At 49.4% G+C, this 115,343-nt stretch carries 105 protein-coding genes, 3 pseudogenes, 2 riboswitches and 1 other annotated feature (1 of these 111 running past the window's edge); of the genes and pseudogenes, 82 read left to right on the forward strand and 26 right to left on the reverse strand.

Features of this window, described 5'->3' with window-relative positions; all coding sequences use genetic code 11:
* The first annotated feature begins 222 nt into the window (after positions 1-222).
* The 4 genes from JET16_RS00005 to JET16_RS00020 all read left to right on the forward strand — a co-directional run bounded on the left by JET16_RS00005 (position 223) and on the right by JET16_RS00020 (position 4,874).
* Positions 223-834, forward strand: coding sequence for a TetR/AcrR family transcriptional regulator (locus JET16_RS00005; RefSeq protein ID WP_199613540.1), 612 nt, complete (start codon positions 223-225; stop codon positions 832-834).
* A 775-nt stretch (positions 835-1,609) separates the two neighbouring features.
* On the forward strand, positions 1,610-3,010 hold the full coding sequence (locus tag JET16_RS00010; RefSeq protein ID WP_199613541.1) for an ABC transporter substrate-binding protein: 1,401 nt from the start codon (positions 1,610-1,612) through the stop codon (positions 3,008-3,010).
* 92 nt (positions 3,011-3,102) lie between these two features.
* On the forward strand, positions 3,103-3,987 hold the full coding sequence (locus JET16_RS00015; protein ID WP_199613542.1) for a carbohydrate ABC transporter permease: 885 nt from the start codon (positions 3,103-3,105) through the stop codon (positions 3,985-3,987).
* A gap of 47 nt (positions 3,988-4,034) precedes the next feature.
* Positions 4,035-4,874 (forward strand): carbohydrate ABC transporter permease, encoded by an 840-nt coding sequence (locus JET16_RS00020; protein ID WP_407673072.1) that lies wholly within the window; start codon positions 4,035-4,037, stop codon positions 4,872-4,874.
* Between the two features lie 93 nt (positions 4,875-4,967).
* Here JET16_RS00020 and JET16_RS00025 read toward each other — a convergent pair whose 3' ends face one another.
* Positions 4,968-5,900: an ArsR/SmtB family transcription factor gene (locus tag JET16_RS00025; RefSeq protein WP_199613543.1), complete on the reverse strand. Its 933-nt coding sequence runs from the start codon at positions 5,898-5,900 to the stop codon at positions 4,968-4,970.
* Positions 5,901-6,002: 102 nt separating this feature from the next.
* Between JET16_RS00025 and JET16_RS00030 the strand changes: the two genes are divergently transcribed.
* From JET16_RS00030 to JET16_RS00045, 4 genes are all read left to right on the forward strand, one after another.
* Positions 6,003-7,472 carry a glycoside hydrolase family 43 protein gene (locus JET16_RS00030; protein ID WP_407673060.1) on the forward strand — a complete coding sequence of 490 codons (1,470 nt, stop codon included), beginning with the start codon at positions 6,003-6,005 and terminating at the stop codon, positions 7,470-7,472.
* 31 nt (positions 7,473-7,503) lie between these two features.
* On the forward strand, positions 7,504-8,457 hold the full coding sequence (locus JET16_RS00035) for a glycoside hydrolase family 43 protein (protein WP_199613545.1): 954 nt from the start codon (positions 7,504-7,506) through the stop codon (positions 8,455-8,457).
* A 402-nt stretch (positions 8,458-8,859) separates the two neighbouring features.
* The gene (locus tag JET16_RS00040; protein WP_199614220.1) at positions 8,860-10,206 is read left to right on the forward strand and encodes a hypothetical protein; all 1,347 of its coding nucleotides are present in this window, start codon (positions 8,860-8,862) and stop codon (positions 10,204-10,206) included.
* A gap of 588 nt (positions 10,207-10,794) precedes the next feature.
* A complete protein-coding gene (locus JET16_RS00045; protein WP_199613546.1) occupies positions 10,795-11,439 on the forward strand; it encodes an MBL fold metallo-hydrolase in 645 nt (214 codons plus the stop codon).
* A gap of 64 nt (positions 11,440-11,503) precedes the next feature.
* On the opposite strand, the gene JET16_RS00050 is transcribed toward JET16_RS00045, so the two are convergent.
* The gene (locus JET16_RS00050) at positions 11,504-12,790 is read right to left on the reverse strand and encodes a phytoene desaturase family protein (RefSeq protein ID WP_199613547.1); all 1,287 of its coding nucleotides are present in this window, start codon (positions 12,788-12,790) and stop codon (positions 11,504-11,506) included.
* A gap of 184 nt (positions 12,791-12,974) precedes the next feature.
* Between JET16_RS00050 and JET16_RS00055 the strand changes: the two genes are divergently transcribed.
* From JET16_RS00055 to JET16_RS00070, 4 genes are all read left to right on the forward strand, one after another.
* Complete coding sequence (locus JET16_RS00055) at positions 12,975-13,736, forward strand: ArsR/SmtB family transcription factor (RefSeq protein ID WP_199613548.1); 762 nt, start codon at positions 12,975-12,977, stop codon at positions 13,734-13,736.
* Positions 13,737-13,785: 49 nt separating this feature from the next.
* Positions 13,786-14,481 carry a response regulator transcription factor gene (locus JET16_RS00060; RefSeq protein WP_199613549.1) on the forward strand — a complete coding sequence of 232 codons (696 nt, stop codon included), beginning with the start codon at positions 13,786-13,788 and terminating at the stop codon, positions 14,479-14,481.
* Positions 14,465-15,574: a sensor histidine kinase gene (locus tag JET16_RS00065; protein WP_199613550.1), complete on the forward strand. Its 1,110-nt coding sequence runs from the start codon at positions 14,465-14,467 to the stop codon at positions 15,572-15,574. The genes JET16_RS00060 and JET16_RS00065 overlap by 17 nt, the downstream gene beginning before the upstream one ends.
* Positions 15,575-15,738: 164 nt before the next feature.
* The gene (locus tag JET16_RS00070) at positions 15,739-17,130 is read left to right on the forward strand and encodes a DUF1349 domain-containing protein (RefSeq protein WP_233530897.1); all 1,392 of its coding nucleotides are present in this window, start codon (positions 15,739-15,741) and stop codon (positions 17,128-17,130) included.
* Here JET16_RS00070 and JET16_RS00075 read toward each other — a convergent pair.
* The 4 genes from JET16_RS00075 to JET16_RS00090 all read right to left on the reverse strand — a co-directional run bounded on the left by JET16_RS00075 (position 17,127) and on the right by JET16_RS00090 (position 21,593).
* Positions 17,127-18,296 (reverse strand): pyridoxal phosphate-dependent aminotransferase, encoded by a 1,170-nt coding sequence (locus JET16_RS00075; protein WP_199613552.1) that lies wholly within the window; start codon positions 18,294-18,296, stop codon positions 17,127-17,129. The genes JET16_RS00070 and JET16_RS00075 overlap by 4 nt on opposite strands.
* Entirely contained in the window at positions 18,289-19,224 is a 936-nt protein-coding gene (locus tag JET16_RS00080) for a D-alanine--D-alanine ligase (RefSeq protein WP_199613553.1), read from the reverse strand. Before JET16_RS00080 ends, JET16_RS00075 begins: the two co-directional genes overlap by 8 nt.
* A 12-nt stretch (positions 19,225-19,236) precedes the next feature.
* A complete protein-coding gene (locus JET16_RS00085; protein WP_199613554.1) occupies positions 19,237-20,694 on the reverse strand; it encodes an aminotransferase-like domain-containing protein in 1,458 nt (485 codons plus the stop codon).
* Positions 20,695-20,897: 203 nt separating this feature from the next.
* Positions 20,898-21,593, reverse strand: a complete 696-nt coding sequence (locus JET16_RS00090) for a class I SAM-dependent methyltransferase (RefSeq protein WP_199613555.1) — start codon at positions 21,591-21,593, stop codon at positions 20,898-20,900.
* 161 nt (positions 21,594-21,754) lie between these two features.
* On the opposite strand from JET16_RS00090, the gene JET16_RS00095 reads away from it, so the two are divergent.
* From JET16_RS00095 to JET16_RS00115, 5 genes are all read left to right on the forward strand, one after another.
* Positions 21,755-22,552: a helix-turn-helix transcriptional regulator gene (locus tag JET16_RS00095; protein ID WP_199613556.1), complete on the forward strand. Its 798-nt coding sequence runs from the start codon at positions 21,755-21,757 to the stop codon at positions 22,550-22,552.
* The gene (locus JET16_RS00100) at positions 22,528-22,953 is read left to right on the forward strand and encodes an Nramp family divalent metal transporter (protein ID WP_325176605.1); all 426 of its coding nucleotides are present in this window, start codon (positions 22,528-22,530) and stop codon (positions 22,951-22,953) included. Before JET16_RS00095 ends, JET16_RS00100 begins: the two co-directional genes overlap by 25 nt.
* A gap of 114 nt (positions 22,954-23,067) precedes the next feature.
* Positions 23,068-24,519 carry an RNA-guided endonuclease InsQ/TnpB family protein gene (locus JET16_RS00105; protein WP_199613557.1) on the forward strand — a complete coding sequence of 484 codons (1,452 nt, stop codon included), beginning with the start codon at positions 23,068-23,070 and terminating at the stop codon, positions 24,517-24,519.
* Between the two features lie 167 nt (positions 24,520-24,686).
* Positions 24,687-26,204: an extracellular solute-binding protein gene (locus tag JET16_RS00110; protein ID WP_233530898.1), complete on the forward strand. Its 1,518-nt coding sequence runs from the start codon at positions 24,687-24,689 to the stop codon at positions 26,202-26,204.
* A gap of 158 nt (positions 26,205-26,362) precedes the next feature.
* On the forward strand, positions 26,363-27,934 hold the full coding sequence (locus JET16_RS00115; protein ID WP_199613558.1) for an extracellular solute-binding protein: 1,572 nt from the start codon (positions 26,363-26,365) through the stop codon (positions 27,932-27,934).
* A gap of 49 nt (positions 27,935-27,983) precedes the next feature.
* Here JET16_RS00115 and JET16_RS00120 read toward each other — a convergent pair whose 3' ends face one another.
* Positions 27,984-30,311 carry a helix-turn-helix transcriptional regulator gene (locus tag JET16_RS00120; protein ID WP_199613559.1) on the reverse strand — a complete coding sequence of 776 codons (2,328 nt, stop codon included), beginning with the start codon at positions 30,309-30,311 and terminating at the stop codon, positions 27,984-27,986.
* A gap of 177 nt (positions 30,312-30,488) precedes the next feature.
* Positions 30,489-31,706 (reverse strand): macrolide family glycosyltransferase, encoded by a 1,218-nt coding sequence (locus JET16_RS00125; RefSeq protein WP_199613560.1) that lies wholly within the window; start codon positions 31,704-31,706, stop codon positions 30,489-30,491.
* A gap of 226 nt (positions 31,707-31,932) precedes the next feature.
* Positions 31,933-32,168 (forward strand) — a binding site (T-box leader).
* A 90-nt stretch (positions 32,169-32,258) separates the two neighbouring features.
* On the opposite strand from JET16_RS00125, the gene JET16_RS00130 reads away from it, so the two are divergent.
* The 12 genes from JET16_RS00130 to JET16_RS00185 all read left to right on the forward strand — a co-directional run bounded on the left by JET16_RS00130 (position 32,259) and on the right by JET16_RS00185 (position 41,066).
* Positions 32,259-33,803: a 2-isopropylmalate synthase gene (locus JET16_RS00130; RefSeq protein WP_199613561.1), complete on the forward strand. Its 1,545-nt coding sequence runs from the start codon at positions 32,259-32,261 to the stop codon at positions 33,801-33,803.
* A gap of 47 nt (positions 33,804-33,850) precedes the next feature.
* Positions 33,851-33,929: riboswitch (ZMP/ZTP riboswitch) on the forward strand.
* Positions 33,930-33,980: 51 nt separating this feature from the next.
* A complete protein-coding gene (locus tag JET16_RS00135) occupies positions 33,981-34,142 on the forward strand; it encodes a hypothetical protein (RefSeq protein WP_199613562.1) in 162 nt (53 codons plus the stop codon).
* Positions 34,143-34,179: 37 nt separating this feature from the next.
* The gene (locus JET16_RS00140; protein WP_199614223.1) at positions 34,180-34,920 is read left to right on the forward strand and encodes an AAA family ATPase; all 741 of its coding nucleotides are present in this window, start codon (positions 34,180-34,182) and stop codon (positions 34,918-34,920) included.
* The gene (locus tag JET16_RS00145) at positions 34,904-35,761 is read left to right on the forward strand and encodes a class I SAM-dependent methyltransferase (protein ID WP_199613563.1); all 858 of its coding nucleotides are present in this window, start codon (positions 34,904-34,906) and stop codon (positions 35,759-35,761) included. The genes JET16_RS00140 and JET16_RS00145 overlap by 17 nt, the downstream gene beginning before the upstream one ends.
* 137 nt (positions 35,762-35,898) lie before the next feature.
* Positions 35,899-36,429: a GNAT family N-acetyltransferase gene (locus tag JET16_RS00150; protein WP_233530899.1), complete on the forward strand. Its 531-nt coding sequence runs from the start codon at positions 35,899-35,901 to the stop codon at positions 36,427-36,429.
* A complete protein-coding gene (locus JET16_RS00155; RefSeq protein ID WP_199613564.1) occupies positions 36,426-36,914 on the forward strand; it encodes an NUDIX domain-containing protein in 489 nt (162 codons plus the stop codon). Before JET16_RS00150 ends, JET16_RS00155 begins: the two co-directional genes overlap by 4 nt.
* A 38-nt stretch (positions 36,915-36,952) precedes the next feature.
* Entirely contained in the window at positions 36,953-37,465 is a 513-nt protein-coding gene (locus tag JET16_RS00160) for a serine hydrolase domain-containing protein (RefSeq protein WP_199613565.1), read from the forward strand.
* A 226-nt stretch (positions 37,466-37,691) separates the two neighbouring features.
* Positions 37,692-38,009: a DUF3471 domain-containing protein gene (locus JET16_RS00165; protein ID WP_233530900.1), complete on the forward strand. Its 318-nt coding sequence runs from the start codon at positions 37,692-37,694 to the stop codon at positions 38,007-38,009.
* Positions 38,006-38,146 carry a hypothetical protein gene (locus JET16_RS00170; RefSeq protein WP_199613567.1) on the forward strand — a complete coding sequence of 47 codons (141 nt, stop codon included), beginning with the start codon at positions 38,006-38,008 and terminating at the stop codon, positions 38,144-38,146. Before JET16_RS00165 ends, JET16_RS00170 begins: the two co-directional genes overlap by 4 nt.
* Positions 38,147-38,287: 141 nt before the next feature.
* On the forward strand, positions 38,288-39,013 hold the full coding sequence (locus tag JET16_RS00175) for a class I SAM-dependent methyltransferase (RefSeq protein ID WP_199614225.1): 726 nt from the start codon (positions 38,288-38,290) through the stop codon (positions 39,011-39,013).
* Positions 39,014-39,266: 253 nt separating this feature from the next.
* On the forward strand, positions 39,267-40,301 hold the full coding sequence (locus JET16_RS00180; RefSeq protein WP_199613568.1) for a serine hydrolase domain-containing protein: 1,035 nt from the start codon (positions 39,267-39,269) through the stop codon (positions 40,299-40,301).
* A gap of 204 nt (positions 40,302-40,505) precedes the next feature.
* Complete coding sequence (locus JET16_RS00185) at positions 40,506-41,066, forward strand: NAD(P)H-dependent oxidoreductase (RefSeq protein ID WP_199613569.1); 561 nt, start codon at positions 40,506-40,508, stop codon at positions 41,064-41,066.
* Positions 41,067-41,150: 84 nt separating this feature from the next.
* Here the strand turns inward: JET16_RS00185 and JET16_RS00190 are convergent, their stop codons facing one another.
* Positions 41,151-41,510, reverse strand: coding sequence for a winged helix-turn-helix transcriptional regulator (locus JET16_RS00190; RefSeq protein WP_199613570.1), 360 nt, complete (start codon positions 41,508-41,510; stop codon positions 41,151-41,153).
* Between the two features lie 193 nt (positions 41,511-41,703).
* Here JET16_RS00190 and JET16_RS00195 point away from each other — a divergent pair, with 193 nt between their 5' ends.
* From JET16_RS00195 to JET16_RS00265, 15 genes and pseudogenes are all read left to right on the forward strand, one after another.
* Positions 41,704-42,285, forward strand: coding sequence for a TetR/AcrR family transcriptional regulator (locus JET16_RS00195; RefSeq protein WP_199613571.1), 582 nt, complete (start codon positions 41,704-41,706; stop codon positions 42,283-42,285).
* A complete protein-coding gene (locus JET16_RS00200) occupies positions 42,285-44,948 on the forward strand; it encodes a phosphoenolpyruvate synthase (protein ID WP_199613572.1) in 2,664 nt (887 codons plus the stop codon). The genes JET16_RS00195 and JET16_RS00200 overlap by 1 nt, the downstream gene beginning before the upstream one ends.
* Before the next feature lie 81 nt (positions 44,949-45,029).
* Positions 45,030-45,965 carry a VOC family protein gene (locus JET16_RS00205; RefSeq protein WP_199613573.1) on the forward strand — a complete coding sequence of 312 codons (936 nt, stop codon included), beginning with the start codon at positions 45,030-45,032 and terminating at the stop codon, positions 45,963-45,965.
* A 728-nt stretch (positions 45,966-46,693) separates the two neighbouring features.
* Positions 46,694-47,314 (forward strand): FMN-dependent NADH-azoreductase, encoded by a 621-nt coding sequence (locus JET16_RS00210; RefSeq protein WP_199613574.1) that lies wholly within the window; start codon positions 46,694-46,696, stop codon positions 47,312-47,314.
* Between the two features lie 190 nt (positions 47,315-47,504).
* Complete coding sequence (locus tag JET16_RS00215) at positions 47,505-48,329, forward strand: NAD(P)H-binding protein (protein WP_199613575.1); 825 nt, start codon at positions 47,505-47,507, stop codon at positions 48,327-48,329.
* Between the two features lie 126 nt (positions 48,330-48,455).
* Complete coding sequence (sigJ, locus tag JET16_RS00220) at positions 48,456-49,310, forward strand: RNA polymerase sigma factor SigJ (RefSeq protein WP_199613576.1); 855 nt, start codon at positions 48,456-48,458, stop codon at positions 49,308-49,310.
* 296 nt (positions 49,311-49,606) lie between these two features.
* Positions 49,607-49,801, forward strand: a pseudogene (locus JET16_RS00225) (SOS response-associated peptidase family protein); the annotation flags it as partial.
* Between the two features lie 78 nt (positions 49,802-49,879).
* A complete protein-coding gene (locus JET16_RS00230; RefSeq protein ID WP_199613577.1) occupies positions 49,880-51,523 on the forward strand; it encodes an RNA polymerase sigma factor in 1,644 nt (547 codons plus the stop codon).
* Between the two features lie 17 nt (positions 51,524-51,540).
* Positions 51,541-54,063: a LamG domain-containing protein gene (locus JET16_RS00235; protein ID WP_199613578.1), complete on the forward strand. Its 2,523-nt coding sequence runs from the start codon at positions 51,541-51,543 to the stop codon at positions 54,061-54,063.
* A 96-nt stretch (positions 54,064-54,159) separates the two neighbouring features.
* Positions 54,160-54,720: a Uma2 family endonuclease gene (locus JET16_RS00240; RefSeq protein ID WP_199613579.1), complete on the forward strand. Its 561-nt coding sequence runs from the start codon at positions 54,160-54,162 to the stop codon at positions 54,718-54,720.
* Positions 54,721-54,845: 125 nt separating this feature from the next.
* Entirely contained in the window at positions 54,846-56,462 is a 1,617-nt protein-coding gene (locus tag JET16_RS00245; RefSeq protein ID WP_233530902.1) for an S-layer homology domain-containing protein, read from the forward strand.
* A gap of 110 nt (positions 56,463-56,572) precedes the next feature.
* Positions 56,573-57,448 carry an EamA family transporter RarD gene (gene rarD, locus JET16_RS00250; RefSeq protein WP_325176572.1) on the forward strand — a complete coding sequence of 292 codons (876 nt, stop codon included), beginning with the start codon at positions 56,573-56,575 and terminating at the stop codon, positions 57,446-57,448.
* Positions 57,445-59,970 (forward strand): ATP-dependent helicase HrpB, encoded by a 2,526-nt coding sequence (hrpB, locus tag JET16_RS00255; RefSeq protein WP_199613580.1) that lies wholly within the window; start codon positions 57,445-57,447, stop codon positions 59,968-59,970. The genes rarD and hrpB overlap by 4 nt, the downstream gene beginning before the upstream one ends.
* 270 nt (positions 59,971-60,240) lie before the next feature.
* Positions 60,241-61,515, forward strand: a complete 1,275-nt coding sequence (gene serS / locus JET16_RS00260) for a serine--tRNA ligase (RefSeq protein WP_199613581.1) — start codon at positions 60,241-60,243, stop codon at positions 61,513-61,515.
* Positions 61,512-61,904 (forward strand): globin domain-containing protein, encoded by a 393-nt coding sequence (locus tag JET16_RS00265; protein WP_199613582.1) that lies wholly within the window; start codon positions 61,512-61,514, stop codon positions 61,902-61,904. Before serS ends, JET16_RS00265 begins: the two co-directional genes overlap by 4 nt.
* Before the next feature lie 382 nt (positions 61,905-62,286).
* Here JET16_RS00265 and JET16_RS00270 read toward each other — a convergent pair whose 3' ends face one another.
* Positions 62,287-63,816, reverse strand: a complete 1,530-nt coding sequence (locus JET16_RS00270; protein ID WP_199613583.1) for a carboxypeptidase M32 — start codon at positions 63,814-63,816, stop codon at positions 62,287-62,289.
* A gap of 165 nt (positions 63,817-63,981) precedes the next feature.
* Here JET16_RS00270 and JET16_RS00275 point away from each other — a divergent pair, with 165 nt between their 5' ends.
* The gene (locus JET16_RS00275) at positions 63,982-65,358 is read left to right on the forward strand and encodes a S41 family peptidase (protein ID WP_199613584.1); all 1,377 of its coding nucleotides are present in this window, start codon (positions 63,982-63,984) and stop codon (positions 65,356-65,358) included.
* Positions 65,359-65,631: 273 nt separating this feature from the next.
* A complete protein-coding gene (locus JET16_RS00280) occupies positions 65,632-66,258 on the forward strand; it encodes an NUDIX hydrolase (RefSeq protein WP_199613585.1) in 627 nt (208 codons plus the stop codon).
* Positions 66,259-66,383: 125 nt separating this feature from the next.
* Here JET16_RS00280 and JET16_RS00285 read toward each other — a convergent pair whose 3' ends face one another.
* Positions 66,384-66,623, reverse strand: a complete 240-nt coding sequence (locus JET16_RS00285; protein WP_199613586.1) for a hypothetical protein — start codon at positions 66,621-66,623, stop codon at positions 66,384-66,386.
* 139 nt (positions 66,624-66,762) lie between these two features.
* Here JET16_RS00285 and JET16_RS00290 point away from each other — a divergent pair, with 139 nt between their 5' ends.
* The 3 genes from JET16_RS00290 to JET16_RS00300 are packed head-to-tail and all read left to right on the forward strand — an operon-like array spanning position 66,763 to position 69,338.
* Positions 66,763-67,512 (forward strand): IclR family transcriptional regulator, encoded by a 750-nt coding sequence (locus tag JET16_RS00290; RefSeq protein ID WP_199613587.1) that lies wholly within the window; start codon positions 66,763-66,765, stop codon positions 67,510-67,512.
* An 18-nt stretch (positions 67,513-67,530) separates the two neighbouring features.
* Positions 67,531-68,679 (forward strand): galactonate dehydratase, encoded by a 1,149-nt coding sequence (gene dgoD, locus JET16_RS00295; RefSeq protein ID WP_199613588.1) that lies wholly within the window; start codon positions 67,531-67,533, stop codon positions 68,677-68,679.
* Between the two features lie 11 nt (positions 68,680-68,690).
* On the forward strand, positions 68,691-69,338 hold the full coding sequence (locus JET16_RS00300) for a bifunctional 4-hydroxy-2-oxoglutarate aldolase/2-dehydro-3-deoxy-phosphogluconate aldolase (protein ID WP_233530903.1): 648 nt from the start codon (positions 68,691-68,693) through the stop codon (positions 69,336-69,338).
* Here the strand turns inward: JET16_RS00300 and JET16_RS00305 are convergent.
* Entirely contained in the window at positions 69,335-70,345 is a 1,011-nt protein-coding gene (locus JET16_RS00305; protein WP_199613589.1) for a LacI family DNA-binding transcriptional regulator, read from the reverse strand. The genes JET16_RS00300 and JET16_RS00305 overlap by 4 nt on opposite strands.
* 152 nt (positions 70,346-70,497) lie before the next feature.
* Between JET16_RS00305 and JET16_RS00310 the strand changes: the two genes are divergently transcribed.
* The 6 genes from JET16_RS00310 to JET16_RS00335 all read left to right on the forward strand — a co-directional run bounded on the left by JET16_RS00310 (position 70,498) and on the right by JET16_RS00335 (position 75,600).
* Positions 70,498-70,827, forward strand: coding sequence for a UxaA family hydrolase (locus tag JET16_RS00310; RefSeq protein ID WP_199613590.1), 330 nt, complete (start codon positions 70,498-70,500; stop codon positions 70,825-70,827).
* The gene (locus JET16_RS00315) at positions 70,824-71,984 is read left to right on the forward strand and encodes a UxaA family hydrolase (RefSeq protein ID WP_199613591.1); all 1,161 of its coding nucleotides are present in this window, start codon (positions 70,824-70,826) and stop codon (positions 71,982-71,984) included. Before JET16_RS00310 ends, JET16_RS00315 begins: the two co-directional genes overlap by 4 nt.
* Positions 71,985-72,000: 16 nt before the next feature.
* Positions 72,001-72,795, forward strand: a complete 795-nt coding sequence (locus JET16_RS00320) for an SDR family NAD(P)-dependent oxidoreductase (RefSeq protein WP_199613592.1) — start codon at positions 72,001-72,003, stop codon at positions 72,793-72,795.
* An 83-nt stretch (positions 72,796-72,878) separates the two neighbouring features.
* Positions 72,879-73,061: a PspC domain-containing protein gene (locus tag JET16_RS00325; protein WP_199613593.1), complete on the forward strand. Its 183-nt coding sequence runs from the start codon at positions 72,879-72,881 to the stop codon at positions 73,059-73,061.
* A 141-nt stretch (positions 73,062-73,202) separates the two neighbouring features.
* Positions 73,203-73,406 (forward strand): hypothetical protein, encoded by a 204-nt coding sequence (locus JET16_RS00330; protein WP_199613594.1) that lies wholly within the window; start codon positions 73,203-73,205, stop codon positions 73,404-73,406.
* Positions 73,407-73,557: 151 nt separating this feature from the next.
* Complete coding sequence (locus tag JET16_RS00335; RefSeq protein WP_199613595.1) at positions 73,558-75,600, forward strand: transglycosylase domain-containing protein; 2,043 nt, start codon at positions 73,558-73,560, stop codon at positions 75,598-75,600.
* 25 nt (positions 75,601-75,625) lie between these two features.
* On the opposite strand, the gene JET16_RS00340 is transcribed toward JET16_RS00335, so the two are convergent.
* From JET16_RS00340 to JET16_RS00355, 4 genes are all read right to left on the reverse strand, one after another.
* Positions 75,626-75,841, reverse strand: coding sequence for a hypothetical protein (locus JET16_RS00340; protein WP_199613596.1), 216 nt, complete (start codon positions 75,839-75,841; stop codon positions 75,626-75,628).
* A gap of 90 nt (positions 75,842-75,931) precedes the next feature.
* On the reverse strand, positions 75,932-76,102 hold the full coding sequence (locus JET16_RS00345; protein WP_199613597.1) for a XapX domain-containing protein: 171 nt from the start codon (positions 76,100-76,102) through the stop codon (positions 75,932-75,934).
* Positions 76,103-76,203: 101 nt separating this feature from the next.
* Positions 76,204-76,326, reverse strand: coding sequence for a sporulation histidine kinase inhibitor Sda (sda, locus tag JET16_RS00350; protein ID WP_199613598.1), 123 nt, complete (start codon positions 76,324-76,326; stop codon positions 76,204-76,206).
* A 224-nt stretch (positions 76,327-76,550) separates the two neighbouring features.
* On the reverse strand, positions 76,551-77,168 hold the full coding sequence (locus tag JET16_RS00355; RefSeq protein ID WP_199613599.1) for a CAP domain-containing protein: 618 nt from the start codon (positions 77,166-77,168) through the stop codon (positions 76,551-76,553).
* 1 nt (position 77,169) lies between these two features.
* A riboswitch (cyclic di-AMP (ydaO/yuaA leader) is annotated at positions 77,170-77,302 on the reverse strand.
* Positions 77,303-77,592: 290 nt separating this feature from the next.
* Between JET16_RS00355 and JET16_RS00360 the strand changes: the two genes are divergently transcribed.
* From JET16_RS00360 to JET16_RS00400, 11 genes and pseudogenes are all read left to right on the forward strand, one after another.
* Positions 77,593-78,249 carry a YheC/YheD family protein gene (locus JET16_RS00360; protein WP_233530904.1) on the forward strand — a complete coding sequence of 219 codons (657 nt, stop codon included), beginning with the start codon at positions 77,593-77,595 and terminating at the stop codon, positions 78,247-78,249.
* 197 nt (positions 78,250-78,446) lie between these two features.
* Positions 78,447-79,523, forward strand: coding sequence for an acyltransferase (locus JET16_RS00365; protein ID WP_199613601.1), 1,077 nt, complete (start codon positions 78,447-78,449; stop codon positions 79,521-79,523).
* Between the two features lie 192 nt (positions 79,524-79,715).
* Positions 79,716-81,485 carry a stalk domain-containing protein gene (locus JET16_RS00370; RefSeq protein ID WP_199613602.1) on the forward strand — a complete coding sequence of 590 codons (1,770 nt, stop codon included), beginning with the start codon at positions 79,716-79,718 and terminating at the stop codon, positions 81,483-81,485.
* 288 nt (positions 81,486-81,773) lie between these two features.
* Complete coding sequence (locus tag JET16_RS00375; protein ID WP_233530905.1) at positions 81,774-82,520, forward strand: rhamnogalacturonan acetylesterase; 747 nt, start codon at positions 81,774-81,776, stop codon at positions 82,518-82,520.
* Between the two features lie 377 nt (positions 82,521-82,897).
* On the forward strand, positions 82,898-84,010 hold the full coding sequence (locus JET16_RS00380; protein ID WP_199613603.1) for an ABC transporter permease: 1,113 nt from the start codon (positions 82,898-82,900) through the stop codon (positions 84,008-84,010).
* 18 nt (positions 84,011-84,028) lie between these two features.
* Complete coding sequence (locus JET16_RS00385) at positions 84,029-84,703, forward strand: ABC transporter ATP-binding protein (RefSeq protein WP_199613604.1); 675 nt, start codon at positions 84,029-84,031, stop codon at positions 84,701-84,703.
* Between the two features lie 28 nt (positions 84,704-84,731).
* Complete coding sequence (locus tag JET16_RS00390) at positions 84,732-85,331, forward strand: TetR/AcrR family transcriptional regulator (RefSeq protein ID WP_199613605.1); 600 nt, start codon at positions 84,732-84,734, stop codon at positions 85,329-85,331.
* A 322-nt stretch (positions 85,332-85,653) separates the two neighbouring features.
* Complete coding sequence (locus JET16_RS29845) at positions 85,654-85,737, forward strand: YjcZ family sporulation protein (RefSeq protein ID WP_233530970.1); 84 nt, start codon at positions 85,654-85,656, stop codon at positions 85,735-85,737.
* Positions 85,738-85,822: 85 nt separating this feature from the next.
* A complete protein-coding gene (locus JET16_RS00395) occupies positions 85,823-86,410 on the forward strand; it encodes a hypothetical protein (RefSeq protein WP_267908642.1) in 588 nt (195 codons plus the stop codon).
* 34 nt (positions 86,411-86,444) lie between these two features.
* Positions 86,445-86,597 carry a hypothetical protein gene (locus tag JET16_RS30465; RefSeq protein ID WP_325176606.1) on the forward strand — a complete coding sequence of 51 codons (153 nt, stop codon included), beginning with the start codon at positions 86,445-86,447 and terminating at the stop codon, positions 86,595-86,597.
* Between the two features lie 72 nt (positions 86,598-86,669).
* Positions 86,670-87,742: pseudogene (locus JET16_RS00400) on the forward strand (DUF2332 domain-containing protein).
* Between the two features lie 39 nt (positions 87,743-87,781).
* On the opposite strand, the gene infC reads toward JET16_RS00400, so the two are convergent.
* From infC to JET16_RS00425, 5 genes are all read right to left on the reverse strand, one after another.
* Positions 87,782-88,255, reverse strand: a complete 474-nt coding sequence (gene infC / locus JET16_RS00405) for a translation initiation factor IF-3 (RefSeq protein WP_199613606.1) — start codon at positions 88,253-88,255, stop codon at positions 87,782-87,784.
* A gap of 120 nt (positions 88,256-88,375) precedes the next feature.
* Positions 88,376-89,053, reverse strand: coding sequence for a PspA/IM30 family protein (locus JET16_RS00410; protein WP_199613607.1), 678 nt, complete (start codon positions 89,051-89,053; stop codon positions 88,376-88,378).
* A complete protein-coding gene (locus JET16_RS00415) occupies positions 89,040-90,506 on the reverse strand; it encodes a flotillin family protein (RefSeq protein ID WP_325176573.1) in 1,467 nt (488 codons plus the stop codon). The genes JET16_RS00410 and JET16_RS00415 overlap by 14 nt, the downstream gene beginning before the upstream one ends.
* Before the next feature lie 25 nt (positions 90,507-90,531).
* Entirely contained in the window at positions 90,532-91,059 is a 528-nt protein-coding gene (locus JET16_RS00420; protein WP_199613608.1) for a protease, read from the reverse strand.
* Positions 91,060-91,227: 168 nt separating this feature from the next.
* Positions 91,228-91,458 (reverse strand): hypothetical protein, encoded by a 231-nt coding sequence (locus tag JET16_RS00425; protein WP_199613609.1) that lies wholly within the window; start codon positions 91,456-91,458, stop codon positions 91,228-91,230.
* Between the two features lie 107 nt (positions 91,459-91,565).
* Between JET16_RS00425 and JET16_RS00430 the strand changes: the two genes are divergently transcribed.
* The 7 genes from JET16_RS00430 to JET16_RS00460 all read left to right on the forward strand — a co-directional run bounded on the left by JET16_RS00430 (position 91,566) and on the right by JET16_RS00460 (position 103,026).
* Positions 91,566-93,299, forward strand: coding sequence for a hypothetical protein (locus tag JET16_RS00430; RefSeq protein WP_199613610.1), 1,734 nt, complete (start codon positions 91,566-91,568; stop codon positions 93,297-93,299).
* A gap of 324 nt (positions 93,300-93,623) precedes the next feature.
* Positions 93,624-94,619 (forward strand): ABC transporter permease, encoded by a 996-nt coding sequence (locus tag JET16_RS00435; protein WP_233530906.1) that lies wholly within the window; start codon positions 93,624-93,626, stop codon positions 94,617-94,619.
* 27 nt (positions 94,620-94,646) lie between these two features.
* Positions 94,647-95,516 carry a carbohydrate ABC transporter permease gene (locus JET16_RS00440; RefSeq protein ID WP_233530907.1) on the forward strand — a complete coding sequence of 290 codons (870 nt, stop codon included), beginning with the start codon at positions 94,647-94,649 and terminating at the stop codon, positions 95,514-95,516.
* A gap of 75 nt (positions 95,517-95,591) precedes the next feature.
* Positions 95,592-97,253, forward strand: a complete 1,662-nt coding sequence (locus tag JET16_RS00445; RefSeq protein ID WP_199613611.1) for an extracellular solute-binding protein — start codon at positions 95,592-95,594, stop codon at positions 97,251-97,253.
* A 100-nt stretch (positions 97,254-97,353) separates the two neighbouring features.
* Positions 97,354-98,325 (forward strand): sugar phosphate isomerase/epimerase family protein, encoded by a 972-nt coding sequence (locus tag JET16_RS00450; RefSeq protein ID WP_199613612.1) that lies wholly within the window; start codon positions 97,354-97,356, stop codon positions 98,323-98,325.
* A complete protein-coding gene (locus JET16_RS00455) occupies positions 98,310-100,568 on the forward strand; it encodes a glycoside hydrolase family 88/105 protein (protein WP_199613613.1) in 2,259 nt (752 codons plus the stop codon). The genes JET16_RS00450 and JET16_RS00455 overlap by 16 nt, the downstream gene beginning before the upstream one ends.
* Before the next feature lie 163 nt (positions 100,569-100,731).
* Positions 100,732-103,026: a helix-turn-helix domain-containing protein gene (locus tag JET16_RS00460; RefSeq protein WP_199613614.1), complete on the forward strand. Its 2,295-nt coding sequence runs from the start codon at positions 100,732-100,734 to the stop codon at positions 103,024-103,026.
* Position 103,027: 1 nt separating this feature from the next.
* Here the strand turns inward: JET16_RS00460 and JET16_RS29850 are convergent.
* Positions 103,028-103,230: pseudogene (locus JET16_RS29850) on the reverse strand (transketolase-like TK C-terminal-containing protein); the annotation flags it as partial.
* 125 nt (positions 103,231-103,355) lie between these two features.
* On the opposite strand from JET16_RS29850, the gene JET16_RS00465 reads away from it, so the two are divergent.
* Together JET16_RS00465 and JET16_RS00470 are read left to right on the forward strand one after the other, a co-directional pair.
* Positions 103,356-103,910, forward strand: a complete 555-nt coding sequence (locus JET16_RS00465; RefSeq protein WP_199613615.1) for an RNA polymerase sigma factor — start codon at positions 103,356-103,358, stop codon at positions 103,908-103,910.
* Complete coding sequence (locus JET16_RS00470) at positions 103,870-105,522, forward strand: DUF4179 domain-containing protein (RefSeq protein ID WP_199613616.1); 1,653 nt, start codon at positions 103,870-103,872, stop codon at positions 105,520-105,522. The genes JET16_RS00465 and JET16_RS00470 overlap by 41 nt, the downstream gene beginning before the upstream one ends.
* 81 nt (positions 105,523-105,603) lie before the next feature.
* Here the strand turns inward: JET16_RS00470 and JET16_RS00475 are convergent, their stop codons facing one another.
* From JET16_RS00475 to JET16_RS30715, 3 genes are all read right to left on the reverse strand, one after another.
* Positions 105,604-106,443, reverse strand: a complete 840-nt coding sequence (locus JET16_RS00475) for an ABC transporter permease (protein WP_199613617.1) — start codon at positions 106,441-106,443, stop codon at positions 105,604-105,606.
* A complete protein-coding gene (locus JET16_RS00480; RefSeq protein ID WP_325176574.1) occupies positions 106,440-107,381 on the reverse strand; it encodes an ATP-binding cassette domain-containing protein in 942 nt (313 codons plus the stop codon). Before JET16_RS00480 ends, JET16_RS00475 begins: the two co-directional genes overlap by 4 nt.
* A gap of 129 nt (positions 107,382-107,510) precedes the next feature.
* Entirely contained in the window at positions 107,511-108,395 is an 885-nt protein-coding gene (locus JET16_RS30715; protein ID WP_199613619.1) for a L,D-transpeptidase family protein, read from the reverse strand.
* Between the two features lie 213 nt (positions 108,396-108,608).
* Between JET16_RS30715 and JET16_RS00490 the strand changes: the two genes are divergently transcribed.
* The 7 genes from JET16_RS00490 (at position 108,609) to JET16_RS00520 (ending at position 114,858) form a co-directional block, all read left to right on the forward strand.
* Positions 108,609-109,337 carry an amino acid ABC transporter ATP-binding protein gene (locus JET16_RS00490; RefSeq protein WP_199613620.1) on the forward strand — a complete coding sequence of 243 codons (729 nt, stop codon included), beginning with the start codon at positions 108,609-108,611 and terminating at the stop codon, positions 109,335-109,337.
* A gap of 23 nt (positions 109,338-109,360) precedes the next feature.
* Positions 109,361-110,206, forward strand: a complete 846-nt coding sequence (locus tag JET16_RS00495; RefSeq protein WP_199613621.1) for a glutamate ABC transporter substrate-binding protein — start codon at positions 109,361-109,363, stop codon at positions 110,204-110,206.
* A 78-nt stretch (positions 110,207-110,284) separates the two neighbouring features.
* On the forward strand, positions 110,285-110,941 hold the full coding sequence (locus JET16_RS00500) for an amino acid ABC transporter permease (protein ID WP_199613622.1): 657 nt from the start codon (positions 110,285-110,287) through the stop codon (positions 110,939-110,941).
* 15 nt (positions 110,942-110,956) lie between these two features.
* A complete protein-coding gene (locus JET16_RS00505; protein WP_199613623.1) occupies positions 110,957-111,607 on the forward strand; it encodes an amino acid ABC transporter permease in 651 nt (216 codons plus the stop codon).
* 103 nt (positions 111,608-111,710) lie between these two features.
* Positions 111,711-113,003 (forward strand): ATP-binding protein, encoded by a 1,293-nt coding sequence (locus JET16_RS00510; protein ID WP_199613624.1) that lies wholly within the window; start codon positions 111,711-111,713, stop codon positions 113,001-113,003.
* Entirely contained in the window at positions 112,981-113,895 is a 915-nt protein-coding gene (locus tag JET16_RS00515; RefSeq protein ID WP_199613625.1) for a response regulator, read from the forward strand. The genes JET16_RS00510 and JET16_RS00515 overlap by 23 nt, the downstream gene beginning before the upstream one ends.
* 111 nt (positions 113,896-114,006) lie before the next feature.
* Positions 114,007-114,858 (forward strand): S1C family serine protease, encoded by an 852-nt coding sequence (locus JET16_RS00520; protein WP_199613626.1) that lies wholly within the window; start codon positions 114,007-114,009, stop codon positions 114,856-114,858.
* Between the two features lie 53 nt (positions 114,859-114,911).
* Here the strand turns inward: JET16_RS00520 and JET16_RS00525 are convergent, their stop codons facing one another.
* Positions 114,912-115,343 carry the 3' portion of a C40 family peptidase gene (locus JET16_RS00525; RefSeq protein ID WP_199613627.1) on the reverse strand. It continues 225 nt past the right edge of the window, so 432 of the gene's 657 nt are visible here — the last part of the coding sequence; its start codon lies beyond the right edge, outside the window; its stop codon occupies positions 114,912-114,914.

A 115,343-nucleotide genomic window follows, 5' to 3' on the forward strand; every position in this document is an offset into this window, starting at 1 on the left:
GTAAAACCGCTGCGCTCGAAAGTTGAGCTTGTGACTCCATGCAATTCGGACGGAGCGCCGGGGAATTTGACATTGAAAAACCTCCCTTAATTGTACCGAACGGTATGTTATTTTAAATCCAATTAACTCATGAAAAATCAGGAATGTCAACACAACATTGACCTATATGAAATGTTTCGATATCATATTTATGTACTAAAAGGTATTTTATCGGGAGGCGTTATGGCTAGAATTCGCGAATTCGATGAACAAAAGGCATTAACAGAGGCTATGCATGTTTTTTGGGAAAAAGGGTACGAGGCTACTTCACTAAGTGACTTAACATCTCGCATGAGGATTCAGAAACCTAGTTTATATGCTGCATACGGCGACAAATTGTCTTTGTTTGAATCGGCTCTTCGAAATTATAACCAATTACATGCTAAATCCGTTCGCTTGAAGCTAAACAAAATTACGAGTGTCAAGACTGCTTTCAGGCTCCTGTTTCTGGAAGGGGCGTTCCCTAACGGAACGCATGAGCGAAATGGCTGCTTCTGCATTAATACAATGGTGGAGCTGGCTCCGCACGACGCGAAGTTTGAAATTTTGACACGAGAGCATCAACAATATTTGGCGGCGATATTTGAAGATACGCTTGAACGGGGTGTAACCTCCGGAGAGATCGATGGATCGGTCAACTGCCGGGCAATAGCTCAGTCCCTTGTGGTAGCTTTCATCGGAATAACCGTATTGAAGAAATCAAATCCTAATCGGGAATGGATCGATAATTGCATCGACTCAGCGCTGTCGTTACTCACAGCGCCCCCACGTACAGAACCTGAAGCGGCAGATTAAATGAAAGGAACACAGTTCATATTTGATCTGTGTTCCTTTGTTTTTATAAATGTGTAATTTCTTTGACGTGATCCAATAAACCACTAAACCTCTGTACAGAAAACATCCAACTATTGCTGCCCGTTCGTAGCTGTCAGTCTAATTCTTTATTTATCAGTCTATATAGTACTTTATTTTCTTTGAACAGGTGTAGTAACTTCCATTTTACACGAATCTATTCATGGGCTACTTGTTTTTTTTAGCTGTCGCACTTCATATTACAATCCATGCGGAAAAATTTGCCAAACTGTTTAGTTGCTTGGAGCGTGTATAAGAAGAGAAGCTTACTACAAGCACGAATAATATTAAACAATGTAACCCCCAACTTCTCAATATGGTTCATCATATGTGTTGATGAAAATAACTATTATGTTAATTTAATACCCATAAATTTCTTGTGACGTTATTATATTTGCTCTTTACTACTGCAATTAATCTGCTTTAAAGCGTTTTCCAGTCAAAAAGTCCGTTTTCAACATTTTAAAAATAACATTGAAATTAATTATAGTTGGTGGTATAAATAATATTGTTAACATAAAATTATATTCCATTGAAAGGGGATAAAAGATAGGAAGCCAATACTCATTACCTGCAATTGGTGATGAAAGCAGGCATTTCCGGTTGACTATGTGAAAGCGGTTTTAAATTATTGTTAATTATCAAAAAGGGTTAAAGTTAATATTAACACTAATATTAAACAGGGAACCCAATACTTACTATTGTAGGGGGAAAAGCAATGAAAAGATCTTTAATTTTGCTTGTTGTAACCGCATTCATACTGAGTATGATATTGTCCGCTTGCGGCGGGTCCGGTAACTCCAACGGCAATGGAGAACAAGCCGGCGAATCTTCGACTAACCAGCCAAACGCCGATAAACCGAAGGACAAGGTGACAATCAACCTGGTGGCATTCGCTCAACCGCATGAGCAGAAGATGTATACCCAGTTGATCAAGAAGTATCAGGAGAAATATCCTCACGTTAAGGTAAATTACATTACGACACCTCCTGCAGATTACGCAACAAAGCTGCAGGCGTTGATCGCAGGCGGCCAGACGCCGGACGTATTCTACGCTTCACCGGAGAATGTCAGCTTCATGGTTGACACCAACCAGCTGCTTGACCTGACGCCTTATATTGAGAAAACGGACATTTTCAACGTCGACAATATTTGGCAGAAGGGCTTCTCGAAGTATACGCGTGACGGCAGAACGTACGCGCTGCCGAAGGATGTTGGACCATTCGCATACGCTTACAACAAAACCTTGTTTGAAAAGGCCGGCATCCCGACTCCGGACCCGAAAACCCCGCTCTCTTGGGAAGAGTACATCTCGATCGCCAAAAAGCTGACTCTTGACGATAAGGGCAATAACGCGGAAAGCCCGGATTTCAACCCGAAGAAAATCAAACAATACGGCGCGGGCTTCTGGTGGCACGAGCCGGCTGTATGGGGCAACGGCGCGGATTACATCAACGAAGACGGCACGAAGGTGACGATCGACGACCCGAAATTTATTGAAGCGCTGCAATTTGTGGCCGACCTGAGAAATAAGCATCATGTCGTTCCGTCCGCGGAAGACGAGTCCGCGATGGGCGGTTATACGCGCTGGCTGAACGGTACGGTAGCCATGTTCCCGATGGGCCCGTGGGACACTGCCGCATTTTGGGATTTGAAGTTTGATTACGACCTGATGCCTTGGCCATCCAATAACGGCACATGGGGAACGTGGCTCGGCTCCCAAGGCTTCGGCGTATCCGCGAAGACGAAAAATCCGCAGGAAGCGTTCGACCTCGCTGCATTCCTGAGCGTCGACCCGGACATCCAGCGGGAAGCGATGACGATGGGCCTGCAGGTACCGAACCTGATCGATATGGCGAAAAACGAGTACCTGAACATGACCGACAAGAAGCCGGTCAGCAAGCAAGTGTTCCTTGACGTGATCGAAACGAACGGCCATGACTGGGCGTTCGAGAAGACGTATGACCGTGAATGGTATGACCTCTTCAACTCCAGTGTAACCCAGGTATGGGAGGGCAAGAAGACACCTGAAGCGTTCGTCAAGGAACTCCAGCCGAAAATGCAGGAGCTTGTAGACAAGTCGATTGAGAAGAAGAAGAAAGCCCAAGCGCAAAAATAAAGGAAGCAAAGGACGTACGGGTGTGGGACACTTCCCATGCCCGGATCTTCTTTCATGGTGAGGCAACGGATACATCAAGGAGAGGTGAGAGCATGCAGCTGACTGAAAAGAAGAAGGAAATGTGGGTAGCGTACCTTTTTATCCTGCCATTGCTTCTTCAGTTTGTGCTTTTTACGGTTGGCCCTATGATTTTCTCGGGAATCATGAGCTTCACGGATTGGAATATCGTACAGAAAGCTTCATTTGTAGGCCTCGACAATTATAAAGATTTATTCCGGGATGATAAGTTCTGGAAATCCCTTTATAACACCGTCTACTATATGATCGGAATACCGATCGGGCTGATCCTGGCGATGCTTCTTGCGATTGGGCTGAACCGGCCGCTCAAGGGTTCTAAGGCGTTCCGCGTCATTTTCTATATGCCGGCGGTTTGCTCGCTGGCGGCAGTCGCCATCCTGTGGCAGTGGTTGCTTAACAAGGATTACGGTCTCGTCAATTATGTATTGAGCTGGTTCGGTATTGAAGGGCCGTCGTGGCTCGGAAGCGAGGCGTGGATCAAGGCCGGCCTCATTCTCATGATGGTCTGGAAAGGGGTCGGCGCTTCCTCGATCTTTTATCTGGCAGGTCTGCAGAACGTCCCGAAATCGCTGTATGAGGCGGCGGAAATCGACGGCGCAGGGAAGTTTGGCATGTTCCGTCATATTACCTTCCCCTTGTTGACACCGATGACGTTCTTCCTGGTGATTACCGGGCTGATCGGCGGTTTCCAGCTGTTCGTCGAAGTCATCATCATGGCAAGCAACGGCGGAGACGGACCGAATAACAGCGCGGTGACGCTTGTCGTGTATATGTTCCAGAAGGCCTTCAACTACTATGAAATGGGCTACGCCAGCGCCATGGCATGGGTGCTCGGCATCATCATGTTCATCATCACGTTCATCCAGTTCAAGTTCCAGGACAAATGGGTGCACGAATAAGCGAAGGAGGAGCCTAAGTGAGCGCCAATCCAAATACAATGCAAGGCCTGAGCAAAAAGGCGAGCGAAAGGTGGACGAATTTCATCGTCTATTCTCTCCTGACCCTCGGTTCTCTCGTGATCCTAATTCCGTTCTGGTGGCTGTTCATCACAACGATGAAATCACCGGCGGAAGCCTTCATCATGCCGCCTGACTGGTTTCCGAAACCAAATTTTGTGAAGTATACGGAAATTTGGGAGAAGGCTCCTTTCCTTCAAGGCATTTTTAACAGCCTGAAGGTCGCGCTTCCGGTCATCACAGTAGGCACCTTTACGTCCTCGCTGGCGGCCTTTGCTTTTTCGAAGCTGCGCTTTCCGGGCCGCAATTTCCTGTTCCTCATGCTGCTCGCTACAATCATGATTCCGTTTCCGGTCGTCATGATCCCGCAATTCGTCATGTTCGCGGAGCTGCAATGGATCGACAGCCTGAAGCCGCTCATCATTCCGGCCATGCTCGGCAACGTGTTCATGATGTTCTTCATCCGGCAGTTTATGAACGGCATCTCGGACGAGTTCATCGAAGCCGCCAAAATAGACGGCGCCTCGCTGTTCGGCATATTCATCAAAATCATGCTGCCTATGGTCAAACCGGCCGTCGCGGCGCAGCTTATTCTATGGTTTCTCGGCATCTGGAACGATTACCTGGGGCCTCGTATTTACCTGAGCACCCCGGAGAAGAAAACGATACAGCTGATGATGGCCGACTTCAACGCTTTCTACGTGATCCAGAGCGACTATCCGCTCATCATGGCGGCCGCGTTCATCGTCATGATTCCGATCCTGATCGTCTTTCTCGTGTTCCAGCGCTATTTCGTTGAGTCACTTAATTTCACAGGGGTAAAGGGCTGATAGGGATGAAGTTCAGGTCCGTCATGCCGGTTAGGCCGTTTGGGGCAAGCAGATCGTCGCTGCTTGACTTGACGAATCGAAGCCCGGCGAGGATTACTCCGCCGGGGTTTCCTCTGCCTGCCGGTAATACAACTTGAATACGATGTCCTGGTTGTAGTTGCCAAAGCCGGAGCCGAACAGCGTAACTCCGCCGATGTGCATGGCGTTCTCATCGATACCGATCCTGAAATTCAGTTGTTTCTCCCGAATATTCAACTGGTCGAGCGAGACGACGGACACCTGATTTCCGTCTATGAACGTCCCTTGCTTGTTCACCTTGATCACCTTCAGAAGTCCGTACTGGTTGACTTCGTCCCACCACCAATCCGGCGTGTACTTCCCGCGTTTGCCGCCGAAATCGCCCGGACTTGTCCAGCTGCCGAGCTTGACGCCGTTTAGATGGAAGGAAATGTCGGAGGGCCAGTTCCGGTTGGTGAACGGGGCTTCGGATGAAATCTCCATCGATATTTCAAGCTCTTCAGGGATTTCATCGCTGAGCAAGTAATTCGGCACTTTGTATTCGACGAAGCCCTGCCCGAACCATAGAATCTTGGCGTTGAAGCGTTCCGCATCGAGGAAGCTGCGCGGTTCGTCGAACTCGCCGATCACCTTCTCCGTGGAGGCCAATCCACAGGTAGGCTCGATTTGGAAATCGGTGTAATGCCCGACGGATACAATGGTTTGGTGATAGTCGCGGGCAGGCGGCATACCGCCCTTGCGCGGAAAATCAATGGTGATCTGCTCGGCGACGAGCGTACATACCTTGTGATTGCCGCCCTTGCCTGAGATTTTCGTTGCTTGGATAATGCCGGCCTTCTCCAGTTTCTTGACGTGCATAGTCATAATCGCACTGCTTAAATTCAGGGCTTGGGCAAGTTCTTTGATGTTCATGTCCTGCTTGGCCAGAAGATTGATGACTTGCAAACGTACGCTGCTCGACATCGCTTCATAGATGGGCAGCGAGAGAGGGGTCGTATCGATTTTCATTATTTCTTCTCCTGACTTGGTGAAATTAATATTCTTATAAACAATATACGTACTTTATTAATGAGTTACAAGGCAGATGTTAATATTGACGGGGGGATTGCTGTGAATAATCGTTTGCGTGCCGTAATCGTTCTGCTAGCGGTCATATTGCCGGTCGTTGGCTGTGCCGACGGTCGCCCGGCGGAGGGTGGTGACGGGATAACCGAACCCCCTGTTTTTGAAGACGTTACGGTCCATGATCCTTCGGTCGTGAAGGTTGACGATACTTATTATGTTTTCGGGTCACATTTGGCATCGGCGAAATCAACCGACCTGAAGGCGTGGACTCAGGTATCGTCAGACGTCAGGGTTGGTAACGTGCTTATCCCTGATCCGTATATGGAGCTAAAGGAAACGTTCGAATGGGCGGAGACGGGGACGCTGTGGGCGGCGGATGTCATCCAGCTGAAGGACGGCAAGTTCTATATGTATTACAATGCGTGCCGGGGTGACTCCCCGAGGTCGGCGCTTGGTGTAGCGGTCGCGGACGGGGTGGAAGGACCCTACAAGGATCTTGGAATTGTGTTGAAGTCCGGTATGGACATGACCGAGCCGCTTGAGGACGGCAGCTATTACGATGCGACCATCCATCCGAACACGGTCGATCCGGACGTATTCTACGACAAGGACGGGAATCTTTGGATGGTGTACGGCTCTTATTCGGGCGGTATATATATCCTGAAGATGGATCCCGAATCGGGAAAGCCGGTACCGGGACAAGGATACGGGAAGAAACTGCTCGGGGGCAATCATGCCCGAATCGAAGGGCCTTTCATGCTGTACAGTCCGGAAACGAAGTACTACTATTTGTTCCTCTCCTACGGTGGGCTTGACGCTAACGGAGGATACAACTTCAGGGTCGCACGTTCGAAAAATCCGGACGGTCCGTTCGTCGATACGGAAGGAAACGATATGGTTGGCGCAATGGGAGCGCCCGGTACATTGTTCGACGACCGCTCCATTGAGACTTACGGCGCCAAATTGATGGGAAATTTTCAATGGATCGGCAACGACGGAGAGGAAGGCGGCGGTTACGTCTCCCCGGGCCACAATTCCGCTTATTATGACGAGGAAAGCGGCAAGTATTACCTCATATTTCACACCCGGTTTCCGAATATGGGCGAAACGCACAATGTTCGTGTCCATCAAATGTTTTTGAACGAGGACGGCTGGCCGGTCGCGGCTCCGTACCGTTATGCCGGCGAAACGATCGGGAAGTACGGCAAGAAGGACGTCGTTGGTGAATATAGGCTGGTTAATCATGATAAGGACATATCGGCCGACATTAAACCGTCCGCTGCGGTTACGCTGGAAAGCGACGGCAGGATCACGGGAGCGTTCGCGGGCACGTGGAAGCTTTCGGACGGTAACAAGGCGGTAGTTACGCTGGACGGAATCGCTTACACAGGTGTCTTCGTCCGCCAGTGGGATGAGTCTGCGCAGACGGAGACTATGGCGTTTACCGCGTTGTCGGAGGGTGGAACGGCGGTCTGGGGCAGCCGTGTCTCCGACCGCAAGGAGCAGACAAACTAATACAGCTATGAGGGACAAGGAGAATGCAACCATGAATACGAATCAAAGCGCATATCGCAAAGCGGGAATGATCATCGAACAGCGGGCGGACCCTTGGGTATACCGCCATCATGACGGCTTTTATTACTTCACGGCGTCCGTACCGGAATACGACCGTGTCGAAGTCAGGAGGGCGGAGACCATACGGGGACTCGCGGAAGCGGAAGCCAAGGTGGTGTGGCGCAAATACGACACCGGGCCGCTCAGCGCAAACATTTGGGCACCGGAGATTCATTATATGGACGGCAAATGGTACATCTATTTCGCCGCCGCCCACACGTCGGAGACACTGGACGGTCTGTTCGATCACCGCATGTACGTGCTGGAGAACGAGTCCGCAAATCCGCTCGAAGGCGAGTGGACGGAGAAGGGACAGCTCCGTACGGAGTGGGAGTCGTTCTCGCTGGACGCCACCCGGTTCGAGCACAAGGGCACGCACTACCTCGTATGGGCCCAGCGAGACCCCGCGATACCGGGCAATTCGAACCTGTATATCGCCCCGCTGGCCAACGGCTGGACGCTTGGGGGGAAGCAGGTCATGCTGAGCAGGCCGGAGTACGAGTGGGAGAAGATCGGCTTCCTTGTGAACGAAGGCGCCGCCGTGATCAAGAAGAACGGGAGAATTTTCATCAGCTATTCTGCAAGCGCGACCGATTCCAATTACTGCATGGGGCTGCTGTGGGCGGATGAAGACGCCGACCTGATGGACCCGGCGTCCTGGAGAAAATCGCGGACGCCGGTGCTGACGACCGACGAGGAAGCGGGACAATACGGTCCGGGCCATAACAGCTTCACAGTGTCCGAGGACGGCACGGAAGATGTGATGGTTTATCATGCGCGCACGTACAAACAGATCGTCGGTGATCCGCTGTACGATCCGAATCGCCATACTTGGATCAAGCCGATCCGCTGGCTTCCTGACGGAACGCCGGACTTTCGCGGTTAGGAGGCGACGGGGGAGGGAAGAGAGAAGGCGGATTCGGTAACGTCGCATCAATGCCCATCTCTGTCCTTGATGTATACGACGTCACGCGATACTCGCGATAGAGCGAAGCTGTGGGAATCATTACCGCAGGCTCCGATACGATCGTCAAGAAAAGCCCGGCGCGCTTGCCGGGCTTTTCTTGACGTAAATCTCCTCGAACACGGTTAGTGTCGGACATGTGACAGTATTGTCTTCAGTTGCAACCGCGTTTATGGAAGTGAAACTGAAGCATTAGCACTAGATATGATTAGGGAACGATTGAAATCCCATATGTGATATAAAGTAAACAGATTCTTATTGCGGATTGCTTAATATTCAAAGTAAAATGATGGAATATCATAGAGTGGAGGGATAGGATTGAAAATGTTACACATACCCATAATGCGCAAGTTTGCCGCTGGCGGCTTAGCGATCGCGATCGCTTGCGTGGCGGCGATGCCGGTTTCGGCGGCGGCTGCGCCGGTCGAGGACGCCAAGGACTACGGCTTGTTCCTGGAGGAGAAGCTCGACATCGCGTTCGAAACATCAACGCCGAAGGGCGCCTTCCTAAAGGCGATCCAAGACGTTCTCGAGCTTGACGGCACCACTGCGAAGGTCGGCTTCGAGGATGTGTCCAGCGACAGCCCGTGGTACGCGACTGCAGTCGCTTTGTACGAGGCGGGCATCATTACTTCGATGACCGTGAAACCGGAATCGACGCTGACCGCGCCGCTTGCCGTCTACTTGGCCGTGAAGTCTTCGGGGCTGAAGGAGTTGGCGTACTCGTATCCGATGGAGAAAGCTAACGCGACGCTGACTGAAGCTGGACTATCGCCGTCCGCCTATTCTCCGCAAGCCGGCAAGGAGCTGGCTGCGGCGATCGACGCGGGGCTTCTTCCGAAAGAGTATTACAAGGAAGTGGCGTCAGGCGGGGCAGCGTCCTCCGACTTGCTCGCGACTTTGCTCGGGAAGACGCTGGCGTTCAATGATCGCTACAAGCATTACCTTGGTTACGTCAGTGACGCGGACATCTATGTAAAGCTCCAAGACGCGTACCGGACGTCGGACCTCATTAAGGCACCGGAGCTGCAGGAAGTCGTCGACACCGCGCTGAAGCAAGACTTGCTGACAGGCTATAACTTGAAAGATTCGCGGTACGACCCGAACTTCGTGGATGCGTTGTCGCTCACCTACGGGCACGACAATCTCACCCACGCGGTGCAGCTTATTGGGCTAATGCGCAGCGAAGGAATGGACGCGAAGGTGCAGTTTGAGCCGAAGACGTCGGCGTTCATCTACTTGAAAGAGTGGGGCGAGCCGTCGCAATCGGACAGTTACCAGGTCGTTCAGATCGAAAACGGCAATTATATCGCATATGCGAAAGAATACGACATCTCATTCGAATTCGACTCGGGAGCGGACAAGGCGCGTTTCCAAGACGTCGTGCTCGCTTACGCTAAGAAGAACAGTGAAGATGGGAGCGGTCTCATCGTCTCGTCCTGGTGGCAGCCGCTGTATTACTCGTTCACTGAGCTGGAAGGGTACGATCTCATCACGAACAACAAGATAGTAGGCGACGGACCGTACTACGCGCAATCGTTCTCGCTGAACGCACAGTCCTCGGACATCGCCGAAGGATTTAAAGCGTTAAAGCCCGACATCAAGGTGCAAACGTACAAATTCTGGGTCGATCCTCCGTTCTATCGTTATTTAAACGGGGAATCGCTTTAATAAATAGACGTGGCGAGCGGCGCGCTTATCGGTACAAGTTCTTGTCGCGGGAGAACAACAAGAACTTGTCTCTTTTGTTGTTCGGAGAAAACGCTAGTGATCGCCGAGGGACGGGCAGTCTAGTGTAAGAATGAAAGATATTAAAATTGTATATTAAAGATAGAAATATGGCTTAGTCGGAGGGGGAAGTTGCACTGCCAAGTGACGAATCGAGCCCATGGCACCAGAAAATCCGGCAAAAGGGGATTATTTTCCCGCAGCCAGGGCAAAAACTGCAGTAGATCGGATCTGGAGGATTTCCGATTTCTGTATATACGCAGATAAGCCTTGCAAGAACGGCCAAAGTGAAGTATTTTTGACATGAAAGAGAAGTAATTGCTCCCAGGTGCCCTCGCCAAAGGTACGGGAGCATTTTTCGTTTTATAAAAAACAATAGCCTACTCCTCCGTCATTGTACAGAGGGGGTTAGGCTATTGTCGTTAATATTCTCGGTTTTGCTCCGCTAAACCGAGTGGCGAATTCACGTCTTATTCCCGCCACATAATGCGGCGGCCAACATTTAAATTGCATAGTAAGGAGAATTTTAGTATGAAAATAAAATGGTTTGGACATTCTGCTTTTTTACTGACATCCGAAGGAGGAACTAGGATTCTCATTGATCCATATTATCGCTTCATCCGCTACCGTATGCCGATTGTTGAACCAGATATAGTTGCCGTTACACATAATCATTTTGATCACAGTAAAATTCAAGCTGCAGCAGGTGATTACTTGCTTGTTAATGAGCCAAAGGAATACATCCGCGATGATGTAAGAATTAGTGGATTTAAGACATTTCATGACAAAGTAAATGGTGAGAAGAGAGGTCTCAATATTTTATATCGTTTCCAAATGGACGGTCTAATTATCTGTCATTGCGGAGATTTAGGGCATCTATTATCAGAAGAACAAGTTAATGAAATTGGAAAAGTAGATATTCTCATGATTCCCGTAGGAGGTACATTTACGATTAATGCACTAGAAGCTACTCAAGTAATGCGTCAATTCAAACCTACTATTACAATTCCTATGCACTATAGAACAAAGGCATTGTCGGTTGTTGGCTTGATGTTTTCAAAGGTAGATAAGTTTCTTCAGATTTCCGGACAGCGAACAACCGAAGTTAAGACCTTGGATATTTCTAAAGAAAATTTGTCAGAATATGCTGGTGTTGTAACTATGCTGTATGAATGAATTTAAGGCTGAGCCTTCTGAATAGACATTATTGAGGAACCGCTCAGTAACCTTTTTTTGCATTTCATGAAATGATACATCTCATACTGGCATTCATGCTCATCTGCGCAGCAAGCTTAGCGGCCGCCATCGCCGCGTCGGCAAGCCGGCCTTCCGGTCCGACCCAGTCGCCGGCCACGAACAAGCCGCGGATCTCGGGAACGGCAGGACCGGGTGCCGGACCGCCGCCATTGTGCCGAACCGTGCGTGAATCATGGGCGACGAGTATTCTCGGCAAAAACCGTTCCGCAACGACTTCTTTGTCCCAGCCCGGTTGCAGAAGATCAAGCAAGCCCGTCAGCATCTCCTTGTCCGTCTTTGGATCGGTGTCTCTGCGGTTGTCGTTGTACTTCATGACATGAAGCACGTATGATCCGTTATCACTCAATGTAACGGACGACGAATGGTTCGAAAAATACAGAGGTTGATCCAGGCCGAGTGCGAAAACCCGCTCCGGGTTCGGTACACGTTTCAATGCCAGATCCAGACATGCGGCATACAAGGGACGGCTTGCCGCCTTCCATTTCCCGAGCGACATTTCATCCGACCCCGGAATGAGCCGGCACACCTCACCCGGTCCCAAAGCGGCGATAACCGCCCTGGTTTCCATCGATGTCCCGTCAGAGAGCAGCACGCCGCGAACACTGCCGTCGCTGAGCAAGATTTGTTTCGCGCTGCATCCTGTGGCGATGGCCGCCCCGGCTCCAACGGCCAATTTATGCAGATCGTCGACGACCGTCTGCCAGCCTCTATCCACGTATTTGACGCCTTGCCTTGCAAGCTGCCCCTGCCTGATGACATAGCCGGCACTTAGTACGATCGGATCGCCGCAATACGACAACTGTCTGCACAGCGCGGTAAAGAACATTCGGACAACATCGTAACGAATATGGTTGGCTGCCCATTCCTGAAGGCTGAGCGACAGGATCGATCCGGTATCGATTTGTCCTAAACCGCTCATGAGCTCGCTCCACTCCGCATTTTCCTCCGGGGATAAATCCGTATGCATTTGCACTATTTTTCCCTGCCGGACGCCCATCGGTGCGCCGCTTTTGGAAGAGTACCCTCCTTTTGGCACGCAACCTAACTCATTCAGAATTTGCAGCGCGGCTCCGCCCTCATACATGGCATGAGGACCTAGGTTGAACAGCGCGCCGTTTATATTCGTCGTTTGTGAGAAGCCTCCAAGCCGCCCCGCTTTCTCGAAAACAATGACCGATTTACCCGCTCTTGCCAAATAAACGGCGGCAGTAAGTCCCGCAAGCCCTCCGCCGATGACTGCAGCGTCGTACACTTTATTTTCCCGCGTCAACTCTATCAAGCCTCCAATCGTTTTTGCCGACTCAAAGGTTTGTTTGCCGCCGGCTGACAACCAAACCGGATCATGATACAATGTGACTATACTGTCACATATAATATATGTGACTAATAAGTAACATGTCAATAACAAATATGTTCTATATGATTCTAAATTTGTCGGAAGAAGGTGTGACAGCTTGGAAAACGATATATTCAAAGCGCTGGCCGATCCAAGCCGCCGCACCCTGTTGGATCTGCTGCATAAATCGGACGGGCGTACGCTCAGCGACCTATGCGGACATCTGGACATGTCCAGATTCGGCGTGATGAAGCATCTTAATCAGTTGGAGCAAGCGGGCCTTATAACGACGAGGAAAGTCGGCAGGGAGAAGCTGCATTACTTGAACCCGGTGCCTATCCGTCAAATATACGATCGGTGGGTAAGCAAGTACGCAGAACCATGGGCAGCCGGATTAACTTCATTGAAAACCGAATTGGAGCGTGAACCTATTATGGAACAAAAGCCGCGGCACGTGAACCGGATCGCCATCAAAGCGACGCCGGAACAAATATGGCAAGCACTTACCGACAAAACCATGACCTCAAAGTACTGGTATAATGGTTCGATTCAATCGGACTGGCAGAACGGGTCCTCGTTCGAGGTTTGGAATCCTCAAGGGAAGCTGCAGGCGAAAGGGGTGCTCTTGACCGTCGATCCGCCCCGCAAGCTGGTGATGACATGGCAGCTGCTCTCATTCACCGATACGGCGGACGAGAAACCGTCTCGCCTTACATGGGAAATCGAGCCTCATGCCCAGTTTGACGGCGTGACTCTCGTCACCGTCGTACACGACGAATTCGAGGAGGCTCCGAATACGTCGAGGATTCTCGAGGCCGGATTGCCCGTCGTTCTGTCAGGTATGAAGACATTGCTGGAGACCGGAGCGCCGCTCACTTAGGGGCCGCAGTATTGCGGCTCTTTTAAATGCACATTATAGAGGTGGAGAAATGAGAGTTTTAGTTGTGGAGGATGAAGTGTCCTTGCAAAAAGCGCTATGCAATGGGCTGAAAAAATACGGATATGCCGTCGATCCGGCAAACGATGGCGAGCAAGCTTTGGAGCTTATCGATATAAATCCTTACGATGTGGTTGTGCTCGACCTGAATCTGCCGAAAACAAACGGGATGGAAGTTCTCAGAGAGGTTCGCAAAATAAATAAGGAGCTTCGGGTCCTGATTTTATCTGCAAGAGCGGAAGTTGAGGACAAGATATCGGGGCTTGATGCCGGAGCTAACGATTATTTATCAAAACCCTTTCATTTCAAAGAGCTTGAGGCCCGTATTCGCGCATTGCTCCGCAGGGATTTTATTCAAAGGGATACTGTCATTACACACGGCAATGTAAAAATCGACACCGCCTTGAAGTGTGTCATTGTGAATGACCGGACGGTGGAGTTGACAAAAAAGGAATATGCCATAATCGAATATCTCTTTATGAATAAAGATCGGATCGTTAGTGCGGAACAATTGATTGAGCATATTTGGGACAGCGAGGCGGATTTATTTTCCAATTCTCTCAAAGTACATATCAATTCGTTGAAAAAGAAGCTTGCAGAATATACCGGCGATAAGGAGCTGATTAAAAACACGAGAGGGCTTGGGTATTTCATCACAAAGGAGCATGCTGATGAAATTATTAAATAAGATGCCTCTACGGTTAAGGCTCACAATACTGACTGCGCTTGTTCTTACAGTCATCTGTATGCTGCTGACGATTACTTCTGTTTTTAACGCACAGAAAATTTATTCAGTGCCAGCTGAGGACTATAATTCCAATACTTCCCCGTCGAATCCATCTATGAATAGACCGCCGGTCACAGAAGATGAAACAAACAATGACTTCACTTATGCCAGCATCGTTTACATGTTCATTATGATCGTATTAGGTACGTGCGCCTCTTATTTCATTGCCGGAAAGGCGTTAAAGCCGGTCGCCGATCTAAGCAAAAGCATAGAAAATATTGACGAAAGTAAACTGTTCCAGCGGCTTGAAGGTTTTAATACGAATGATGAAGTTGCAAGGCTCGCTAAATCCTTTAACCATATGATTTTGAAGTTGGAGAAATCATTCAATCATCAAAAACAATTTGCGGCAAATGCCGCCCATGAGCTGAGAACGCCGCTTGCCGGGATCATTGCGAATATTGAGGTATTACAATTGGATGAAAATCCTACCGTTCAGGAATATAAAGAGGTTTTGGAAGATACGCTTGCCAATGCCCAGCGGCTGAGTACCTTAGTTCATGATCTGCTGAAGATGAACACGGCGTTTAATGCCGATCATTTCGTAAATATTGATGTAAAAGAAATGTTTGATGTTATTATCTTGGCTCTATCGGAAAGCAGTAAAGATAAAAACATCCGCGTAGAAAACAACATCTCCGGCATTATGCTTTCCGGTGAAAAGTCGCTTTTGCAAAGGGCTTTCTTTAATCTTGTTCAGAATGCCATGAAATACAATAAAAGGAACGGAGAGGTTGTGATTACGGCAGCGCAGAATGATGATGTTGTGACCGTTACTATCGAGGATACCGGGATAGGCATTCCGGAGGATGAGTTGGAACATATTTTCGAACCGTTTTACCGTGTCGACACCTCCCGTTCAAGGGAACTGGGAGGCAGCGGGCTAGGGCTTTCGATCGTAAAGACCATCATAGAAAAGCACAACGGGAACATTTTAATAGAAAGTGAAGTAGGAAATTTTTCAAAAGTAACCGTTATGCTGCCGAAAAATTAACCGTCATTTAACCTTGAGTAAGATATCATCGTGATGCTATCAAATTCAAGGGAGATGAAACGATGACGTTTAAAAACACTAAACACACAGAGGTCGACACCTTCGCACAATTACTACGGGCGGAGTGGACCAAGTTCCGGTCAGCTCGCGGCTGGATGATCGGTATGGTTGTCACTGCGCTGCTCACCGTGCTGCCCGGACTGCTCCTCGCTGCGAGTTCAAATGGAGGTCCTCCTATTCTGTTAGGACCGGATGGCATAGCGGTGACCGATAAATTCTACTTCGTACATAAGCCGCTGACGGGAGACGGCAGCATTACCGTACGTGTCACCTCAATGACCGGCTTGATTACTTACCCCCCGCCCGACAACGACAAAATTGTACCGGGCGTCGTGCCATGGGCGAAGGCAGGAATCATCATTAAGGACGGTACGAGACAAGGATCGCCTTACGCGGCGATGATGGTCACCGGCAGCCACGGGGTTCGGATGCAGCACAACTTCATTCACGATATATCCGGTCGACCGGGCGGTGTCTCCGCGGAATCCCCGCGTTGGCTGCGGCTGACCCGCTCCGAAAACACGATTACGGGCTATGAGTCGATGGATGGCAAGCAGTGGAACAAGGTTGGCACAGCTCGCTTAGCCGGATTGCCGGCTACGGTGCGGGTCGGACTCTTCGTTACGTCCCCGGGTGATGTGTCGGTGTCCGAAGCGAAAATACGCTTCACCAATGCAACCGCAGTCTTTGACCGCTTCGAACTGCAGGGGGAGTCGTCCGGCGGCTCTTGGAGCCAAGACGATATTGGAATTGGAACCGGCCATCCGGCTCACCATTACGGCGGAGTCAAGGACTCCGGAGGCGCATTCACCGTGACCGGATCCGGAGATATCGCGCCTCGCGGGGTTGAAGGTAACTGGATCATCGAGCGTTCCCTTATCGGCGTGTTGACCGGGTTGATAGCGGTGATCGTTGTTGCTGTGCGCTTTGTCACCGTCGAATACCGGCGGGAAATCACGAGCCATAGGCAAGACCGGGTGATGGCAGCGAAGGCTATCGTGATTGGTACGATCACTTTTGCTGCGGGGCTGGTTGCCGCCATCGTCGCAGTCCCGCTTAGTAAGCAAATCCTGCTTTCAAACGGCATCTCTGTCCTCCCGGTTACTCTGCTCACAGAGCTGCGCGTCATGTTCGGTACAGCAGCGCTTCTCGCAATAGTTGCAGTTTTAGCCACCGCTCTTGCTGCCTTGATCCGGAGAAGTGTCGCGGCGATGGCTGCGAGCCTCACGGTAGTCGTCCTTCCCTATATCTTAGCCAATATCGTACCCTTCAGCGCGTCAAAGTGGCTGCTGCGGCTCACCCCGGCCGCCGGGTTCGCGATTCAGCAGAGCATACCGGAGTACCCGCAGGTAATCAGTCTCTATACGCCGCAGTTGGGCTACTACCCGCTGGCGCCGTGGGCAGGCTTTGCTGTGCTCTGCGGCTATACCGCGCTAGCTCTAGGACTAGCAGCCTTCATGCTGCAGCGAAGGAAACAGGTACAGAAAGCCGATTAAATTCGTTCCGGTACGCGCATGAACCGCTGCATGCGTTCAAGCGCTTCGGCAAGCAGCTGTGTCGAAACCGTATACGAACAACGGATATGACCTTCACCTCCCGTACCGAAAACATGGCCCGGAACGGCTGCAACACCCGCTTCCTTTAGAAGCTTACGGGAGAAATGCTCGGAGCTTAGCCCTGTGTGCGCGATAGAAGGGAAGGCATAGAAGGCGCCATGCGGTTCATGACACGGCAGTCCGATTTCTTTTAAACCCTTGACGAACATCCGCCTGCGCTCATCAAACGCCGTCTTCATCGCTTCCATCGCTTCCAATCCGTTGCGCAGCGATTCGATGGCGGCGATTTGACCGAGCACAGGAGCGCACATCGCCGTGTACTGATGAATTTTGAGCATGCCGCCAATAAGCTCCCGGTTGCCGCAGGCGTAGCCGATACGCCATCCGGTCATCGCGAAAGCTTTGGAAAATCCGTTAATCACGATCGTCCGCTCCTTCATACCCGGAAGCGAAGCGATGCTTACATGCCGCGACCCATAAGTAAGCTCGGCGTAAACCTCGTCGGAAATGACGATCAGGTCGTTCCTGACGGCTAACTCCGCAACAGGCAGCCAATCTTCCTCCGTCATGACCGCACCGGTCGGGTTATTCGGGAAATTTACAACAAGTACCTTCGATCGGGGCGTCAAGGACTCTGCCAGCGCCTGTGCAGTCAGTTTGAACCGTTCCTCCGCGGACGTCTTAACCTCGACAACTTGAGCGCCGTGCAGATGAGCGATGGGGGAGTAGGCTACGTAGCCGGGAGCGGGAATAAGCACCTCATCGCCCGGCTCCACAAATGTCCGAAGCGCCAAATCGACCGCTTCGCTCGTACCGAGCGTTACGAGCACCTCGTTTGCAGGCTCATAACGGAGCCCGAAACCGTTACACAAATACGAAGCGATTTCTTCCCGCAGCTCGGGAAGGCCGGCATTCGGAGTGTATTTCGTTCGGCCCTCATCTAATGCGCGAATACAGGCTGCTCGCACGTGTTCCGGCGTAACGAAATCGGGTTCTCCGATCCCGAGCGAGATCGTATCCCGGCTTCCTTCGGTCAGTTCGAAGAAGGCGCGAATTCCGGATGGGGGAATGTCCCGAACGCGCTGCGATATATATTCATCACTCATGGCAAGTCACCGTCCGCTCTCTTTTTCGCTCTTGCAGGGAATATTCGATAATAAGGCTCAGCAGCCGGTCGAACGATATGCCCGCCGCTTGCGCGCTTTTGGGAAGAAGGCTTGTCGCCGTCATGCCGGGCAGTGTATTGACTTCAAGCACATAAGGGATACCGTCTTGAAGCATTATATCGATTCGAGCGTATACGCTGCATTTAAGAAGGCGGTAGCAGGTGAGCGCCGTATCGCGCACCCGAGCCTCCAGCTCGGCCGGCAACACGATAACCCGTTCGTCTGCAGCGCCCTCTTCATACTTCGCTTGATAATTGAACCATCCGGAATGAGCCGGGCGGACGCCGACGACCGGCAAAAGCTCGCCGTTTAATATAGAGCAAGTCAGTTCGTCACCTTCAATGTGCTGTTCAACAACGATCGATCTGTCCCAGCGGAAAGCTTCCCGGACGGCCATGCGAAGAGAATGCCGGTCTGCCGCCAACTGCATGCCGATACTGGAACCGCCGCGGTTCGGCTTAACGAAGACCGGATAGCCGAGCCGTTCCTCGACTTCTTCCGGCGCATATTCGTCCGGACCGGTCCAACAGAGCCAATCGGGTGTCGGAATTCCTTCGGCTCGCAGCAATCTTTTGGACAGGTCCTTATCCAAGCACAAGCTGCTCGAAAGTACGCCGCTGCCCGAATATGGAATGCCGAGCGTCTCCAGCGTACCTTGCACCGTACCGTCCTCGCCATACACGCCATGCAGCGCCAACAGCGCGAAATCGATTCCTTCCACAATGCCGACAAGATCTTCCCGCTTTGAAATGACGATCGGAACCGGTTCGTATTTGCTTCGGTCCAGTTGGGCGATCATTTGCATGCCTGTCATGAATGACACCTCGCGTTCCGACGATACGCCTCCCATAATCACGCCAACTTTCATGTCCGCACCTCGTTATCCCATAAGTTGTTTGGCCGTCCGGCCGATAATTTCAATGCCTTTGCCGATATCTTCATACCGCACTCTTGAAAATCCGAGCCGCATCGTATGCCGCCCTCCGCCGTCGGTGTAAAACATATCCCCAGGCGTAAAAATGACACCTTGGCCGGCGCATGCGTTAAGAAGCGCCGTCGTATCGAAACGCTCATCGAATTCGACAAACAGATGCAGGCCTCCGTCTCCCGATAGTTTTTTATAAGGGAGATGCGTTTCGCAGCAAATCTTTGTCCATTCGTATTTTCGTTTGTATTCGGCGCGGGCCTTTTTCAAATATTTCTCGAGGTTGCCGTTATGGAGATATTGAAAGAGCACCGATTGATCAAGCGTCGAGGTGTGAATGCTGCGGGCCCGTTTGATGCTTTCCAGGAAATCAATCAGCTTGCGGTCTGCCAGCACCCACCCGACCCGAAGTCCAGGGAAGAGCACTTTGGAGAAGCTGCCGAGATAAATAACGCCATTTCCCTGTCCGGCCGTTGCGATTAAAGGGGAGACGTGCGACCCCGAATAACGCAGTTCTTCATTAAATCCGTCTTCGATGACGGGAATGCGGTGTCGGGCCATAAGCTGCATGATCGCCTGTCTTTTCTCGGGGGACGTTACGATGCCGGTAGGATTGTGGTAGGACGGGACAAAATACGCGCAATCGTAAGACCGCTCCGTCAATGCGCGCTCCAACTCGGCCAGATTGATGCCGTCATGCTCCATTGGAACACCGGTAATTTCGAAGCCGTGCAGTTTCAAGTTTTTGATCGCGGTGTGATGGGTCGGGTTTTCGCAAATGACGGATCCGCCGTCTTTTCTGCGCAGGGCGGACAAGACGATATCGAACGCTTCCGTGAAGCCGCTCGTTATCAGCATATCTTTTCCGCTCAGATCAACGCCCTTATGCTCCATATATTTCAACATATAATCGATAAGCGGTTTATAGCCTTTCGCATAGCCGTAATTTAGCAGAACGTTCCCTTCGATCGCCATTCGGTCGAGAAAAGCGCGTTTTACATTGTCCAGATCGAATAGAGTTTCGTCGGGCGCAATGCTGGTGAAGGAAATTACGCTTTTATCCGCGCGAATGCCGCGTTTCATCCGGTCCAGCTCTGCCGCTTGACGTGCATATCCGTTTATGCGCGATTGCCAATCGATTTCGCAAGAAGGGACTGCAGCACCGTGCGGAGTAAGGGCTGCGGCAACATAGCTGCCCTTCCCTTGAACCGCATAGACGAAGCCGTCCTCCTCCAGCCCGGCGTAAGCGGCAATAACGGTGTTGCGGCTGACGTCGAGCAGCAAGCTCAGCTCTCGGGTGGAGGGAAGCTTCTGACCGGTTTGCAGGGAACCTTTTATAATCAAACGTTTCAAGTAATCTTTCACCTGGATATAGACCGGGCGGTCTCCCGTCAGCTTGAAGTCGTTAAACATGTTCATCGCCCCCATATTCATGATGGCACATATGGGGAGGGGAAAGAAAGAACCACGCCCCGGGATTTTTTGCCGGTAGGTGGTTCTGGAAAGTTTAAGGTAATGATACTCCAAGTTCTACATAAAGTTTTCGACGCCGTTCTATCCGACGTTTCAATTTGGGGAGTATAGCCGGCAGCATGTTGAATCGCCAATTGTGCCGATTAACCCTCTTTCTCACATAGATATGTTGCATACATATATCCGCTATATTCCGCCTTGACTATATGAAAACCGACATCTCGAAGCATTCCCTCTAATATCCATCCGAATGTCGAATATTCATCCCGAATATGTGTGCACAATTCCGCTTCATCAAAAGTAGAGCCGGCTCGCAAATTCTCAATCCAAAAGTCAATCGATGCTTTATAGTTGCGAACCGGAAATGAGAATACAACATCCTGAATATAAAGCATCCCGCCTGCTTCCAACTGATCGTACATCTTGAGAAGGGCAATCGATTTCCAAAAATCAGGCAGGTGATGGAGGGCATAATGAGAAAAGATTCGGGTAACCGGATAACCAAGATGCCGGTAAGATAGAAAACCTGCTTGATGGAATATGATATTGTCTACCTTGTGATCGCGGGCTTTTTTTGCTGCATAATCCAGCATCGGTTTTGAAACGTCAATTGCGTATACTTGTTTGCACGACGGTGCCACACCGACCGCAATGCTCCCGGTTCCAGTGCCGATTTCAAGTACGGTTTGGGTGTTATCCAACTTCATGATATGTATCAATTTTTGTATTTCAGCCGATCGATCACCCATATTAGAATCGTATTGCATTACCTGATCGTAATCCGTAAAATCAGTCCCCACTTGACGAACTTCGTCATAAAACCAATCAAATTCAGGCATGTAATTCCTCCCTTCGACAATGTACCGAAAAATAACTTCTTTCTGTGACTTGTGCGGTAAAACTTTATCTTTTATCATAGCGGCAAGGTTATGATGCAGATATCGGAAGACGGCTAAAAAAATTGCAGATAATGGCTAAGGTAATAAGTAAGGGGGAAAAAATGAGCGCGAAGTTTGAGTACCTATATTATGAAACAAGGAAGTCTCAGCATTATCAAGTTCTGCACAAGCATCATTGCTTCGAGCTGGTTTACTATGTGCGAGGCAGTGGATATACAAAAATAAACAATCGTTCTTACGCTTACCGGGAAGGTATGTTTTCTTTCATGAATCCGTTTTGTTCACATGACCGTCAAACTAGTGAGGAAACGGAAATTATTGCAATCGCATTCTTCCACGATGCACCTGTCGAACTTGAGGATGGAGTTTTTTACGATTCAGACAAGGAAGTAATAGGGCGTCTGAATCGGATGAAGGAAGAAATGCTTTTCGGGAAAACTCATTATCGGCTAAGGTTAGAACTGCTAGTTGAAGATCTGGTTATCGAACTCGATCGAATGATTAACATACATCGAAAAGATTTCGAAGAGGAATGGCATGTCTATGTAAAAAACTATATGGACCTACACTATAACGAAAAAATAAATTTGCTGAACCTCGCCAAACTGACGGGATATAGCTATGACCGATTCAGACATAAATTCAAGGAATCCACAGGTTTTTCGCCAAATCAATATTTATTGATGAAACGGCTGGAATCGGCGAAAGAAAAACTGTTGTTTACAACGAAAAGCATCACCGAGATTTCACAGGAAGGCGGATTTTCCAGTTCGTCGCAGTTCTGTCATCTCTTTAGAAAGTATACCGGTGAAACTCCGACCGGAATGCGGAGAAAAAGTTTGTTATCTGCTCAGCCGGTATCCGTGTTTCTTCCATTGAGGAGGCGTATTCGACATTAACTCCGCTTCTTGGCGGATTTGCCAGTTTAGCCTTTGCCATTGCTCTGCTATCCGCAGGTTTGTCTTCTTCCGTTACTGGGACGATGGCCGGTCAAGGTATATTGGAAGGGTTCTTGAATATACGATTATCGATATGGGTGCGCAGGTTGATTACAATGGTTCAGGCTCTCATCATAATCGGGATCGGAATCGATACGCTGAAAGCATTAATACTGAGTCAGGTCATCCTCAGCATACAGCTCCCGTTTACAATCATCCCACTCATATGGTTAACGCGAAATAATAACATTATGGGGACATATGTCAATAAGCCGATAACCAATCTTTTGGTGTATGCGGCAGCATGTGTGATTATTGGCTTGAATCTATCTGTCTCACCGAGAGGACTCCCACTTCTATAAGTGGCGAGGTGAATCGGTGACCGCCAAGATAAACATACATTACCTATCCCAATATCCCAAAATATGTTATACTGTGTAAGAACAAATGTTTGGATTGGTCGGGGGGGTGAAAACATGTCACATGCCCAATACAACACGTTTCAGATTTGGATCAAGAAAGGACATCGCTTATACAGGTACCTCGACGAAACATGCCGGCATGCAAAGAACTTATATAATACAACCAACTTCTACATCAGGCAAATCTTCACCGCGTTGCGACAACAGAAGCCTCTTGAGCCGTTGCAGAAGGAAGTACTCGACACGCTGGTTCAATACATCGAGATCATGAATGAAAGGCAACAGAAAGCTTATGGGTCTCGCAAAGCGAAGGAACAGCGCAAGCCGGCAGACAAGCAACGGGAACTGCATTGTAAGTTGTTTCAGCTTCCAACCAAAGAGAATGCTTATGTAGATTATGAGTTTTTGGACTGCTTGTTCAAAGTGATGGAACACGAGAATTACCGGGCCCTTCCGACGCAAAGCAGTCAATGGGTAATCAAGAGCGTGTTTCACAATTGGAAATCGTTCTTTGCAAGCATCAAAGACTACCATCAGCATCCTGAGAAGTACAAAGGAAAGCCTCGCATTCCGAAATACTGTCGCGCCAAAGAAAAGGAAATCCAGTTCACGAATCAGGATTGTGTCATTACAGACGGAAAGTTCCTCAAACTCCCGAAAACGAAGCTGCGATTGAATATTGGAAAGCTGGGATATACCAAAGGAACATTGCAACAGGTGCGAGTGGTTCCCAAGTACGGGCAATACGTCGTTGAATTGATCTTTGCCTGTCCGATGGAAATGAAACAGTTGGATAAAGAGCGTTACATGTCGATTGATCTGGGGGTCAATAATCTTGCAACCATCGTCACCACCACCGGTTCACGGCCGGTATTGGTGAAGGGCAAGCAGATCAAAGCGATCAATCAGTACTACAACAAGAGAAAGGCACATTATATGAGCATTCTCCGTCATGGCAAGCAGCCGCATGAAGGACAGCATACTTCCAAGCGATTGGAACGGCTGCACCGAACCCGTTACCGTAAAATCAAAGACTTGTTTCATAAAGCGAGTGCTCATATCGTACAGTTGGCTGTCGGACAAAACATAGGCACGATCATCGTCGGACTAAACCAGGGATGGAAACAAGCATCGGACATGGGAAAGCGGAGCAACCAATCGTTCTGTCATATTCCGCATCACCTGTTGATTTCCATGATCAAGTATAAAGCGGCGCAACAGGGGATGGATGTACAAGTAACGGAAGAAGCCTATACATCACAAGCCAGCTTTTTGGATCACGATCCGTTACCCGCATATGAAGAAGGCAAGGCGCCGATGTTCTCCGGCAAACGAATCCGACGCGACTTATATCGGAGTATGAAAGGTCTGATTCATGCGGATGTGAACGGTGCGGCGAATATATTGCGAAAAGTAGTCCCAAACGCTTCGGCTGATGGGGTAGAGGGGTTGGACGGTAATCAGTCCGTCAACGTGTCAACTCCACTGGTGTTAAGCCTTCGGTAATTCGTACGATGGATACACTAGAAACCCCTACTTCAACCGGAGCGTTCGCGAAGGTAAGTGGCGGGAGTATTCATTACTTCTGTATGATGTTAAACTCTTGCTCAAACATCAGCCGCTCTTTCAGCAGCGGTCTTTGTTTATTTCACTTATCGGGGGAGAGGGGACCAATGAAGGATTTAAGGCGGCAGCGGATAAGAGTCGTCATCTTGCTTATCGTACTGATGTTCTTCGTTTCCGCATGCGGGCAACAAGCAGATATGGTTCACCCAGAATCCGAAGGCGAGCCGTTCACCATCAGTATTATGACCGTTCTGCATACGTCAAGGCTTCCCGGCGACGAGGTACTGCGGATCGTTGAGCGGAAGACGAACACGAAGCTGGAATTGGAGTGGATTCCGGGTGAAATATATTACGAGAAGCTGAATGCGGCAATGGCGACGGATTCGCTTCCGATGGTCGTATCGACAGGCAGTCAGTTATTTTATATGGAATTGAAAAATGCAATACGGCATGACAAGTTTTGGGAGATTGGGCCTTACCTGCATAAGTACGATAACTTGCGCCGATTGGACGATGCCGTTCTTCGAACTGCCGCTGTCGACGGTAAGATTTACGGACTGTATCAGGAACGTCCCCGTTCCCGGCAGGGCGTTATTTACCGGAAAGACTGGTTGGAGCGTGTGGGGATGGAGCCTCCAAAGACGGTCGACGAGCTTCACGCGATGTTGGCGGCATTCACGGAACGCGACCCGGATGGCGACGGAAAACGAAATACGATTGGGTTAGCCGAACGTAACGATTTGGTTTACGGCGCATTTAAGACGGTGGCGTCATATTTCGGTACGCCGAATTATTGGGGAATCCGGAATGGCCGCATTGAACCCGAGTTTATGTTTCCGGGTTACATGGAAACAATGAAATTCTTTAAATCGTTACGAGAGAAAGGAATGATTAATGAAGACTTCTCCGTAACGAGCAAGAGCGCGCAGCGTAATTTGTTCATCAACGGGGTTGCCGGCGCTTATATAGGTTCGCTTGGTGATGCACACGGTCTAGCAAAAGAAGCGTTAAAGTCAAACCCGAATGCAAAGTTCGACGTTCTCAATCGTATTGAAGGTCCCCGCGGGTTGGGCATATGGTCCATACCGGGCTATGGCGCGGCGTATCTTTTCCCGAAATCGGCGATCCGTACCGAGGCGGAGCTGGAGCGGGTGTTATCCTTCTATGATGCGATGATGGAACCGGAAATTTATCATCTGTTGCAATATGGAATCGAGGATCGCCATTACACGGTCGTAGACGGACGCGTCAAGCTTATCGCCAGTTCGGACATGATCGACGCCGAGGTGAAGCCGCTTCTGTCGCTGCAAATCGGTGGATCTAACACCATTGGCGAGTTGAAGCAATACGAGCCGGACGACTTATTCGTCAAAGCGAATGAGTTGATCGAGGATAACGAGCGTTTTTTAATCGAAGATCCGACGGTCGGACTGGAATCCAGGACGTTCGACGAGCTCGGGGGCCGGCTGCAGCAAATCATTACAGACGCCACTTATCAATATATGCTGGGCCAAATCGATGAAGCCGGATTCCGGAATGCCGTCAATGATTGGAGGACGCAGGGCGGGGAACGGATGATGAAAGAGTTCACCGAACAGTACCGGTCTGCAACGTCAGCTGACTGATATCACAAGCACAATCATTTCTTCATTTTCTGCTAAAAACCCGCATGAAATGTAGGCGTTCTAATCTTGGGATTATAGTCGTCTCCTTACTTTCTTGCGTACGATGGGATGGCGAGGCAAGCATCTCATTAACAAAGGAAACAGGAGGTCGCAATCGAATGAAGAAGAAAAGTAACAGCCGTAACGGAAGCTGGCGTTGGTTCGCGCTCGTAAGCTCAATAGTATTGTTAGCCGTAAACGCAGCATGTTCCGGAGGCGCCGCTCCGACAGATCCGGGCGGAAAGGTGAATTCGACGGAAACGACAAATGAACCTGCAACTCAGAAGCCTTTCGAGCTGAGTATCATGACGGTACTGCACACCACGGAGCTTCCGGAGGATAAAGTTCTCCGGATAATCGAGGAGAAGACGAATACGAAATTGAACATTAATTGGGTGCCGAATGCGACGTATGAAGAGAAAGTGCTTTCGTCGATGGCAACCGATACGATGCCCCAAGCCATCTATGCGGGGAACTTGGCGATTTACAACAATTTCAAAAACGCGCTGCGCGCGGGACAGTTTTGGGAAATCGGGCCGTACCTCGAAGAGTTCACGTATTTGCGCAATTTGGATCCGCTCGTCCTGAAGAACGGTTCCATCGACGGAAAAATTTACGGAATTTATCAAGCGACGCCGTTATCCAGACAAGGGGTTATTTACCGGAAGGATTGGGCGGACAAGTTGAATCTCAAAGCACCGGAAACTATCGACGATCTATACAACATGATGAAAGCGTTCACAGAGCAAGACCCGGACGGCGACGGTCAGAAGGACACGATCGGCCTCGCGGACCGAAGCGACCTCGTTTACGGCGCTTTTAAAACCGTAAGCTCGTATTTCGGTACCCCGAACAACTGGGGTGAGCAGGACGGCGAGCTTCGGCCGGAATTTATGTTTCCGGCTTATATGGAAACGATGAAGTTTTTCAGGAAGCTGCAATCCGAGGGTTTGATAAATCACGACTTCCCGGTGACGAGCAAGCCGGATCATGAAGCTTTGTTCAAGTCCGGTAAAGCCGGGGTGTACATCGGCTGCATCTGTGCAGCGCCAGGGTATCAACGTGACATGGTCGAGTCGATGCCGGAAACCGTGTTGGATGTCGTCAACCGGATCAAGGGTCCGACAGGGGAGCTTGGCGTATGGTCAGTACCCGGGTATGGGAATATGGTATTATTCCCGAAATCGTCCGTACGCAGCGAAGAGGAGTTGAAGAAAGTATTGGCTTTCTTCGACCAACTGATGAATCCGGAAATATACAATCTGCTGCATTACGGGATTGAAGGAGAGCATTACGAAATCGTTGATGGACAAGCGAAGTCGTTCAAGGATCCGGAGAAAGCGGCGATTAACGACCGGCAAGTTCGCCCGCTCTTAAGTTTAAGAATCGGAGGTCCGGAGACCGTCGACGGATTGGTCGCCTACGCGGAGACGGAACTGGACAAGAAAACAAGAGATTCGATGGCCGACAATAACAACATCCTGATTAACGATCCTGCGGCGGCTTTCAGTTCCCCAACCAGAGACCAGATAGGCGTTCAACTCCAGCAGATCATAACGGATGCGACTTACAAGTTTATGATGGGTGACTTGGACGAAGCGGGCTTTCAAGCCGCGATCGATAAATGGTTGAAAGACGGCGGAGATAAAGTGATTAAGGAGATTAACGAGCAATACCAGGCTAGCAAATAATCGCAAAATGAGACGCGGCGGAGAGATTCCTTCCGCGTCTTTTCTTTTTTTAAGCCGAGTGCCCGGTTTGTTTTCGATATTCGCCCGGGGTCATATTTTCCGATTTTCGGAACGAACGGATGAAGTTCTGTGAATTGTTGTACTGCAGCCGTTCCGCAATCTCTTTGATCGACATGTCGGTTCCCGTCAACCATTTTTTAGCCATATGCAGCCGGTAAATAGATAAATATTCGCTAAACGACATTCCTGTCTCTTTCCGAAATACGCCGCTTAAATAGTTCATGTTGTAGTGCAGAGCTTTCGAGCATTTTTCCAGAGTTAAATCCGTATCGTACTCGTCATGGATCATTGCGATCATCCTTTCGGACAGATGCTTGTACTGGGAACTCTTTCGTTCATCGAGCGTGGCCATGATCGGTTTTACGATATCGGCCTTCAACCAGGCTTCGATCTCGAACGGCGTCTTTAACCGGAACAAACGGTCATATGGCGACTCGTTTTCTCTCAGTACACTGTTTAAGCTGACGCCAAGCTCTTGCATGAGTACGATTAATTGATTAAGCACTCTGACAAGCGTAATCTGGTATTCCATCGGGTGGCGCTCTGCAGTGAATATTTCTCCAAGCAGCAGCTCGAGCGATTCATGCGCTTTCTGTTTATCCATTAATCGTATGGCATCCGTTAATGAATCCTCGAGCCGTTTCGGATAAGCGATGGCGAATTTCTGGTTAGGGGGCAAGCTGTTGTAACGAATGATTGCGCCGTTGCCAAGCCGCATCCGGTGCTGCAAAGCTTCCAATCCCTCATGAAAGGCGCGGGGGGCTTCCCGGAATTCCTGGAACGGCTGGCTGATCGATACGCTTATCGAAAGACCGAGATAAGATCGTACGGTGGATTGTATGCTGCTTGCATCATGCTCCAGGCGATCCGAAAAATCGGTTTCGCCGCTTGCTTCACCCTCTCCTCCGATTAATGTAACCTGCGATTCTCCTATAATCGTGGGCGCGAGCCTGCGGCTATCAGGGATCAACTCTCCGATAATGTTGTTGACGGCAAATAGAAGCAGCGACCGGTCCGGCTCTTGATATCTAGTACTTTCAAGAGAGTCGATCTGGATCGTAAGTACAGCCATTTGATTCCAGTGAGACGTATAGGGATAGAAACCGAATGTGTGCAGTTTTTCTTCAATTTCTTTCGGCCTGATGTCGCCTTGGTATAACTGTAATAGAAAGTAGCTTTTGGAATGGTTTACATGCGTCGATAGATCCGTTACGAGCTTGTCCTTGATTTGATGCAATCGTTGAAATTGCAATCCGATTGTTTGAAACTCGTCATGTTTTCTTTGCAATGCGCGGCCGGCATCGTCGGGTGCAACGGAACGGAGCAGCGTTCGCACCGGCCTATACATACGAAGCGAGATCAAGCAGACGATCCCCCCGGCACCGAGCAATAACGCCAAACAGAGATAGACCGTGAGCCAGCCGATGCGTTGGGACTCTCTCGTAAGCTGTTCCAATGATGTCATGGATAAGTAGGTCCACCCGTTCAGTTCGGAACGATTATATGTAAAGACGAACGTCTCTTGACCGAGCTTGCTTGTAAAATATCCTTGGGGAGGGGAGAAGTCCGGCGCTTCTGTGAAGCGAAACACGTCGGATATTGCACGCCCCAACATTTCGTGACGATCGGCAACGATGAATCGCATGGTTTCGTCCAATACGTATATGCGGTTATGGGAAGTCTGCGGGAATAATTGAAGCATTTCGCATACAGGAATTCGGGTAACGGCCAGTCCGTATTTCTCGTATCTATTGACCGGAAGCTTTACGACATAGTCGATATGGCTGTTGCACATTGCGTCCGAAGCGACCGGTTGGCCCGGGAAGGGTGTATTCAGACGCAGCGTCCAATACTTATCATGCGAGGCGTCCATGTAGCCTGCGTAAGTATTCGCGAAATGCATATCGTCCCACCGGAATAACCCGTTGTTGTTGATCACCCAGTGCTGCCGCTCATTCATCAATACGATGTCTTGAATTCCGGTATCAAAGGTTTGCAGATGGCGGAGACTCTCCGTCAGATCGTTATATAACCGGAAGTCCTGTCCGGAGAAATTCGTGTCCAAGCTTCGTTCCGCTAAAGAGGAGTTTAATAGATGCGTTACCGAATGCGTGGCCGTTTCGAGCACTTGTTCCACCGTAAGCCGCACCTGGACGGTCAACTGTAAATTTTCACGTTTCGTCTGTGTTTGCATTATATCGAATGTGGTCGTATATGAGTAGATTCCTAAAGCTAGCAAGGGCAGGGTTGCAAAGAAAAAGCCGAATAAGACCAATTTTGTAAAGTAGCTCCCTGTCAGCGCTTTCAAGAAGGACATTGATTATACCGCCCTGTTTGTTTGTAAGATTCGTATTTGATTATATCATCAAAAGCAGGATGATGGGGCACGAGGGAGTCTACGTCATCAAAACTATGGAGTTACGGATGAAAAGAAAAAGCCTTGGGAGAGGTCCCAGGCCAGAAGAAAGTATGAAATTTATTCTGCTATTTGTGTTCAGACCGAAGCATGTCTCCACTGTAATATCACATCCGCCGCTATGTAAGCACCGCCCGCCTCGCGGAAGGATGCGCCGATTGCTTCGGCTTGTTGTTTAAAGGAAGGGACGGCAAGCAGCGTTTCAGCCGTTTCGCGCAGAAGAGCCGGGGAAACTTCTGTGAGATCGAGCGTTAATCCCGCCTTCAGCTCGGATACCCTCCGGGCTACCATAGGCTGGTCCGCGGAGACCGGGATGACAGCCAGCGGTGTGCCGTAGTAAAGCCCTTCGCTCGTACTGTTCATACCCCCGTGGGTAAAGAATACGTCAGCAATCTGCAGTACTTCCAACTGCGGCACGTAGTTTTTCACGATGAAATTATCAGGAGTGGATGAGAACTCACTCAAATTCGTATTTTTTCCGACAGACATTACGATGGCCGCATCGAGGTCTTTAAACGCTTCAAAACACATTTCATAGAAGTGCTTCTGTTGATTGAATACCGTACCCATGGAGATATAAACAACTTTGCGCGCTTTTAAATCCTCTAGCGGAAACTCAGGAGCGTCTTTACGCGGCGCAATGGAGGGGCCGACGAAGTGGTACGAGCCGTCGAACGATGCGGAATTTGGCTGGAAATAAGCCGAGGTATACACGACAGTCATATCGACCGGGTGGCAAAAGAATCCAGACGCCTTCCTCAGGAAGCTCAGATCCAGATCATGCTCCGATTTCATCAACCCGATCCATTGTTCCGTCATGCGGGTTACTTCGGCAAACTTATCCGGCGGAATCAATTTTTTCATCGGGCTTTCGAAGTCAGGATGAAGTGCGAAAGATGTGCATGAGGTGATCTTCGGCAGTCCTAACTTTTCCGCGACCATCCAACCCGCCAGGCACATATGGTCATTGATTACATAATCGTACTTCTCGTTTTGAACTTGAGACAAGATCGTCAGGTACAGCTCATGCGATTTCCGCAGCATGATTTCCATGAACATGGACAGATCTGAATTAGGACCGGGTCCTCCCGTGCTCGCGGCTTTTTTCATAATCTCATTTTCGACAAAATCTTCATACGTCCTTACGTTAGCTCCGGCTCCTTCCAATCTCTCCCTGAACTTTTCCACACAGTAATAAGTAACTTCTTCTCCTTTGCGCGTCAGTTCCTTCACCAGGCCTACCGTCGGGTTCACGTGTCCCTCTGCGGGAAAGTTAATGAACAGCACTTTTCCCATGGTTAATCACTCCCTTCCATTTTATAGTAATGTAAGGAAGAGAATAGAGTCAAAAAAGAAACTCCTGCTGTGGGAAACTTTTTCTTGGGTTGTGGCAAAACTGTTACAAGTAAAGGCGGCTCACCAAAAACCCTATATTCTGGTGCATTGCTTGCTTGAAAAAGAACAAAAGGCAACCTTGACAAGGCTGCTAAAGTTGCATATAATTTCCATTAAATTTCATATTCAAAATGTGTTGATTAGAAATAGTAGGAGTAAGAAAACATTTCAGAGAGCCGTTGTTTGGTGCGAAACGGCAGTGTTGATTACTTTGAACTCGTCTATGAACAGCTGCCTGATATTGTAGGGTAAGCCGGGATTCCGCCGTTACAAGGATAGATGGTGATGGCCATCGAAGGAGATCATTTCACGCTTTAACGAAATGAATTAGAGTGGTACCGCGGGTTCAACCTCGTCTCTATACAGAGACGGGGTTTTTTTGTTGATTAAATTCCGGGTTTAATCAACCCCGCTTCATATAGATCAGGGAAAACTAACGAGGAGGATCAGAAGATGGATCGAAATATAATTGTATTGGATACTACGTTACGCGACGGGGAACAAGTTCCGGGAGCAAAAATGAATGTTTATCAAAAAATCGAGTTCGCCCAACAACTGAAACGGCTCCAGGTAGACATCATCGAAGCGGGCTTTCCCGCATCTTCAACCGGCGACTTTCAAGCGGTACATGAGGTTGCGCGATGTGTGGGCGACAGTGTATCTGTCACTGCACTTGCCCGTGCGGTAAAGTCGGATATAGATGCGGTATACGAGAGCGTCAAAATTGCGCAAGACCCGTTCATCCATATTGTACTGGGTACTTCGAACATCCATGTGGAGAAAAAATTTAACCGTTCCAAGGATGCAATAATGCAAATGGGAGTGGATGCCGTCAAATATGCCAAATCGTTGCTGCCGCAAGTTCAATATTCCACGGAGGATGCTTCCAGAGCGGATTTCGAATATTTATGGAATACGATTGAAGCTGTCGTTAAAGCAGGAGCTACGATCATTAATGTTCCCGATACGGTCGGATACACCGAACCCGAGGAATTCGGCGATTTAATCCGAAGAATTAATGAGCGGTTGAAAAACGTAAACGACAAAGTCATTCTTAGCGTACATTGCCATAATGATTTGGGGTTGGCCACGGCCAACACACTGAGCGCAATCAAGAATGGAGCGCAGAAAATAGAGTGTACGATTAACGGCTTGGGAGAAAGAGCCGGCAATACTTCTTTGGAAGAAGTAGTAATGGCTCTAAAAGTAAGGCAGAACCGTTACCGCTGTTCAACGAATATTAAAACAACGGAACTGCTCAGAACGTCCAGACTTTTAACATACTTGACGGGATTGGATGTCCAAGTGAATAAAGCCATCACCGGCGATAACGCCTTCGCCCATTCCTCCGGCATCCATCAGGACGGGCTGCTCAAGGATAAAAATGTTTACGAAATCATCTCCCCGGAGGAAGTCGGGGCCGAGAGCATGGAATTAATTTTGACTGCGCGTTCCGGTCGGCATGCCTTCAAGAATGCTGTGGAAAAGATGGGCTTTGACAGCGGCGATGAGGCTTCGTTCGAAACGTTGTTCCGGAAATTTCTGGCACTGGCTGATGCGAAGAAAGAAGTTTATGATCACGATATATCTTATCTGATGAATTCTCATCGCGAACAAGCCGAGAACAACAATCCTATGTACGAATTGGGATCGTTCCAGGTTATTACCAATAACCTATATCCGACTGCAACCGTCGAATTGAAGAAAGACGGCGAATCATTGACGGGAAGTGCAGTTGGCGATGGTCCGATCGATGCTCTGTACACCGTGTTGAAAACATTGACCGGGTTGGAAGTAAAATTACATCATTACAAAATTAACAGTATATCCAGGGGGAAAGAAGCGGTAGGCCGGGTCAATTTACAAATCGACTATCAGGGCAAAACATATTCAGGACGCGCGATGGATACGGATATTATTAAAGCTAGTGCGCTTGCTTTCTTGAACGCCATAAACGCCGCATTGCTGGACAAAGCTCATAATAGAAAGGAGGGATAAGCCTCGCTTGAAAATTATGGAGCATTAGGGTAATATCTTCTCAAATCAAACTTGTGTGTTACTGCGTGAACATGGTGAACCATGAGGAAGCACACAGTATAACAGCCGTACGCCTGGGCAAAGTATTTGGATTTAATTCCAAGTACTTTTTTCTTTTTCCGAAAGGGGTATAATTGGATGGAAATAAATCTCCGGTATGGAATGAATCCACATCAAAGGAAGGCACGAATATATTCCGCAGATCAATTACCCATAAAGATTTTGAATGGTGAGGCAAGCTACATTAACTTGTTAGATGAACTAAATGCTTTCCAACTTGTTCGAGAGCTGCATCATTAATTAGTGGAAGTTTTCCGTCATGGAGAGTGAGTATAAATTGTTTTTACGCAGTGTAACTCTTCTCAAAGAAAAAATTACGGATTTTGAAACGTACCCATTCACTGTTCCGGCAATAAGAGGAATGGACACGTTAGATTTCGATAGCCAAGTGACATTTTTCGTTGGGGAAAACGGTTCCGGGAAGTCTACTTTACTTGAGGCGATTGCGTACCAGTGTGGATTTAATACTGCTGGCGGAGGGCGGAACAATGCACACGAAGTTGATTCATCTCAATCTGCATTGGGAGATTACATCCGCCTATCTTGGCTTCCAAGAGTCACTCAGGGGTTCTTTTTGAGGGCCGAAAGCTTCTATCATTTTGCTTCCCATCTCGACCAGTTAGCGAAGGATGACCCAATATTTAATTATGAGGGTTACGGAGGCAGATCATTACACCAGCAATCTCACGGTGAGTCCTTTTTGTCCTTGTTCTTAAACCGATTCGGAAGTAAAGGCATCTACCTGCTGGACGAGCCAGAGGCTGCGTTGTCACCTGCGCGTCAGCTCGCTTTTTTGCGAATTATTCATCAATTGGTCAGCAGCCGCAATACCCAATTTATTATCGCTACACATTCGCCATTATTGCTCGGGTATCCGGATGCAAACATCTTTAGCTTCGATTCCGCTTCAATTGAAGACATCAGATACGAAGACACGGAGCATTATCAAATTACAAAAGGATTCCTGAATCGAACGGAGAGGTTTTTAGAGGAATTGTTTCGTGAAGACGAGAAATGATGCAGCAGCAGTTCCCATTTATTGTGGATTTATGAGAGGTGTTTGGATGCAAGAGAAGCAGACGGAAGCAAACAAATTGGCTTGGAATACGAAAGCATATGATGCTTGGATGAATCATTTTGGAACTCCTATTGAACAAGCGGAGAAGCTGAGAAAGGATCCCAAATATCCGTTGCGCAGATGGTTGAAGTACATGGGAGAGCCAAAAGGGGCGCGAATCATTAATCTCTTAGGCTCAACGGGGAGTAAGGCAATACCTCTGGCAATACTTGGCGCCGAAGTAACCATTGTTGATATATCTGAAGAAAATATGCGATACGCAATGGAAGTTTCAAAAGCAGCAAGAGTTAAAGTGAAGTATATAAACGCCGATGTTCTCAATATTCCAATTGAAGAACAATTAGGAAACTTCGATATTGTTTTGATGGAATTCGGTATTCTGCATTATTTTTCCGATTTGAAATTGATTTTCACAGTAGTTGCTCGAATACTTAAACCTAACGGTCGATTCATTCTAACTGACTTCCATCCATTCGCACATAAGTTGTTAAGCGATACTGGAAATGGCATAGTTTTAAGAGAAAACGGAGATTACTTCGATACTGAGCTTCGTGAAGACGATATCGCATATACCTCTTTTATCCCTGAACATAATCGTTCGGAATTGCACAAGGTTTTGTTAAGAAAGTGGACTTTTGGAGAAATGTTGACCGCCATAGCTGAACAGGGATTATATCTAAGAATCCTAGAAGAAGAACCTCATCCACAGAATAACAAGTTTCCTGCTTACTATACACTTGTAGCCGATAAGATCGAAGCGAATACTCCGTTGTTTCCATAAAATATTACGGAAGGTTTAAGTTAATAAATATTTCACGACTTTTGGGTTAATGACTGGTGCGAAATCGAGATTCATTGTATGTCTTTTTTTGGGAATTGTTGTAGATTGAGTCTACATTACTGGAAAGGGGATTCGGTTTGAGAAACACTCCAAGAGATGAGGCGAAAGAGAACATGACGATCATTATTCGAGAGGCGCTTGAACGGGATATCGACCAGTTAATACGGATGCGGTGGGACTTCACATGGGAGAACCGTACGGAAACGACAGTAAGATTTGAAGATTTTGTTCAAGAATGCAGAGCGTTTCTGATTGATGCGGTTCAGAGTGACCGATGGAAAATCTGGGTGGCGGAAGCGGAAGGGAAAGTTGTCTCTCACGTCTATGTGCAATTGATCGACAAAGTGCCGCGTCCGGGCAGGGTGACCCATCCGTTCGGCTATGTCACCAATGTATACACGCTGCCGGAATATCGCTCGCGCGGCATTGGCGGCAAAGTGATGGAGGCCGTCAAACTAAGGGCGCAGGCAAGTGAGCTTGAATTTCTTATTGTCTGGCCGGCGGAAGAGAGCATACCGTTTTACCGGAAGACCGGCTTTCGGTTATGCACAGAGCCGATGGAGCTCCATCTGGAAAGGGAATCAAACAATGGAGGAATGAACGGATGAAGCATTACGTCAGACTGCGTGCGGCGGCGCTTGTGATCGAAAATGACGCTATCTTGCTGATCGAGTTTCAGGATGAGAACGGGCTGCATTACAATTTGCCCGCGGGTGGAATGGAACCAGGGGAAACTCTCATTGAGACGGCGATAAGGGAAGCGCGTGAAGAGGCGTCGGCGGAAATCGAGGTCGGTCCGGTCGCGTTCGTCTATCAATATGAACCGGTTCGCAATCGATTCCTCTATGGGGAGGTTCCGAGTGTCGGAGTTACTTTTGCATGCAAATTAAAAGAAGGTTCCGTTCCGAAGATGCCTGATCATCCGGATCCGAACCAGGTTGGTGTTAAGTGGGTGCAGCTGTCCGAGCTGAAATCGATTCAACTGTATCCTGAGATTACTCAAGATATACTCGACTATTCCAGAAACCGGCCGAACTATCGAAACTTTGTGGAAGAACAGACGATACAGTTAGAAAAAGTTGATTGCAAGTAGTAAATGGAAACGGTATCCGGAACAGTAGGAGGGTCAGGATGGAGGAAACAAGCGTATCGGCTCAAATAGAAAATTACCTTGCGGAGTATGTGGAAGCGTGGCCTTTTAGCGGATCGGTATTGGTGGCTAAGGAAGGGACGGTCATTTTCAAAAGAGGGTATGGTTACGCAAGCATCGAGCATCAAATTCCGAACACAACGCTCAGCCCGGAGGAAGTCATCGGTCTCTTCAAAGACAAGCCGCTTTCCTTCGAACCGGGAACTGCTTATGCTTACTGCAATTCCGGCTACTATTTGCTTGGCCTCATCATCGAGCGGGTGTCCGGCTTGTGTTACCGTGACTTTCTGCAGAGCAAAATCTTTCAACCGCTGGGAATGAACGGAACGGTTGTGGATGGCAACAAGATAGTGGTTCACGGTATGGCGTGCGGGTACCAGATGGACGGGGAAGAACTGGTAAGAAGCGAATATATTGATATGAGCGGTAGTTTTTCTGCGGGCGGGCACTATTCGACGGTAGAAGACTTGTTCCTTTGGGACCAAGCGCTTTAACCGAAAAGCTTGTCTCAGCTCGGATGCTCGAGCAGGCAATGACTCCGTATCGTGAAGGCTATGGGTTCGCATGGTGGATTGACCGGAAATATTCCCAACGAAGGCTGCGCCATGACGGAGCATACCGCGGTTACAGGGCTGAATATCATCGTTATCCGGACAGCGGGCTGTGTGTCGTAGTGCTCGCAACTTTGGTTTTGCGGTGCTTGGCGGCATTTGTGACGCATTGGCGGGAATCGCACTTGGCGAGAAACAGGTTGTTCCGGTTCGTCCGCCGGAGTACCCGTTGGACCCGGCCGTATACGAAAGCTACATGGGGAAATATGAAGGAGAAGACGGCACGTCATTGATCGTCGAACGCAGCGGTGACAACCTATTTTTCATCTTTCAAGATGAGTACACCATCCCATTTTACCCTGTTTCCGAGACCCTCTTTCATCATACCGTGATTGATCGTGAATACGAGTTCGAACGCGATTCTGAAGGCAATATTTTGTTCTTGGGCATCAAAAAATCGAGGGGAATCGGAGAACTAAAAAGATGAAGGTTGTGGCAGCAACAAAGGAAGATATCATGGGATGGTTGGAACTGGCATCCGAAGTAGAGTATCTTTTTGGACCGATGGTTAGTGACCCAAAATTTTTTCTGGTAATGGGCGCTCATTTTTACTTTGAAATTTGAGGATGAATCTGGTGAGATACACGTTGCCCCGCACGCATTTGATAAAATAGCCGATGATATTGCGGAGGAATGGGTACAGCGGTTTCGCAGCGAGCGGCAAACCGGTTGGGACAATCCCGCTTGGTAGGAGGAATGATGAATATTAAGGAGAAGGTTCTCGAAGCTTATGATAAACTTGCAAAAGACTACGAACTTCATGTGGATACAAAGAGCGGACATAACGCTTATTATGAACGGCCGGCGATGATGAAGCTTATGCCAAGCAATATGAAACATCTTGCAGTTCTGGATGCCGGTTGTGCTGCTGGGTGGTATACCGAGCAATTTATACAACTTGGTGCTCAAGTTACGGCTGTCGATCTAAGTCCCGAGATGGTGGAAGCTTGTAAAAGGCGTGTCGGAAATAGTGCAGAAGTATTCACATGTGATTTGACCGGTACGCTTCCTTTTGACGATGAGGCTTTTAACTTGATTGTAAGTTCCTTAACCCTTCATTACATCGACGATTGGGCGCCAACCTTTCGTGATTTCCATCGAGTAATGAAACCAGGCGGAAGTCTTATTTTCTCCGTACATCATCCTTTTATGGACTTTAAACATTTCGATAGACCGGATTACTTCGCCCATGAGTTACTGAAAGAAATTTGGAACAAAAAGGAGTCTGGTCCAGTGGAGGTCGCTTTCTACAGAAGGCCGCTTCAAGAAATTATTAATGTGACGTCGGAACATTTTAGTATTAGTAGAATCGTAGAGCCGCAGCCCAGTCCAGATTATAAGGACAATCCGGAGGCGAGCGATTGGTATAAGAGATGGTTTGATCGTCTCTGTAAAAATCCGCATTTCCTAATCGTGAAAGCTCGGAAATAGCAAAAGCTGCCCATTGGTGGACAGCTTTTGGTATAATATTACTTGTACAACTTGCTTGGGTGGGATAAGCTTGCCTCGCCCGCCCAAGTCGCATTAGGTTCGGGTTATTTCCTTGATCTTTTTGGAGGTTTCCCATCCAAGAGTTGTACGGGGGCGGGTTGCGACCGCCCCTTGTTGTTATTCTTACTGTACCATACGTCAATTATTCCTGCAATGTAGGAAATTTATCCGATTGAACAGAGAGGCGAACATTATGACATGGCCAAAAATTGATATGAATGAGTTGAATGCCGCTATTGAAAATCTTGCCTCCGAGGAAAAGTTTTCCGGTGCCGTATTGGTGGCGAGACACGGAAAGGCGCTCTACAAGAAAGCATTTGGTATGGCGCATAAAGGATATGGAATTCCAAACAGAACAGATACAAAGTTCAATCTCGGTTCGGTAAACAAGATGTTCACAGCTGTTGCAATCATGAAACTAGCGGAAAACGGCTTATTGAGCGTTGATGATCTAATCGGTACATACTTGCCTGATTTTCCATTGGAGCTGGCTGACAAAGTTACCGTCCACCATCTGTTGACGCACACATCGGGAACTGGACTGTATTGGAATAATAAATTTAAAGCAAAATTTACGGAACTCAAAACGGTCTCCGATTATATTCCGTTGTTTATCGAAGACCCATTATTATTCGAACCGGGCACCAAATGGGCATATAGCAACTCAGGCTACATTATTCTTGGAGCGATCATTGAATCTGTTACTGGCAAGGATTACTTTTCGTTCGTAAGAGATAAAGTTTATTTGCCGGCGAATATGCTCAATACAGATTGTTACGATCTGGAATATGACGTGCCGAATTTGGCAGTCGGATATACTCGTTACGGCACGGCGGAGGGTGGCCCTTGGCGTAACAATGTATTCCTCCACGTCGTGAAGGGCGGTCCGGCAGGAGGAGGGTACTCTACTGTTGAGGATCTTCTACAGTTCGATATCGCGCTCCGAACAAATAAGCTGCTTAGCCCGGAATGGACTGCGCTTGCTACAACTGATAAGTTTCATGAGAATCCGGATATGCAAATGCAGTACGGATACGGATTTATGGATGTGAGGATGAAGGGTGAACGGGTTATCGGTCACAACGGAGGATTACCCGGTGTGAGCGCGCTTTTGAACATGTACATGAATAGCGGTTACACCTTAGCTGTATTATCTAATTACGACGGAGACCGAGGAGTAATGGGTGTTCATGTAAAGTTCGAAGAGATGCTTTTTGGGAACGGATAAACCGGATTAGAGAGGGCAGGCAGCCATTGCTGCTTGCTTTTTTTTATGATGGATAAACAACGAAAATATCTCTTTATTCTTAATATGACTGATATGACACTCACCTTTATGACAGTACCTGTACTAAAAGTGCATACTTACATATTTGCAGTGTAATCTTTATACTCGAAAAAAGAATCAATAATGCTTAAGGAGGACAAATCTTTGAAAACTCTTGTTATCGTAACACATCCAAGCATAGAAACATCCGTTATAAATAAGCGATGGGTAGAAGAACTCAAAAAATATCCGGAAAAGTATACTGTACACGAATTGCATAAGGTTTACCCTGACGGAAACATTGATGCGGAAAAAGAACAGCAATTAATTGAATCGCATAGTAATCTTGTTTTACAGTTCCCTATTTATTGGTTTAATTGTCCGCCCCTCCTTAAAAAATGGCTTGACGACGTTTTTGCTTATGGTTGGGCTTACGGATCAAATGGAGGCGATAAATTAAAGAATCGTAAAGCTGCTTTAGCCGTATCTGCCGGAATAAAAAAAGAAGATTATAGTGAAGAGGGAAGATATCGGTATACACTTGAACATTTATTATCTCCTTTTGAAACTACCTTCCTATACTGCAATGCAGATTATCGTTCGTTCTTTGCGTATTATGGTAAAGAAAATGAGCCAGGTGGAAACGAAGAAGAAGAAAATGAGCCGGGTGCAAGCGAATTGGAAAAAAGCGCACAAGATTATTTGAATTTTGTTGACAACCTGTAATTGGCAGCTTCATTAAAGCTAAAAAAAAAGAAGTATTTCCTTGTTCAGGAGATACTTCTTTTGATTTAAATAAAATAGCTATGCCTACCGCTTTACAGCCTCCAGAGCCGGCAAACTGTTTTTCTCCCCCCACTCGCACATCATATTTAAAACTGGAATGAGAGAAAGACCACGTTCAGATAATGAATATTCAACTTTTGGAGGTATTTGGGGAAATTCCTGCCGTTTGATAAGGCCATCTGCCTCCAGCTCTTTTAACATGATGCTTAGCGTTTTAAAGGAAATGGTACCTATACATCGCTTCAGCTCATTAAACCGCATAACCTTATTTTCAGACAGCCAATACATAATGATCATTTTATATTTACCGCCTATTAAGGACAACGTATATCCGAAGCCGGTGTCTTTTAGTTCCACGCCGGTCGGAACACAGGTTTCGCGCATAAAATACACTCTCCTTTTGGTAAGTATATGATCTAAATAAGCATACTTTACAATAGATCATTATGCATTCTTATTGAAAGGATGTAAATCTTTTTAATTGACAAAAAAAACCACTTACGCGACAATGGAAACTACAAACTACTTTGTTGGTATCCGAGGTTTCTAAGAAGAGAATGTTGGTAAGGGGATATTTATGGAAAATGTCAACCGAACGAGGGTACTGAAAGCTGCACGCGATTTATTCAACACACGCGGATACCGGAGCGTAACGATCCAAGACTTGGCCGGAAAACTCGGAATGAGCAAAAAAACCGTTTATCAGTATTTTTCAAGCAAAGAGGAAATTGCCACGGCTGTGGTGGAGGAATCGATGGAGAAGGTCCGGCAAGTACTGTCTGTATCCGACCGGTCTCAATCAGATCCTTTACTTGAAATTAAAGAGATTTTAATCCATGTCAAAGACGAGTCTATCAGGTTCGGACCGCTATTCTTGATGGATATCGAGAAGTATCTTCCCGAATTGTCCAATCGGTACAAACGACTTAGACACGAAGGAAATCAATACATTGTGCAATTATTTACAACCGCTCAACATATCGGTTTAATAAAACAAAATATTCCCATCGATCAAGTTGTAGAAATTCTAAGGACTTGTTTGAGAGCGTTGGTTAACACGCATGCGTTTTCCGAAAGCAGGTATTCAATCGAACAAAAACTCGACCTTTTCTTGGATATTTTCTGCAAAGGAATTGCTAATTCGGGGAGGGATGATTGATGAGCAAATACGCGCTCAAATTCAACGAGATCGACAAATCCGATTTGCTGCAAGTCGGGGGAAAAGGCGCTAATCTTGGCGAAATGACGAAAGCGGGTTTTCCGGTACCGCAAGGATTTTGCGTTACGACACGGGCTTATAGAACCTTCATCAATACAAGCAAGGAAATGAATGAAATGCTCGATCTTCTTGACCGGGTAAGCCACGACGATTTGGAGCAAATCGGCAAACTGGGGCAAACAATTCGAGAACATCTCGCCTCCATCCCCATGCCTGATGAGATAGGTTCAGCGATATTAAAGGCGTGGGAAGCGGAGGGGAAAGATAAATCCTATGCAGTCCGCTCCAGTGCGACGGCTGAGGATTTGCCGACCGCTTCATTCGCCGGTCAGCAGGATACTTATTTGAATGTCCGCGGGCCGGAGCAGCTGCTTAAGGCAGTTAAAAATTGCTGGTGCTCCCTGTTCACCGACCGGGCCATCTCTTATCGTGCGAAGAACGGATTTAATCACCGCTCGGTATTTCTTTCGGTAGTCGTTCAACACATGGTGTTTCCGGAAGTTTCCGGAATTATGTTTACTGCCGATCCCGTCTCGGGACACCGTAAAACAGTCTCCATCGATGCGAGCTTCGGGCTGGGTGAAGCGCTTGTATCCGGTTTGGTTACTGCGGATTTATACCAAGTGCGCTCGGGAGAAATCGTCAAAAAACAGATTTCTAAGAAAGAGATTGCAATCTATTCCGTTCCGAAAGGAGGAACGGTTACAAAGGGTGTGCCTCCTGAAAAACAAGAACTACAGGCTTTGCCGGACAATCAAATTGTTGAGCTGGCTGCATTGGGCCGGAAAATCGAAGCGCATTACGGTTCGGAACAAGACATTGAGTGGGGTTTGGCCGGCGGCAAATTTTATATTCTGCAAAGCCGGCCGATTACGTCGCTATATCCGGTGCCGCCTGTTAGCGATGATAAATTGCATGTTTTTATTAATTTCGGCTACATCCAGATGATGACCGATCCGATGAAGCCTTTGGCCGTATCGGTGGTAGGTTGCGTTCTCCATTTTCTAAAGAAAGACCCTGCTTCACCCGGCCATCCCGTTATGCGCGAGGCCGGAGGTAGAATATTTGCGGATTTCACTGGACCTCTTTCGCTAACACCTGTCCGGAACAGGATGCTTAAAGTAATGAAGGGTATGGATGAATTAATGGCATCCGCTATATCGGAAGTGACAAGCCGCGAACAATTTCTCAATATGTCCGTACCGAAGGGGGAAGTGTTTCGCGTCGTCAGGAAATTGGCGCCGATCGTCATTCCCGCAGCTCTAAAAGTTGTAACCATATTGCTCTATAAAGACCCTGGAACTGCTAATAAAACGGCTTCCGCATTGATTGAGAATTTGGTTAAGGAAACAGAGAAACAAATATTAGAAGCTTCAGGAGCGGACCGGATCCGTTTAATTCGGCAAGGTATGGGAAACATGCTGCCCAGAGTGCTTTCAAATATTGTAGTTTATTTAATCGCAGGTGTGATAGCATCCGGATTTCTTGAAAGAAAGCTGAAAAACAAGGCGGGCGATGAACGCGGCACTTTCTTGTTAAACCAATTGTATAAATCCTTGCCCGGCAATGTCACAACGGAAGTCGGTCTGGAATTGGGCGATCTTGCCGATAAAATAAGAGCGCACTCGGAAGTCATTGATTATTTGGAAAAAGCAAACAACGACAACTTCTATGAACAATTGGATAAAATCCCGGGCGGAACCGAGTTTAAAAGTGAGTTGGAAAGCTTTTTGCAAAAATACGGAATGAGGTGCGTCGGAGAAATCGATATAACAAGACCGAGATGGATCGAAGAGCCTGTTCAGCTTGTACCGTCGATTATCAGCAATATCCGGACGACGTCTTCGGGGGAACACAGAAAGAAATATAAGCTCGGTGAACAAGAGGCGGAAGACGCGGCAAGAGAGATCGTTTCGCTGTTTTCTTTTATTGAAAAAAGATGGGTGTCCAGACTGGTGAAGCTTTACCGCAATTTGATGGGTATGCGGGAGCATCACAAATTCGCATTGGTTAAGCATTTGTATAGTTACAAAAGAGCCATTATGGAAGAAACGGGCAAACTTGTCCGAAGTGGAACACTCCCTCGGGAAGAGGATATATTCTACTTTACGCTGGACGAACTTATCGCATTGATTGAGAACCGCTTTACAGGGAATGTTCGGGAAATCATAGACGAAAGAGCGCAGCGGCATGAGCGAAACCGGAAATTGAAATCACCCCGCGTAATGACGAGTGAAGGGGAAATTATCACCGGCAAATTGCGCGATGTGAAAGCGCCTGAAGGAGCGATCTTGGGCACACCGGTTTCCGCAGGAGTAGTGGAAGGAGTCGCAAGGGTAGTTCTAAGACCAGAGGATGCAAAGCTTAATCCCGGAGAAATATTAGTCGCGCCTTATACCGATCCCGGATGGACTCCGCTGTTTACTTCGGTAGTCGGACTCATTACGGAAGTCGGCGGAATGATGACTCACGGCTCGGTGATAGCCAGGGAATACGGCATTCCGGCTGTTGTCGGTATCGAGAGAGCTACGGAAATAATTAAGGACGGCTCATATATCCGGGTGGACGGAACGAACGGGTTTGTGCAAATACTGCCGCGGTGATCGGTTTCTGAGAATTTTGAACATATTGGGGACATTATGCTTTGTTATAATTATTAGCAAGACGAAGCGGGAGGAAAGTAGATGGGGCAAAACGCCAAAATCAAAAACATCTGTGACAAACATTATCCTGCACGCAGACATCCTGACAACTATAAGCCGCAGCAGGTGCCGGCCGCACTCAAGGTTTTTTCCGTTGGAGCAATGAACTCAAAACAAGGAGAGATGGGGATGGAGCTCGTCAAAAGCCCGATCGATAATGTCGTGGGAAGCGCATTCGTTCATGTAACCGACCTCCGCCGTTCCGCCAAATGGTACAGTATGGTTATGGGGCTTCCGGTGCTGGAAGAGAGATTGAACGGAGGCAATGTGTATTGGTTGACGCTGGAGGGCGGTACCGGAATTATTTTGGATGATAATAGAAATAACTCGCCGGAAACGCCTCGCGTCAGATACATGTACAACACATCCGAAATCGAGCAGTCTTATCGATTCTTGGAAAATCTCGGCGTGCCGGAATTGTACCCGATTGAGCGGCCTCATCCGGGATTGGCGTTTTTCATGTTTACCGACCCGGACGGCAACTCGTTGATGGTTACGCAATCTGATTATTTTTCGGATGTCGTAGAGCGAATGGATAACACGGATAGTCCCATAATGAACAGAATCGGCGGAATCTTTCTGAATGTTACGGATATGAACCGAGCCATACGTTTCCACAGTGAAGTTCTAAGTCTGCCGTACCAAGAAGTCGGGTCGGGACCGGAAAATTCGATCTATGATTTGAAAATGAAGAGCGGGAGCGGAGTGCTGCTGGACGACAACCGTTTCCGGCACGGGGATGACTACGAGACGCTGTTTATGCTGGATACACCGGATGTGGATGCATCGAAAGCATATCTGGAATCGAAGGGGGTACCTGTGTTCACTGATATTGAAAGACCGTGGGAGCAACTGGCTTTCTTTACGGTGAAGGATCCGGACGGCAATGTCATCATGATTTGCTCCGAAGTGGAATAATTGATATGGAAGTTGAAACGAGCACTCAAGACAATTATTCTTGAGTGCCTTTTGTTTTCTAGGTACCGCCGTTATTACGGAATCCACTATATAATATACTGTTTCTAGCTTTTCTTGCTCTTATTTCGCAGGTGCTTGATCTCGGGCTTCGATATGCGTGGGCATCAATGGCTACCGTATCATCTGTAATGAAACCCTCGTCCAGAGCTTGCTTTACCAACGTTGAGTCGTTAGAAGGCATGCGGGAACAGAGGTGGAGGTAGCCCCACCCAATTCATTCCATCTACTGCACGTATTCTCCATGGTTCCCTTAGCGATTTTCACTCCCATGTCTCAACGGGTCAAATGCCCTTTCATTCCTTCGTTACACCCATCTAAGGGGTGGAGGTCGGTCTTTCTAACGGAGAACTATAGCTCAATAAACCTATGCAACAGGCTGCCGCAAGAATTGACCGGCAGCCTTTACTCACTTAACGGGCAGATTTACTCAACAAGCTGGCACGAAAGAACGGCTGATTAAACGGGCTCATGCAAGGTTATTCGTTCGATTCCGATGTTACAAATCAGAGCCTTACATCGTTATATGTGCAAAACGTAAAAGGAGCTGAGGAACAATGAGACATGCATAATTATCGAAGGCGGCTATGCAGGGCTTACTGTGTTACTGTGATCATGATCACACAGTAATAAGAAAATTTCATATTAATTAACGGGAGGAATTATCAGAAATGGCAAATGTTTTATTCGTTAAAGCTAACAATCGGGATCAATCCATCAGCTTAAAGCTGTACGATGCTTTCGTAAGTGCGTACCGGGCGAAAAACCCGAACGACAATATTACGGAATTAGACCTTTTCGAAGCGGAGCTGCCTTACTATAACAACGAAATGTTTACGGGCATTATCAAGCTTTCCATCGGCGATGAACTCACTGCCGAGGAACAAAAAGCAGCCGATATCGCTAACGGCTACACAGATCAATTCCTAGCAGCCGATAAAGTTGTATTCGCGTTCCCTCTTTGGAATTTTACGATTCCGGCTCAATTGCTGACCTACCTGTCCTATCTAAGCCAACCGCGCAAAACCTTCTCTTATTCAGCACAAGGTCCGGTAGGATTGCAAGGCGGCAAGAAAGTCGTGCTTCTTAACGCACGAGGTAGCGTTTACTCCGAAGGCCCGCTGGCTCAAAAGGAGATGTCTGTGAATTACGTGAAAAGCATGCTCGGCTTCTGGGGAATAACGGATATTCAAACGGTTGTCGTAGAAGGCCACATGCAATTCCAAGACCGTGCTCAGCAAATCATCGAAACCGGCTTAGCTGAAGCAACTAAAGTAGCATCCGGATTCTAATTCACTACAAGCATAACACTATACCGCCGTCCTTGGCGGTATAGTGTTCAAACGACATAAATTTGTAGACATTGTCGCGGTGATGTTGGCAATGGTGCGGTTTATTGTAAAGAACTTCATCTCACAGAACATCTTCCTTTTCTGTCATACTCGCTGGGAAAAAATAGTAATAGCAAAGGATGAGAAATGCATGATCTTAGTTACAGGTGCCACAGGCTCGGTAGGCCGTGAAGTTGTTCGGTTACTGCATAAGGACGGCCTTAGGGTACGGGCGTTGAGCCGCAATCCGGAGAAGGCGAATTTTCCTGCAGGAGTTGAGGAGGTGGCCGGAGATCTAATGAAGCCGGAGACTCTTCCAGCGGCTTTGGACGGTGTGGAAAATGTATTTTGGATGTTACCGCTTGCCGCCGACTTTAACTTCCCGCGGATAGCCCGGCAGTCCGGGGTCCGGCATATCGTATTGCTCTCTGCGGCAACGGTCGAAATTGGAGTAGAAAACGCCATTGCGCGACTCCACTTAAATGCCGAGCAAGCAGTCAAGGAATCGGGCGCGTCCTGGACATTCTTGCGGCCCAACGGCTTCATGACCGATGCGTTTCGGTGGAAAGATTCGATCAGGTCCGAGGGGGTTGTCCGGGTACCGTTCGGCGACCTCAGCATTCCAATCATCGATTCGCGGGACACTGCCGCCGTCGCAGCGAAAGCTCTGAGCTCAAACGGACATGAAGGGAAGATTTATACGTTAACCGGACCTGAACCGCTAACCCGTAGACAACAAGTGCGTATACTTGGCGAAGTATTGGGGCGAGATATCGGTTTTGAAACGATCCCGGACGACATCGCTCGTGAGCACATGCTTCGACAAATGCCTGTGGAAATTGTCGACGCTCTCTTCGATCTGTCCAAGCATGGTCAAAGATTCTCTACTGTGCTTCCCACAGTGGAAGAAGTAACCGGCTGGACACCTCGCACCTTCAAACAGTGGGCGATCGATCATTCCGAGGCTTTTAGGTGATATAATCATAACGGGAAAGCTTGAGTGGAAAATCAAGAAGCTGGCATGGGATTACGCCAGTATGCTTCGATAGAAACAAAGAGACCAAGTTTGCAATACTTCTAACAGGAAAAGGTGAGACGGCGAATGGAGGAACTGTACGATCAATATAGAGCGCTGCTGTTCACGCTGGCTTATCAATTGACAGGCTCTGCGGCAGACGCGGAGGATGCGGTGCAGGACGTGTTTTTTAAGGCGTGCGACGTACATCCCGAACGTTTGGGGGAGCCGAAGGCGTATTTGTGCAAAATGGTAACCAATCGCTGTCTCGATCTGCAGAAGTCGGCGCGGAGGAGGAGGGAAGTGTACGTCGGTCCGTGGCTCCCCGAACCGCTTCGGACGCCGGAGGCGGATACGCTCGAGGCGGTCGTCCGGCGCGATCTGCTGTCTTACGCCATGCTCGTACTGTTGGAGCGGCTGACGCCGACAGAGCGGGCGGTTTTCGTCCTGCGTGAGGCGCTTGGATTCGATTATCCCGAAATAGCCGAACTGCTCGGCAAGCGAGAGACGAATTGCCGCATGCTGATGAGCCGGGCAAGAAGCAAGATGGGAATATCCGAGGAAGAGCCGGTCGCCGCCGAAGCGGTCGAATTGGAATGGGTTAGCCGGTTCCTCACATCCCTCGAGCAAGGTAACGTCGATCATGTGCTATCCCTGCTGAGCGAAGATGTCATGCTCGTCACCGACGGGGGTGGAAAAGTAATCGCGGCCACGGGTCCGATACAAACGCGCGATAAAATGGCCCGAATCCTTGCCGGCGCGTTCGAGGGCATAAAGCCTCAGGGAAGTCTTCACTCCGAGTTTGCCCCTCTAAACGGTGAGACCGGTATAGTACTCCGTTCGGGGGACGAAACCGTGGCCGCTATATTTTTACAACGCCGACGCGGAAAGTTTGACAGAATCTACGTCGTAAGAAACCCGGATAAGCTTAATCGGGTTTAGGTAGTCGACCAGATTTTTCCATAAAGATAAGGAACCGGGAAACTAAGATAAAATCTTTCCAATTCTCCTTTTAAGTTAGATGAACATTACATCATTGGACGGAGAACGATAGTTTAGAAAGCAGAACCGGCTGCTGTGGCAGCCGGTTATTTGCCGGGAAAAGATTATGTATGAATGAATTTATTTAGTGGAAAATCCGTTCATTTATTCCCCTGTTCAAGGAGCTCCTTGATTTTATAAAATTCATGAAAAAACTTTATTTTAGGTAAAAATCACTCGAAAAGACTAAAACGGGTAAGGGACTTATAAAAAGGAACCGAATTGTTGTGGCTGCAGACTCCTTTTACGAGTGGAAACGTATAGGAAGAGATAAGCAACCCATGCGAATCATGATGCGGGATCGACGCATTTTTTCAATGGCCGGCCTATACAATGTTTGGAACTTTCCTGATGGGAAGAAGAAACTCCGTCTATGGCGAAGAAAATTGTAAAAAATATTTTTTTCGGATGTCCAAAATGAACCTTGTATATCATCAAAAATAATTAGAGGAAGGAGGGAAGAGAGAGCGGTGATTGAAAATAACGAAGAAGAGGTCAGGTTGGCGGCGCTGGCGCAGGCGGGAGATTCAACCGCATTCGGGGAATTGGTGCGCCTTCACCGGGCGAAAGCATTCGGCATCGCACGTAAAATCGTCCGTGATCGCGAGACCGCCGAGGATGTAGTCCAGGACGCGTTGATTCAAGCTTTTCGGCACATTAACCGGCTTGCGGATGTGGAACGATTTGCGCCTTGGCTTTCCCGGATTGTCCGCAATGAAGCATTGATGACCTTGCGCAGACAAGTGAGGCAAGCGAAGCAATCGACATTCAGTGATATGGAACATAAGGTTGCAGGATCGGGGGGCTCGGATGACAAGCCGCAATTGGACAATATCCTGTATCAACTTTCGAGCGCAAAGTCCGCCGCCGATGGCTTCGATCCGCAGCAAATGTACATGAGACAAGAGTTTCTCAGGTCCGTGCATCGTATGCTGCACTGTCTGTCTGCCAAGGAGCGGGAAGTGTTCGAGGCGCACTTCTTCAATGAATTATCTCCGCAAGAAATCGCACAGGTGCTGAAGATGACCGAGGGAAGTGTATATAAGTCAATATCCCGCTCCCGGCAGAAAGTTAAGGATGAGCAGGTGCGTGAATACTTGCGGGAAACTCTCGGCCTGACGGACGGCGGAAAACGTAACGGCAAGGTCGTACTGCCGCTGCGTATTTCGGAAGAAATATGGAAAAGCAGTCAAACGTCGGTGGCGGTATGCGCACAAATATGGTTGCGGCATTTCGGCGGGACGGATTTATCCATTTCCGACGTTATGGGTTTGACCGGTCAAGCGTTCCGGCTGTGCCTCGAAACCGAAACTATCGGAGTGTCAGGACCGCTGATGTATTTTTGGGAGCCTGTGTTCTCGGAAGGGTTGGCTAATATAGGATTGCTCGCCAAGCATATCGGGGATGGCGGAGTAGCGCCGTCGAAGTATATGCTTCTGGAGGCTGTGAGGCTTGCCCGTAACGAAATCATTGCAGGAAGGCCGGTCATCGCTTGGGATTTGTCTTCACCGGGATTCGGCCTTCTGTATGGTTTCGATGACAATAGGCAGTTATTCACCGGTAATGACGGCAGCGGTGTACGTACATTTTCTTATGATCGGATGGGTCGAGGCGAATCCGGCGGAATTTTTATATTGGCGCTGCAACGAATCAACCGATCGACTGTAATGGAATCGGCGGTTCGGCGAACGGTTTCGATGGCAATGGCTCATGCTTACGGGGAGCGAACGTTCCCGGGCTTTGCTTGCGGGTTAGGCGCATATAAAGCGTGGATCGGCGCATTTCGGAACGGTTCGGTCGATCCGCTCGGCAATGCGTATACGATACACGTGGCTGCCGATGCCAGGCTGCATGCCGTTCGTTATCTTCGCGGCTGTATTGACCGTTGGGACGGCGAACGGGCGCAATTAGCTTTCGAAGCGGAAGGTTACTATTATGAGACGGCGGCAATTTTCGCTAAATTATCTGCAATGTTCCCTTTTCCGTCCGGCGGGCAACCGTTGAACAAATGTACTTCCGAAGAAGCGGTAAAACTGCTTACTTTGGCGTCGGAACATGAAGAAGCAGGCCTTCATGCACTCAGCAGGTTATCACAACATCTAAAACAACTTTAATAGAGGAGTGAGCGAATATGGTAACGAAAGAGTTAGATCGAAACATAGATACGATATGGATACCTGCTTACAAGGACGGGCAGGAAGCGGACCGGCTTATAGCGAATCCGGGAAGCCAACCGATTAGAATATTAGAAGGGATGCAGTTCACCGATTCGTTCGGAATATTCCCTGCATTTACGGAGAAAGAGTACCGAACGCCGCTTTCGATCGAAGCGACCGTAATGACGGATAGCACTAATATTGTCCTCTTATATGGCAAAGGGCAGATTATCTTAAATTGGGACCGGCGCGAGGATCTGTTGAATGTGCGGCATCCTGTCACCGGCAAAGCATTCAATGTCCCCGGACTCGGCAGCGTCCCGACCGGCCGTTGGCACCACGTTGAATGGATCATTGCCGAGGATGTTATGCGGCTCATCGTGAATGGGGAAGAGCGGTATACGCTGAATGGGAACTTCCGGGGAGTCAGCTCTTCTGTGGGAATACGTACCGGATGGCGGGCAAATGTAAGGGTCGGTTCATTGTCTGTCACCGAGCATCGCGCCGCCGATCGTTCGCTTGTAACCGATTTGCCTGCAGATCTTTCCGGATTTACGGTTTTGCCGGGGTTTCGATCCGTTCCTAATGATAACTCCTTGCTAAGTTGTTACCTTGGAGCGATGCGGTATTATAACCGTTACATCGATGAGGTGGAGTGGCTTGGGGCGACCGGTCTCGCTTTCCATGCACCTTTGGACAATACATTAGATTTTGCAGTGTTTTCATCACAGTCCAAGCTGCTGGGTATTGACGTCGTTCGTTGGGACGGATCTATTAATGAAATGGACGCTGTATTGTCCTTCATTCATGAATCATTCGCGGATGGGGTTCCAGTATTCGGCCGTTTTGCCGGAACCGAATGTTATCAGACCGTAACAGCCTATTCCGAGCACGGTTTCATTGTTGAAGGAAGCGATCGGCCGGCAAAGTTTATCGGCAGCGATAAGATTGGGGAATCCGGTTTAGATCAATTGTTTTCTATAAAGCTAACCAATGAGTCCGAGAAGAGGCAAAGGTTTGCAAGCGCGTTTCGTTTGGCGTCCGGCATGGCCCCGCATATTGCTAAGGAATATGCGGATTGGGTTGGGGAGTTAGCTGATGAAAACAATGATGTGGACGTTCTGACGCCGTCAGCATGGCGAAAGTCGCGCGAAACCGTACTTCAGTTTATCGAACGTTCGAGCGATGTTTCTTCCGGAAAGGACTTTAACGACATTCTGTCGACAGCAAAACATTGTTACCTGAATGTGGTAGAGGAGCTTTCAAATGCGGGGCGTGAAGCATCGGCTGTTATGCACGGCGTCCTGACTTCCCGTGAAACAATGATAAGCGCCGTCAAGTCGGCCGCAGCGGCTGAAGAAGCCGGAATTAAAGAGCTTGGCAAACTAGCCGATCAATTATACAGCAAAAAACTGCTTCAAGGGCTTCGTTACCAGGGCATCAGCTGCATGTCGCCGTTTAACACGTATCGTGGCATCGCCGATTATTACGGTATCCGATGTTCTGACGTATGGCTAAGGGGAGTCACCGGACGGCCGTTTCTGTTTGCGATGCATGAGCGCATTAACGTTCACGATTTTTGCATACCGTTTCCCGAGCGGCGCATGATTGAGCTGTTTGGGAACGTTGGTTTGGAAATCGGAAGCATGGAAGGCTATTCGCAAGGCGAAGGATATCTCGATCTGCTTAATCAAGCGTGGAATGCGGCAAGGGAAGCGGTCGACTCGGGTTGGGCATGCTTCGGACGCGCGGTTGATTTTTCAGGCGGCGAGTATTCCGTCATTAACGGTTACGATAACGACGGTTACTATACAAGCTCCTGGCACGGCAATTCCGTCAAATCGATCCCATGGATGATGTACGGTCAGGGTCAATGCACATGCGAGCCTTGTACGCTTCGACGCGTCAATTGGCGGGACGAAGGTCCCGTCCGGACCGTTTGCCGTTGCAACGAGTGCCAACGATACCTGCATAAGGGCGCTACTTTATCTCCGCAAGAAGAAGGCGAGGTACGACTCTACTGGGCTAAGCCGAACGCAGCGCCTGACGATCGAACTGCGGTCAAGGAAGCCCTTGCTCTAGCCCTTGAGTTTGCCGACCCGTCAGGGCCTTGGTCTCAATCGGAAATGATTGCCGGTCCTTCAGCTTATAATACGTTGATTCATGCGTTGGAGAAAGGCCGCTATGATGGATGGTATCTTGGTTTGCATGCTAACGGCTGGAGCGAATTGCGTCATTCCGGTTGGCAATTTCTTATAGAAGCGAAGGAGAGAATCGGCGATCCGCCGCTCAATAATATATTTGATGAAGCCATTGGATTCGCAGAGAGGCTGCACAAAACATTCGCCGGTTTGAATGAGATGTTCCCATGGATGCAGCCGTTCGGTCCCATTCCGGACGCAGAGCGCCGGTATGCCGCGGCCGATCTGATGAAAGCCGCCAAAGAAGCGGAGAAAGGCCAGCTTCAGGCGTTTGAAAAGCTTGTAGGACTGTTGTAATTATCGGCCTAGCTAATGGGTTGTCGTTGGTATTGCATTTTATGATCAGCTGCAGTTTGGTATACTTGAATCATCACGGGTGTTGGGAGGCTTCGGATGAGTAAGCCTGGAAAAGTCAGAGAACAACAGGAAATATATGATGTACCGGAACGATATGAGATCATCGGAGGTATCCGCTATGATCTTAAACCTTCTCCAAAGCTCGATCATCAGATTCTAGTAACGAAGCTCTGGCAGCACTTGAACTTTTCATGCCATCCGAACGGAATTGTAGTCGTATCACCCATGGACGTTCATCTCGATGAAGCGAATATCGTTCAACCGGACATAATTTTTATCTCGAACGATAGCCTTGGAATCATACGCGGTAAAGAAATTCATGGTGTGCCGGACTTATTAATCGAAATATTGTCCCCCCTCACAGGCGCCCGCGACAAAACGCTTAAGAAACATCTATATGAAAAGTTTGGCGTGAAAGAATATTGGATCGTGGATCCGGTAATCAAGACGGTAGACAGGTTTGTACTTAAAGACCAATTATTGCATTTGAAGGCCACTTATACTGAAGAAGACTTGCTTACATCCGACGTGTTCGCCTGCATCTCCATTGATTTGCAAGCTGTTTTTGCCGAATTGAAACGATTCGAGGATAACTGATTACTGTATTTCACCATTAGCCGTCCCCGCAAGGGGCGGCTTTTTTCCAATATTTTGAGGCTGGCGGAACCGGGCATTTTTGTTATATTAAATCGGTATAGTAAAAGTCCCGGAGGTCTCATAATTTGAAAATCGCATACAGAATATACATACTTTTGCTGGCGATCGTGCTGTCTTTTTCGACTATTATGCCGAATGTTCCCGCTGGTGCGGTTAATAGTTTGCCTTTTCACGACATTTCCAATAGTTTCGCTAAAGATGCAATCATACATTTATATCAAAAGCAAATCGTAGACGGTACCGGCGATAAATTGTTCGAACCCCGCAAGCCGATCAGCCGTGCCGAATTCGCGGCGATGCTTATGCGCTTATTTAAATTGCAGCCGACGTATAACGCCGTCCCCGCATTTTCCGATGTTCCGAAATCGTCGTGGTATTACGGTCAGGTTCATGCGGCCGTGAATTTGGGTATCGTAACCGGAACAAGCCCCAACACTTTCGAACCCGGAAAATCTATTACGCGGCAGGAAGCGGCGGCTTTATTGGCGAGAGCGTTAAAACATGAGAATGGAAGAGTTGATGGCATTTCATTGCCTTTTTCCGACGCCGGAAGTGTGTCCGAATGGGCTGTGCCGCTGGTGGACGCAGCTTACAGCTTGGGATTAATCCAAGGTTATAACGGTAAAATTCGTCCGCACGACCCGATCAGCAGACAGGAAGCGGCAGTCGTATTCGATAGAATCCTTCAAAACGCCGCCTGGTCCAAACGCATTGAAACGGAGTATGCATCGGGGATCCAACTAGGATGGTTATATAACCAGTCGAACGAACAATTTAAAAAATCGATAGAAGCGTCTGTGATTAATACGATTTCACCTAGATGGTTTTTCCTGAAAGCGCCGGATCAAATTACCGATTCCGCGGACGCTTCGCTGGTGAAATGGGCGCATCAGAACAACAAGAAAGTGTGGCCATTGGTCGGCAATCGCTTTGATAAACAATTGACGCACCAATTTTTGACGAAAAAGGAACTCAGGGATGTGTTGATCAGCAGGTTGACGGAGTTTGTGCGAAAGTATGATCTGGACGGGTTGAACATTGATTTTGAACAATTGGATCCTGCGGACAAAGACGCTTATACCGCATTTATCGCAGATTTGGCCGGTCAGCTGCATAAGGAAGGCGCTGTTTTATCCGTTTGCGTGCCGCCTGATTTGGGGAATGACTGGAGTATGCCGTTTGATTACGCCGCATTGGGAAAAAGCGCGGATTATATCGTTCTGATGGGATACGATGAGCACTGGTCGGGAAGCGGGAAAGCGGGTTCGGTATCTTCGCTGCCTTGGCTGCGGAAGCATCTTGAAAAGCTGACAAAGCAAGTCCCCGCCGAAAAGGTTATTGCTGGATTGCCGTTTTATACGAAGGATTGGGCGGAAGCGAACGGGAAGATCGTCTCCGAAGATGTTACGCTGCTTCAACAAAATTCTTTGATGGAATCCCGGAAACCCGAGGTACAATGGGACGATTCAGCGGGCCAATACGTCGCCTCATACAAAAGTCAAGGTGTTCGGCATCATATATGGGCGGAAGACAGCCGATCGCTGACTTTGAAGTTCCAAGCGGGAGTGAGCCTTGGTGTGGCAGGCAACGCATATTGGTACATCGGAAGCGAGAGCCCGGATGTATGGGCGAGTTTGAGAAACGGTATCAAATACGCAAACTACTATTTTTCGAAACCATAATATTTTTGCGTTTAACACGGGTGCAATCCCGTGTTTTTTGTTGACTTTCTAATCTTCTAGCGCTAAAAATGAGTAAGTCGATAATGATGGCGTATGGAGATGGTACTGACGTGGCTTCGGGAATCGTATATGCGCTTTTGGCTTATATATCGTGGGGATTGTTGCCTTTATATTGGAAAATGCTCGAGCGATTGCCCCCTGAGAGCATTTTAGCGCATCGAATATTGTGGTCGTTTCTGTTTGTGGTCGGGCTGCTTGCCGTAAAGAAGCGGCTTCCCGAATGGAAGAGCTTGTTCGGTTCAAGGGCGGTATTCGGAGCCGCGCTGCTGTCCGCCGCACTGATCAGCCTCAACTGGCTCGTATATATAGCGTCTGTCAATAGCGGACATATCGTTGAAGCGAGTTTGGGCTATTATATCAATCCGTTAGTGAACGTATTGCTTGGAGTGCTTTTCTTGAGGGAGCGGCCGAGCAAGCCGCAATGGGCTGCGATCGGATTGGCGGCTGCCGGCGTTCTCATCCTGACGCTGTCTTACGGCAAATTTCCTTGGATCGCCCTTATATTAGCCTTTTCTTTCGGATTGTACGGCTTGGCGAAGAAGAAGACGGCCGTCGATCCTCTGCTCGGACTGAGCTGGGAGACGATCATTCCTTTGCCTGCAGCTGTTGTGTTTTTGACGGTTACCGGCGGGATCGCCGCGCCGTTCGCCGATGCATCGTCATTGCCTCTGCTTCTTGCTGGGGCGGCAACCGCTTTGCCTCTGCTGTGGTTTGCGCAAGCGGCAAAGCGGCTTGCTCTGTCGACGGTCGGCTTATTTCAGTATTTGGCCCCGAGCATATCGCTTGTAATCGGAGTCGCTGTGTACAATGAACCTTTCTCCGACGCTCATATGATAAGCTTCGCATGTATATGGAGCGCATTGGCGTTGTACACGATTTCTTCGTTGAGATTAAATGCAGTGAAAAAACAGGAGGCTTCGCAATGAGTAAGGTGCTTCCGATTGAAGATGCGCTGCCTTCCTTGCGTTCGGCGTTGCGATCGTCCTTGAACGCAGTCCTTGTGGCGGCGCCGGGTGCGGGGAAGACGACCCGCGTCCCGATTGCGTTGATGGACGAGCCGTGGCTTGGAGGCCGCAAGATTGTCATGCTCGAGCCGCGGAGGCTTGCGGCACGGATGGCCGCGCGATTCATGGCTTCGAAACTCGGTGAGACCGTTGGCGAGAGTGTCGGCTACCGTGTCAGATTAGATACGAAAGTAAGCGGTCGAACGAAAATCGAGGTGGTGACCGAGGGCGTGCTGACCCGCATGCTTCAGGACGATCCGGCGTTGACAGATATAGGGCTGCTCATCTTCGACGAGTTTCATGAGCGAAATTTGCACGCCGACATCGGACTGGCGTTCAGCTTGCAGTCACAGTCATTGCTGCGCGACGATCTGCGCATTCTCGTCATGTCGGCAACTCTGGACGCCGATCCTGTGGCTGCGCTGCTAGGCGATGCTCCCGTTGTAGTCAGCGAAGGGTGGATGTTTCCTGTGGAAACGCGGTATGCGGTTCGGCGCGAGGAAGGACGCATAGATGGCCGGGCAGTGAAAGCCGTACTTGAGGCGTTAGAGGAGCATGATGAGGGCGACATCCTTGTGTTTTTGCCGGGAATCGGCGAAATTCGCCGTGTGGAAGCGCAGTTGAATGAAGCTTGCAGGTTGATGCCTGTTCGCGTCGCTCCTCTATACGGCAGCTTGTCGGCGGAGGAGCAGGACCGCGCCATTGCGCCGGGCGTTGGCGGGGAGCGAAAGATCGTGCTCGCCACCTCCATTGCGGAATCGAGCTTGACGGTCGAGGGCGTACGAATCGTTATCGACAGCGGCCTCATGCGCGTGCCGAGGTTTTCACCGCGCACCGGAATGACCCGCTTGGAAACGGTGCCGGTGTCACGCGCCTCTGCCGATCAGCGCAGGGGCAGGGCCGGAAGACTCGGTCCGGGAGTATGTTACCGGCTGTGGACGGAGCAAGAGGATAAGCTGCTGCCGTCTCAAGGCGCTCCGGAAATCGCGGAGTCCGACCTGGCTCCGCTTGCTTTGGAACTGGCGGCTTGGGGAGTATCGGATCCGGGGGAGCTGCGCTGGCTGGACCCGCCTCCCGAAGCGGCGTTCGCTCAAGCGCGCGAGCTGCTGGTACGCCTCGGTGCGCTTAGCGGCAGCGGCCGTTCCGGATCCGGCTCCGGAGCAATAACGCCGTTCGGCCGCCGGATGGCCGCCATGCCTATGCACCCGCGGCTTGCCTGCATGGTGCTGCGCGCCGTTGAGCTTGGGCTCGGGGCAGCGGCATGCGAGTTGGCCGCCCTGTTCGGCGAACGCGATATCCTCCGCCGTGATCATGGAGGGGCACCGGATTCGGATATGAGGCTTCGCTTGAAGGCGCTCCATTCCGGGTCCGGTGCTATTGCGGGGCACACGGTCGATACTGCCGTTTGCCGCCGCATCCTGGCGCAGGCGGAGCAATGGAAGCGGGAATGGAACATCGCGGAGACAGGTGCACAAGCGGACTCTGACGCTTGCGGATTGCTTCTTTCATTCGCTTTTCCGGACAGGATCGCATCACGCCGCCCGAACGGCAAGTTTCTGTTAAGCAACGGGCGCGGCGCGGTATTCGGCGGAGATCAGCCGCTCTCGCATTCCACATATTGCGTCGCTGCCGAATTGGACGATACAGGTACAGACAGCCGTATCATGTTGGCTGCGCCGATCGGACGCGAGCAGCTGGAAGAACATCATGCCGACCGGATCGCCGAACAGCAAGAGGTTGTTTGGGATTCCGGAACACAAAGCGTGCGGGCGCGCAAAAGGAGGTCCTTGGATGCACTCGCATTGGGGGAATACCCGCTGCCGGATCCCGATCCGGACAAATTGCTGGCCGCGCTGCTGTCCGGCATCGCCCAAGAGGGGATCGGCATGCTGCCGTGGACGAAGCACGCACGGCAATTCCAGCAACGGTTAATTTTTCTGCACTTTATCGATCCGGCTTGGCCGGATGTGTCGGACGAAGCGCTCGCCGCTTCATTGGAGGAATGGTTGGGCCCGCATGTTTACGGGATGAGAAGCCGTTCGGATCTGCAGCGGGTGAACGTGACCGGCGCGTTGGAATCGATGTTGAGCTGGGAGCGGCGGCGAGAGATGGACGAGCAGGCGCCGACCCATATTGTCGTACCGAGCGGGTCGCGCATACCTATCGATTACAGTGATCCTCAAGCGCCGAAGCTCTCTGTCCGCTTGCAGGAAGTGTTCGGACTTCAAGAGACGCCGCGAATCGCGAACGGCAAAGTTCCGCTGCTGCTCCATCTTCTATCCCCTGCGCAGCGTCCGGTTCAAGTTACGCGCGACCTGGCAAGCTTCTGGAGAGAAACGTATTTTGAGGTGAAGAAGGACTTGAAGGGGCGGTATCCGAAGCATTATTGGCCGGAGGATCCATATGCGGCGCAGCCGACGAATCGGGCCAGGCCGCGGCAATAGTAATGTTGAAATTTGATCTTTCTAGAGTTATAATACACGTCAACAAACAATGTACCGAGCCAATGAAGAGCATCCAACTCGGAGGCGCCGGCGACCGGATTCCATAGAGCAGGACGGAATCTTTAAGCCGGACGGGAAGCGCCCGTTACAGCGCCATAAAGAGGGCAGTGCGTCGAAGCGCTGTCAACTTGGGTGGCACCGCGAGCAACCGCTCCTCGTCCCAATGGGATGAAGGGCGGTTTATTTTTATTCGAAGGGGCTGCTGCCAAGATGATTGAGATCGGTCGAATCAGAGAAAATTCCGAATTGTTTCAACAAACCGCGAAATGGAAAAAAATCGATATCTCCATCGACGAGCTGATCCGGACGGACGACGAACGTCGAAAGACGCTGCAAGAAGTGGAGGCATTGCGGCAACAACGAAACCGTGCCACCGAGCAAATATCGGAGCTGATGCGGAACGGACGGAAGGAAGATGCGGAAAGAAAGAAGCGGAAAGTGACGTTGGTCAAAGAAGCGTTGGCGGAGCGGGAGGCTCTTCTGCAAACCTTAGAGCGACGGTACCGTGAGCTCATGCTGCTCGTCCCGAATCCTGTATCCCCGGATACTCCGGTCGGAGACTCGGATGCGGACAATGTGGAAATACGAAAAATAGGTGAGCCGCCGGTGTTCGGCTTCGAAGCGAAAGATCACGTCGCGCTCGGTACCGCCTTACATTTATTTGATATTGAAAGAGGAGTGAAAATTGCCGGTTCGCGGAACTATGTGTTAAAAGGAATGGGGCTTTATTTGCATCGGGCAGTACAGCAATTGGCGGTCGACTTCTTGTCGGAACGGGGATTCACCGTTATGGAGGTGCCGCTTATGGTCAATCGCGACAGTCTCGTTCAATCGGGTTTTTTCCCGCTGGGAGAAGAACAAACCTATGAGATCGTAGGAGAGGACAAATGGCTCGCAGGAACTTCCGAAGCGCCTCTCATCGCTTATTATGGCAACGAGATTGTTGATGTGACCGAACCCATTCGCATTGGCGCCGTATCCAACTGCTTCCGTCAGGAAGTCGGTTCGGCAGGGCGCGACGTTCACGGCTTGTATCGGGTGCATCAATTCGCTAAAGTTGAACAAGTAGTTATATGCAAGGATGACCCGGATCTCGCGGAAGCTCTCTTGACGGAAATCACGCAGTTTGCGGAAAATCTGCTTTCGATGCTCGAGCTGCCGTATCGGGTGGTGGCGGTTTGTACCGGCGATATGTCGCAGAAAAACTACAAACAATACGACATTGAAACGTGGATGCCGAGCCGCAACGGGTATGGCGAAACTCATTCTTCGTCAAGCCTTCTCGATTTCCAAGCGAGACGTTCCAACCTACGGTACCGGGACGAAACCGGGAATTTATGTTACTGTTACACGCTAAACAATACCGCCGTGGCCACGCCGCGCATACTCATTCCGCTGCTTGAAAATCACCAGCAGGCGGACGGGAGCGTCCGCATACCGAAGGTATTGCAAAAGTATATGAGGGGGGCGACAGAGATTCGATGAGCGAATCCATTTACGATGAAATAGGCGGGGAGGAAACGTTGACTCGTTTGGTGGAGGCATTTTATCCCCGGGTAGTGAAGCATCCCGATCTCGCTCCATTATTTGCGGGAAGCGATATCGATGAAGTGATGCGCAAGCAGAAGATGTTCCTGACGCAGTTCTTAGGCGGGCCGACGTTGTACTCGAACGAATTCGGACATCCGATGATGCGCTATCGGCATCTGCCGTTCGAAATAACGCCCCGCCGCGCGCAAGCTTGGCTTTCCTGCATGCGCTTGGCAATGGACGAAGCCGGATTGGAAGGGCCCGTTCGCGAATTCATCTTCGACCGCTTGACGCAAGTCGCGCATCACATGGTGAATACGGCGGAGAAGCCCGACGGCGAGTGAGTAGCTTAAACTAAGTTTATCCCAAGTGCGGCCGGCTCGTGCACCCGGAGAAACTCCGGTTACAGGGCCGAAATAGCGCCTCCGGGCTGGCGTGCAACCGGAGAAACTCCGGTTACAGGGCCGAAACAGCGCCTCCGGGCGGCGTGCAACCGGAGAAACTCCGGTTACAGGGCCGAAATAGCGCCTCCGGGCGGCGCTGTAACCGGAGAAACTCCGGTTACAGGGCCGAAATAGCGCCTCCGGGCGGCGTGCAACCGGAGAAACTCCGGTTACAGGGCCGAAATAGCGCCTCCGGGCGGCGTGCATCCGGAGAAACTCCGGTTACAGCGCCGAACAACCCAACATGAAGGGGCTGCTCCGTCACCGGAACAGCCCCTTCATATTACAATCCGTAAATATCCGAATATTTTTCCTCGAAATATTGCACGAGATAGTCGGGATTCAGCGGTTCGCCCGTAACGCGCACAATCAATTCCTCCGGCGAGTATACCATGCCGTGCTGGTGAATGTTCTCGCGCAGCCACTCGCGAACGGCGCCGAACTCCCCGCGGCTGATCATGCCGTAAAAATCCGGGAACCGCTTGCGAATCGTGAACAGGATTTGCGCCGCATACAAGTTGCCCAACGAGTATGTCGGGAAATAGCCGAACGCGCCGTACGACCAATGAACGTCTTGCAGAACGCCGAGCGTATCGGTCGGCGGTTCGACGCCGAGATACTCGCGCATTTTCTCGTTCCACAGCTTCGGCAATTCTTTCACTTCGATCGTGCCGGCTACGAGCGCTTTTTCCAACTCGTAACGGATCATGATGTGCAGGTTGTATGTTACCTCGTCGGCTTCGACACGGATGTAAGACGGAGTTACGATGTTCACCGACCGGTAGAAATCGCGAACGGAGACATCGTCGAATTTATCCGGGAAGTAACTCTTATATGTATCCAGGTACCGCTCCCAGAAGGCCAAGCTGCGCCCGACCATATTTTCAAGGAATCGGGATTGCGATTCGTGAATGCCTAGGGACACGCCGCCGCTTATTACCGATCCCTCAAATTCCGGGTTAACGCCTTGCTCGTAAATCGCATGTCCCACTTCATGAATCGTCGCGAACAACGAACTTCTCGGGTTGTCCTCGAGGTAGCGGGTTGTGATGCGCACATCGCCGACGTTCATCGTACAGGCGAACGGATGGGCCGTCACATCCAACCGTCCCGCCTCCAAGTCGTAACCGAGGAACGGAAGCAAGTACAAGTTGAAGTTCTCTTGCTGAGTCACATCAAAGCTTCCTTCAAACACGTTCCGGGGTTGGTCGGAGCTGCTGCGGATGCGCTCCAACAGCTTCACCGTCTTTTCCCGCAGTGTGCCGAAAATATCGTCCAATTGCTCCACAGTCAGCCCTGGCTCATATTCTTCCAGCAGCGCATCGTATGGATGTTTCTCATAACCGTACAGCTCGGCATACTGACGCACGAGTTCCACGGTACGCTCCAACGTCGGGCGAAATTTCTCGAAATTGTTTTCTTTCCGGGCTTCTTCCCAGACGTTCCTCGCATTTGCGGTATGGATCGTAAACTCTTTGTGAAGCTGCTCGGGAATCTTCTTGTCCTTGTCATAGGCACGCTTGCGTTCCCGCACGGCGGCTTTCGTCGGCGCATCAAGCTGCTGCTGTGCCTCCGGAGCGGTAAGCACAGCCAATAACCCGCCCATCTGCTCCGACGTAGCGAGCTTAAACAACTCCGTGGACAGCGTGCCGCGCGCTTTCGCGAAGTATGCTTTTCCTTTGGCCGGCGCCTTCACCTGTTGATCCCAACCCGCCAACGAAAGCATGTCGGAATAGTGGGTCATTTTTTCATCCAGTTCCTTGAATTGCTTGACAATGGTGTTCAAATCTTCGAGCTGTTCGACATTGGTCATATCAACTCATCCTTTACTATGTATTTCTACATATATAATACTTGATCGATTGTTCGATGAGAATAGAAAACATTATATATTCGATTTCCTCACTGAACGTCTGTATAATAAGCTTTAATTGTTTTTATTAAAAATGTCGCGCAACAACGAAACGGAGAGAGTGCAATGAGAAAAATCGCCGCGGTTCCTCTGGTTCTGGTCTCGGCTTTGATCGGCGGAGCGGTTACGAACTTATATACACAGAATACCGATACGGAATACAATAAATTCAAACAGGCCATTAGTATGCTGGAATCCGGTTATTTTAAATCCGTGGAGCGTTCGAAGCTCGTTGACGGCGCCATCAACGGCATGGTGGAGGCGCTCGACGACCCGTATTCCGACTATTTGAATCAGGAAGAGACGGAACAGTTCAACGAACACATTTCATCATCATTCGTAGGCATCGGTGCGGAGGTGAAGTCGGAGGACGACAAGATAATCATCGTATCTCCGATCAAAGGTTCGCCCGCGGAGAAAGCGGGACTGAAGCCGGGAGACCGGATCATGAAGGTGGACGAAACCGTGTTGGACGGAATGAAGGTAGCCGAAGCGGTTAAACTCATTCGCGGCGAGAAGGGGACGAAGGTGCGGTTAACGATCGTGCGTCCCGGACACGAGGGGGAGCTTGTCGTGACCATCGTTCGGGATACGATTCCTCTGGAAACCGTGTTCTACGAGATGACGGAGGACAAGATCGGAATCGTTACCGTGACGACGTTCGCGCAGCCGACGGCCGAGGAATTCGAGAAAGCGGTTCGCGAGCTGAAATCGAAAGGCATGGAAGGGCTTGTGCTTGATTTGAGACAAAATCCTGGCGGATTGCTCAACGTTGCGATTGATATGGCCAATATGTTTCTTGAGACAGGCAAGACAGTGCTGCAATCGGAGCGCCGGGGCGGAGAACGGGAGGTTTATAAGGCGGAGCATCGGGACGTCGGTTTGGACGGATTGCCGGTTGCGGTGTTGGTAGACGGCGGTTCCGCCAGCGCCTCGGAAATTATGGCAGCCGCTTTGCGGGATTCCGGAGGAGCGGCGGTAGTGGGCGTGAAGACGTTCGGCAAAGGAACTGCGCAGGCCGTATCCGAGTTCCCGGACGGCTCGAATATGAACTTTACCGTTGCCAAATGGTTAACGCCCAAAGGCGATTGGATTCACGAGAAAGGCGTCGTGCCTGATATCGCAGTGGAGCTGCCGGCTTATGCGAATATTCCGCTGATCAATCCGGAGCAAGAGCTAAAGCAGGACGCTTTCTCGGCGGAAATCAAATCGCTGCAGGAAATGTTATCCGCACTCGGTTACGAGCCGGGCCGCAAGGACGGATTTTTCGATCAGAGCACGAAGGAAGCGGTAATCAAGTTCCAGAAGGCGAAAGGGCTTGAACCGACGGGCACCGTAATCGGCGAAACGACGATTCAGCTGATTGAGCAGCTTAGAGAGAAAATTTTGGCGAACGATACTCAGAAGCAAGCGGCCGTAAAATGGGTTAAAGAGCGTATGTAGATGAAGTATGAACCGCGGTGGTCGGCTTTCGATTTCCGAGGTTCTTTTTTATAAGTGAAAATTCGTTTACTTATTAAGTTGCGTGAAGTATGATGGGGGCGGTTCGGTACATATTCTGAGGCAATGGTCAATTCGCTGCAAGAAGCAAGGGGCAAAGTAAAGTTTACCGTATATCCGGATGCGGACCACGACTCGTGGACGAAAACGTATAACAATCCGGAGCTGTATGAGTAGTTTGCAGCATTAACTGAACGAAAGGTAAGGGCTGGATCTATGAGCAAACATAGTACTGTTTGGTTGGAATGGGTGAAGCGGCTTCAAGCGATCAGCCAATCCGGATTAACGTATGCGAAGGACGTTTACGACATCGAGAGATACGAGCAGCTGCGCGATCTGAGTCTGGAAATGATGAACAAGTATACCGATATGGAAATTGAGCAAATTAGAGATTTGTTTGCGGGTGAGACCGGCTACGCCACTCCAAAGGTTGATATTCGCGGAGTGGTGTTTCGCAACGATCGAATATTGATGGTGAGAGAAAAGTCGGACGGGGGATGGTCCTTGCCGGGAGGATGGGCGGATATCGGAATATCTCCGGGCGAGACTGCAACGAAGGAGATCAAAGAAGAATCGGGCTTTGATACGACACCGGCGCGATTGTTGGCGGTATTGGATAAAGCGAAGCACAATCATCCGCCTTCAGCTTATCATATCTACAAAATTTTTATCCGGTGCGAGATTGTCGGCGGACAAGCGTCGGGAGGAATGGAAACGAGCGATGTGCGGTTTTTTTCAGAAGATTCCTTGCCGCCGTTATCGCTCGAGCGCAACACCGAGTTCCAAATTAAATTGATGTTTGAGTTTTTAAAAGATCCTGGGAAAGCGCCTGTATTTGATTAATTAGGGGTGCGCTTCACACGGTAAGGATATTACGGGTTCAATCCCCCACCTCAAAACACCCTCTAATTTGGATTTGGGAGCTGTAAGCGAAGAAACTTCGGTTGCACCGATCCATTTCTTGCTAATTATTTAAACCGCCGTAGCGGCGCGTTGGCGAGAAGATAATCCGAATCCGCGTCGATCACGGTCATCCGGCTGTGACAGCACGGAAACACCAGGAGCTTTTTCTTTCCTTCGCGTATATGCTTGAGCTCCTTCTTGCGAAGCGGAAGCAGCACATTATGCCGCCCGCAATAAGGGCATTCGGAAACGTACACGTCATCACCGACGGATTCGTAAGGCCACGTGTTTTCAAAAGGAATCATATTGTTCTCCTTTGTTGCAACCGCATGTATTGACACTTAGTATAGCGGAATTTGTCCGACATCAAAACTGTAACTTGAATTCCTAGGCTCGAGTGGTAAACTGAACTTAGTTTACTATACAAAACCACCAGGTGCGCTTATGGACAAAAAATATTGGGTACCGGCTTTAGAGAGGGCGCACGCGGTGCTGCAATGTATCGCGGAGCAGCCATCAAAACTACGGCTGATGGATTTGACGAAAGCTACGGGTATTAATAAGAGCTCCATGTTTTCCATCCTGCACACAATGGAAGCATTGGAATGGGTGAAGCGGGAGAAAGGCGATACTTACACGTTAGGCTCGGTTTTCGCGTTTTTGGGCAACGCCTATTTTTCCGGCATTAATCTTGTCGAGCTGTTTGCGGAGAAGGCGGCCGAGACTGTCGAACGCGTCGGCGAGACCGTGCAATTGGCCAGATTGGAGAAAGGCGACATCGTCTATTTGGCGAAGAAAGAAGCGGTATCGCCCGTTCGCCTGCTTTCCGAGCCGGGTATGCGAATTCCCGCGTACGCCACAGCCATGGGGAAGATGCTTCTATCACCAATGGACCGCCAGGAAATTCGCGCATTATTTCCTGGACAAACGCTGCAGCCGTTCACCTCGAATACCATTCGTTCCATTGACGAATTGTTCAAGCAGCTGGAGGAAGTGAGCTCCCAAGGTTACGCAACGGATATAGAAGAAGTCGTTCCGGGGTTTTGCTGCGCAGCCGCCCCAATATACAACAGGAATGGGGATATGATCGCGGCTGTCAGCTTTTCGATGCCTTCCCATCATTGGAGCGAGAAGCGGGAATCGGCGGTTTCTGAAATTCGAAGGCTTGCAAAGCTGTTGTCTGATGCAGTGTAAGAGGGGAGAGCGGATTCGATGAAGATTGCGAAGATGGAATTGTTTACGGTCCCGCCGCGCTGGTTGTTTTTGAAAATTACGACGGATGACGGCATTGACGGTTGGGGTGAACCGATCGTGGAGGGTCGTGCGGACACTGTCAAGGCGGCTGTGGAGGAGATGGCCGACTACTTGATCGGGCAAGACGCGGGCCGTATTGAAGATCTTTGGCAAGTGCTGTACCGTGGAGGCTTTTATCGGGGAGGCCCCATTCTTACCAGCGCAATTTCGGGAATCGAGCAAGCGCTTTGGGACATAAAGGGAAAGAAGCTTGGAGTACCGGTTTACGAGCTGCTGGGCGGTCCGGTCCGCGACCGGATGCGCGTATATGCATGGATCGGCGGCGACCGGCCGGCGGATACGGCGCTTGCGGCGAAGGAACAAGCGGCCGCCGGTTATACCGCGTTAAAGATGAACGGAACCGCGGAGATGGAGTGGATCGACTCCGCGGTGAAAGTGCAGGAAGCGGTGGAACGTCTGGCCGCCGTTCGCGAAGCGGTCGGCTTCGGCATAGGTATCGGCATCGACTTCCACGGCAGAGTGCACAAAGGGATGGCTAAGGTGCTGATGAAGGAGCTGGAGCCGTTCAAGCCTTTATTTATCGAAGAGCCGGTGCTTCCGGAAAATAACGAAGCATTGCTGGAGATCGCAAGACATACATCCGTCCCGATCGCTACCGGCGAGCGGATGTTTACGCGATGGGCGTTCAAACAGCTCCTTGCAAGCGGAGGCGCGGATATTATTCAACCCGATTTAAGCCATGCGGGCGGCATATGGGAAACAAGGAAAATTGCGGCGATGGCGGAGGCGTACGACGTGGCGGTTGCGCCTCACTGTCCGCTTGGACCGATTGCGCTTGCTTCCTCCCTGCAGCTCGATTTCTGCACGCCGAACGCTTTCATTCAGGAGCAAAGTCTGGGCATCCATTACAATCAGGGATCCGATTTGCTCGATTATTTGAAGGATAAGAGCGTGTTCCAGTACAAGGACGGATATGTCGAAAGATTGACCAAACCCGGTTTAGGCATTGAGATTGACGAAGAAAAAGTGAGAGAAGCGGCGGCGGCCGGTCACCGTTGGAGAAATCCGATATGGCGGAACCCGGACGGTTCGCTGACGGAATGGTAAGGAGTCTTATCATGTCGCATATTGATAGGCAAGAAGGCATTCGACTGTTGGAAACTACGAAGCTCGTGGCGATCGTCCGCGGGCTTCCAAAGCGGCTGGCGCTGCCGTTCACGCAAGCGTTGTATGACGCAGGCGTTAAAGTTTTGGAGTTTACGATGAACAGCGGCGATGCCGCGGAGATAATTGAGGAAGTTCAAGCCCGCTTCGGAAAGGTCATGTGGATCGGTGCGGGAACGGTCACCGATATGGAGACGGCAGTTGCGGCGAAGCAAGCCGGGGCTTCGTTCTTTGTTTCCCCTAACGTGGACGAGGATGTGATCCGCTTCGCCAATGAGCAGGGGATCGCGATGATCGGCGGCGCGATGACGCCTACGGAAATCGTGAAAGCGCACCGGGCCGGTTCGGCGTACGTTAAAGTGTTTCCTTGCGGAAGTCTGGGAACGTCATATTTTAAAGAGCTGCAGGGTCCGCTTTCTCACATACCGATGATCGCCGTCGGAGGCGTTACGATGTCCAACGCCAGGGAATATTTGCAAGCGGGTGCAGCCGCATTGGGCGTTGGAAGCAGCTTGATCAATATGAAGGCGGCGATAGAGGGCGATTTTCATGCGGTTCGCCAGCAGGCGCAAGCGTTCGTGCAAACCGTTCGGATAGATTAGCTAGTCAGCTGCGCGGCCGATTTGCGAATGTACAATTTGGGAGGAAGAATGACTTTGCGCCACTCGTCTCCGGCATTGCCTTCAATGCGGTCTATCAGCATCTGAATGCCGAGCGTGCCGAATTCGTAAGCCGGCTGCGCAGCCACCGTAAGGTAAGGATCCAACACAAAACCGGCTTCCAGCTCATCGAAGCAGACGACCGAAATATCCTCCGGAACCCGAATCCCTCGATCCAATAACGAGCGCATCGCCTCCAGCGCAAGAAAATTATTCGCGGCAAACAGGGCGGTCGGCGGATCGTCAAGAGACAACAACCGCTCTACAATATTACCCGCATGGATCTGCGTAAATCCGGCTTCCGCCATATAATCTTCCCGAAGGCTTATTTGATGCAGCTTCAGCGCTTCCTCGTATCCTTCCTTCCGCAGCCTGGCCGTCGACACGTTCGAAGCGCCGTTTATCATCGCAATCCGGCGGTGACCAAGGGAAATTAAGTGTTCCACCAACCGGCGCGCTCCGGTCTTGCTGTCGCCAACGACGGTATCGGTCTCGACGCCGGGGATCTCGCGGTCAAGCAAGACGAAAGGAATGCCGTGTTGCTTCAGCTTCTTCAAGTGTTCGGCAGAATGGTCATTGGCCGGAGCGAACAGCACTCCATCTACTTTGGAAGATAAAATCGTATCGATATATTCCTTCTCCTTCTTCGCGTCTTCGTCGCTGTTGCTCAGCAGCAGCCGGTAACCGAGCCTGTGCGCCGCGTCTTCGGCGCCCCGAACCAAAGTCGTGAAGAACGGATTCGTAATGTCCGTAATAAGCAAAGAGAGCAGCTTGCTTTTCTGTAAAACAAGGCTTCTGGCCATGGAATTGGGTACATAATTCAGTTCTTTCATAATGGTGAGAACGCGCTGCCTTGTTGTATGGCTGATCCTTCCAGTGTTATTGATAACTCTGGAAACGGTCATTGCGGAGCAATTCGCTCTCTTGGCGATGTCGTAGATCGTTACCATGCGCAAAATCCTTTGTTATTAAAGTTTTCGGCCACATATTCTTGTATTATTCTAACGTAAAATTATCTTGACAGCAATGAGCGATTCCGTTAGTTTAGGGTTATCGATAACTCTGCAATATCAATTCTATTCAATTCATAGAGGTGACGTTAATGGGTGCAAAAGTGAGCGCCGGAGCCGACGCGCTCGTAGTGGACGAGAAGGATGACGTAGCGACAGCATTGCGGGAGTTAAAATCCGGGCAATCGGTAACTTACCGGCTCTCGGCCAAGGTGCAAGAAGTTGTTTTGCAAGACGATATCCCGTTCGGTCATAAGCTGGCAATCAATGACTTGCCTGAAGGCGCATTGGTCCGCAAGTACGGCGAAGTGATCGGCCGCGCCACGAAACAGATAACGGCGGGGCAGCATGTTCACGTTCATAATGTGGAAGGCATCCGTGGCCGGGGAGATCAGGCGGTACAAGGAGGGAAAGACGCGTGAACGAATTTATGGGTTACGCAAGAGCGAACGGCGAGTTTGGCATACGAAATCATTTACTCATCATTCCCACAGTTATATGCGCGAATCAAGTCTGCAGCCGGATCATGCAGCTTGTTCCTGAAACCGTTGCCATACCGCATCAGCATGGCTGCAGCCAGATCGGCGCGGATAAGGACAGAACTTTCGAGACGCTCGCGGGAACCGGAAGAAACCCGAACGTCGGCGCCGTGCTGATCGTCAGTCTCGGATGCGAGGTCGTGAATCCGTACGAGCTGGCCGATGCGATTCGATCGACAGGCAAGCGGGTGGAAGTGATCGACATCCAGGAAGCCGGCGGCTCGGTGAAAGCGATCCAGAAGGGCGCCGAACTGGCCAAAGAGCTGCGCAGGGAACTGGATGCCATGAGCAAGGTGCCGGTACCGTTCAGCGAGCTACGAATAGGCGTGAAATGCGGCGGCTCGGACGCAACGTCCGGCATGGCGTCTAATCCCGCACTGGGAGCGGCGTCGGACGTATTGATCGAAAGAGGCGGAACGGTGGTCATCAGCGAAACCACAGAAATTATCGGCGCGGAGCATGTGTTGGCCGCGAGATGCGCAACTCCCGAAGTGGCGGGGCAGCTTTATGCATACGTGGAGCGCTTCGAGAAAGAAGTGGCCCGGATGGGGGCGGACATGCGCGGCGGCAATCCGAGCCCCGGCAACATCGCTGGCGGATTGACGACGATCGAAGAGAAATCGCTGGGCTGCATTAGCAAATGCGGCACATCGCCGTTGATGGGCGCTTTCGAATATGCGGAGCCAATCCCCGGCAAAGGATTGTATTTCATGGATTCACCGGGGAACGACATCGAATGCGTATCCGGCATGGCCGCAAGCGGCGTTCATCTCGTTTGCTTTACGACGGGACGCGGAACGCCGACGGGAGCAGCCGTTGTTCCTGTCGTCAAAATTACAGGGAACAAGGTCATGTTCGAACGAATGCAGGACAATATGGACGTAGACGTCAGCGATATTCTGGACGGAACTGCGGGAGTCCGCGAAGCCGGCCAACGGATCTGGCAGGAAATCGCCGAAGTGGCGGACGGCAAATTAACGAAAGCGGAAATTCTCGGACATCAAGAATTCAGCATTAACCGGATCGGACCAAGCTTATAGAAGAGGAGAGGCTGAAATGGGTAAACTCCAAGGGAAAATTGCGCTCGTAACCGGCGGAAGCCGGGGCATCGGCGAAGCCATAGCAATCAGATTGGCGGAAGAAGGAGCCAGCGTTGCGGTCAATTATACTTCGGATAAGAGCCGTTCATTGGCTGAAGACGTTGTGAACAGGATCAAGGTACTCGGCAGTAACGGCATCTCCGTGCAAGCGGATGTCGGAGTGAAAGACCAAGTGCAAAGAATGTTTGATGAAGTGGAGTCTAAGCTCGGTCCGGTGGACATCTTGGTGAATAATGCGGGAATTGCTCCGTTCGAATCGTTTCTTCACATAAAAGAGGAAACGTGGGACCGCACGTTCAATACGAACGTGAAATCGATCTTTCTTTGCTCGCAAAGAGCGGCGGAGGGCATGATTCAACAAAAGTACGGCAAAATCGTAAACGTTCTTTCTACAGCGAGTTTAATGGTCACGAGTCCCGTCATTCCGCACTATCAATCTTCGAAAGCGGCGGCGCATATGCTGACGAAAGGAATGGCGATTGAGCTCGGCAAGCATAACATCAACGTCAACGCCGTCGGTCCGAGCACGGTGGACACCGATATGTGCACGGACTATTTGGCCGATCCGGAAATTCGCCGGAAAGAAATCGAAGCGAATCCGATGAAGCGTCTCGGTACCGCAAGGCAGATCGGAGACGCGGTCGTGTTCTTGGCATCCGAAGACGCGATGCAGGTCAACGGCCATCTGCTCATGGTTGACGGGGGTCTGACCGTCAAAGCCGCACAACCTGAAGATCATATGGAACGTTAAAAAAAGAGGAAACAATTGCAAGCTCACCGAATATTAGTTATTGACGGCTTTGCTGTATCGGATAATTAATGGGGGCGGAAAGCGTGAAGAGACTTACAAAGTCTTACGACCGTAAACTGAGCGGTGTGCTTGGCGGGCTTGCCGAGTACATGGAAGTGGATGCGACCATTGTGCGGCTCATGTTTGTCATTGCGGCTGTTTTGACAGGTTTATTTCCGTGCGTGGTCGCTTATATTATCGCCGCCGCTGTCATGCCTTCCCGATAACGTAACCAAAGATATATTTTTGCATGGGCTGCCGAAAGGCAGTCTTTTTTCTGCCTGTAAGCCGAACGAACCTCTTCACTTGCAGCGTCATACGCTAGCAGTAGCGGGAAACAACGTTGACGGGGGGAGGAATAGGCGGCTATGGCAGGCAAAAAAATCAGACTAAAGGACGTACCGCAGCATAATAAAAATCAGTGGTTTATGAAGCTCGTCACTTCTGATACATGTAAAGTATGCAAAACTCAATGTACCAGAGGAATCGACTATTTGGAGCGGATGGAGCAACCCGGATCGGTAGGGTTCGGAGTACCGTGCATTTTGACGAAATACAGAATGAATAAGTAACCCAATCGTCGGCCACACCCTCAAAGCGGCATTCGGAAGCGAAATATATAAGAAAACAAATTGAGGGGTTTCCATGCTGCGAGAATTACTGATACGGCCTCTGCGTCGTCTTCGCGGTCGTAACCGTGTGTTGCGCATAGGCCTATGGTGCATGACGGTTACGGCGGCCTGCGCGGGATTGATTATAGCAGCCGCAATGATGTACGTGGCATCGCTTGATGTCGCCGCTTTTGCCAAACCGATGACACAGCCGACACAAATATTGGACCGAAACGGAGAAAAGATTTATACGCTGTCAGTGAGAAAATCGGAGCCGGTGCCGATCTCGGCGATGCCCGAATCCCTTATCCAAGCCATTATTGCGGTAGAGGATCGGAGATTTTACGAACATCCCGGAGTGGACATCCTATCCATCGCCCGTGCATTATATCGCGATTTGCGAGCCGGGAACATTGTAGAAGGCGGGAGCACAATCACGCAACAGCTGGCGAAGAATGCCTTCTTGTCGCCCGACAAAAGCTTCGAGCGGAAGCTCAGAGAAGCGGCGTATGCTCTTAAGATCGACATGACTTACGATAAACAAGAAATTATGGAACGCTATTTAAACACGATTTATTTCGGTGAAGGCGCTTGGGGCGTTCAAGCTGCGAGCCGCACATACTTCGGTAAAGACGTTGGAGAGCTGACGCTGGACGAAGCGGCGCTTCTCGCGGGCTTGCCGAAGGCACCGAGCCGGTATTCGCCTGTCAAAAACCCGGAAGGGGCGTTACAACGCAGAAATCTGGTGTTGACGTTGATGGCCGAGCAAGGAATGATTGACGAGAATACATTGAAGGATTCATCGGCGAAAGCGATCGTACTCCGGCCGCATGAGGAAAGCGAGAATCAAGGGAGATATGCGTCGTACGTCGACGCCGTCATTCAGGAAGCCATTGATGTGTACGGAATGTCGGAAAACCAACTCATGTCCGGCGGATGGGTCATAAAGACGGAAATGGACGGGACCGTTCAAGATGCTGCCGTGGAAGTTTATGCCGATCCGGCTCAGTTTCCGGATTCGGCAAACGGACAGCTTGTGCAGAGCGGCTCCGTGTTCTTGGATCAACGAACGGGCGGCATTCGCGCGATTGTCGGCTATCGGGGAGAAGGCACGTACCGGGCTTTCAATCGCGCCACCCAGCTGAGACGACAGCCCGGATCGTCGTTCAAGCCGATCGCCGCATACGGACCGGCACTCGAACAAGGGTATACTCCGCTCTCAAAGTTATATGACGGTCCGATCGACGTGAACGGATACCGCCCCCGCAACTGGGACAGGCGTTATCACGGCGAAGTGTCGATGTTCGAAGCGGTCCGCCAATCGTGGAACATCCCGGCGGTTTGGCTGCTTGACCGGATCGGGATTGAGAAAGGAATGGAGTTTGCGGAGCGGCTGGACATTCCGCTAACACCTCAAGACAGGAACCTTGGTTTGGCGCTTGGCGGCTTATCCAAGGGCGTTTCGCCGCTTCATATGGCTCATGCGTTCTCGGCGTTCGCCAATAACGGCTTGTTATATACGGCCCATACCATCGGCAGCGTGGAGAGTCAAGACGGCGAGATTATAGCGAAATTCGATGAGAAACCGCGGCAAGCGATCCATCCGCATATAGCGTACACAATGACAATACTGCTTCAGAATGCGGTAGAAAACGGTACAGGGCGCAATGCGGCGATCCCGGGCAGGCCGACGGCGGGGAAGACGGGAACGACCGAACTGCCCGAAACCGGTGAATTCGAAGGAATCCGAGGCGCCAAAGATTTATGGTTCGTCGGATACACTCCAGAGCTGACCGGAGCGGTGTGGATCGGGTACGATCAAACGGACCGGGAACATTACTTGACGACATCCAGCGCTGCAGCGGCCTCCGTATTTCGCGAAATTATGTCCAGAGCGTTAGCTGACGCGCCGCGTTCCTCCTTCGACGTTCCTGAAGGATTTAAAGCCGATTGGCGTGACCGCGGAGATGATGATAAGGACAAAAAGGGCAAGGATAAGGATAAAGAAAAAGATAACGATGACCGGAAAGAGAGGGGTAAGGAAAAGGGGAACGAAAGAAAGAAGGAGGATGAAAAAAGAGGCAGAGATAAACGGGATAATGACCGGGGAAAAGATCGGGATAAAGAGGATGAATGGGATGAATGGGATGATTAATCGACATCACTTGCCCGGCGGCTATTTACCGGCTTCTCATTTCGAAAAATTCGCATAGTTCTCTGTCATGGTAAGTAATGTCGCTGACTCCGGATTGAGTAACAACGGTTTTATCCGTAAAGCGAACGATGATTCCGCCTGAATCCACGACAAGATCGTCTTGAAAAACACGTATGCTGACTTGGCGTTCCATCGCTTCTTGCAAATCTTGATCCGATACTAACCGGCGGTTCCGTGACATGGTATGCTCTCCATTGTTTTTGGTATCATTTTATCATAAAAATGTACATGAAAAAGAGCCGGCAACTCGAATTGTTAAGGGTTACCGGCTTTATTTTGCAAAATAACGCAGCACATATTCCATTCCGATGCCGCCGAGAAATATGCCGAAAATCCCGACAATGCCCGACAACACCGGCGGTGCAGGGGCGGGCAGTTTAAGCAATTTGAACACGGCACCTAACAGTGCACCCACGAGTAAAGATAAAATAATATCCTTCATCCGCATAATCACCTTGGTCATCAATGGTCCCGAGAAGAAGCCGGAAGCACTTTCTTCGTTACGGTATCCATTATTCCCAAATGCATCGGAAAGACTTCATTTTAGACGGTCAAAGACCGTCTATTTATTTCCTCTAAAAGAATCGATAAGAAATCCTGCGACAAATTGAGCTCCTTCGATTTGTGGTAAACCTCGATCAGTAACTCGTCACTAATGATGTTCATGACTTGCTTGTCTCTCCTTCTCCTGTTCTTTTTATTATTTATTTAAGAAAATGATACAGGAAGCTTGGACACAAGGGCAAGTAATAAAAAACCAAAAGTTTCGACAGCGAGAGCACGAAGAAACAGGAAAAATGTCGGAAGTCCATCCGCATTGAATAATGTTGGAAAAAAGTGATTAAACTAAAAAAGCCCGCATTCCAATGAATGCGAGCGGCGGTAAATGTTTATCTCGCGATAAATTCTTGTACCCATTTGCCGTTAAAATAACCTACACCAATTGTGGTGAAGTTCGGGCTCAAGATGTTTTGACGGTGCCCTTGGCTGTTCATCCACGCGTTCATTACTTCTTGCGGAGTCCGCTGACCCATGGCAATGTTCTCTCCGGCATAAGTGTACCGGATGCCGTAAGACTTCATCATGTCGAACGGAGAACCGTACGTCGGGGACGTATGGCTGAAGTAGTTGTTGTAATGCATGTCTTTTGCTTTATCCAGTGCCATAGCCGACAAAGCGCTGTCTTTCGCCAACGGCTTCAAACCGGCTTTCGCCCGTTCTTTATTTACCAATGTAACCACTTGATTTGCATAAGTGCCTGCGGTCGTTGTAGAACCCGATCCGGTGCTTGGAACATTGAGAACCATTCCCGGCCAGATGATGTTAGGGTTTGCCACTTGAGGATTGGCCTGAATGAGGCTGCTCAACGAAATCCCATGCTGCCGGGAAATCGTCCACATCGTGTCGTTGGCGTCTACCGTGTACGCCGCTGCAGAAACCGCAGTTGCTCCCGCGAATGTGCCCAGTGCGAGCAATCCCGCCAAAACGGACTTCTTGAAACGCATCATTCCATCTCCTTTTTACGGCCTGCGAAGTTAGCTGACGGATTCGGGTCAAAGAGCAATCACCCGGCCACTTGCGTGGCTTCACCCCAAAGACGGGTTCCCCCGCGCTTCTTGCGAAGCTTCGGCCTAGATTTTAAAGTCGCGTTCTATTCTAGCATCTGCTCCTGTTATGTTCATTGCATAAAGTTTTCCAACTCGGCGCTTTATCCTTCGTTTCCTCGGCAATAGCTGCGATTTTACGGTCCGTCAACGATTCTTGCGATAAATGGGACAGGCCGAACCTATAATTAGACGGCTATCAGCTAGGGGATAATCTATTTTTTTGTGCGTATGTGCCGGACAATAGACAAGTGTCGGGTTGATTGACGGTTGTAATGAATAGGATAAGATCGAGGTTGGTTTGCCCCGAAAGGAGTGAATGCAAGAGATGAGACGCGTCGCAAGCAAGTGGGCAAAGTTTCAAGTTCTAAGGCGTCATAGCGGGGCTGCGAAGCATGTTCCGTATATGCAGCTCTTCAGTTCGTCCGCTTTGAGAGGAATGTTGTCGAGATTTAGCTTTGTCGTCGCAAAGCCGGTCGTCGGCTCAGGAGGATATGGGGTTATAAAAATCGAAAGAGTAGGCGAGAGCGGATACCGTTACCATTACAAATCGCGAACTAAAGTTCATCAATCGTGGAATGGGCTTATTTCAGACATAAACCGAATCCGCGGAAGCAGAAAATATATGCTGCAGCAAGGAATCGATTTGGCAACGATTCACGGTAGAAGGGTCGATTACCGGGTCAAGCTCGTCAAGCGCGGATCGGGCTGGAAGATAACTGCCGTCGTCGGCCGACTCGCCCGGCCGGGCCTGTTCGTGACGAATCTTTCCAGGGGCGGAACCTTGATGAAAGGAAGGGAAGCGCTGAGGCGAACGTTCCCCAGGTTAGTTAAATCGAAGAAAGATACAATGACCGGAGTCGCTCGTACTTGCACGTTTCTGCTGGAATCCCGTTACCCCGGAATAGGGGAGCTCGGTTACGACTTCGGTATTGACAAGAGAGGTACGGTTTGGATATTCGAAGTAAATACGCGACCGCAATAATGGTGCGATAAACAGCCGAAGCTGCCTGAAAAAACAGGCGGCTTTGTTTGTTCTGTTAGATACCGCTTTTAAATCAGAATTCATTATTGATTGACAGATCATAAGAATACGGATAGTATGCAGATTTAGTCTTGATTTTGCCGCATTCGGAATTCAGGTTAATCATTACAATAATAACGAATGGAGGTTATAGGTAAGTGACTAAAAATGTAAAACACGAATATCTTGATATTTATCGCGCTCTTGGTATTTTTGCAGTTATTATCATCCATGTCACATCTTTTCCAATGGATCAACTCGAAGATGAGACTTTCCAACATTTTTTTTACATGTTTTTTAATTACGCCAGTCATTTTGCCGTACCTTCTTTTTTATTTCTAAGTGGAATAGTTTTATTTTACAATTATGTTAAGAGGGATCGAGAGGGAGAAAATTGGGTACTTCATTTTTATAAGAAGCGATTGTTAAATATTTTAGTCCCTTATCTTATATGGTCTTTTTTTTATTTTATATGTGTACAACTAATTAATGATACGAATATTTTTTTCAATATCAAAACCTATTTTATTAATCTGGCCACCGGTAAAAATTATACTCATCTCTATTATTTTGTAATCATCTTGCAGCTCTATATATTATTCCCGTTATTTTTAAAGTTAGTAATCTCAAGCGATTTAATTCGGAAGAAGTTTGTCTTTCTGGCCGTAATTGTTCAGATCGTTTTCTTTTTAATAAATAAATGGTTTATCGGTATTAACCAAACCGGGAGCATGTTTATTACTTATTTTTTGCATTTTTGTGTGGGAGCGTATATCGGGATGGAGTTAGATAAAGTTTTTCGTTATCTGAAGTCCCGCAGTTGGCTTTTAGGCTGTATTTTTATAACCAGTATGTTAATTTATATATTTTCAGAAAAAATATATTATAGATGGTTCACCGATTTGCTGCCATATAAAGCTTATATTAATTTTTTTATATATTATTTATTTACATTGACTGCTTCTGTTGCTTTGCTTCTTATTTCCAAATATATATTTAATTATAGAAAGAATTTGATTGTCGGCATTTTGGGTAAAATAGGAAATGCATCATTTACCATATTTCTAGCTCACCCGATTTTCCTGGAGCTATGGAGGAGGCACATTATTTCCAATTACGGCGAGTACTATCATTATCTAACATGGATGGGCGGTGTTGTTGCTTTGGCCTGTTCGTGGGGTTTATACATTCTTTTAAAAAAGACGAGATGGTCATGGATATTAATTGGCAAGTGATACTTCTGGCAAAGCCCCGATTTTCGGGGCATTTGTTTTTTGGCCGTTAATTGGAGGATCACAAAAAATTTTTACCGTTCTGTAAAACTTTTCAAGCTATTGTGCGTCAAATATATGTCGCTAAAATGATGGGGTCGACACCGTCTTTTACTGACATTTTTATTCTGATCTAGAGAAAAGAGGAACCGGACGATGGTGAGAAAATCATGGATTTCGATCATGCTTTGCGCCGCAATTGTTATTTCGTTAATCCCGGCGGCTGCAGGCGCCGTGTCGAGCACGACAACGCAAGTGATTCTATATCTGGACAGTACGGAAGCCTATATAAATAACCAACCGTATACGTTGGAGGTCCCCGCGATAGCGGACAAAGGCAGAACTTATTTGCCCGCAAGATTTCTAAGCGAGACGCTCGGTTTTAATATCAGTACGAATCCCGTCACGAAAGCCCTCATTCTTCACACGACCTATTCCTATATCGAAATCGACCAACGGGCAAAGATTGTAACCGATAACGGCACGATTCTTCCTTTCAACGAATATGTCTACTTCAACAAAGACGGAAGATTGCTCGTTCAGATGGCGTGGGTTGCGAAAGCGATGGGCGCCACGTTCACGTATACCGGCTCGGAAAAGAAGGTTGAACTTACGTATATCAAGCTTCCTGCCGGTTCGGGGAACATCAATCCGTCCCAACCGGTAGCCAAATTCACGTTTGAGAAGCCGTTTTACCGGATTGGCGAGCCGGTCAGAACCATTGATTTAAGCTACGACACGGACGGGCAAAATTTGGCCAGGACATGGGGAGGGCTGAAGGACGCTTTCTTCCAAGCGGGATCATACGCTTTCTTCCAGCCGGGAACGTATCCCATTACACTTACAGTGAAAGATACGAGTAACAACGTCAGCGAAGTGTATACAAAAGAACTGACCGTCATTGACGAAGTATTCCTTACGGAACAGGAATATCCGTTCTATTATGCGAAAGAAGGAACTTCTTTCAAGACGAATATGAGCTTGCTTTCCTTGCCTCAAGTGCCGAATTCGGTTCGCTACGACACAAGCCGCAAGCTTCTTGTCAGCGACAGCCCTGAGATTATAACGGAGAAGGGGATCTTATATCAGGATGTCGTTAAAGGAAAGGGAAGATTGTACGCAAACCATCAAAACGGCATGAACGAGAACGTTACTTTCGCGATCGTTGCAACGAATCATACGGAACAAGAAGTACGAATAAGAACCACCAACAAAGGAGAAGTATATCCGTCTCCATTGGCCAACTTAATCGGACATATCGCATCCGTCGACTTTCTATTGGATGAGATGCCGGACGAATACCTTTCGGTAAAACCGCGTTCGTCGGTAACGTACAAACTTTTTCCTCAGTTTTCACCGAAATACGGCGTAAATACGTTTTACGATATCGAGACGGACGGGGAAGTGATGTTTACTTTCGTCGCTATGGACCCGGGCGCGGGAGTGGAGCAATTCGATCAAAGCTACCTGCCGCGTCTGCCATATTTTAAACACGTCCGCGGAACGTTCCCGTCTTCCGACATATATATCGAAGGCAGAACCGGAGGAGTCCCTCTCTCGGCGCCAATGCGGCTCTCGATCGGCGATAATACCATTGAGCCGTATATTAGGGGATTTGATGCGATGGAGCATCGTGAGGCGGAAAACAAAGGGAACTACGGTGTTAATCACCACATTAGAATCGATAATCCCGGTAAAATCGCCATTCTATTCCGTCCGAGGGGCGGCAACTTTAAGGGACCGATAAAAATAAACGGGCAATTGGTGATGGCGCCTGTTTCCGGAACGTTGACAACTTCCAGCGGCGTGTACGTGCTGAAGAGAACGACAGGCGAAGAGAAGGTGTTGGACATTGAGCTTACACCGCCCGCCGGGTCTTATTTCCCGGTAGATCTCATCTTTTACCCGCTGAAAACATTGAACTGATCGTAGTGAACCAAAAGCCGTCCAATTGGGCGGCTTTGCTTGTTTTTAGGGCGACCGGTGCAACAAAGTCCAACATTTACAAAAATATCCCATTGAGGAAATACCATCTTTATATATAATCTAATTCACCGAGGAGGTGATTGTTTTGAACAAACGAATGTAAACGCTTTATTTCCCAAAAGATGTATACTCCAAAAAGACGAGGAGGCATGTAATGATTAAGAAAAGATTCATCTCATTTTTGCGGAAGCCTCATTTACGATCGCGCTTATCGACGGACAATTGAACTTGGAGCTCACCGGAACGGATCCGCGCATCAATGCGCTTGTCATAACGAAACTCCCGAATCGGGTGAAGGGCGACAAGACGAACGTTTATATGGCAGGCGATTCCACCGTGATGTCGTATCCTTCCCGCTTCTACCCGATGGCCGGCTGGGGACAGAAAATCGCGCACTATTTTACAGACGATATTACGTTCACCAACAGGGCTATCGGCGGCCGAAGCTCGAAGAGCTTCGTGTTGGACGGCAGGCTGGACACGATTTTGACCAATATTCGTCCAAGCGATTATTTATTCATTCAATTCGGTCATAACGACGCTTCTAGCAGACCGGAGCGGTATACGGATCCTTATACTACGTACAAACAATATTTAGCAATGTATGTGGACGGTGCGCGCCAGCGTCATGCAATTCCAGTGCTTGTTACGCCGGTAGGGCGCAGAAGCTGGGACAGCGAAGGACAGTTCAAGAACGATTTTCCCGATTATTGTATTGCCATGAAGCAGGTTGCCGAAGAGAAAAACGTTCCTTTGCTCGATCTGAATACGAGAAGTATTGAATTGTACAACTCGATCGGCATCGAGGACACCAAGTCGATATTTTTATGGCTTGAACCGGGAGAATACCCTAATTATCCGAACGGGGTTCAAGACAATACACATTTCCAAGAAGCCGGAGCGCTGCAAATCGCGAAAGTTGTAAGTGAAGGAATCCGTGATATGGATTTGGCTATTAAGGAATATTTAAAGTAACAGGTTATGAATATGACGGGAGGAATTCGGATGAACAGAAGCATTTTGCTCAAAATGCTCTGCATGGTGCTGATGATGGTTGCCGTGAAGCAACGCTTCAACTTTACATGTACATGAGGAACGATACATTGCACCCTAACCGATCAGGAGCGACAGAGCTTGCCCGCATCGTTGCGGAGGAGTTGAAGAGTCAAGGCCTGGACGGTTTTACGGATGAGAAGAAGTAGAAGGGGACGGAAATGCGACATGAAAACTGCTGTTTAAGCAGGTTCATGTCGCATTTTTCATTACTTGAGAAGAAAATATTTACAAGTCCGGGAAAGCAGGGTATGATTATCGTTGACTGAATAGTCAACCGAAGAAAAGGAGGGGTTTCGATGTGGGAATTAGCTTTGAAGAACGTAAAGTTTAGAAAAACCCGATCATTATTGACAGTCCTCGGCATCTTGGCGGCAATCCAACTTTATGTCGTTATGTCCAGCCTCATGGATGTATTCGAAAAAGACATCCAGAGTCAAATATCCGGTATGGCCGGACGAATCGTTGTCGAATATAAGTCCGAAGGAATCAATTTCCCGCCTCTGGACACCGTGATCAAGGAGGATTCAGCCGTTCAAATCCTCCGAATGTCCGGCATTGATCTTACCCGCAGCAGCGCGTTGTTATTTCAAACGATCATTCCGGCACCGGGACCGAACATGCCTCCAAGCGTATTGGCCGTCGGTGTCGAACCGGGAAAAGAATCCGCCTACTTCGGAGATATTGACGTGGAAGGGGAACGCCGCCTCGAAAATGACCACAGCGTGATTCTCGGTGCGGATGCCGCGGAACATTACGGGGTCAACTTAGGCGACAGCATCACACTTCGGGACGAAACTTTTACCGTTATCGGAATGTTTGCGGAAACCAACTGGCTGATCGACGGTTCGTTCGTGCTTCCTTTAAAAACCGCCCAAGACATCTTTGTCAGGCCGGCATTAGTGAGTGCGATCATGATCACTGCCGCCAAAGCGGACGAAGCGAGAGCGCTGGCTGATCAAATCAATGCCGGTGATCCGAAGCTTAAGGCTTCGACGTCGGCGGAACTGGCGAAAAATGCGGAAAAGCTGCTTGAAGCGCAGCGCACCTTCTTCACGATGATTAATAACACCGCAATTATCATTGCGATATTAATAGTTAACATTGTAATGGTCATGTCCATTTTTGAGAGGAGAAAGGAAATAGGAACGTTAAAAGCCGTCGGCGCGTCCGGAAGAAAGATTATCGGGGCGGTTCTCGCCGAAAGCCTCTCTTTAAGCTTGTTAGGCGGTATTCTTGCGCTGCCGGTCTCGATTGTTTTGAACGGATTGATGTTTGAGGAGTGGGTGTTAGATCCGGCAAAATGGCTGGAAACCGTTGCCGTATCAGCGCTTGTCGGCCTTCTTGCCGCGCTTTGGCCCGCTTGGTCGGCACAGCGCGTCAACCCGCTCGAAAGCTTGCGTTATGAATGATTCAGGAGGCGATGCACTATGTTGATAAAAGCGACTAACGTATGGAGAACCTATGGATTAGGGGAGACGGCCGTGCATGCTTTGCGCGGAATCGTGCTGACCGTTTCGCAAGGTGAATTCATTGCTCTGTTGGGACATTCCGGCAGCGGCAAGTCCAGCTTGCTGCATCTTCTCGGAGCGATGGATGTTCCGACCCGCGGAGAAGTTATATTCAAAGGCGAAGATATCGGTAAAATGAATCAAAGACAACTCGCCGATTTACGTTTGAGATGCATAGGATTTATTTTCCAGACGTTTAACTTGATTCCGTCATTAAATGCATTAGAAAATGTCGAAATCCCGATGAAACTGGCAGGAATGAAACGAAAAGCGGCGAAAGAAAAAGCAGAGTATCTTTTGGAGCAGGTGCACTTGGCGGACAGGTCCAAGCACTTGCCTTCGCAATTATCGGGAGGTCAACGTCAGAGAGTGGCGATCGCCCGGGCATTGGCTAACGATCCGGATTTGATTTTGGCGGATGAACCGACGGGAAATCTTGACAGCGAGAACGGGGATTTGATAGTAGACCTTCTTCTCAAGCTGCATCAAGGTGGACGCACGATTGTAATGGTAACTCATAACCCGGAATTGACCCGTGACGTAAGCCGGATCGTCTATATGCGAGACGGGCAATTATTGGCGAAGGCGGGATAACACAATAGAAGAGTGGAAAGGTATCCGTATGTCACCAAGAAATGAAGAACAAAACAAACAAATCAGAGATGACCGCAGAGAACAGATTTTGAAAGCCGCTCTTAAAGTTTTCGCCTGGCGGGGACTTGCGGCCGCAAAGATAAGCGACATTGCTGCGGAAGCGGGTTTAAGCCACGGACTCGTCTACCATTATTTCCGTTCGAAGGACGAAATTTTTACAATGCTTGTTGAGACGGCGTTAAACGGCTCGAAGAAGGTCGTAGAGTATGCCGCCCGGCAAAAACTAACGCCTTTGGGCCAACTGAGGTGGTTAACGGAAACCATTCTTAAGGGTATCTCGGAAGACGGGGCATTTTTTTTCCTAATCATAGTTCAAGCTTTTACATCCCATGCCGTTCCGGAACAAGTAAAAGCAATGGTTAACGGCCATTCTCCCACCGCATTGGACAGTATCGTGCCAATCATCATTGCCGGACAGCAAGCCGGTGAAATCGTTCACGACGATCCAGTCAAGCTGGGGCGCGCTTACTTTGCCCTAATTCAGGGAATCTCGATGGAGCAAGCTCAAAATAAAGACGGACTGCCGCCACTGGACGCGGATCTCATATTGAGATTGTTTAAAGCCTAGGAGTTCCCGTTCACGTTCAACAACTATCAGGCGTAACTACGTTCGATGACGGTCATCGCCACGGATATATGAGTATGACCGCACCAGCTCCCAATACTGTGCAGCACACCCATATATTATGCGGAAACTACAACGGAAGAATCCCCCATACGCACTCATACAGCGGTTATACCGGGAATGCGCTTTCGTCCGGTTAAATGAGAGAAAATAGTAGTCATTCAAACATTTTTATAGTAAAAACGCACTTAAAGTATATGAGTCCAAGAATAAGATGAACTCGATCATAGTATGTACAAACTGCAGTTGAAAGGAGGGACATCACTTGACTCAAAGCGTCTTTACTTCTACTGCTACGATTCTGGTATTGTTTATCCTTCTTGTCATTATTTCCCGTATGGTATGGTAAGCGGAATAACAAGAAGCATTAAGGAGCCACGCGTAGCACGCAGACCGTGGCTTCTTAATTATTTGAGCGGAAAGGGAATTGACGCATGGAGTATCAATTTGAAAAAACCAGGAAAAATTATGAGCATTTCGCAAGCGGAAGAGTGCTGTACAACGCTCACGGAACGACTTCGTTTCCGGTCAGGTTGGGGAGCGAGATTATACAAAGATGTTTTCATATTCTTAGAAGCAAGGGGAATGAAGGGCCGTATACGGTATACGATCCTTGCTGCGGCGGAGCTTATTTGCTAACAATAATCGGACTCTTGCATAGACGCCATATTAAAACTATTTTCGCTTCCGACATTAATCATGAGCTGTTGGACATTGCCGGGAAGAATCTCTCTTTGCTTTCATCTTCCGGTATGGAAACACGCAAAAAACAGCTGCAGCAATTATTCGAACTTTACAATAAAGCTTCTCATCTGGAAGCATTGGAAAGCGCAGACTATTTGACAAGTCTGATTTCAAACGAATCGCTAGAGGAAATCTATTGTTTCCAGGCAGACATAACCGCACCGAAAGCCTTGCATGAAAAGTGCAGCAATGTCGATATCGTCATTGCAGACCTGCCATATGGCGAGATCGTAAGCTGGCAAACCGACAGTACATATCCGGTGACGCATTTTTTTTAATAATATTTATGATGTGCTCTCTCCCTCTTCGTCGGTGGTTGCCGTCGCAGCCGATAAAAGCCAGAAACTAATGCATGACAAATTCAGGCGGAGGGAATATTTCAAAGCAGGGAAACGGCACGTCGGCATTTTCGAGCCTAATTATTTTGGTAATTGCAGCGGCAAAAAAGACCGCTCCGTACGTTAGCAGAAAATTCGATAACCAATTTTAATCAATACAATTGAAAATAATATATTCTTCTTATGGTTTCATAGTGGTATGCTACCAATAACTGGCAAACCGTTGAGATCCAAGGGGGAGATAAGGTTGGATATAGATGCGTTATCGAAACGTTTTAATCACTTTGGAAAACAAGAATGCAAAGGTTCAAGCCGTTTATACGAGAACCTGTCAATGAACATTGCGGAAGATGCCAAGCTGTTGCAGATTGCTTCATATGCCGGCCTTGGTCAACCGATCCCCAATCTATTTTTTGGCGCAGTTCAGTTCCTATTGTTGAAAGGGAACCGCCACGAACTAAGTGAGTATTACGGCAGCATTGTTGCAAATCCCAGGGACTGTGATACGGCTTACCCTCATTTCAAGGATTTCTGTAATCAATATAAAAATGAAATTATCTCGATACTCCAAAGCAAGTTGGTTCAAACGAATGAAGTGAGGCGGTGCGCCTATCTGTATCCAAGTTTTTGTTATATATACGAGATAGCTGAGAAGCCGTTATCGTTAATTGAAATTGGAACAAGCGCCGGTTTGCAGCTTTTATGGGATCAGTATTCTTATTCATATAACACCGGTAAAGAAGCTTACGGCAATCTTCGCTCAAGCGTGCATATCAAATCCGAAATAAGAGGGGACGTTATGCCTCTTCTCCATAAAATGAGTCCTCCTGTTGTATCCAGACACGTTTGGATCTACATGTAAATGATTTAACAAATCCGGAACACCGGCTTTGGTTGAAAGCTTTGATCTGGCCTGAACATAAAGAGAGAGTGGAACTGTTTGAAAAAGCGGCTGATAGCATGAAGACTCAACCGCCCAAGTTGATTGAAGGAGACGGCGTTACTTTATTATCGAAAGTCGCACAGGACATCCCGCATGGAACAGCAATATGTATTTTCCATACACATGTCGCCAACCAATTACAAAGAGACGCTAAATACGCACTAGTCGAGAATATTCAAACACTGGGCAAAACCAGGGATGTATTCCATCTGTATAACAATATGTGGGATGAGAATCTGCATCTCGATTTCTTTATCAATGGCGAAGAACGAAATGAAGCATTAGCGGAGACCGAAGGGCACGGCCGATGGTTCAGGTGGTTGAAATAAAGCGCGGATGAGCGGGGTGGGCCGATAGGCGCAACCATTTTACAGCGGATCGATCTGAACGACGGCTTGCTTCCCGCTAAGCTGAATTCCGGTTTTTTTACGTCCCGACGTGCTTAGATCTTTCAGCAGCTCCTCAAGCAATTCTTTCGCTTTGGAGCCCTCTTTGCCTTGGACACGCACCACAAGTAAAACGGCGTCCCCTGATTTGAGGATGCGTTCGGCTTGTTGTTTTTTCGTTTCGTAATCATGATCCTCGATTTGCGGAGCGAGTCGGATTTCTTTCAATTTGGGCTCCTTTTCCCGTTTCCTGGCCTGCTGCGCTACTTCTTTGGCCGCACCGGCCCCAATTAACTTGCATGGGGGAGGACTGCTCATCAGGGAAGTGCATACTAAATCGACTTTAAGCTTCTTCGCCAATGCAAGAGCTTCTTGCGTCGGGACGATACCCAGATCTTCGCCGTTTATTCCGGTTAGCTGCACTTCCGATGCCTTTATCCGCTCATTCATGATCATTGTTCGACACCTAAACTTTCCTAATTATGAATCCATATTATCTTGAGAAATCGGAATTCACAAGCATAAGAAACCAGAACCGCGAAAGTTTCCGGTTCTGGTTCTTGTGATTCATTGCAATTAACTGTTCTCACCGTCTTGTATTTGTTTCTTCAGCCTCGCCAGTTCATCGTCTATTTCCGACTTGGTGTTCAAGGCGTTCAGTTTTTGATCCAAATTCCGGTTTTCGTTCTTCAATACGGAACTTGCTTCCGCATGGGCTTCGAGCTCCAACACCTTCTCTTTCATCCGGTCAAATTCTTTGACCGCGCTGGCTTTCCCGAAAGAGGAGAGCGTCTCGTTGAGCTTCTTTTGCGTTTTGGCCGCTTCCGCGCGGGCCACCAGTTCATCGCGCGATTGCTTCATTCGTTCGTACTCGGACTTCATTTCATGCAGCTGAGACCGCAGCTGATCGGATAACGACTTGGCAGATTCATACTGTGTCTTGTACACTTCCGCTTTCGCTTCGTACGTCTTCTTGTCTTCCAAAGCTTGGCGCGCTAAAGCTTCATCGCCTGCCTGAAGTGCTTGAATTGCGCCTTGTTCACGTTTGACGACCATTTCCGCCGCTTCTTCAAGCTGATGCTGAGCCCGCTTTTCTGCGGCAACCTGCTTGGCGAAGGCAACCTCAGCCTCGGACAGCTCGCTCTCCATATCCCGGATATATTGGTTCATAAGCATAACAGGATCTTCCGCTTTGTTTAACAGTTCATGGATGGAGGATAACGAGATGTCGCGCAGTCTTTTAAAAATTCCCATCGTTCGCATTCTCCTTTCTCATTAGACCTTGAATCATCTTCTCAACGTCGATCCCGGATACGTTCTTTACCATCTCCGGAGCGGTGGCCATTAAAGACGTTACGTAGTTGCTGACCCTCGCCGCCCCTTCGCCGTTTCCGGTGTCTACAACGGTAAGCTTATCGATCGAACGAATCGGATCGGCAACCTTGCCGGCCAATTCAGGAAGCATCTTGACGACAATATCGAGCACTGCGGCTTCACCGAATTTGGCGAATGCCTCAGCCAGCTTCTCCTTGGCTTCAGCCTCCGCCAAGCCGCGAAGACGAACGACTTCCGCTTCGGCGGTACCCTTGGCCCGTTCGGCTTCCGCAATCGCCAAGCCGTCGAGACGTTTCTGTTCGGCGAGCGCCTTCGCTTCAGACTCGATTCGGAACTGCTGCGCTTCCGCTTCGCGGATGCGGCGGTTTTTCTCCGCTTCCGCCGCTTGCTCGACGGAGTAACGGTCCGCGTCCGCTTTCTTCTTCACTTCCGCGTCATATTGCTTCTCGCGGCGCAATATTTCCTTCTCTTCAATGTCGATTTCCCGTTCTTTCCGAACGAGCTCGACTTTCATTTGCTCCTCGATAACGAGCTGTTTCGATTTTGCTTCTTGAATATGGTACGCCTGGTCGGCTTCCGCTTTCGCCATATCTTGATCCCGCTTGAAAGAAGCGACCTTCAATTCCTTCTCTTTGCCCGCTTCCGCTACGTTCGTATCCCGCAGCAGCTCGGCTTTCATGCCTTCTTCGTCCGCACGCGCCTTCTGTATCCGCGAATCCCGGATCGCTTCCGCTTCCGCTATTTCAGCGTCCCGTTTCACCGCCGCGATCCGCGGTTTCCCGAGCGCATCCAAGTATCCGTGTTTGTCGCGAACGTCTTTTATTGTGAACGATACGATCTGAAGCCCCATCTTTTTCAAATCTCTTGCAGCGACACCTTGCACCTCTTGTGCAAATTTATCCCTGTTCCGGTACACCTCTTCGACGGTCATGGTACCGAGGATCGCTCTAAGGTGGCCTTCCAGCACTTCCTGTGCCTCGGATTTTAACGCTTCCGTCGGTTTACCCATATATTGTTCCGCCGCTGTCGCCACGTCTTCAACCGAACCTCCGATCTTAATAATGGCGACGCCGTCCGCCATGACCGGAACTCCTTGCTCGGTGTACACTTCAGGTGTTGTAACATCCAATTTGTGAGAAAGTAACGATAAAAATTCGGCCTTTTGAAAAATCGGCCAGATGAATGCGCCGCCGCCACGGACGATTTTGATCTTCCGTCCCGTATCGTCGGTCAACGTGTTTTTACTGCCAAGCATTGACCCGGTCACTACCATCGCTTCGTCGGGGCTGACCGTCTTATACCTTGCCCAGAAGGCGAGTCCGAGCAGGATGATAATACCGAGAACGACCACGGGCACTGTTATGTATTCCATTGATTTTCTTCCTCCTTATGTACTATTAGATGCTGCCGGTTTCAGTCCATCTGCACACTGTCACCACATGGTCTTTCACTTCAATCGCCAGCACTTTCTCGCCGGAACGAAGCTCTTCTTGTTCGGTGCTTGAGGCAATCTCATGCACAAGGCCGTGACCGAACGTAAAGGATACTTCTCCAAAACCGTTTACCGGTATCGGGATCGTCACTACACCGATTTTGCCGGGCAGTTCGGTAATGGAATACGCAATGGAATTTTCCGCCTCTTTCATCGGTTTTACATAAAAGAAAAACAATGTAATCGAAAGGAAGGACGCTAAGAGGAGGGAAAGCGCCAATACGAGCCATATGCCGAACGGACTGTATGCTGAGAGAAGAATTCCCGCTCCGCCGAACGCGACGACACCGCCAACGATTGCAATCGGGTGCAGGAAGTCCGGTAGGATGTCCGTTAAGCCGTCCACCCAACCTCCGGTCAAGAAATCGGCGAATACGAGCAGTAATGCAAAGACGGATCCCGCAATGAAACAAAACCAGTACAATTCAATCATGTGGAGTAAGCAGCCACCTCTATCCGTCTGTAATATTGGAAACCGTTCCCCTAACTGATATACGCTTGGGACAAAGCGGAGGTTTCGGTCAAAAAAAAAGATGCCTGTTAAGGCATAAATTACCTGCAGCTCCACCGAGAGGACCACAACGCCGACGGCTGCCTGATATTAATCCTCTTTGCACTTTGACACGTCAACACCGATCCAAACATTATAAGCGTCTTGGCTCCATGAATCTGCGTGAATTGCTTTCGTAATCAACATGCATACAGCAGCAACGAATACAATTAATCCGATCGTCGACAGCATCAACACGACCATCCGAATCATGCTCCTTCCCGCAGCATATAGAACGCTTTCAATATCTATATGCGGAAGAAGGGCTAAAACGTATATCATTTTTTTATCTCTAACAAAAATTGCACTTTTAACGGAAGGGGAAAAGTTGTCATTGTTCTCGGCAAGCGATTCCCGTTAGCATATAGGGAAAAGCGAGGGGGAGCCTTATGAACGCATATGCGAAAATCATCCGAATGAACGACGAACACGCCGCACGGGCGTTGCGAATGCAAGTCGACTCGCCCGGGACGAAATATGACGGGGGAATCGTCAACGAGCACACGGGAATCCCGAGTCCGAGCCACGGAGGAACTGCAAGCTATATCGCTTCGCTTGCCTCGGCGCTCGTCACGCCCGAGTCCCGTTATTACCGCGACGAAATCGCGGCCGCGGCGCTGAATCGAGCAGCGGACTATATGCTGCGCGTTCAGCATACGGACGGAACGATCTCGCTCGGCGGGACAAACTTTCATTCACCGCCGGACACGAGTTTCGTCGTTGCGGGAATGGCGCAAGTTTACCGCGTGTTACGCAGTGAACCCTGGATGCCGCTCCAGGATGCGGCCGAACGGGTCAATCTCTTCTTGGAACGGACAATCCCGGCGCTTGTTACAGGCGGGTGCCACACGCCGAATCATCGCTGGGTCATGACGGCGGCTTTAGGAGCGCTCTATCAATTGTTCGGACGCGGACAATTGGCGTCACGGGCGGACGAATGGTTGGCGGAGGGAATGGATTGCACGGAGGACGGCGAATGGACCGAACGCAGCAACGGCATTTATAACACTGTGAGCGATATCATGCTCTATTATACCGCAGTCTATCTCGATCGGCCGGGGCTTCTTAAGTATGTCCGAAGAAACCTGCGAATGATGCTTTATATGGTGCATCCCGACGGCGAGGTTGTCACGGATTATTCAGGGCGGCAGGATTTCGGCGTTCCGCACGATCTGTCCGAATATTTTCTAAGTTATCGTATTATGGCGGCTCATGACCGAGATCCGTTGTTCGCATCAATGCACGACCTTACGGCTAAGACGATCACGCGCATTGGGCCCGTGAACAATCATGCGATGCTCGGCATGCTCGCTTTCCCATGCGACGTGGATGCCGTGAAGCGCACGCCGCTGCCCGACCGGTATGAGCTGCTCTTTAACGAACGGCATCCGGTCGAGGAACATCTGAAGCGAATGGAGCAGGTGGGGCACCACTCAAAAATATTGCACAGCAGCATGCATACTTCCTTCGGAGCGCCGCTCATGCGGTATCGCGATCGGGAAACAAGCGCGACGGTCATGTCGCGGACACCGTCTTTCTTCTCGCTTCGCCATGGCGAAGCAAAGCTGCTCGGCGTCTCGGTCAATACGTTGTTTACCCCGGGTAACGTGCCCATGGAGTCGTTCGCGAAGACGGACAACGGAATTCGAATGGGAACCGTTATGCAGAAGGGGTACAACTCGCCGATACCTGCAGCTCTGCTGCCGGAATCCGCCGCGTCGGACATGAGCCCTTGGTATTTGCTGCCTCATCACCTAAGGGCGATCACCCACTTGCAAACTCATAGGTTGGAAGCGGAGGTGATCCGGGAAGGCGGTGAATGGAGGATTCGTCTTTGCACGAACGATCTTGAAGACGTTATAACGCAGGTCGTTTTCTTCTTTCCGGCTTGTCAATCGCTTATCGGAGACGGACTGGAACAACGGGACGGCGGGCTGTCGTTATGGAAAGGCGGCATTTTGCATGCTTCCTCGGGACGGTCGCGGATCGAGCTCGAAGGAGGCGCTTACGAACACCGTGTGGAGCAGATGAGGGGCGGAGCCGAGCCGACAGGATCGATTCAAGCGGTTGTCGTCAATCTGCTCAGTCCGTTTAATCGCGAATTTTCGATACGGCTAAGCTAGAGCAGGACAGCGGTAGGCTGATCAACGTTAGGAAAAGTATTCGATGCACCTCTATGTCATTTGTTTCAATACAACAATTTCACCTCGCTGACAATAATTCTACCTGCTGAAAAATAGAGCGGAATACTGCGCAGTAAGCGGCTAGCAATAATTGCACTCCGCACAAAACACGAATTTTTATTATTGTTTCTTGCCGAAAAATACCGTTACAATGGCCGTACTAACCGTAACCGCCGCAACGGACGGCTGCAATCAGCTTTGCAGGGCGCAGTTCAGGGTTACGTCTGCAAACGCTTACGCCTTAGAAAAGAGAAGCCGAGTTACATGGAAACCGCACAACGAAAGAAAGGGGACGAGCTTATGCCAAACCTGCAAACCGTAAACAGCACACCGGCGACGTTCCGGGATAAATGGAAGCATTCCGAGTTCTATAAGTATTTCAAATACAAATATTTGACTCTGCTGATCCTCCCGGCCATCCTTTATTTCGCGGTGTTTGCGTACGGACCGGTATACGGGCTGCAGATCGCCTTCAAAGATTACAACTTCTTCGACGGAATTTGGGGCAGCGAATGGGTCGGACTTGCGCACTTCGAGCGATTATGGCAAATGCAAAGCTTTAAGGAAGTGTTCGTTAACACGGTAGTCATCAGCTTATATAAGTTTATTTTCGGATTTCCGGCGCCCATTATATTCGCGCTCTTGCTGAACGAATTAAGGTATGTGCTGTTCAAGCGGTGGGTGCAGACCGTTTCGTACTTTCCGCATTTCGTCTCATGGGTCATTCTCGCGGGCATCTTCACTCAATTTCTATCGCCGTCGATCGGTCCAATCAACATTTTGATCAAATCTCTCGGGTTTGAACCGATCTACTTCCTCGCTGATACGCAATGGTTCAGGACCGTGCTGGTCACTACCGACATATGGAAGGACCTCGGTTGGGGGACAATCATTTATTTGGCGGCGCTGTCGGGCATCAATCCGGAGCTATACGAGGTGGCGAAAGTCGACGGCGCCAGCCGCTTCCAACGCATACGGTACGTGACGCTGCCGGGTCTGTATCCGGTTATCACGATCATGATGGTGCTTACGATCGGAAAGCTCATCAACGACGATTTCGATCAAGTGTTCAACTTGTATAATCCGGCCGTATACAGCGTCGGGGATGTGTTGAGCACATACACGTACCGGATGGGTCTCGTCAATATGGAATACAGCTTCGCGACGGCCGTCGGCTTGTTTAAAAATCTCATTTCGCTTGTAATGGTGCTGGGCGCGAACGCGATTGCGAAACGGTTGAACGATTACGGGCTATGGTGACAATCGCGCAGAGAGGAGGCGTTACCCTTGAAGGAAACTTCGTTAGGAAGCCGCATTTTTGATACCGCCAACGTGCTGTTTATGATTGTGTTAAGCTTTACGACGATATACCCGTTCCTGTATTTGCTGACGCTTTCGCTCAGCCCGAACGACGTCTCATTCGTGCAAATCCGTATCATTCCGGAGCGGGTGACGTTTAATAATTTCATACAAGTGCTTAATTACGATTATGTGATTAAAGGCTTTCTGAATACGCTGCAGCGCACGGTGTTAGGAACGGTATTAACCGTTAGCGTTACGATTGCGGCAGCTTATGTTTTGGCGAAGTCCTATTTTCCGCACAGAAAGTTCTGGACCGTTCTGATCATCATGACGATGTTTTTCAATGGAGGGCTCATCCCGACGTACTTGCTGATCAAGAATCTCGGCCTGATGAATACCGTATGGGCGCTCACGCTTCCAATCATGGTCAATGCGTTTCAGTTAATCATCGCGAGAAATTTCATGATGTCCATACCGGAAGAGCTTGAGGAAGCCGCCAAAATCGACGGAGCTCACGAAATGTATATTTTGTGGCGCATCGTGATCCCGCTGTCCATGCCGATTATTGCCACGTTGGGGTTGTGGAATGCGGTGAATCATTGGAATCAGTGGTTCGACAGCTTAATTTATATGACGGAGCGCGATTTGGATGTGCTGCAGGTCGTTATGCGGCGAATCGTGCTGCAGGGTCAGATGGATCTCGTGTCGGAAACGCCGATAAACGATACGAGAGGAAATCCGGAAACGATAAAAGCGGCTACCGTCATGGTGACGACCATTCCGATCATTCTCGTCTACCCTTTCGTGCAGAAATACTTCGTCAAGGGCATGATGGTGGGCTCGATCAAAGGCTAGCGTTCAAACGATAATCGCGCCATGCGCCGTTATCTTTGAAATATATACAATAAGAAAACAGGGAGGTTACGTTTCATGCCAAGTCCATGGAAGAAAGTATGGAGCATTACGCTGGCAATCGTTTTGATTTCCGTATTGTTTCTAGCGGCGTGCTCGAACAACGCGGGCACGAAAGATGAGCAAGGCTCGTCCGAGAAGCCGGCGACGGCGGAAGGCGGCTCGAACGACGACAAGAAGGCGGACGATGCGCTCGCCAAGTATCGCCCGGTCGAGGGGAAAACGTATGAAATCAGTTGGTCTCCTTACATTATCGATCCGGTTCCGGACGACGCGCCTCTGAAAAAGCATTACGAAGAGAAGTTTAACGTAAAGTTCAAACTGTTGAATCTGGATAACAAAAACATTACTGAATTACTAAACCTCAAGTTCGCCGCCGGGGAAATTCCGGACTTTATGTCGGACGGCGTCAAGCGTGAAAACTTGCAGCAATATGTGAAGCAAGGGGTGCTAATGGAGCTTCCGGAGGAGGTCATCAAGGAGTTCGCTCCGGATCTGTACGAGAAGGCGTTGGCTTATGAGCCGAAGTGGCTGAAATTCGCGATGGTGGACGGAAAGATCTATGGCTTGCCGGAGATGGTCAACTCGGGGAAACGGACGGTCACCGTATGGCGCGGGGACTGGCTGAAGAAAGTGGGCATTACGAAGACGCCGGATACGCTTGAAGAGTTCGAGGAAGCGTTCTATAAGTTCGCGAACGAAGATCCGGACGGAAACGGCAAAAAGGATACGTACGGCTTGTCGATTTCCGGTCTTGCCGGAGTATTCGGGGCATTCGGCTATCTGCCGGGCTACAGCTCCTTCGACTGGCAGGATTGGTTCTGGCACGAGCGCGACGGCAAGATTGTCAACGGCGCCGTTCAGCCGGAAATGAAGGACGCGCTCGCGTTGATACACAAGTGGTATAAAGACGGAGTGTTGGATCCCGAATTTATTACCGGCGAAAACATGGGCGGTTACTGGGCGCTGTCGCATTCGTTCATCAACGGCCGGATCGGCTACAGCGGCCATGGCCACTTCTACCATTGGAACGAGAGGTTAAAAGACGGAGGCATCGGCGCGAACTACGAAGAAATCGAGAAGTTGGATCCTAAGGTGGCGGAATCGCTCGTACACAGCCTGCCGCCGGAAGGTCCAGGAGGAAGAAACCTGTATACGGACAACAAGGTTCCGGGCAAAATTATCGCGTTCGGCCGAAACCTGGAGAAAGAACCGGATAAGCTCGGCAAAATTCTCGAAATTCTCAACCATACTTCTGCATCGTCGATAGAAAACAACTTAACTGCAACGCTTGGTTTTAAAGGCGAAATGTGGGACGTCGATCCGGAAACGGGCTTGAATAAGCCGATCGGCAAATGGGCGGAGTTGTCAGACCGCGTTGACGGAAAGATGATATTCCAAAATCAATTCGGCGTTTTCCCTGCGGAAGGGCCGCGTATGGATTGGGCGAAGGAGCATAACTACGACGTTATGACGCGCAATAAGCTGCAGGTGGCGCTGCCGTCCGAATCGATGTACAAGGCGGAGCTTATAAAATTGAGAGACGAAGCGTATATCTCGATCATCACCGGCGACAAGCCGATCGATTACTTCGAAGAATTCGTCGAGAAGTGGCATCAAATGGGCGGCGAGCAGCTGACGAAGGAAGCGAATGAATGGTATCAAGAATTCAATAATTAAAAAGCAGTAAGCGCATGCGGTAAGGGCTTAAGGGGAACGCCTCTTAAGCTCTTAACCGTTTCGATCGATGGTTGCCATGAACGGGCGAGGAGGAAGCCGTATGCTTCATAAAGAAGGATATTCCTTCTCTACGATGTGGAATTTGCGCAAGCACACGCGCGGGGAAGACATCATTAATGAAATCTTGGACTTGGGGTTTGAGCAGGTAGAACTGAACTATAACGTGACGGCGGAGCTGCTCTCGACGATCGAACCGATGATCGAGAGCGGACGCGTCCGCATATCGAGCGTGCACAACGTGTTTCCGTTTATCCCGGACAAAAATTACGACACGGATTCCGTGATGCTCGGCTTCGACGATTTGGAGAAGCGGAGGAGGGCTGTGGAGCTGCTGACCGGGTCCGTCGATTACGCGGTTCGATACGGTGCGAAGGGTGTCGTCGTACACCCCGGTGAAGTCCCCTTCGACTATAATATCGATGCCGAGCTGAAGCGGCTTTGGCGGGAGCATGGGCGGAACTCTCCTGAATATGCCGCACTATGGGACTTGATGCTGGAACAGCGGAATGCGCTGGCTCCGATTCACGTACGCCGCATTCAAGAAAGCTTGGAAATCGTTAGCGAATATATTGCGAAGAAAGGTCACGACGTAAAGATCGGTATTGAAACCCGGTCCAGATGCAACCAGATTCCGACCCTCCAGGAAGCCGGTCAAATCATCGAAGGCTTGCAAGGAGCGCCTGTCTATCTTTGGTACGACATCGGGCACGGGATGCTGATGGACCGGATGGGACTATACGATAACGTGAAAGAGATCCTTGAGTTGAAGCATAAGGTACTGGGTATCCACATCCATGAAACCGTGGACCTTGTAGACCACTGGTGTCCGTATATACAGAGCGGCGGGGACGACGGCTTCGATGCGTTCCTGGACGTGATCGAAGCGGCGCCGATTAAAGTTTATGAGCTGCGCTCGCCGAACACGGCGGAGCAAATAGAACAGAGCTTTCAAATCATGACTGGCAAAATGGCCGCAAGGAAAGGAACGGGAGCGCAATGGAACGCGGGATAAAGACGGCAAGTTATATTCGTGAAGAAGAAAGCATCGATTCCCGGCTGCGCGGCGATCACCGGGCAATAGTAAGCGTTCTCGCCGATCGGTATATCGGAGCGAACCCTCCGCTTCCGTTCGTGTTTCGCGCTTGGCCGCTCGACGGCATTATGCAGACGGCCGACGGATTGTTCGATATCAATTGGAGGAACCGGTTTCCCGACGCCGCCCATGGCATGTACGCTTATGCATGCGGCGCCGTATGGAGCGACGCGGAACGCTCCATAGACCTTGTTATAGAGTGCTACGGGCCTGTACAACTGTTCTGCAACGGATCACCGTTGTACCGGTCGAATGCGATCGACGAAGTGAAGAAGCACCACCGTTCCGTCGTTGAGGTGACGTTTCGCCGCGGATGGAACACGTTGTTCGTGAAAGCGCGGAACACGACGGCAGGCTTCGGATGCGCCATCGGCGCCGATGAAGCGAAGGTGCGCATTCTGCATGTGTTGTCTCCGTTTACCGAACGAATGGGCCAAGCCGGTTGGGTATTTACCGCGCCGACGGCTGCGGATGTGTTTGCCGGCGGCGAGCGTCTGCCGGATGCAGCGGACGCGGAGCCGTCGGACAAATGCGATTGGTATCCGCTGCTTCGGCGGGGAAGCCGGGAATCAGCCGTATGCAGCGAGACGCTCTACGGGCTGCAGCCCGGCAAGAAGGTTTACGCTTGGACGAGGCTGGAACGGCTCCAGGGCGGTCCGTTAACGCTTTCCGGCCGGTCGGACGGCGCTCTTCGCGTATGGTTCGGTTCGCACTTGGTGCTTGATGCTCCGGCAGGAGGCGAGTTTCTCGTATCGGTTCCCCGCTCCTTGGTGGAAGGCTGCGACGTTTATGTAGAGAGCGTGTGCGGCAACCGAGGATGGTCATTTGAGCTTCGGGCAGCCGTTGAAGGACGGCGCTGTATGTGGGAGCAGCCGCATCCGGTTCACGGATATGACGGACCATGGCTGCTTCTTGGGCCGATCGACGAAACGGTCGATTACGGACCGGCCGAATTGGGAGTCATTCATCACGTATACGACGGGGGCCAAAAACAAGTTTACTGGCGCACGGCCGAGCCGCTCGTTGCCGTCCGTCCCTTCTACGAGAACGCGATGCTCAGCAACAAGTGGACGACGAGCGGAATGACGAATTTCGCCCGGTGGGACTATCCGCTCGGCGTAACGATGTACGGATTGCTTAAGAGCGGACGTCTTCTGGGACGGGCGGATATGATCGAGTACGTCAAGAAGCATATCGGCTCTTGCACGAAATATTACGATTATTCGCTCTGGGATAAGGAGCAGTACGGCTTTCCTTCCGTGAATCACCAGCTGGTGTTAATGAAAATGCTGGATAATTGCGGTTCTTTCGGTTCTTCCATGCTGGAAGCGTACCGGGACAACGCGGACGAATCTTATCTGCCGGTAGCGGAGACGATCGCGTCCTTCATCCGGGACCGGCTCGAGCGAAGGGAAGACGGCGCCTTCTACCGCATCTGCGAAGGCGAATACTCGGAAAATTCGATGTGGGCGGACGATCTGTATATGAGCACGCCGTTCATGAAGCGTTACGCGCAGTTGAAGGGCGACAAATCGTTCCTAGACGATGCGGCGCGGCAGTTTCTGCTCTACAAGAAGTATTTGTTTATGCCCGTGAAGCGTATCATGTCGCATGTATACGATTTTAAATACGGAACGGCAACCAAAGTGCCTTGGGGAAGAGGCAACGGATGGGTTCTCTTTTCGTTATCGGAGCTGCTGGAGGCGGTTCCGGAAACACATCCGCACCGCAGCGAGCTCCTTCCTTTCTTTAACGACTTATGCGAAGGTTACTTGGCGCTTCAAGGGGAGAGCGGCATGTGGAGGCAAGTGCTGGACGACCCGGAAGCATACGAGGAATCGTCCTGCACTGCCATGTTTACGTACGCGTTCGCAAGGGGTGTCTACAACGGATGGCTGCATGATCCGGACCGGTTTGCGGCAGCGGCTTTCCGCGGCTGGCACGGTCTGACGCGGCACGCCATCGACCGGGCAGGCAACGTATACGGCGTCTGCAGCGGTTCCCGCTACTCCTTCACGGCCGAATATTATAAAGATGATCTGAAGACGGTCACTAACGACAATCACGGCATCGGTATCGTCATGTTGGCCGGTACGGAAATTTGCAAGCTGGCGGAATGGATGGCCGTATCGGAACGCACGACGGTCGAGAGCGCGAAGTAAGTCAAACACCCGGCGGGATTCCCACGAATCGTTGCGGTTCGGTGGAATCCCGCCGTTTCTTTTAGCCGATTTCCTTCCCTCAAAGCTGTTTTTGTGGTACAACAAATAAAAACCGCTTTCAAACACACAAATAGACCGAGAGCACAGTAATGGGGGGCTTTGAATGCGTTTCTTGAAGCCGATGAACACCGTGTTTTACCGGTTAATCTTTTCATACTTCTTGCTGATCGTCATAACGACGATATTTATGGGTATCACTTCGTATGTATATTTCACGAAAAATTTCAATGAAGAAATCGAAAAAGTGAACGGCCGCATGCTTGCGTACCTGAAAAAAATAACCGACGAAAATATCTTTCGCGAAACGCAGCGAATTTATATTGACATCACCATGGCCATGCCGGAGAACGATGCGGCGATTGCTTTGTTTCACGAACCGGTGGAAGGAAACCATGCGCGCATTTCGCAAGTGAATCAATATTTGAAAGAGATCTCTTCGCGCCATTCGGACTTGATCGATTCCATTCAGGTGTATTATCGTGAAAATAATTTGATCATCTCTTCGATGCACGGAGTAGAGTTTCTCGAACATCCGGGCAGCGAACCGGCGCAATGGCTGGAAGTGGCGAACAAGCAGTACAAAGGGGCGCTTTCTTGGTACCACTTCGGGGATTCCGTAGCGTTAATCGGTTCCTATCCGTTTGCGAACACAGGTGAAAGCCAAGGATATATTGCGATATTGTTAAAAAAGCGGGCGATTACGGAGCTGCTCACCGAATCGGCTGCGAAAGAAGCCGGGCGGCTCATCATAGTCGGGCCAGACGGCGTCGTCGGGCACGAGCCGAACGATCAAGTGTTGACGCTTGCTCAAAACCACATTAAAGAGATCCAAATGTCGGATACGGCGGATCATTTTTACTTAACGGAAATAGGAGGCATCAAAGCGATGATTTCCTATACTTCGCTTCGTCCCGGTTGGAAGCTCGTGAACATTACGCCCGTCGACGAGTTTTACAATAAAACGGTTCCGATCCAACGGACGATTTTATTGATTTGCTTGGTTGCGCTCGCAATCGGCGTAGTCATCTCGAATGTGTTTACCGTTAACATTTACAACCCGCTGAAGTTGATACTCGACCGGGCGCGAACGTGGTTTCACGAGGACGAATCGGCGGCCAAGCATGCCAACGAATACCATATGATTAATAGTGTCATCGACAATTTATCCGTCAAGGTCGGAGACTTGGAGAAAACATTGAAAGGCAACCTGCCGCTGATCAAGAACAAGCTGGCGGACGATCTCTTGAAGGGAAAGATCGAATCTACAGCCCAAATCAACGAACGGTTGGCTTTGATTCATGCGGAGCCGGTCGATGTATACAGTTATTATTGCGTCATATCGCTGCATCTCGACGAAACCGATTTGCGGAATATCAATACGGAGAACAGCGAATTCATTAAGTACAATTTGATCGATCAAATCGAGAACGGGCACCTGTTCCAAGGACGCTGCCTGGCGATCGAACATGAGAATCGAATCCATATCGCCGTGTTTTCCAAACAGAAAAATGCGGACGCGGTGCATCACGTTATCAATTCCATTTCGTCTTATGCCTATTCGAATTTTATGCTGTCAGTCGTCGGTGCGGTGGGCAGCTGGGCGACGAATCCGTTGAAGCTGAACGAATCGTTCCAAGAAAACAGGATTTTGTTAAAATACAGGTATTTCAAACCGAAGCAGCGGATTATTTTCGGATATTCGTATTTGGAAAGGGAAAAAAGCAAGAAAGAGCTCGATTCTTCATTCTGTGAAGATTTCGCAAAGGCGTTAAAGCTGCGCGACCAGAAAAAAGCGGACGAAGCGATCAGGAGGTTCACGAATGAAATTTCGAGCGGTATGTATAGCGCGGAGTACGGACAAGAAAAAATCAAAGATTTTCTTTACGAATACTACAGCTATGTGAAGAACATGAATATAAGCACCAGGGAAGTGTTTGACGAAGAGCTGTTATTGGACTTCTACCAATTTGATCATATCGATCAATACAAAGCTTGGCTTATGAATGTCGTTAAAACGACGTTCGATTATATCGACGACAAGCAAAAACACAAGAATGCCGACATGATCGATAAAATCAAGGCGTACATCGTCGAAAATCCGGACAAGGATTTATCGCTCAATGCCGTTGCGGAGATTGTAAATTTAAGCCCGAGGTATTTAAGCCGCATTTTTAAACAGGAGACCGGCGAAAACTTCGTCGATTTTGTTACTACGGTCCGCATGCACAAAGCGGGCGAGCTGATCCGCAGCTCGGAGCTGCCCATCGAGCAGATCGCGATGCAGGTCAGCTACAATAACCCCGCTTATTTCGCAAAGAAGTTTAAAGAAACGTTCGGCATGACGCCGACGAGCTACCGGATGAAAGAATCGTCTTCACACGATTCACAATATTTATAACCACCTGGATTCCTTCGGATGCGATCGATTTCTGAGCTTCCAATGCAAGATGAACCTCGGAGCCTGTGGCAATTAATTATGCCGCAGGCTTTTCATGATTTGCATCGGAAATGACGTACGCGCCCCGGGCGACACCTTCGTAAGCTTTCGTCGCCGTCCCGCAAAGACCGGCAAGTTTTGGCGGCTGAGCACGAGGCAGACCGGGCCGCCCTCCATCCGGATATACGTCCGGATCGGATCATAATCGGTTCTTCGGATGTTTTGTCGACAATGAACCTTTCTTCGATCGGATGTGTTTATTTAGTAGATTGTTGAAAGGAGGGGACATTTTGACGGAACGGGAGCTCTTTGAAACATATAACAAGGAAGTGTACAGAACTTGTTATAGTATGCTTGGCAACGCAATGGACGCTGAGGATGTATGTCAAGAAGTGTTCATAACCGTGTTCGGACAAAACTGGGCAAGCATCGAATATTTTCGGACATGGCTTCTAAGAGTGACGGTGAATCATTGTTTGAATCATATTAGAAAAAGAAGGAGCCTGCGTACAAAAGAAGCATTGTTAAGGATGTTCACATTGAGAACCGCCGACAGACCGGCGGACGCTGTAGTCGAAGAACAGGAAACCGCTTCGGAGTGCGCATCTTACATAAGCCTGTTGCCCGAGAAAATTCGAATGTCCGTATCTCTAAGGTATATGAATGATTTAAGCTTTCAGGAAATATCGGAGGTGCTGCAAATTCCCGTCGGCACCGTCAAATCCAGAGTGCATTACGGTATAAAAATGCTGAAAAAAATTATCGAGCGTGAGGATCTTAAAGCGAAGGAGGGGGGAGCGGCTTATGAAAGAAGCGGAAGCGCTTATTCGGCAATGGAAAGATGATTCCCATATTGAATATCCGGATTTTGATAAGATGTGGGAAAGGATTCGTGAGCGTTCCAAAAGTGAAGTTCAGTCGGAATCGGTTAAAGCTGTTCATCGTCCGGTCCCGCGCAAATGGTTCGTCGCCGCTTCACTTGCTGCTGTTCTTACCGCAACTCCCGTATTTGCGGCAATCAATTGGGAATATTTACTGCCGGGAAGAACCGGGGTCCAATCCGCGCTTCAGCAAGGCTTGGGTCAGACGATTGAGAAATCCGTTACTCATGACGGCGTTACACTCACGCTGCATACGGCTGTCGTAGACGAAAACCGTACGGTAATATTGTATAGTTTGGAGTCCGGACAAGAGACTTTTGACCGCAATAAACAGTGGAGATTTGCCAAGATGCAGCTGCAGGATGATAAAGGCCGGCCGATAGAAGGCAATTACTCACATAGATGGGATGAACAAAGCGGCAAGCTTACCGGATACTTTGAGACGGATTGGAATCCTGAAGGAACGGAAGCGAATGTGAGGTTTTCGGCGCAAACGTTACAAATCCTTTCGACAGAGAAGCAGCCTCTTTCGCTGAACCCGCTGAATGAAGACATCCAAACATTCGATATTGATCAAGACGGCATTCGTCAACTGAAGGTTCAAGCCTTTGCTCAAGATGAAGACAAAGTCACACTCGCTTCTGCCGTTTCCTATTCTTTGCCGGAAGCGAAGGATTGGGCTTATCCTCGCATTGAAATCACCAAGGAGGGGAAGAGGGTTAAAGAGTCCGGGGTTTCCGTGTTCGGAACGCCGGACGGCGAAGGCGAGTACACGAACGAGCAGCATTTTCGGCTTAACGATTTGCAAGGAGGGACCGCAACTTACAAGTTGTCATATTACCGGGAAGAACAACGATTGGATAACGAGTGGAATATGGAGCTTGAATTAGACAAAAGTCTGATGCAAAACAGCACGATTACCCGCAAGCTGAACATTCCAATAGAGCTGCCCAATGGAGACATTACGCTTGAGGAGATGGTCGTTACACCGACACAGGTGAGGATTACGGCAAGTCACGTTCGGAGGTTTATGATTCCTCAGTATGTCCACTACTCGTTGGATGTGAACGGAGTCAAGTTACGGGGCGGAATCGGTTACGATAGAGATAAACCTAATAAGCCGACATTTCGCTTTGAGCTGCCTCCTCACGTTCGAATCGAGGAGGATACGCCGGTTACGCTGGTCGGTAAATACGAAATAGTCTTTCGCGGAGGCGGCTCGGAATCGTATCGGTTAACCGGAATTAGCGGGGAAAAGAAGTCTTTTATGGATGAGGTCAACGGCTATCCCGTGAAATGGACATATTATATGAAGGGGAACGATCTATATGTCGAGACGGAAAGCGCGGACCGCACCTTCGGCGGTATCAATCAGACATATCAATTGAAGAAAGACGGGAAAAGATTATACGGCAAACCGGTTACCGCCAACATTATGGGAGACGGCAACAACAGAGCGGTGGACGTATATCCCGACTTCAAGGGAACGGATGCGGAAATATATGTTTGGAGATACAGCATCGACAGCCCCGATAAGGAAATGAGAGTGCCGATAGAGCTGAGGGTTTCTAAATAGCCGCAGTCCGCCGGTTGCTTTGACCGGCGGACTCAAACTTTTGTGGTAAACGTTCTGATTTGGCACATAGCGGACAGAAGTCTAGCGTTTGATTCTATACAGGTACATCGAGAGCGGCGCAAAAACCGCGATAATGATCGCCGACGCTAGGAAAACCATCCAGATCTGCCCGGCCGTCACCGTATCGTGCATAAGACCGCGAACCGCCGTCGCCGTCAAGCTGATCGGATTGACATTAACGATCGCCTGCAGCCAGGTAGGCATGGTCTGCGGATCTACGAACACATTGCTGACGAATGTCAGTGGGAACAAGATCGTCATACCTGCCATCATAACCGTATTTGGAGTTCGCAATACGAGCCCGAGAGCTGTGAAAGGCCAGGTGAGGCTAAATGCAAATAAAAGCAGGATAAGTACTGCAAGCACGATGCCCGCAAATCCGCCTTCCGGACGAAAACCAAGGATTACACCGAGCACAACAATTACGATCGATGCCATTAAATAACGGGCGACATCTCCGAACATCGCACCCGCGAGGACGGATGGGCGCCATAACGGCATTGAGCGGAAACGGTCGAATATACCCTTGGAGATATCCGTATTTATGGACATTCCTGTATAAATCGTGATGATCGATACCGATTGGACGAGAATACCGGGAAGAAGAAACTGCAAATATTCGCTTGTCGAACCGGCCAATGCGCCTCCAAACAAGAAGGTGAACATGAGCGTAAACATAATAGGAAAGGCGGTGACATCAAACAATTGCTCAGGAACGTATTTAATCTTGAGCAGAGCCCGCCAGCCAAATGTGAGCGACGTACTTAACGGTCCCGGGCGCGAAGGTCTCATACGGACAGCCATAGCAACTCGAAGTGAATTGTCCTTCCCGGTCGGGTTTAATGTTATCTGCTTACTCATGCCGTCTCCTCCTTTGCGGGATGCTGCTTCTCTTCGGCCGGACGGCCTGTCAGCGCCAGAAACACTTCATCCAGGCTTGGTTGGCCAAGCGAGAAGTCGGTGAGCGCGATCCCGGACCGATTGAGTTCGCCTAACGCGTATGCAACGCTCGCAGTATCGGAGGTTCGGGCTGACAGCGTCGTAAGGTCAGGCTTCAGTTGAACGGAAACTTCGAGTACCTGCGAAAGGATGAGTCTGGCCTTGTCAAGACACTCGGGATCGTGAAGTCGAACGGTCAAAGTGCCCGACCCGACAGAAGCTTTGAGTTCGCTGCTAGTCCCTTCGGCGATCACCTTTCCCTGATCGATCACCGCAATCCGGTCGGCTAGTTGGTCGGCCTCTTCCAGATATTGAGTCGTAAGCAGCACGGTTGTACCCGAATCTACCAACGCCCTGACAATGTCCCAAACCTGATTGCGGCTCCGCGGATCAAGTCCGGTTGTAGGCTCATCCAAAAACAGCAAGTCCGGTGTAACTACAATACTTGCCGCAATATCGAGACGTCTGCGCATTCCTCCGGAATATTTCTTGACCTGCTGCTCCGCGGCCTCTGACAGATCAAAGGCTTGGAGCAGATCATACGCCCTCGTCTTCGCTTGCTTCCATGAATAACCGAGCAATCGGGCGATAAGTACTAAATTCTCAATTCCCGACAGATCCTCGTCGACCGAAGCGAATTGCCCGGTCAAACTTACCCGGCTTCGTACGGCATCTGATTCGCGAACGATATCGTGTCCGAAAACGCTGGCATGCCCGCCGTCAGGGCGAAGAAGCGTAGCGAGCATGCGAATCGTTGTCGTTTTGCCCGCGCCGTTAGGTCCCAGGAAGCCATAAACGGTTCCTCTGGGTATGCCAAGATCAACTCCGTCAACAGCTCTGTTATTATCGAATACTTTCACCAATCCCACTGCTTCTACCGCAAGAATAACAATCACCTCATCGTTTCATAATCATCTTCTTATTTGGATTGTATCACTCGCTTGTCGATGATATTTCTTTTCGTTTGCTATTCTTGGACCCTCAATAACTCAGTTGATTGCAATGGTGTTCGCAGCTCCGTCCCAGTGAACGACGTACCCTGTAATCTCTGCGAAATCCCTCAGCGGGATCATTACGGATTCCTTCAACAGACGAGACTGGATTTCAATCTCCATCGCCGTACCGTTTACAATGACGATGTTTGACTCAGGAATATGTACGATTTCTTTATCGCCAATAACCGCCGTTACTGTTTTAGACTGTCGATCCCAATTTACCGTTCCTCCCAACAGTTCGAAGCATCTGCGCAAGGGAACGAAAAGCCTCTCTTTATAGAGGATAAACTCTTTCCTTGTTTCTTTTATCTCCCCGTAAACCGATATCTTACCGTCGAAAGTTACTGCAAGTTCATATTGATGATTCTCCGCTATTTCTTCCGGAGATAAGTCCGAATTTGTAATGATGACAACCGTATTTACTTCCACTTGGTCAAACAACCAATGTACTTCATCGTTATGCATACGAATACAGCCTAAGCTTACATATTTGCCGATTGATTTCGGATTGTTGTTCCCATGAATCGCGTACGTTGTTCCTCTCGTCCCTCTCGCATCAAGCCCGAGCCAACGGTCTCCCAACGGATTTCTGGGATCGCCGCCCGGAATCTTGTCTTTGTAGTATGGCCTGTTTTTGATTTTATTTACAATCTTGTACGTCCCTTCCGGTGTCAATGAGTCGGATTTGCCGGTAGCGACGGAAAACCGTTTCTCTAGCATTCCGTCTTTGAAGTAAGTCAGTTCGTTCGTTTTCTTATTGACGATAATCAAATCGTCGTTAGCGGCTTTAGCGCCAGTTCGACTTGAGTAAAAACCTGCTAATATCACAAATAGTGATAATGCAATAATTCCTGCTCGATAAATAACCGTAACAAGCATAGACTCATCCCCAAATATTGGAATTAATGTTGTTAATCAATATATAGGGAGCGCATATGTCCTATTCCAATTTTTTTATGTCAGGAATTCTTACCTAATTTTTAAATTATTTTTAAAATTTTTGTGTAGAATTTCGTAGTTTTCAGTAGACCGACAGTTACTATGCAATTAACACGTGATGTATCCTCACAACGAAAGAAAGGAGGGAGTCCGATGATACATTTTCACCAGGTGAATAAACATTACGGCAGCTTTCATGTGTTGAAGGACATTAATTTATCGATTCAACAAGGCGAAGTCGTTGTCGTTGTCGGCCCGTCCGGTTCCGGGAAAAGCACGTTGGTTCGCTGCATCAATCGGTTGGAGACGATCACGGACGGCGAGTTGTTGGTAGACGGTGTAAGAGTAAACGACAAGTCCACCGATATCAATACACTGCGGCGGAATATCGGGATGGTGTTCCAGCACTTCAATTTATACCCTCATAAGACCGTTCTTCAAAATATCACTCTCGCCCCTATGAAAGTTGTAGGCGAGACGAAGGAAGAAGCCGAGAAAACGGCGATGTTTTATCTGGAAAAAGTCGGCATACCCGACAAAGCACATGCGTTTCCGGCTCAACTGTCCGGCGGGCAGCAGCAGCGGGTAGCGATTGCGCGCGGTCTCGCAATGAAACCGAAAATTATGCTGTTCGACGAACCGACGTCCGCTCTCGATCCCGAGACGATCGGGGAAGTGCTTGACGTAATGAAGAAGCTGGCGCTTGAAGGTATGACAATGGTCGTCGTCACCCATGAGATGGGCTTCGCGAAAGAAGTGGCCGACAGGGTCGTGTTTATGGACCGGGGCCAGATCGTGGAAGAGGCAGCACCGGTTGAGTTCTTTGCAAACCCGCGCGAAGAGCGCGCCCGTTTGTTCCTTAGCCGTATTTTAAATCACTAAATAGGAGAAGGGGTTGTTGGAGCATGAAACGTTGGGGCAAAGTAATGAGCATCGCATTGGCGGCCGTCTTGGCAGTGGGTACTTTGGCGGGCTGCGGAGCGAAGAATGAAGGAACCGCAGAGAATACCCAAGGGAGCGGCGGCGAAGCGAAGGCGGAAGGCATTATTGGAAAGATTAAAGAACGCGGCAAAGTCATTGCAGGGGTCAAGTACGATCTGAACTTGTTCGGTCTGAAAGATCCGGCAACCGGCGAAGTGAACGGCTTTGACATCGACATCGCGAAGCAAATCGCGAAGAAGGTGCTCGGAGACGAAAACGCGATCGAGCTCGTGGAAGTGACGTCGAAGACGCGCATTCCGATGCTTCAGAACGGCGATATCGATATGATCGTGGCAACGATGACGATTACTGAAGAGCGTAAACAGGAGATTGACTTCTCTGACGTATACTTTACTGCCGGTCAATCTTTACTCGTGCCGAAGGACAGCCCGATCAACTCCGTCAAAGATTTGACGGCCGATTCGAGAGTAGTGACGGCGAAAGGCTCCACATCCGCGAAAAATATTCGGGAAGCGGCGCCGGACGCGCAAGTGCTTGAGTTTGAAAACTACGCTGAGGCGTTCACGGCATTGAAAGCCGGCCAAGGCGACGCGTTGACTACCGATAATGCATTGCTCTACGGCATGGCGCAGCAGGATCCGAATTTCCGCGTGCTTGACGAGACGTTCACGGAAGAGCCGTACGGCATCGGTATTGCGAAAGGCGACGAAGAGTTTGTGAAGCTCGTTAACGAAACGTTGAAAGAGCTGAAAGACAACGGCGAATACGACAAGATTTACGAGAAGTGGATCGGCAAAAAACCGGAATAATGCACCGAATCGAGGGGATGAGCGCAGGCCGCTCGTCCCCGTTGTGTTTGCAAACGCGAGTAAAGGAGGGATAGGGATATGTTAATCGACATTTCGGTTCTCACAGAAAATATCGATCGCTATATGATCGGATTATGGGGAACACTGCTTGCAAGTGTAATATCCCTAATCGCAAGTTTTATTCTTGGCACAATCATAGCGGTGTTTCGCATTACCCCATTTAAGCCGCTGCAATGGTTCGGCACTGCATATGTAGAGTTTATCAGAAATATCCCGCTGTTATTGATAGCGGTTTTTGTCTTCACTGGACTTCCGCTGCTCATTGGATTACGATTTGTCCCTTTTCAATCCGGTTTGATAGCTCTTTCCGTTTACACATCCGCATTCATCGCGGAAGCGATTCGCGCCGGCATTCTTTCCGTTCCCAAGGGTCAGATGGAAGCCGCACAGTCTTCAGGGTTAACTTATATTCAAGCGATGCGGCACGTCATTTTGCCGCAAGCGATCAAGATCGTCATTCCGCCGCTTGGCAATCAATTTTTGAACCTTGTAAAAAACACTTCGATTTTTACAGTTATTTCGGCAGCCGATCTAATGTATCATGCAGATTTAATCAACTCGGATACGTTCGATACGTTCAGCACTTATATTTTTGCCGCAATGTTTTATTTAATACTGACCATTCCGCTCAGCTTCGGTGTTCGTTATTTGGAACGCAGATTAGCAGCGAATTAAAGGAGGGGAATAACGATGGATTTCACCGGAGCTTTGTCCCCTGCGAATATAAACTTTTTGCTTCAAGGTTTGCTCATCACGATTGAAGTGGCGCTCATATCGATCGTCATCAGCTTCGTTATTAGTGTGCTGGTTGGCACCGTTCGTTATGCGAAGGTACCTGTATTGGCGAAAGTATTCGCGGTGCTCGTCGAAACCATAAGAAACTTGCCGCTGCTGCTTATCATATTTTTCACATATTTCGCTTTGCCTGAAGTGGGAATCAAACTTGACGTGTTTTCAGCGGCGGTCACCGCGTTAGTTATATTTGAATCCGCTATGATTTCTGAAATCGTGCGAGGCGGGTTGAATTCCGTGGAAAAAGGCCTCGTGGAAGCGGGAAGGTCATCCGGTTTGACGGCGACGCAAACGCTATGGCATATCGTTCTGCCGATTGCGCTGCGCCGCATGGTGCCGCCAATGGTGAGCCAATTCATCTCTTTACTGAAAGATACCTCGCTTGCAGTCGTTATCTCTTTGCCGGAACTGATGAACCACGTGCAAATTATTAACGGCCATAATATCAATTACGTCATCCCGACGTTCCTGTTTGCGGCGCTCCTATATTTTGCCGTAAATTACTTGCTTTCCATCATTTCGCGCAGACTGGAGCATAAGCATCCATAAAATGTTACCGCCGCGAGCGAGACAAAATGCTCTTTCTTCCTTTAACATAAGGAGGATGGAGCATTTTTGGTACATGAGACCAGCGAAAGGAGCAGTCCGTTCAATGAAAGATCAGAGATTATTTATATGGATTGTCATACTTCTTTCGACGGCGCTGCTCGGGGAAGTAAAGATTACCCCGTTCGGCGGCGATTTCCGGTTTTCGCTCGGCATTGTGGCGTATTTTTTCGGATTGCTTTGGTTTTCCGTACCAGTGCTTGCAACGGGCATTTCCGCAGGGTTATTCATCGTATTGTTCCGGATCGGAATGGATGCCGCGCTGTACGATACTCCTTGGACAGAAGGAGTTATTCAGCATATGCCGACCTTTTTCTTCTATGTAACGTTTGCGGTGATCATCTCGGTCTTGAAAATAAAAACAAATGTCGAATATCCGGTGAAGGTCGGATTTTACGGTGCGATTGCGGACATTTCTTCGAACGGAGTGGAGCTGTTGGCGCGGTACGGATCGGCCGCGCCTTCGGATATAACGGCCGGCGGGATTCTACTGATTGTTCTGGTCGGCCTGCTGCGAAGCTTCTTTGTCGTCGGTCTGTGTAATATGCTTGCGATACGGCAGGTTCGGGCACTAGGGGAACATCGCCGGCAAGAACTGGAGCGCTTAATGATGATCAATTCAAATTTATTTGAGGAATCGTTCTATCTCCGGAAGTCGATGAGCCATATTGAAGAAATAACGAGAGATAGTTATCAATTATATAGGAAGCTTAAAGATAAGTCGTTCCCGGATGCCGCTCAAGCTCTGTATATCGCGGAGAATGTGCACGAGGTGAAGAAGGACTCGCAGCGGATATTATCCGGTCTGTCGAAGATCATTCGACTGGAGCAAATATTGTCCAAGCGTACAGGCATCCCTGCGCTGTGCGCAATGGTCGCCCGGGCAAACGAAAACTACGCGTTGATGCTTGGCAAGAAAATCGAAATCGTAACCCGGAGCGACGTAAACCTCTCCACCGACGAAATTTATCCGCTGCTTTCGGTATTGAACAATATCGTGTCGAATGCGGTGGAAGCGATCGATGGACAAGGACATATATATATTGAGGTGGAGCTTCAGGAAGATTGCGTAGTATTCATGGTGACGGATAACGGTCCCGGCATCACGTCCGACGAGCGGGAGTTGATTTTCCGGCCGGGATACACGACCAAATTTGATGCCGAAGGAAATTCATCGACGGGCATCGGGCTTTCTCATGCATTAGACATCACTAAGCTGCTTGGAGGAGACATTCAGATTTGGAGCGCCCCGGGCGAGACGCAATTTGAAATCAGAATTCCGACGGAAAGATTGATACGCAAGGAGGTGACGGAACATGCTCCGGTTTTTCTTAGTTGAGGACGATCCAGCCGTCCGTAGGATGGTTTCCCGCATCATCGCCGAGAGCGGTCTTGGCGATGTAATCGGGGAAGCGGACGACGGAATGAGCACGTCGATCGATGGCATCCGGAGCGCGGATGTCGTCATAATCGATTTGTTGATGCCCGGGCGCGATGGAATCGAGACGGTGAAAGCCCTCCGCGACGAAGGTTACGCCGGCCGTTTCATTATGATCTCCCAGGTCGAAAATAAGCAGATGATCGGCGAAGCATATCAACAAGGGATCGACACGTTCATCCAGAAACCGATAAACCGTCTGGAGGTTCTTGCCGTCTTAAAGCGCGTGGCGGATCATCTCATACTGGAAAAATCGCTGCAGACGATCCGAAATTCGCTCAGTGTGTTTGATGCGCAAGGAAACGATGAAGCGAAGATGGGAGGACTCCGGCAGCGGGAACGTTCGTGGGAACAGCAAGCCCGCTCTCTGCTAATGCAGCTTGGGATCGCCGGCGAAGCGGGGGCTTCCGATCTTATCGATATCATTATTTGGCTGACTGAACAGGAACACGAAGGTCGCGTGCTTGCAGACCTTCCGCCGCTGAAAGATATTTACGAGCAAGTGGTCAGAAAACATCGCGAAGTTCGAGACGACAGCTTGCAAAAGGATGCGCGAGCCATGGAACAGCGGGTACGCAGGTTAGCGTTCCAAACGCTCACCCATCTTTCATCATTAGGATTGAACGATTACGCGAACCCGACGTTTGAATACTATGCTTCCCGACTGTTCGATTTCCAAGAGGTTCGCCTCCGGATGCGGGAGTTGGAGGATGGGAGCAAGACGACTTCCGCCAAATTGAACATAAGAAAGTTTCTGTACGTGTTCTATATGGAGGCGCGTTCCGCTAACTAATACGGTCGCGAATATGCGGTACGCTGATGATCGCTGCATTTTTCAAATTTGCTCCTAATCTGTTACGATCTAATAGAGAGGCACGGACAGTAAAATAAAGGGGAGAAGTTCGTGACAGGATACGACGAGAGCAAAAAGGAACAAGTAAACGGGAGCGAACCGGATGAACGGTTGACCTCCGATGAGGAGTACGGCAGGGATTTTACAGAGGAAGAGTTGGAGGCGTACTTTAAAGAAGCGGAGGAAGAGCAGGAGGAGTTCACTCCCTTTTTTCAATCCAAAACAGTGAAACGGTTCATTGCCGTATTGCTTTCTCTCATGCTGTGCGCCAATGTGATTGCTTTTTTGCCTAAGATATTTTCGCTGCCGGCGATCCGGTTTTTGACGGTATCGGCGCAGCTCTCGCAATCCGAAGCGATTCAAGCGTACAAGCAGGCCGTTGTTGTAGTAACTTCGGATAACCGGAAGGGCACAGGCTTCCATGTATCCTCGGAGCGGGGGCTTATCGTGACGAATCGGCACGTTGTAGGGGAGGCGCCGGAAAGCGTTGTCACCTTCCAGAATGGAAAGCGTTACACAGCGGATGTTGTCGCGCGCGACCCCGTTATGGATATTGCCATATTGGAAATCGGCCATACGGAGATGCCCGTGTTGCCGCTCGCCGGCGGCAGCTCGGATACGGAAGGGGAACCCGTCTATATAATCGGCAATCCGTTATTTTTTCATTGGATAGCCAATGAAGGGGTAGTAGGGGAGTTGCTCACGGATCGGGATCCTCCGGTGATGACGCTGCAGGCCCCGGTATATAGAGGCAACAGCGGAAGTCCCGTAATCGGCCGGAACGGCCAAGTGATAGGCGTTGTATTTGCCACAAGCACTATAGAACGGAATGGGGAAAGCGAAAAGGTCGGACTTGCCGTTCCAGTGGAGTGGGTATTGAAATATGTGCCGAAGGAGCCGTGAGTAATGAAAAACCCTGCTCAGCCGAAACCGGCTAAAGCAGGGTATGTTTTCATTTACCGCAGGACATCGCGAGCCGTAACATAAGTTCTTGACCAGAATCCGGAGAGGCTTGAGATCCCGACTCCATTGAAGGACGGACTGGCATGAATGAATTGATTGTCGCCGATATACATACCGACGTGGTTGATCGTACCGTCGCTGTTCGTATCGAAGAATACAAGATCTCCCTTGCTCAAGTTGGATCTGGAAACGTATACGCCTTCTTTGGACTGCGTTCTGCTGGATCTACTCAAGTCCATTCCATGATTTCGGAACACCAGCTCTATGTATGCCGAACAATCGGTGTATTGATAGTTAGTCGTCCAAGGTTCGGCTCCCCATCTATACTTGAAATCTCCTATGTATGATTTTGCTGTGGAGACCAGCTTGTCCCTGGTACTAAGTGAGGATGTGTACTTTGATTTAGCCGATATGTAACCGATTGT

The organism is Paenibacillus alkalitolerans, from assembly GCF_016482785.1.
Lineage (GTDB): Bacteria > Bacillota > Bacilli > Paenibacillales > YIM-B00363 > Paenibacillus_AE > Paenibacillus_AE alkalitolerans.

Excerpts from the sequence above, each read along its gene's own strand:
- JET16_RS00505 (WP_199613623.1), top strand. The coding sequence starts at position 110,957 with ATGGATTTCACCGGAGCTTTGTCCCCTGCGAATATAAACTTTTTGCTT.
- JET16_RS00075 (WP_199613552.1), bottom strand. The coding sequence starts at position 18,296 with ATGAGTGATGAATATATATCGCAGCGCGTTCGGGACATTCCCCCATCC.
- JET16_RS00015 (WP_199613542.1), top strand. The coding sequence starts at position 3,103 with ATGCAGCTGACTGAAAAGAAGAAGGAAATGTGGGTAGCGTACCTTTTT.
- JET16_RS00340 (WP_199613596.1), bottom strand. The coding sequence starts at position 75,841 with ATGTCACGGAACCGCCGGTTAGTATCGGATCAAGATTTGCAAGAAGCG.
- JET16_RS00455 (WP_199613613.1), top strand. The coding sequence starts at position 98,310 with ATGGAACGCGGGATAAAGACGGCAAGTTATATTCGTGAAGAAGAAAGC.
- JET16_RS00320 (WP_199613592.1), top strand. The coding sequence starts at position 72,001 with ATGGGTAAACTCCAAGGGAAAATTGCGCTCGTAACCGGCGGAAGCCGG.
- JET16_RS00240 (WP_199613579.1), top strand. The coding sequence starts at position 54,160 with ATGAGTAAGCCTGGAAAAGTCAGAGAACAACAGGAAATATATGATGTA.
- JET16_RS00200 (WP_199613572.1), top strand. The coding sequence starts at position 42,285 with ATGAGCAAATACGCGCTCAAATTCAACGAGATCGACAAATCCGATTTG.
- dgoD (WP_199613588.1), top strand. The coding sequence starts at position 67,531 with ATGAAGATTGCGAAGATGGAATTGTTTACGGTCCCGCCGCGCTGGTTG.
- JET16_RS00070 (WP_233530897.1), top strand. The coding sequence starts at position 15,739 with ATGGTTGTCACTGCGCTGCTCACCGTGCTGCCCGGACTGCTCCTCGCT.
- JET16_RS00425 (WP_199613609.1), bottom strand. The coding sequence starts at position 91,458 with ATGATATACGTTTTAGCCCTTCTTCCGCATATAGATATTGAAAGCGTT.
- JET16_RS00090 (WP_199613555.1), bottom strand. The coding sequence starts at position 21,593 with ATGCCTGAATTTGATTGGTTTTATGACGAAGTTCGTCAAGTGGGGACT.
- JET16_RS00310 (WP_199613590.1), top strand. The coding sequence starts at position 70,498 with ATGGGTGCAAAAGTGAGCGCCGGAGCCGACGCGCTCGTAGTGGACGAG.
- JET16_RS00330 (WP_199613594.1), top strand. The coding sequence starts at position 73,203 with ATGGCAGGCAAAAAAATCAGACTAAAGGACGTACCGCAGCATAATAAA.
- serS (WP_199613581.1), top strand. The coding sequence starts at position 60,241 with ATGATTGAGATCGGTCGAATCAGAGAAAATTCCGAATTGTTTCAACAA.
- JET16_RS00095 (WP_199613556.1), top strand. The coding sequence starts at position 21,755 with ATGAGCGCGAAGTTTGAGTACCTATATTATGAAACAAGGAAGTCTCAG.
- JET16_RS00275 (WP_199613584.1), top strand. The coding sequence starts at position 63,982 with ATGAGAAAAATCGCCGCGGTTCCTCTGGTTCTGGTCTCGGCTTTGATC.
- JET16_RS00025 (WP_199613543.1), bottom strand. The coding sequence starts at position 5,900 with ATGAAAATCGATACGACCCCTCTCTCGCTGCCCATCTATGAAGCGATG.
- JET16_RS00045 (WP_199613546.1), top strand. The coding sequence starts at position 10,795 with ATGAAAATAAAATGGTTTGGACATTCTGCTTTTTTACTGACATCCGAA.
- JET16_RS00395 (WP_267908642.1), top strand. The coding sequence starts at position 85,823 with ATGGAGTATCAATTTGAAAAAACCAGGAAAAATTATGAGCATTTCGCA.
- JET16_RS00515 (WP_199613625.1), top strand. The coding sequence starts at position 112,981 with ATGCTCCGGTTTTTCTTAGTTGAGGACGATCCAGCCGTCCGTAGGATG.
- JET16_RS00500 (WP_199613622.1), top strand. The coding sequence starts at position 110,285 with ATGTTAATCGACATTTCGGTTCTCACAGAAAATATCGATCGCTATATG.
- JET16_RS00130 (WP_199613561.1), top strand. The coding sequence starts at position 32,259 with ATGGATCGAAATATAATTGTATTGGATACTACGTTACGCGACGGGGAA.
- JET16_RS00475 (WP_199613617.1), bottom strand. The coding sequence starts at position 106,443 with ATGAGTAAGCAGATAACATTAAACCCGACCGGGAAGGACAATTCACTT.
- JET16_RS00335 (WP_199613595.1), top strand. The coding sequence starts at position 73,558 with ATGACGGTTACGGCGGCCTGCGCGGGATTGATTATAGCAGCCGCAATG.
- JET16_RS00110 (WP_233530898.1), top strand. The coding sequence starts at position 24,687 with ATGAAGGATTTAAGGCGGCAGCGGATAAGAGTCGTCATCTTGCTTATC.
- JET16_RS00060 (WP_199613549.1), top strand. The coding sequence starts at position 13,786 with ATGAGAGTTTTAGTTGTGGAGGATGAAGTGTCCTTGCAAAAAGCGCTA.
- JET16_RS00080 (WP_199613553.1), bottom strand. The coding sequence starts at position 19,224 with ATGAAAGTTGGCGTGATTATGGGAGGCGTATCGTCGGAACGCGAGGTG.
- JET16_RS00450 (WP_199613612.1), top strand. The coding sequence starts at position 97,354 with ATGCTTCATAAAGAAGGATATTCCTTCTCTACGATGTGGAATTTGCGC.
- JET16_RS00155 (WP_199613564.1), top strand. The coding sequence starts at position 36,426 with ATGAAGCATTACGTCAGACTGCGTGCGGCGGCGCTTGTGATCGAAAAT.
- hrpB (WP_199613580.1), top strand. The coding sequence starts at position 57,445 with ATGAGTAAGGTGCTTCCGATTGAAGATGCGCTGCCTTCCTTGCGTTCG.
- JET16_RS00105 (WP_199613557.1), top strand. The coding sequence starts at position 23,068 with ATGTCACATGCCCAATACAACACGTTTCAGATTTGGATCAAGAAAGGA.
- JET16_RS00355 (WP_199613599.1), bottom strand. The coding sequence starts at position 77,168 with ATGATGCGTTTCAAGAAGTCCGTTTTGGCGGGATTGCTCGCACTGGGC.
- sda (WP_199613598.1), bottom strand. The coding sequence starts at position 76,326 with ATGAACATCATTAGTGACGAGTTACTGATCGAGGTTTACCACAAATCG.
- JET16_RS00380 (WP_199613603.1), top strand. The coding sequence starts at position 82,898 with ATGTGGGAATTAGCTTTGAAGAACGTAAAGTTTAGAAAAACCCGATCA.
- JET16_RS00180 (WP_199613568.1), top strand. The coding sequence starts at position 39,267 with ATGACATGGCCAAAAATTGATATGAATGAGTTGAATGCCGCTATTGAA.
- JET16_RS00210 (WP_199613574.1), top strand. The coding sequence starts at position 46,694 with ATGGCAAATGTTTTATTCGTTAAAGCTAACAATCGGGATCAATCCATC.
- JET16_RS00285 (WP_199613586.1), bottom strand. The coding sequence starts at position 66,623 with ATGATTCCTTTTGAAAACACGTGGCCTTACGAATCCGTCGGTGATGAC.
- JET16_RS00010 (WP_199613541.1), top strand. The coding sequence starts at position 1,610 with ATGAAAAGATCTTTAATTTTGCTTGTTGTAACCGCATTCATACTGAGT.
- JET16_RS00460 (WP_199613614.1), top strand. The coding sequence starts at position 100,732 with ATGCGTTTCTTGAAGCCGATGAACACCGTGTTTTACCGGTTAATCTTT.
- JET16_RS00270 (WP_199613583.1), bottom strand. The coding sequence starts at position 63,816 with ATGACCAATGTCGAACAGCTCGAAGATTTGAACACCATTGTCAAGCAA.
- JET16_RS00005 (WP_199613540.1), top strand. The coding sequence starts at position 223 with ATGGCTAGAATTCGCGAATTCGATGAACAAAAGGCATTAACAGAGGCT.
- JET16_RS00345 (WP_199613597.1), bottom strand. The coding sequence starts at position 76,102 with ATGAAGGATATTATTTTATCTTTACTCGTGGGTGCACTGTTAGGTGCC.
- JET16_RS00390 (WP_199613605.1), top strand. The coding sequence starts at position 84,732 with ATGTCACCAAGAAATGAAGAACAAAACAAACAAATCAGAGATGACCGC.
- infC (WP_199613606.1), bottom strand. The coding sequence starts at position 88,255 with ATGATCATGAATGAGCGGATAAAGGCATCGGAAGTGCAGCTAACCGGA.
- sigJ (WP_199613576.1), top strand. The coding sequence starts at position 48,456 with ATGGAGGAACTGTACGATCAATATAGAGCGCTGCTGTTCACGCTGGCT.
- JET16_RS00445 (WP_199613611.1), top strand. The coding sequence starts at position 95,592 with ATGCCAAGTCCATGGAAGAAAGTATGGAGCATTACGCTGGCAATCGTT.
- JET16_RS00120 (WP_199613559.1), bottom strand. The coding sequence starts at position 30,311 with ATGTCCTTCTTGAAAGCGCTGACAGGGAGCTACTTTACAAAATTGGTC.
- JET16_RS00410 (WP_199613607.1), bottom strand. The coding sequence starts at position 89,053 with ATGGGAATTTTTAAAAGACTGCGCGACATCTCGTTATCCTCCATCCAT.
- JET16_RS00435 (WP_233530906.1), top strand. The coding sequence starts at position 93,624 with ATGGAAACCGCACAACGAAAGAAAGGGGACGAGCTTATGCCAAACCTG.
- JET16_RS00040 (WP_199614220.1), top strand. The coding sequence starts at position 8,860 with ATGTTACACATACCCATAATGCGCAAGTTTGCCGCTGGCGGCTTAGCG.
- JET16_RS00300 (WP_233530903.1), top strand. The coding sequence starts at position 68,691 with ATGTCGCATATTGATAGGCAAGAAGGCATTCGACTGTTGGAAACTACG.
- JET16_RS00135 (WP_199613562.1), top strand. The coding sequence starts at position 33,981 with ATGGAAATAAATCTCCGGTATGGAATGAATCCACATCAAAGGAAGGCA.
- JET16_RS00195 (WP_199613571.1), top strand. The coding sequence starts at position 41,704 with ATGGAAAATGTCAACCGAACGAGGGTACTGAAAGCTGCACGCGATTTA.
- JET16_RS00065 (WP_199613550.1), top strand. The coding sequence starts at position 14,465 with ATGAAATTATTAAATAAGATGCCTCTACGGTTAAGGCTCACAATACTG.
- JET16_RS00125 (WP_199613560.1), bottom strand. The coding sequence starts at position 31,706 with ATGGGAAAAGTGCTGTTCATTAACTTTCCCGCAGAGGGACACGTGAAC.
- JET16_RS00510 (WP_199613624.1), top strand. The coding sequence starts at position 111,711 with ATGAAAGATCAGAGATTATTTATATGGATTGTCATACTTCTTTCGACG.
- JET16_RS00265 (WP_199613582.1), top strand. The coding sequence starts at position 61,512 with ATGAGCGAATCCATTTACGATGAAATAGGCGGGGAGGAAACGTTGACT.
- JET16_RS00235 (WP_199613578.1), top strand. The coding sequence starts at position 51,541 with ATGGTAACGAAAGAGTTAGATCGAAACATAGATACGATATGGATACCT.
- JET16_RS00115 (WP_199613558.1), top strand. The coding sequence starts at position 26,363 with ATGAAGAAGAAAAGTAACAGCCGTAACGGAAGCTGGCGTTGGTTCGCG.
- JET16_RS00370 (WP_199613602.1), top strand. The coding sequence starts at position 79,716 with ATGGTGAGAAAATCATGGATTTCGATCATGCTTTGCGCCGCAATTGTT.
- JET16_RS00490 (WP_199613620.1), top strand. The coding sequence starts at position 108,609 with ATGATACATTTTCACCAGGTGAATAAACATTACGGCAGCTTTCATGTG.
- JET16_RS00385 (WP_199613604.1), top strand. The coding sequence starts at position 84,029 with ATGTTGATAAAAGCGACTAACGTATGGAGAACCTATGGATTAGGGGAG.
- JET16_RS00085 (WP_199613554.1), bottom strand. The coding sequence starts at position 20,694 with ATGTTTAACGACTTCAAGCTGACGGGAGACCGCCCGGTCTATATCCAG.
- JET16_RS00470 (WP_199613616.1), top strand. The coding sequence starts at position 103,870 with ATGAAAGAAGCGGAAGCGCTTATTCGGCAATGGAAAGATGATTCCCAT.
- JET16_RS00415 (WP_325176573.1), bottom strand. The coding sequence starts at position 90,506 with ATGGAATACATAACAGTGCCCGTGGTCGTTCTCGGTATTATCATCCTG.
- JET16_RS00280 (WP_199613585.1), top strand. The coding sequence starts at position 65,632 with ATGAGCAAACATAGTACTGTTTGGTTGGAATGGGTGAAGCGGCTTCAA.
- JET16_RS00160 (WP_199613565.1), top strand. The coding sequence starts at position 36,953 with ATGGAGGAAACAAGCGTATCGGCTCAAATAGAAAATTACCTTGCGGAG.
- JET16_RS00190 (WP_199613570.1), bottom strand. The coding sequence starts at position 41,510 with ATGCGCGAAACCTGTGTTCCGACCGGCGTGGAACTAAAAGACACCGGC.
- JET16_RS00290 (WP_199613587.1), top strand. The coding sequence starts at position 66,763 with ATGGACAAAAAATATTGGGTACCGGCTTTAGAGAGGGCGCACGCGGTG.
- JET16_RS00495 (WP_199613621.1), top strand. The coding sequence starts at position 109,361 with ATGAAACGTTGGGGCAAAGTAATGAGCATCGCATTGGCGGCCGTCTTG.
- JET16_RS00360 (WP_233530904.1), top strand. The coding sequence starts at position 77,593 with ATGAGACGCGTCGCAAGCAAGTGGGCAAAGTTTCAAGTTCTAAGGCGT.
- JET16_RS00420 (WP_199613608.1), bottom strand. The coding sequence starts at position 91,059 with ATGATTGAATTGTACTGGTTTTGTTTCATTGCGGGATCCGTCTTTGCA.
- JET16_RS00205 (WP_199613573.1), top strand. The coding sequence starts at position 45,030 with ATGGGGCAAAACGCCAAAATCAAAAACATCTGTGACAAACATTATCCT.
- JET16_RS00170 (WP_199613567.1), top strand. The coding sequence starts at position 38,006 with ATGAAGGTTGTGGCAGCAACAAAGGAAGATATCATGGGATGGTTGGAA.
- JET16_RS00305 (WP_199613589.1), bottom strand. The coding sequence starts at position 70,345 with ATGGTAACGATCTACGACATCGCCAAGAGAGCGAATTGCTCCGCAATG.
- JET16_RS00035 (WP_199613545.1), top strand. The coding sequence starts at position 7,504 with ATGAATACGAATCAAAGCGCATATCGCAAAGCGGGAATGATCATCGAA.
- JET16_RS30715 (WP_199613619.1), bottom strand. The coding sequence starts at position 108,395 with ATGCTTGTTACGGTTATTTATCGAGCAGGAATTATTGCATTATCACTA.
- JET16_RS00215 (WP_199613575.1), top strand. The coding sequence starts at position 47,505 with ATGATCTTAGTTACAGGTGCCACAGGCTCGGTAGGCCGTGAAGTTGTT.
- JET16_RS00430 (WP_199613610.1), top strand. The coding sequence starts at position 91,566 with ATGAACGCATATGCGAAAATCATCCGAATGAACGACGAACACGCCGCA.